The following is a 112825-nucleotide window of genomic DNA, read 5'->3' as shown; positions in this document are numbered from 1 at the left end:
GCCGCTACAGATGGCGTTCACCAGCGGCTCGTGCAGCTCGATGATGTCGAGCGGATCGTGGTAGAACTTGTCGGTCAGGCGCAGGAACATCCGCGTCTGACCCTCCAGCCGGTTGTAGACCTCCATCAGGCGGCGGTGGCCGGAGATCTCGATCACGGTGCGGTGGAAGTCGAAGTCGAGTTCGGTCAGCCGCGCCCGGTTGCCGGTGCGCGCGGCCGTCCGCATTGCCTGCAGCAGTTCTTCCAGCGCCTCGCGGCCCTGGTCGTCGATCCGCTTGGCGGCGAGGCGCGCGCCGAGCGATTCCAGCGCCTCGCGCAGCATCGAGATCTCGTAGACGTCGCTCTTCTCGACGGTGATGACGAAATTGCCGCGCCGGGGCCGGTACTCGACCAGGCCCTCGGCCTGCAGGAACTTCAGCGCGGCGCGGATCGTGCCCTGGCTGACGTTGAAGCGGGTGGCGAGCTCCAGCTCGATCAGGCGCACGCCTGGGGCGAATTCACCATCCAGGATGGCGCTGCGCAACGCGTCGCCGATCTCGGCTTCGAGACTGGCATGCGTATCACCGGATACGGGCTTCTTGGTCTGGCGGCCCATCATCGGATCGTTCCTGTACGCGGCGGGTGAGAGGTGGTGCCGAGGCGGCGCCCGTCCGTCGGTCGTTCTGTCGCTGGCCATGCGGCGGGAATCGTTTCCCGCGACGCCGGCCTCCAAGCGTAGCTTGCCTTCATGCGCTCCAGCCAGTTCCGAGCGGATCGTTTGCCTGTCGGGTGTTGAAAACTAACAATAAACGATATTCCGACCACGACTAGGCCGAGCGTTCCTTCGTCCCGCATCCTGTGCGCGATTCCTGTCTCAGGCTGCGGCTCAGGGTGGCAGGCAATTTCCTGTCCTTTTCGACTGCCATTTTATCAATAATCGATATTGACACTAGTTCTAACTCGCAGGATCTTGCGCGGCGTCCGCCAGGCTGTCGTGAGACGGCGAAACGGACGGCATGAGAGCCGCCGCCATACGCGTGGCGCACGCCCAGCAGGAGAGCCAGGTGTCGTCGATATTTTCCCGGGATTATGCAGCCGAGCTCCCGACCGCCGTCCGCGGCGAAGGCGTCTATCTCTATGACGCGGACGGAAAGGCCTATCTCGACGGCATGGGCAGCGCCGGCGTGGTCGGTATCGGCCATGGCCGCACCGAGATCTACCAGGCGCTGGCGGCGGCCGGCGACAAGGTGACCTTCGCCTATTCGGCCCAGTTCACGACGCCCTGGCAGGAAGAATTCGGCAAGTCGATCCTCTCCGTCGCACCGAAGGGGATGCAGTCGGTCTATTTCGTCTCCGGCGGCTCCGAAGCGAACGAGACGGCGCTGAAGCTGGCCCGCCAGTATCATCTGGAGCGCGGTGACACGCAGCGCCAGAAGATCATCTCGCGCTGGCAGAGCTATCACGGCGTGACGATCGCGACGCTGTCGCTGTCGGGCCGCACCAGCTGGCGTGCGCCCTACACGCCTTACATGCTGCCGGTGATCCACATCGCGCCGCCCTACGAATATCGCTGCGCCTATTGCAAGGACAAGGGCGGCTGCACGCTCGACTGCGCCGACGAACTGGAGCGCGCGATCAATCTCGAGGGACCGGAGACCGTCTCCGCCTTTTTCGCGGAGACCATCGTCGGCACCACCGCCTCGGGCCTGGTTCCGCGTCCCGACTACTACAAGCGCATCCGCGAGATTTGCGACCGCTACGGCATCCTGTTCGTCGCCGACGAGGTTCTGGCCGGCTATGGCCGCACCGGCCGGCCGTTCGCGATCGAGGACTGGGACGTCGTTCCCGACATGATCACCTGCGGCAAGGCGATCGGCAGCGGCTACGCGCCGCTCGGCGCCGTGCTGATCAACGACAAGATCACCGACTTCTTCCGCGACAGCCGCAAGCGCTTCGTGCACGGCTTCACCTATAGTGGTCATCCGACCTCGTGCTTCATCGGCCAGCAGGTGTTCGACATCATGTCGTGGGAGGGCCTGTTCACGCGCGCCGGCACGATCGGCAAGTATCTGCACGACCGGCTGGACGCGCTGCAGCAGCGCCATGCCTGCATCGGCGAGGTGCGCGGTCGCGGCCTCTATGGCGGCGTCGAATTCGTCGCCGACCGCGCGACCCGCGCGCCGTTCCCGGCCGAGAAGAACTTCACCTCGCGGCTTGTCGCGGGCATGAAGGATCGTGGCGTCATCGTCGGCGGCGGCGTTCCCGGCGCCAATTTCGGCCAGGGCGGCGACCATATCCAGATCACCCCGCCCTTCATCGTCAGCGAGGCGGAAATCGACGTCATCGTCGACGCTCTCGACGAGACCATCGGCGATATCGCGTGATGGCGTCGGGGTCTGCGATCGCTTCCGTCTTCCCAAGCGTGGCCTTCGCGGCATACATGCCTGCGTATCGGGCAAGGCATGCGGCGGAGATTGGCTTGCAGACTATCAATAATCGAGTATCGTTTCTTGTCACATGCTCAAGCAACGAGACTGGATCGGACTGCGCAGGCGGGCGCGTGCGCATGACGCGGCGTGCCCGGAACAAGAAAAACCACTGAGGGAATAGCGAATGTTGAAGACGCTTCTTGCCGCCGTCTGTGTCGCGGCGATCTCCACGGTGTCGGCCCAGGCCGGCGTCTCGGTCCGCATCGGCGGTGCCGGTTCCGACGACAGCCCGGACACCAAGGCCATGCAGGTGTTCAAGGAGAAGATCGAGGCCGATCTCGGCAGCGACGTTTCGATCGAGCTGTTCCCCGGCTCGCATCTCGGCACGGTCGACGAGATGGTGGAGCAGGTGAAGGGCGGCGTGCTCGAGTGCATGTATGAGAGCGTCGGCGACCTCGGCTCGTTCCATCCGGCCGCCAATGCAGAGGGCGTCGCCTATCTCTATCGCGACGAGGACGATTTTTTCCGCATCTGGCGCGGCCCGATCGGCCAGGAGATCATCGAGTCGATCGCCAAGGACGCCGGCTTCCGCGTCATCGGTCCGGCCTTCCACGGCTTCCGCCAGTTCCTGGTGACCAAGCCCGCCGACAGCCTCGACGACCTGCAGGGCCGCAAGATCCGCGCCCCCGGCATCCCTGCCTATATCGAGTCGATCCGCGCACTCGGCGCCAATCCGGCGACAGTTCCGTTCGAGGAAGTCTACACGGCGATCCAGCAGGGCGTCGTCGACGGCGTCGAGCAGCCGCTGGTCGCCATCAAGGACAAGCGCTTCTACGAAGTTGCCAAGCATCTCGTCATGACCAACCACATGGCCGAGACCATGGGCTTCATGTGCAACGAGGACTGGTACCAGAAGCAGGACGAGCGCGTTCGCGCCGCCTTCCAGAAGGCGGCTGAATCCAGCGCCGACTGGTATCGCGATTACACGGACAAGTCGCAGGCCGACGTGCTGGCCTCGCTCGTCGCCGAGGGCGTGGTCGTCCACAAGCCCGACCTGGCGCCGTTCATCGCCAAGGCCGCGACCGCGAACTACGATCCGGCCCTGCAGCCGATCATCGCCAAGATTCGCGCCTCGCAGTAAAGCACCAGGCCCGCCGCCACGGCGGCGGGCTTCTCCCTGGGGGTAAGATGACCAACGTCCTCGTCCGGATCGGCGATGTTCTGCGCCGGCTTCTCAGCTTTCTGGTCGGGGCCATGCTGCTCGCGATCGTGCTTCTCGTCTGCGTGCAGGTCTTCTCGCGTTACTTTATCGGCGCGGCGACGCCGGGGATGGCGGAAATCTCCCGTCTTCTCTTCATCTGGCTCACCTTCCTCGGCGCCGCCCTGCTGATCAGCCGTCGCGAACTGATCGTCATCGACTTCCTGCACGACCGGCTGAACGCCGACCTGTTCAAGCGGCTCGGCGTCGTGATCGATCTCGCCACCGCCGCCTTCCTCGTCATGCTGATCGTCTATGCGCGCCATCTGATGATCGTCGTCGGCCAGAAGATCGCGCCCGCGACGGGGCTGCCCTTCGCCTGGTTCTACGGCTCGCTGATCGCCTTTGCAGGGCTCGGCCTGTTCTTCGTTATCGAGCGCATCCTGACGCCGCGCCAGTCGGCGTTGCGCGAAGCCGCCTTCAGGGCCCAATCCCAGGGCCACGGCGCATCGACCGAAAGCTCCGCATCATGATCATGCTCGGCGTTCTCTCCGTCACCTTCCTGGTGCTCGCCCTGCTGGCGGTTCCGATCGCCATCGCGCTCGGCGTCTCCGCGCTGATCATCATCGCGATCTGGGGCATGCCGGGCTTCATCCTGGCGCAGAAGATGGTCAACGGCATCGACTCTTTCCCGCTGCTGGCCGTGCCGTTCTTCATCCTCGCCGCCTCGGTGATGAATTCGGGCGGCATCACCACCCGCGTCGTCGACCTGTTCTCTTCGGCGCTCGGCCGCATTCGCGGCTCGTCCGGCATCGTCAATGTCGGCACCAACGTCTTCCTGGCCGGCATTTCCGGATCGTCGGTGGCGGATGCTTCCGCTTCTGGCGCGCTGATCATCCCGGAAATGCGCAAGGAGGGCTATTCAGGTGGCTTCGCCGCGGCCCTGACGGCCGGCGCCGCCGTCATCGGCCCGATCATCCCGCCCAGCATCCCGCTCGTCATCTATGGCGTCATCGCCCAGGTCTCGATCACCAAGCTGTTCGTCGGCGCCTATGTTCCCGGCCTGCTCATCGCCTCGGCGCTGATCGCCTATGTCATCCTGTACGCCAAGAAGCACGATCTGCCGGCGCGCGGCCGCAAGCCGTGGGGCGTGATCGGCAAGCAGTTCAAGGGCAGCGCCTGGGCGCTCTCCATGCCGCTGCTGCTGATCGTCGGCGCCAAGGGCGGACTCTTTACCGTCACCGAGCTCGGCGCGGTGCTCGTGCTCTACGCGATCTTCGTCGGCTGGGTGATTCACCGCGAGTTCAAGTGGAGCCAGTTTCCGGGCATGCTGACCGATGCCGGGCTGCAGACCGCCAACATCATGCTGGTCGTCGCCGTCTCGTCCTTCATCGCCTATCTTGTTGTCGTCCACGGCATCCCGCGCGACATCCAGAACCTGCTGCACGGCGCCGACCTGTCGCCCTGGGAATTCCTGCTGATCGTCAACGTCGTCTTCCTGGTCGCCGGCATGTTCCTCGACTCGACGCCGGCGACGATCATCCTGGTGCCGATCTTCCTGCCGGCCGCCACCAGCTTCGGCATCGACCCGACCCATTTCGGCCTTGTCATCGTGCTGAACCTGATGGTCGGACTGATCCATCCGCCGCTCGGCCTCAACCTGCTGATCACCCAGTCGATCGCCAAGGTGCCGATGCGCGAGGTGCTGTGGGCCAGCCTGCCGATCGTCGGCATCGTGCTCTGCGTGCTGCTGGTCATCACTTTCGTGCCGCAGACGGTGCTCTGGCTGCCGCACGCCATGGGAATGAAATAGCCGCTCCGACATCCGGACAGATAAAGGGCCGCTCTCCGGCGTGGAGAGCGGCCCTTTTTGTTTGTCGAGCCGGCGCTGGGTTCAGCCGCGCTTGATGATGATCGCGCCGACGACCACCGAGATCGCGGTCGCGACATAGATCGACAGCGCCGGTTCGACGAAGCGCATCCAGAACAGGTGGATCGCGACGAAGACGACTACGGCGATGAAGATGCGGTCGAACAGGTTGGTGTCGATCGGCAGGAAGCCGTCGGGCCGGACGGCGCGCTTCGGCGCGCCGTTGCCATTCTGGCGGGGCACGGGGGTCTTGATGGAGTCGCTCGCCATCTCGTTCATCCCTTCACGGCGCCGAAGGTGAGGCCGGCGACGATGTGCTTCTGCACCAGGGCCAGGAATACCACGGCCGGGATCAGGGTCAGCATGGCGGTCGCGGCCATTTGGCCCCAGTTGGTGCCGGTGACGGTGACGAACTCGGCCAGGCCCGTGGTGATCGTGCGGGCGTTGACGCTGGTGAGGGTCGCGGCGAACAGATATTCGTTCCAGGCGAAGACCCAGCAGAGGATCGCCGTCACCGCGAGGCCCGGCCGCGCCAGCGGCAGGATGACGTGGAACATCACCTGCAGCGTGCTGGCGCCGTCGACATAGGCCGCCTCGTCGAGCTCGCGCGGGATGGCGTCGATGACGCCGCGCAGCGTCCAGATCGCGAACGGCAGGTTGAACACGCAATAGAGCAGGATCAGGCCGATCCGCGTGTCGAACATCTTCCAGTCGCCGACGACGAAGACCTGCGTGTAGAGCAGGAACAGCGGCAGCAGGAACGCGGCCGGCGGCGCCATGCGGTTGGTGATCGTCCAGAAGAAGATGTTCTCCTTGCCGGTGAGCTTGTAGCGCGACAGCGCATAGCAGGCGAAGAGGGCGAGGACCGTCACCAGGATCGCGTTCGAGCTGGCGATGACGATCGAGTTCAGCATGTACTTCTGGTAGGTCGGGTCGTGGATCGTGTTCAGGTAGTTCTCGGAGAAGAACGACCGGATCAGGAAGCTCGGCGCGCTGAACAGCTCGACGCGGCTGCGCGCCGAGACGACGAACATCCAGTAGATCGGGAACAGCGTCACCAGGCTGGCGGCCAGCCAGAACAGCAGCGACAGGCCAGGGCGGTTGCGTGTCATTCGGGCTTCCTCAGATCGCGGCGGGCGACCAGGCCGGCATAGAGCAGCCAGCACAGGACGATGGTGAGATAGAGCGTGATCAGCGACATGGCCGAGCCGTAGCCATAGTCCGTCTTGGGGAAGACGATGCGCCAGATGTAGAGGCCGATGAAGCGCGTCGCCGAGCCGGGGCCGCCGCCGGTGAGCATCCAGATCTCGTCGACCGTGCGCATCGCATCCATCAGGCGGATGAAGAGGGCCGAGAGGATGGCCGGCTTCAGCATGGGCAGCGTCACGTACCAGAAGGTCTGGTAGCGGTTGGCGCCGTCGATCTGCGCCTGTTCGAACGGCTCCTTCGGCATGGAGGAGAGCGCCGCGAGCAGGGTCAGCGTCACCAGCGGCGTCCAGTGCCAGACGTCCATGATCACGGCGGTCAGGAAGGCCTGGCCGGCGAAGCGGCTGATCAGGAATTCGTAGCCGAACCACTGGTTCAGATAATAGGGGATCGGGCCGAGGCCCGGCACCGTCATCAGGCGCCAGGTGGCGCCGACGGCGACCGGGGCGATCATCAGCGGCAGCGTGTGGATGGTGCGGAAGAAGCCCTTCAGCGGAAAATCCTTCATGAAGAGCTGCGCCAGGAAGTAGCCGAGCACGATCTGGCTGACGACGGCGAAGACGCCGAACTTCAACGTGTTCCAGAGGGCCATCAGGAAGCCCTTGTCGAACACCAGGTGGCGATAGTTCGACAGGCCGCTGAAGCGCATGGTCGGGTCGGCGGCGAAGCTGTTCCAGTCGAAGAAGCTTACCACCAGCACGTAGAGGAACGGGGTCAGGCCGAAGACGGCCAGGATCAGAAGGGTCGGCGCCAGAAACAGCCAGCCGAGTGTTTGGGAGCGCATGAAGCCGTTCCTCGTTGAAACGCGTGCGGATCGCCGCGTCGCCCGCTCGCTCGTGGCGACGGTCGGGCGGGCAGGGGTGGGCCGTGGCCCTCGATCGCGGAATGGGCGGGCCCGGAGAGGGCCCGCCCTGCGCCCCGCCTCCGGCGGGGCGCTTTCGCGTGGCGGCTTACTTGCGGTAGCCGAGCTTGGTCAGTTCCGCTTCCGAGGCCTCGGCCATCTGGTCGAGGGCATCCGAGGCGGAGAGCTCGCCCGAGATCGCCTGCCAGAAGATCGGGGCGACGGTCTCGCGCAGCTGGTTGTGGAACGGGTAGGGCGGGGCGCCGGCGAACAGCTTGCCCTGGTCGCGCATCAGCGTGTAGTAGCCGTCCGTCTTGGCGTCCTGGGCCTGGACTTTCGGATCGTCATAGGTCGACTGCAGGGTGATGCGGGAGCCCGCGACCGCCCAGTCCGCCTGCACCGACGGCTGCGCGATATACTGCAGGAACAGGGCGGCGGCCGCCTTGTTCTTCGACGAATGCGGGACGCCGAAGGCGCCGCCGTCATAGTAGCCGATATAGCCGGTGCCGGCTTCCGCGGCCTCCATCACGCCCGGCTCGACCGGCGGCAGCGAGACGCCGACCTTGCCGACGACCTTCGACTTGGAGTCGTCCGTGGCGATCCAGGCCGCGTTCTCGCCATAGACGAGGCCCTGGGCGGCGCGGCCGGCCGCGAAGGTGGCGGCGACCTCGTCCCAGGTCGACGCGGTCGACTCCGGCGGGGCGTTCTTCAGCAGGTTGATCCAGAACTCGAGCGCGGCCTTGGCCTCGGGGCTGTTCATCTTGCCGCCGTGCTCGACCGTCGCGGCATAATTGTTGGCCGCGTCGATGCCCCAGTTGTAGACGCCGAAGGTCGGGGCGACGCTCTCGACATATTCATACCAGGACGCCGGGTGGCCGGTATTGGCCTGCACCGTCGAACCCCAGAGCTCGATGCCCTTGTCCTTGCCCCACTGGGTAAAGAAGTCGGCGACCTCGGTGTATTCGGCGTGGTTCTTGGCCGGCGCCAGGTCGCGATTGTACTTGGCCTTGAACGCCGCCTTGACGTCCGGATCCTCGAACAGGTCCTTGCGGTACAGGTAGACCTTGATGAAGGCCTCCATCGGCACGCCGAACAGGTCGCCGTCCTTGCCCTTGAAGTAGTTGGCGAAGGTGGTGAAGTTGGCCGGATCGTAGTCGGGCGCCTTCAGCTTCGGATTTTCGGCAAGAAACTTGGTGATGTCGACCAGAAAGTCACGGGACAGATAGCCGTAGACCGCGTCCTGCTCGATATAGACGAAGTCATAGATGCCGGTATTGGCCTCCATGTCCTTGATCGCCTTGTCGTACATCTGATCCCAGGACGTCGCCTCGAACTCGACATTGATGCCGGTCGCCTTGGTGAAGGCCGGGCCCAGCACGTTCTTGACGTAGTTCGACGGCGGCGTGCTCTCGGAGATGCCGCGGATGGTGACGCCGGAGAATTCCTTGCCGGCATCGGACCAGAAGTCCGCCTTGGCGGGCGTCACGCCTGCCATCAGGCCCGCCGCAACCGCGCCGAGCATCATTCGCTTCAAACCAGACATTCCTCGTCCTCCCTCGGATTGTCGACGGCAACCGGCTCCCAGCCGCTTCCTGCGAAGCAGGCATGAGTGTTCGCGCGCTGCTGCGCGAGCCGGACCTTCCAACGCGCCACCGTCGTGGCGCGCGCCGCATGTTCAGTCTTCCGAAGCGAGCGGGGCTCTCCTCCGAGCCTCGGGCCGGACCAAGGGTCCGTTCTGCCGATCAACCGCGTGCTTCAGGGTGGACTCTAGAAGAGGCTGTTCGGTGTCACCACGCGCGTTTGCCGTCGCTTCTGTACAATTTTGTCGGCGCGCGGGAGGCGGCCCGGCGGCGTCGATGCGCCGCTCAGGCCGGTATGGCGCTCAATTGTTCGAACCGCGTGATCGTGCCGATGCGGCGGGATTCGCGCCGGTAGGCCGAGGGCGACTGCCCGCAGATCTTGACGAACTGGCGGTTGAAGTTGGCGACGTTGTTGAAGCCGACCTCGAAGCAGATGTCGGTGATCGGCTTCTCCGTCTGGCTCAATAGGTTGCAGGCGGCGTGAACGCGCGAGCAGTTCACGTAGCGGGCGAAGGTGTGGCCGGTCTGCTTCTTGAAGAAGCGCGAGAAGGCGCTCGCCTCCATGCCGCAAAGTCCCGCCACCTTCGACAGGCGGATCTCGCTGGCGAAGTTCGCCAGGATGTGGCTGATCGCGATCTCCAGCTTTTCCGAGGAGCGCGTCTGCGCGACGAAGCTGGGCGCGGCGCGGGACAGGACGCGGCGCTCGCGCGGCGTCTGCGCCAGGATGGTCATCAGTTCGAGGAACAGCACCAGACGCTGCGGCCCGTGCGTGCCGCCGATCTCGCGTAGCAGCCTGCGGCCTTCCTCCGCCGTCTCGCCGCTGAACTCGACGCCGCGCGCGGCGTCGGCGAACAGGGTGGCGACATCGCCGAATTCCGGGCAGAGGTCCGCCACCTTCTCGGCGAAAGCCGGGCTGAACTGGATCAGCATGTCGCGATCGGGAATGGTCTCGCCCGGCTGGCTGGCGCTGACCCAGTTGTGCGGCAGGTCGGGGCCGGTGAGCACCAGGCAGCCGGCCTGGAAGTCGCCGACATGGTCGCCGATCATCATCTTGCCGGAACTCGACTGGATCAGGTGCAGTTCATACTCGGGATGATGATGCCACTTGGCGAGATGGTGCGGGTAGTCGTGGACGTTCCATCGAAACGATTCCGACGGCGCGCAGACGATGACCTCGAAATCCGGCGCGAAACGGCGCTCGAAACCCATGGCGGCCCCTCCTTCTCGGGGGACCGGGCCCGGCGTTGTTGCCACGCCTGAGCCGTCCGGTCCCTGTTCCTCGAAAGGCATGGTACCGGATCGGCTATATTCTTCGACACGAAATTAATCCCGCGCCGAAGGCGGCCATCGCACGCGGCGATGGCCCTTTGTCCGCGCTCGATCAGACCAGAGCGTCGGGACCGGCGCCGCAGACCAGCGCGCCGACCTTGTGACCGGCCGGGAAGGTCAGCACCTTCTCGCGCAGCGCCGCGATCGCGGCGGCGCCGGAGAGGTCGGCGGCGATGCCCATCTCGAACCAGAGCCAGCGGCTCGCCTCCAGCATCGCCTCGTCGGAGACGAGCACGATGTCGTCGACATGGTCGCGCACCAGCTCGAACACGGCCGGGTCGGTCTCGGCGCAGGACATGGTGGCGACGCGGCTGGTCACCGCCGGCAGGCGGACGACGCGGCCGGCGTCGAGCGACGCCTTCAGCGTCGGCGAGCCCTCCGGCTCGATGCCGATGATCTTGACCGACGGCTTCAGCGCCTTGATGGCGACGCCCATGCCGGAGATCAGGCCGCCGCCGCCGATCGCCACCAGCACGGTGTCGACGTCGGGGATCTCTTCCAGCAGTTCCAGCGCCGTCGTGCCCTGGCCGGCGATGACGTGGCGATCGGCGAAGGGGTGGAAATAGGCGGCGCCGTTTTCCTTGGCGAAGGCGAGGGCGTGCAGGTTGGTCTCGTTCCAGATGTCGCCGATGATCTCGACGGTGGCGCCCCAGCGCTTCAGCTTGTCGACCTTGGCCGGCGTGATGCTCTTCGGCACGAAGATCGTCGCCGGCACGCCGGCGAGTTTTGCCGCGCGGGCGGTGGCGAGGCCGTGATTGCCACCTGACGCGGTGACGACGCCGCCGGCCAGCTCTTCCTTCGGCGTGGTCAGCAGCTTGTTGCTGGCGCCGCGCGCCTTGAACGAGCCGGTCGGCTGCAGGCATTCGAGCTTCAGCGACAGGTCGGCCGCGGTGACCGGCTCGGCCAGGGCCTCGGCGCGGATGTTGGGCGTGCGGCGGATATAGGGCGCGATCCGGCCGGCGGCGGCCTGGATATCGGCGAGTTGGATCATTTCAGCGAACCCCCATAGGGCGAGGCGACGACGAGGCAGCAATTGCCGGGACGAACCCGGCCGGGCTGGCGACGACCATAGAGGATGCCGTCGGCGGCGTAAGCGAGTTCCGCCGGTTTGCGGTCGGGGTGCGACAGGAAATGGATGCGGCCGGCCGGCTGGCCACGCGAAACCATGGTGCCGTTCCTGTGGAAAGGTTCGAACACGCCGTCATCGTCGGCGAGCACGAAGGCGTCCGATCCCGGCAGTTCGAACAGGCGCTGCTCGTGGCGCGGCGGCGTCGCCATCTCCGGCGGCAGGACGCCGAGATGCGACAGCACGTTGCGGACGCCGCGGCGGCAGATGTCGAGGGCGTCGAGCGAGACTGTGCCGCCGCCGGCCATCTCGGTGCCGACCACGGTCAGCCCGGCGCGGGCGGCCGAGGCGGTGGCGGTGCGATGGTCGCCGCGATTGTCGATGACGACGACGAGCGGCGCGTCGAAGGCGGTGACGGCGGCGACGTTCTTCGCGTGCTGGACGGGATCGGCGACCGGCTCGATCACCGCGCTCGGCATCAGGTCGAGCGACGAGCCGCCGGAATGGAGATCGAGGAAGGCGTCGCCCAGCGGAAACAGCGCGTCGTTGACGAAGGCCGAGATCTGCTGGGTCGAGGTGCCGTTGGCGTCGCCCGGGAAGGTCCGGTTCATGTTGAGGTCGTCGATCGGCGAGGTGCGGCGCGCCTGCAGCACGGCCGGCAGGTTGATCGCCGGGATGAAGATCAGCCGGCCGGCGACCTTGCCGGGGTCGAGGTCGCGGATCAACTCGCCGAGGGCGATCGGGCCCTCATACTCGTCGCCGTGATTGCCGCCCTCCAGGATGACGGTGGGGCCGCTGCCATTCTTGATGACGGCGATCGGAATGCGGATCACGCCCCAGGCGTCGTCATGGACGGAGAGAGGCAGATTGAAATAGCCGCTCTGCTTGCCGTCCTTGTCGAAGTCGACGGTGCATTGTGCCAGTTGTTTCGCTTTCAGGCCCATTTTCTGCTCTGTGCGGGGACGACCAAGGGATCTCTAGGGATGCGCGGTCGGGACGGAGGATGATGAAGCGACCGTAGATTCTATCACTGATGATATCAAGAGTTGATATGTGATACAATGCGTGGGCATGCTGGACGCATTGCCATCTTGCGCGCCGGCGCGCGCCCGGCGATGACCTTGACCAAAGGAGAAACGCCATGACCAGTGCCAAGCGGCCATCCGGCGGGAAGGGTGCCGACAACGCCAAGAAGGCCGTCTCGGCCAGTATTGAGAATGCCGAGCCGGCCAGGCTCGCGAAGCCGTCGAAATCGTCCAAGGCCGCCGATGCCGGCAAGGCGGTCGCTGCCGTCAAATCGGCCAAGCCGGCGACCGGGCGCGCTGCCAAGGCGACGGCCGGCAAGCAGGAAAAGCCGGCTTACAGCGCGCCGGCGCTGGAGAAGGGGCTCGACGTGCTCGAACTGCTCGCCAGCCTTTCCGAGGGCGTGACGCCGAGCCAGATCGCACAGCAGCTCGGCCGGTCGCTGCAGGAGGTCTATCGCGTCGTCGTCGCGCTGGAGCGGCGCGGCTACATCCAGCGGCCGCCGGGCGAGGAAAGCCTGGTGCTCTCCACCAAGCTGCACGACCTCTCCTATCGCTATCCGCCGATGCGGCGGCTGATCGACGTGGCGCGGCCGGTGATCAACCGCGCCTCGATCGAGGCCTACCAGGCTTTCCATCTGGCCGTGCTCGACGGCCTGTCGATCCGCGTCGTCGCCCAGGTCGACAGCCCGGCGCCGCTCGGCTTCCGCCTGCGCGTCGGCACGCAGAACCCGGCCATCCGCACCGCGTCCGGCCGCCTGCTGATCGCCTACCAGTCGCCGTCGATGCAGGAATGGCTGTTCGAGGCGATCGGCCAGAACGCGCCGAAGAGCGAGGTCGACTGGCTCAAGAAGCGCGTCGAGGTGGTGCGCTCGGTCGGCTACGAGATGATCGTCGGCGAGGCGCTCAAGGGCATCACCGACATCAGCTTTCCGATCCTCGACGCCGAGGGGCATGCGCCGGCGGTGCTGACCATGCCGTTCCTGGCCTCGGCGACCGAGAAGGTGCCGATGGAAGATGCTTCCCGCATCCTCTACGAGGCCGCCGCCAGCATCACCACCCTGTTCGGCGGCCATCTGGCCGAGCCGCGCTTCCCGCTGGCCAATACCGGCGGCCCGGTCGGCGGCTAGGGCGCGGGCTCCGTCAGGCTTCACGATCGGGCCGCACGGCCAGACGGAAGACCTCGTCGAGCCAGAGTGGCTCGCCATCGGCCGTCTCGTAGCTCTCGAAGAGATGCGAGAGCGTCGCGGTCCAGCGCTTCTGGATCGCGCTCGCCCGCATGATCGCCTCGGCGGCGCGGTAGCCGTCGCGGCCGCGCAGGCGCGAGACGACGATCTCCTCGTGGCGCCAGATCTGGTAATCCTCGAAGCCGGCCGCCTCGATCTCGGCCAGCAGTTCCGGCCAGACGGCGGCATGCCAGCGGTCATATTCCGGCCCGGCGCCCGGCTTCAGGCGATAGAGAAACAGCACCGGCTCGCCCGGCTTCGGATCGCGTTTCATCGGACGGCTCCCGCGATGGCGCCGGACAGGATCTGGCGCTGGAAAAGGATGTAGACGAGGATGACCGGCGCCAGCGCGACGATCAGGCCGGCGCTGATCAGCGGGATCGAGACGTCGTACTGTCCGGAGAGCAGGGCGACGCCGACCATCAGCGTCTTCTTGTCGGAGCCGCCCAGGATGACGAGCGGCAGCAGCAAATCGTTCCACATCCAGACGAAGTTGAGGATCGAGAGCGCGGCGATCGCCGGCGTCGAGATCGGCAGCAGGATCGAGAACAGGATGCGGATGTCGCCGGCGCCGTCGAGGCGGGCCGCCTCGATCAGTTCGTCGGGAATGGCGCGGAAATAGGCCGACAGCAGGTAGGTGCCGAGCGGCAGGCCGAAGGCGGCATAGGCGAAGATCAGGCCCTGATAGGTGCCGCCGAAGCCGAGATCGAGGATTGTCTCGTAGAGCGGGTAGATGATCACCTGGCTCGGAATGACGAGCATGGCGATGATGAACAGGAACAGATAGTTGCCGCCGCGGATCTTCAGCTTGGTGACGGCATAGGCGATGAACAGCGCCGCGATGGTCGATAGCAGCAGGCCGCCGACCGTGGTGACGAGGCTGTTCAGCAGCAGCCGCCAGACCTTCATGCGCTCGAAGGTCTCGAGATAGTTCTCGAGCGTGATGTCCGGGATCAGGCCGAGCGGATCCGAGGAATAGGCGGCGCGCGTCTTCAGCGAGTTGATCACCGTGAAGAGCAGCGGATAGAGCGTCACCACGGCGAGCACGACGAGGACGGCCGTGACCAGCCAGCGCGTCAGCACGAGACGCATCGAGGATACCGTCATCTTGTCGGAAGGGGCCTGATGGGTCACTTCTTCTGCGCTCCTTCGACATACATGCGGCGGACCACGAAGGCGGAGACGAGGGCGACGAAGACGAACAGCGCCATGCCGATGGCCGCGCCCAGGCCTCGATCGAGAAACTGGAACGTCGTGGTGAAGACGAGGAATTCCGGCAGCACGGTCGCCGTTCCCGGTCCGCCCTTGGTCAGCGCATAGATCAGCGGGAACATCCAGATCAGGATGCCGGACGTGCACAGCACCGCCCAGTAGCCGATCACCGACTTGAGCAGCGGCATGATGATGTAGAACAGCAGCCGCCAGAAGCCGGCGCCATCGAGCTTCGCCGCCTCGACGACTTCCTCCGAGACGGTCGAGAGCCCGGAGAGATAGGTCAGCACGCCGAGGCCGAAGAAGCTCCAGAGCGCGACGGCGGTCAGCGCCAGCAGCGCGCTGGTCGGGCCGTTCAGCCATTCGATGGCGAGCGGTGCGAGACCGATGGCGCGCAGCACCGCGTTGAGCGGGCCGTCCGGCGCCAGGATCTGGCGGAACATGATGCCGACGACGATCGGCGCGATCATGTAGGGCAGGAAGAACGCGGCGCGGAAGAACTTCCAGCCCGGCGTCTTCTGGAACAGGAGGAAGGCGAGCACCAGCGGCAGCACGATCCAGACCGGCAGCGTCGCGAAGGCGATCAGCGCGTTGCGGAAGGAATCGTGCACCGAGGGGTCGGCCAGCATGGTGCGGTAGTTGGCGAGGCCGGCAAAGGTCGGATCCTCGAAGCCGCGCGTTTCCAGGAAGCTCAGCCAGATGCCGCGCAAAAGCGGCACCAGCTTGAACAGGATCGCCAGCGCCAGGCCCGGTAGCACGAACAGGAGCGCGATCAATGTCTCCTTGCGGACGAGCACCCGCTGCGCTGCCCGGTTTGGCGCGGTCGCCAGATTGGCCGCTTCAGCCATCGAAATTCCTGCCTGTTGCTGGGGGAGACGGGGAGGCGGAACCGGGTCCGCCACCCCCTTTTTGTTATCCGCCTGTCAGCGCCCTGTTACTGGCGCTTGCTCGGGCTCTGCTCGAGCGCCTTCTGCATCCGCGCCGTCCAGTCCTCGATCGACAGGCGGCCGAGGGCGACCTCCTGCCAGCCGCGAGCGAGGGCATCCGCTTCCTGGCCCGAGAGCAGCACGCCGGCATGCAGCGTCGGCGTCTTGATGATCTCGAGGATCTGGCTGAGCGCCTGCGACTTCGGCAGCACCGAGGGATCGACGTTCTTGTTGAGCGAGATGCCGCCGGCGATCTTGGTCAGCAGTTCGGCGTTCTCCTTGCCGGCGATGAACTTCACGAACTTGAAGGCGGCGTCCTTCTTGTCGCTCCAGTCGGTGACGCCGAAGACCGAGCTCTCGATGCCCGAGAAGCTATTCGCGAGCGGCGCATCGGCGACGATGGTCGGCCAGCGCATGGCGCCGAGGTTCTCGTCGCCCAGTACCTTGCCGAAGGCGGCCCAGTTGACGGCGTCGGAGATGATGGTGCCGGCGAAGGCGGCGTTGCCGCTCTGGAAGATATCGGCGCCGTCGGGCAGCATGGTGATCGAGGGGGCGCTGGAATTGGTCCAGCCCTTCTCGGTGATCGAGGCGAGGCCTTTCAGGACGTTGACCATCTTCGGGTCGGTCCAGGGCATCTTGCCGGCGAGCATGGCGCGCATGTCGTCTTCGGTCAGGTAGTTGCGCGCGATCTCCGGAAAGTTCCAGTAGGCCGGGAAGATGCCGGAGAGGCCGATGGCGATGCAGGTCTTGCCGATCGCCTTCACCTTCTCGCAGGCGGCGCCCATCTCGTCCCAGGTCCTGGGCGGGTTGGCGGCGTCGAGGCCCGCCTCGGTCAGCACCTTCTTGTTGTAGTACATGACGTTGCCCTGATAGCCGAAGGGCAGGCCGTAGCAGGACTTGGTCGTGTCGAAGTTCAGGCAGCCGCCGCTATAGGTGATCAGGTCCTTGCCGGCTTCCAGCACTTCCGGCGGCAGCTCGGCATAGGCGCGGCGACGGTCGAACAATTCGAGGCCGGCATTGTTCTCCATCACGTCCGGGCCGCTCTTGGTGGTGATGTAGGGGCCCTGGACTTCCGGATAGCGGTCGAACGGCACGGTCTCGAGCTCGACCTTGATGTCCGGGTTCTGCTTCTCGAATTCGGCGACCAGCGCCTTCCAGTAGTCGGCGCCGCCCGGCTCCCAGTTCAGCACGCGGATCGTCGTGGCGTCGGCGGCGAAGGCCGGGCCGGCGAGCGCCGTCATCGAGGCGAAGGCGAGGCCGGCGAGCATGGTGCGGACGGATCGGCTTTTCTTGCCGGCCGCCAGAGAGGTCGAATGCATGGTGTGTCCCTTCCGTCAGGTTTGGTCGCGCTGCTGTTCTGGAATCGAGCCCGGTTCCCGCCGGCGGCTTTGCCGCCGGTCCGGTCCGGCCTTCAGTCGGGTCGCCGAACGGCGCGCTCCCGCCGCCGCCGTCGCTTGCGCGAGGCAGCCGGAAGAAGGCGCGATTGAAGCGGTCAGCATCCCTGTCACCCCGCCATGGCCGCTTCCCTTCAAGCGGGATTTTGCGCGGCCATGCGGCAACGCTAGCACAGCGGTTTTTCTATTGAAATAGTAATTTCTTATAAGAAATCAATCTGTCGTGGCGGCGACCGGACAGCAAAAAGCGGCCCGCCGCGCGGAGCGCGGCGGGGTAAGGCATTTAAAAATATAAAGAAATATCCGCCGGCGACGCCTCTCACCTCTCCCATGGGGAGAGGTCGGAGCGAAGCTCCGGGTGAGGGGATGCGATTTCGCCGGTGAGGCCTGAACCCCTCACCCGCCGGCCTGCGGCCGTCGACCTCTCCCCATGGGAGAGGTGAAAGCAAGACGCTATGACCTGGGGTGCCCGCTACACCGCCTGCGGGACGATGCCGCCGAGGCGGCTGGAGGCGAGGCAGGCGTCGACCAGGGCCATGGTGCGGATCGAGTCGTGCACGTCGGTGTCGAGCACGCTGTCCTCGCCGGCCGCATAGCGCTGCAGGTTCGACATCACCGCGCCAAAAGCGTCCGGCACGCGCTCGCCGACCAGCGGGATGCCGGTCCACTCGCCGCCCTCGACGATCACTTCCAGCTTCTCCGGCACCGGCTTCAGATAGTCGTGCAGATAGCCGAGATCGAGATGGGCGCAGCCCTTGGTGCCCTCGACGCGGATGGTCGCGTCGATGTGCTTGGGGCCGTAATTGTAGGTGTGGTTGAGCGACAGGCAGCAGCGCGCCTTCGGGCCGTAGTCGAGGATGATGCTGGAGCGCGCATCCTTCAGGTCCGGATAGCGCGGATGCGGTACCGCCTTGGCATAGACGCTGTCCGGCTCGCCGAGGATCGAGCGGATCCAGTCGAGATAGTGGATCGAATGCAGCGGGATCTCGACGGCGTCGAGATGCGGGATGAACGACCACATCTCCCACGGCATGTAGACGGCGAGCCGCACTTCCAGCTCGACGATGTCGCCGAGCAGGCCGCGCCGGACCGCGTCGCGGATCGCCAGCATCGACGGCGTGAAGCGGAGCTGGAAATTGGTGGCGGCGGTGATCTTGCGCGCATCGATCGCGGCGAGGATCTGGCGCGCGGCGGCGAGGTTGGCGCCGAGCGGCTTCTGGATCAGCGCGACGCTGCCGACCGGCAATTGCTCGACGGCGCCGAGGATCGCCACCGGCGGCAAAGCGAGGTCGAACACCGTGTCCTCTGTCCGCGCGGCGATCGCCGACGCCATGCTTTCATGGACGACCGGGATGTCGAACTGCGCGGCCACCGCGCGCGCCTTGGCCTGGTCGAGGTCGAAAATGCCGGCGACCGGCAGGCCGATCTTGCGATAGGCGGGCATGTGGGCGCTGCTGACGATGTCGCCGGCGCCAATGATCGTGATCGGCCGCGGCTGGCTCGGCATCGGCCAGGTCTGTTCGAGATTCAAGCCAGCCGTCATGCCACCCTCCGAAGTGCCGCCAGAGCGATCCGGCAGCCTGAAACTGTCTATTTGTATCACTGACGATAGTCGGCGTTGATATTTGATATGAGATGGGCAATCCTGTCAACAACGCGGGAAGTCGCCGCGCGACAGTCCAGAGGAGGATGACGGGATGGTTGGTACGGGTGAGGTTCGGATCGCGGGACGGGTCGGGCTGGAGGGCGGCGAACGGCACGTGCATGCGGCACGGCGGCTCAGCGCGGCGTTTCCGATGCTCGAATTCGTGCCGGCCACCGCGGCTTCTTCCAGCCTGCCCGTCATTCGCCTGGTCGAGGACAAGTCGCAGGCCGAGGGCGCCTTCACGCTCACCGTGCGGCCGAGGGACGGCTCGAACGCCGAGATCACGATCACCGGTGGTCCGTTCTCCGGTGTCATCTATGGCGCCGAAGAACTGATTTCTCGCGGCAAGGTCGAGGGTGGCGCCGTGCTGGTTCCGGCCGGCGAGCGCCGCGTTGCGCCGGGCCTCGCCTATCGCACCTTCTGGACCTGGGATCATTCGACCAACTGGGAACTGTCGCAGGTCGGCCACCAGGAAATCGGCGTCTTCAACCCCTATGGCAAGCCGCCGGCCGGCTTCCTCGGCGACTATACGCGCCTTGTCGATTTCGCCAGCCGCAACCGCATTCCCTCGGTCGTGATCTACGGCTTCCTGCGCAATTCGCATGGCGGCATCGAGGCGGCGCAGGAGCTCTGCCGCTATGCGACCGAGCGCGGCGTCCGCATCGTGCCGGGCATCGCCATCGGCTCCTATGGCGGCGTCTACTGGGAGGGCGACCACCCCTATAATCTCGCCACCTGGCTGAAGAAGAACCCGCAGCACGCCGCGACGATGGAGAAGGGCGTCGGCTTCCAGATCGCCGACCTCGACTTCCCGCTCAATTTCCCGCGCTCCGACTACACCATGAGCGCCTGCCCGAGCGCGCCGGAGACGATGGACTGGATGGAGGAGGCGGTCTCCTGGCTCGCCGACACCTTCGAGATCGGCGGCGTCAACATCGAGAGCGGCGACTACGGCGTCTGCGGCTGCGCGCGCTGCGTTGCCCGCCGCAACAACGAGGCGGAGGCCGCCCGCCGCGTCGACGATCACGGCGATTCATGGTCGCATACCGACATGGCCGAGAATTTTCCGCGTCTCTACCGCGCGGCGAAGGCGAAGAAGCCGGACGCGTGGATCTACAGCGAGCTGCAGTGGGACAATCTGTTCGACCCGGTCGCGCATGACGCCCAGCGAACCATGCCGAAGGGCGCGATCTACCAGCACACCACCAACCGCACCTTCTGGGGCCGGCTGCAGAAGGAACTGACGCGCGCCGACGTGGAAAAACTGCCGACGCAGCCGAACGTCCTGCGCTGCCAGTTCGCCTGCCAGTGGAACGGCGACCGCCGCACCGAGCGCTATGCCTTCAACGGCCGCGTCTTCGCCGACATGAACAAGTTCTGCGCCGATGTCGGCATGCAGGGCCTGACGGTCTGGGGCGAGCCGTCGCCCTATCACGCGACGGTCGAGCTTTCCTATCTGGCCTTCGCCCGCTTCGGCTACGAGCCGGATCTCTCATGGGAGCGCTTCATCGCCGAGGATGCGGCGCCGCTGCTCGGCGGCCAGGCTGCGGCCGAGCGCTTCGTTGCGGTCGCCGAGGAACTGGACGCGAACATCGAGCTGCCGGTCGAGCGGCTGAAGGCGCTGAAGGGCGAGGCCCGCGAGGCGTCGCGCCATTCTGACGACGAGGTTTCGCGCCGCTGGCTGAGCCTGGAAGACCAGATCGCCCGCCGCGTCTTCATGGGCCGCTAGCGCCCAATCGCTTCTCGGCCGGGCCGCCGGCCCGGCCGAGCACAGGATTACCCGCCATGAGCCAAAATCGCTCTGGAGGCGGGGAAAGTCGGCGTCCTAGACTGGTGAAAAAGGGCGGAGATCGCGACGATCTTTCGCCTGCACCGGGGAGGACATCCGCTTGGCGGAACCAGCACATTTCGTCATCGTCGGCGGCGGCACCGCCGGCTGGCTGACCGCCTTCATCATCGAGGACAGCGCCCGCCGCCAAAAACTCGACATCCGCGTCTCGGTGGTCGAATCCTCCAAAATCCCGACCGTCGGCGTCGGCGAGGGCAGCACGGCGGCGATGCGCGTGCTGTTCCAGCATTTCGGCATCGACGAATTCGAGTTCTTCCGCGAGACCGGCGCTACTTTCAAGCTCGGCATCCGCCACACCGACTGGCGCCGCAAGGGCTTCACCTACTACGGCCCGATCGACGACCCGCATCAGGTCGTCGCCGCGCCGCCGGGCGCGCCCTCCGACTATCTCAACGTCTATTGCGTCGCCGCCGGCCGCAAGGTGCAGGACATGCACCTGTTCGGGCCGCTGCTCGAACAGAAGAAGGCGCCCTATGCGAAAAAGGCGGACGGCTCGCTGATCGCGCTCGGGCCGTTCCATCACGCCTTCCACTTCGACCAGGCGCGGGTCGGCAAATTCCTGAAATCGAAGTCGAAGGGCGTCGCCATCGTCGATGCGGTGATCGAGGGCGTCGAGCGCGATGGCGAGAGCGGCGACATCACCGCGCTCCAGCTCGATACCGGCGAGCGGCTCGAAGGCGATTTCTTCATCGACGCCAGCGGCTTCCGCAAGCGGCTGATCGTCAAGGAGCTGAACGCGCCCTGGATCTCTTACCAGAAGGAGTTGCCGGTCAACCGGGCGCTGCCGTTCTGGCTCGACATCCAGCCGGGCGAGGAGATCAACAATTATACCCATGCCTGGGCGCAGGAAGCCGGCTGGATCTGGCAGATCCCGACCCAAGGGCGCTACGGCTGCGGTTATGTCTATTCCGACGAGTTCAAGACGCCGGAGGAGGCGAAGCGCGAGGTCGAGGCGACGCTCGGCCGCGAGATCGAGGTGCGCGACGACATCCGCTTCCAGATCGGCCGGCTGGAAAACGCCTGGATCGGCAACTGCCTCGCCGTCGGCCTGTCGTCGAGCTTTCTGGAGCCGCTGGAATCGACCTCGATCCATGGCACGATCGTGCAGATGATGCTGTTCACGCAGCGCTATCTGAAGCTGCCCCAAGCGATGACCACCGCCGACCGCGCCGACTACAACCGCCGCGTCGGCCGGCAGGTCGATGATTTCCGCACCTTCGTCAACACCCACTACGTCACCGAGCGCGACGACACGCCGTTCTGGCGCAACGTCAAGGCCGAGCGACTGCATCCCGAAACCAAGGAGCGGCTGGCGCACTGGAGGCGCGAAATGCCCCGCCGCGAGCATTTTGGCGATTTCCTCGACGGCCTGCCGCATGTCGAGACGCAGTTGCACTATCCCGTCCTCGACGGGCTCGGCCTGCTTGATCCGGCCGTGGCGCAGGCGGAAATGGCGAAGTCGCCGGCGCTCCGCGCCTTCGCCCGCCAGACCGTCGACAGCCTCGTCAGGGAATACCGCCAGGCGGCGTCGAAGGCGCTCGGTCACGCCGAATTCCTCGAGCATGTGAACCAGCATGGCCGCTGACCCCGCGCTCTCCTGAAACGAAAAAAGCCCCGGCGATGAAATCGCCGGGGCTTCCGCGTGCCGCGCGCCGGGGGGAGGGGCAGGCTACGCCACGCCTTGGCTTGATCGTTCAGGCGACGCGCTGCCTGGCGGCTCCGCGCGCCCATTCGGGCAGCCATTCGCCGTGGGCTGCGAGCAGATCGTCGACGAGATGCCAGATCTGGTCGAGATCGAGCTCGGCGGCGGTGTGCGGGTCCATCATCGCGGCGTGATAGATGTGGTCGCGGTTCTCCGTCAGGAGCGCCTTCACAGTCAGTTCCTGCACGTTGATGTTGGTGCGCATCAGCGCGGTCAGCTGCGGCGGCAGTTCGCCGATATAGGTCGGCTGCACGCCCGAGGCGTCGACCAGGCAGGGCACTTCCGCCGCGCAATCGGCCGGCAGCGAGGTGATGCAGCCATTGTTGCGGACGTTGCCGTAGATGACCGAGGGTTCGCCGGTCCAGACCGAATTGATGATCTCGGAGGCGTATTCCTTGCTCTGCGAAACCTCGATCCGGTCGGCCGTGCGGTATTCCTCCGCCTGATTCTTCCAGCGGGCGATCTGCTCGATGCAGCGCTTCGGATATTCGTCGAGCGGAATGCCGAACTTCTCGATCAGGTCCTCGCGGCCTTCCTTGATGAAATAGGGCGTGTATTCGGCGAAATGCTCGGAGCTCTCGGTGACGAAATAGCCGAGGCGGGTCAGCATCTCGTAGCGCACCTTGTTGGGGCAGCGCGGGTTCCAGCCGGGCTTCGGCGCGCGGCCTTCGCGGTAGCCGCGGACGAGGTCCGGGTAGAGGTCGCGATAGGAGCCATCTTTCTGCCGATGCTCGAACTTCAGGTAGAACGCCATGTGGTTGATGCCGGCGGCGCGGTAGCGGATTTCCTCGTAGGGAATGTCGAGGTCATGCGCCAGCTCCATCGCCGTGCCCTGCACCGAATGGCAGAGGCCGACCTGGCGGATGGTCGGATACTTGGCCGTGATCGCCCAGGTGTTGATCGCCATCGGGTTGACGTATTGCAGCATGATCGCGTTCGGGCAGACGGCGAGCATGTCCTCGCAGATCTTCCAGAGATGCGGAACGGTCCGAAGCCCGCGCATGATGCCGCCGACGCCGAGCGTGTCGGCGATGGTCTGGCGCAGGCCGAAGCGCTTCGGCACTTCGAAATCGGTGATCGTGCAGGGATCGTAGCCGCCGATCTGGAAGGCGACGACGACGAAATCGGCGCCCTGGAGCGCCTTCCTCTGGTCGGTATAGGTCTCGACCTTCGCCTTGGCATCGAGGGTGGAGGCGATCTTGCGGACGACGACGGCGCTTTCTTCGAGGCGCTGCGGGTTGATGTCCATCAGCGCGATGGTGGCGCCGGACAGCGCCGGGCGCTGCAGCACGTCGCCGACGATGTTCTTCATGAACACGGTCGAACCGGCGCCGATGAAGGTGATCCTGGGATTGGCAGTCATGGAAGAAGCTCCGGGGTAGGCAGAATAGTTAGGCGGCTATTTCGAACGCCGCGCGGACGAGGCGGGCGGTGTATTCGCTTTGCGGCCGGGTCAGCACCTCGCTGACCGGGCCCTGTTCGACGATCTTGCCGTGCTGCATGACGATGACGCGATGGCAGAGCGCGCGCACGACCTTCAGATCATGCGAGATGAACAGGTAGGAGAGGCCACGCTCGTCCTGCAGCTTGCGCAGGAGATCGATGATCTGCGCCTGCACCGAAAGGTCGAGCGCCGAGGTCGGTTCGTCGAGCAGGATGAATTCCGGCTCCAGCGCGATGGCGCGGGCGATGGCGATGCGCTGGCGCTGGCCGCCGGAGAATTCATGCGGGAAGCGGCCGAGGATGGTGTCGGGCATGCCGGAATCGCGCAGCGCCTGGCGGACGCGCTCGACCCGGTCGCGGCGGTCGGCGCCGATGCCGTTGACGATGAGGCCTTCCTCGATGATCTGGCCGATCGACATGCGCGGATTGAGCGACGAGAACGGGTCCTGGAAGACGATCTGCATGCGCGAGCGCAGCGGCCGCATCGCCTTGCGGTCCTTCGTATGGATCGGTTCGCCGTCGAACAGGATCTCGCCGGTCGAATGCTGGATCAGCCGGATCAGCGCCTGGCCGAAGGTGGTCTTGCCGGAGCCGCTCTCGCCGACGATGCCGAGCGTCTCGTGCCGGCGCAGTTCGAGGCTGAGGTTGTCGCAGGCGAGCAGCTGGAAGAAGTCCGGCTTGAACAGGCCGCCGCGCTTCAGCGTATAGGCGACGCGGACATTGCGGCCCTCGAGCACGACCGGCGTGCCCTCGGGAAGCGGATTGGCGGATCCCTTCGGCTCGGAGGCGAGCAGGTGGCGCGTATAGAAGTGGCGCGGGTTCTGGAACAGCGCCTCGGTGACGTTGTGCTCCTTCACCTCGCCATGCTGCATCACATAGACATAGTCGGAGAACTGCCGGACGATGGTCAGGTCGTGCGTGATCAGGATCACCGCCATGCCGTAGCGCTTCTGCAATTCGCGGATCAGGTTGAGGATCTGCGCCTGCACGGTGACGTCGAGCGCGGTGGTCGGCTCGTCGGCGATCAGGATGTCCGGCCGGTTGGCGAGCGCCATGGCGATCATGACGCGCTGGCGCTGGCCGCCGGAAAGCTGATGCGGATACTGCTTGATGCGCGCTTCCGGGTCGGGGATCTGTACCTCTTTCAACAGTTCAAGCACCCGTGCGCGCGCCTGGGCGCGGGTCAGCTTGCGGTTGTGGATGTGCAGCACTTCGGCGATCTGCTGGCCGATCGTGTAGACCGGGTTCAGCGAACTCATCGGTTCCTGGAAGATCATGGCGAAGCGGTTGCCGCGTAGCCGGCGTTTCTGCACGTCGTTGAAGGCGAGCACGTTCTGGCCCTCGAAGTCGATGCTGGCCTCCTTGGCGACCGTTGCCCGCTTCGACAAGAGGCCCATGATGGTGCGGGCCGTCACCGACTTGCCGGAGCCGCTCTCGCCGACGATGGCGATCGTCTCGCCCTTGTGCAGCTGGAACGAGACGTCGCGCACGGCATCGACGGTGCCACCCTCGACCTTGAAGGTGACGGCGACGTTGCGGGCGTCGAGGATCAGCTCGCGGCCATGCGCGTTCAGGTCGTAGCGTTCGGCCGGGGCGAATTCGTTTGGGGTCGGAGCCATGTGCTTCGCCTCCTAATACGGGTCGATCGCGTCGCGCAGGCCATCGCCAAGCGCGTTGAACGCGAAGACGGTGATCAGCACGAAGACGACGGGGGAGAGGATCCACGGATAGGAGCCGATCACCGAGAAGGCGCCGGTATCCTGCAGCATCAGGCCCCAGGAGATCAGCGGCGGCTTCACGGCGAAGCCGAGGAAACCCAGGAAGGATTCGAGCAGCACGATGGTCGGGATCGCCAGCGTCACGCCGACGATCACGTGGCTCATGACATTGGGCAGGATGTGGCGGAAGATGATCCGCCCGTCGCCGGCGCCGATCGCCATGGCGGCGCGGACATATTCGACGCGCGCCAGCGCCAGCGTCTTGCCGCGCACCTCGCGCGACAGCTGCGCCCAGCCGAGCGCCGCCATCACGCCGATGACGAAGGCGATGAAGACGTTGGAGGGCGCCGTGATCGGAATCAATGAGGTCAGCGCCAGGTAGAGCGGCAATTGCGGGAAGGCGAGCACCAGCTCGACGAAGCGCTGCACCCAGGCATCGATCCGTCCGCCCATATAGCCCGAGGTGATGCCGATCGTGGTGCCGACGGTGGTGGTGATGAAGACGACGATCAGCGCGATAGTAAGCGAGATGCGCGACCCGACGATGCCGCGGGAAAGAATGTCACGGCCGAACTTGTCGGTGCCGAGCAGGTGGATCGGCGCCCCGTCGCGCGAGCCGAACAGGTGGATGTTGGACGGGATCAGCCAGAGGATCTTGTAGTCGAAGCCGCGCACGAACAGGCTCAGCACATGCGGGTTCTTGAGATCCGGGCCGTTCATCGGCTGGAAGGTCACCGGGTCGAGTTCGTCCGTCTCGACGATCGGATAGATGCGCGGCACGAAGGTGAAGGAGCCGTCCGGCTCGAAGAAGGAGATGTGGTCGGGCGGGGCGAAGCCGATGCCGTTGGCGCGCGGGTCCACCGGCGCCACGAAATCGGCGAACAGCGCCATCAGCAGCAGGCCGATCACCATGACGAGGCCGATCATGCCCATCACCGAGCGGCGGAAGCGGCGCCAGACGAGGGCGAAGTAGCCCTCGTTGCCATGGGCGAAGCGAGCGTTGGTGGTGCTCGGGCTCGCGGGCGGCAACGTGGTCGTCGTATCGGTCGTGTCGGTCATGCGTTGCCTCCGCCCAGCCGAACGCGCGGATCGAGCAGCGCCAGCAGCATGTCGGCGATGATGTTGCCGATGATCAGGGTTGTCGCGAGCACCAGCATGAAGGTCGCGGTGACATAGACGTCGCCGACCGCCATCGAGCCGACGATGGCCGGGCCGACCGTGGCGAGCGCGAAGACGATCGCCACCTCGATCTCGCCGGTCAGCATGTAGGGCAGCACGACGCCCTGATACATGACGAGCGGATGCAGCGCGTTGGGCACGGCATGGCGCAGGACGACCTGCGATTCCCGCAGGCCCTTTGCCCGCGCCGTCTCGACATATTGGGCGTTCAGCGTGTCGAGCAGATTGCCGCGCATGACGCGCATGTTGTAGGCGAGGCCGCCGAAGGTCGCGATCGCGACAACGGGCCAGATATGCTTCACCAGATCGACGAACTTGGCCCAGGACCAGGGCGCGCCGCCATATTGCGGCGAGAAGAAGCTGCCGATCTCCTGCACGTTCAGTTTGAAGGCGAGGATGTAGACGATGATGATCGCCATCAGGAAGCGCGGCACCGTCATGCCGAGGAACGACACGAAGGAGAGCGTCGAGTCGATCCAGCTGTACTGGCGGGTCGCGGCGATGATGCCGAAGGCGATGCCGAACATCGACGCCAGGATGTGGCAGGTGAGCGCCAGCAGCAGGGTGCGCGGCAGCCTTTCGGCCACAACCGTCGAGACGGGCTTATTGTAGAAGAAGCTGTCGCCGAAATCGAAGCGGGTCAGGATGCCCCAGATCCAGCGGAAATACTGCACGATGATCGGGTCGTTCAGGCCATGCGCCTGGCGGTAGGCCTCGGCCTGCGCCTCGGCGACGACGGCGGAAGCGCCGCCCTGGTTCATCAACTGCGCACGGATGAAGTCGGCATAGTCGCCGGGCGGAGCCTGGATGATGGCGAAGGTCACGACGCTGAGCACGATCAGCACCGGGATCGCCGCGAGGATCCGCATGATCAGGAAGCGAAACATGGGGGGCAACAGCTCCCTGCTTGGGCCGGAGGGTAACAAGGGGGCGGCATGCCGCCCCCTTGTCCGGATCTATGGAACGGGCTCGGTCGTCAGCCCGCTGCCGGTCAGCCTTTGGCCGGTCCTTCCTTGCCGCCGGGAGCGCCGGGCAGCGTCTCCGGGAACAGTTCGTATTTGCCCTGCTTGTCGGCCGGCACGAACACGCGCTCGCGGATGATGCTGTCCTCAGCCCAGTTGAACAGGTTGATCGGCACGCCCTTCGGGATGTTGGCGAAGCGCTTGTTGATGATCAGAGCGCCCGGATACTGGGTCAGGCCGATGCCGTAGACATTGTCGGTGTAGAGCTTCTGGAACTGCTTCATCAGCTCCTTCTTCTCGGTCGCGTCCGGCGTCGTGATGAACTTGTTCACGACGTCGACGATCTCGGTCTCGAACGGCAGCAGGTCGAGCTGGCCATCCTTGCCGGCGCGGTGGAACCAGCTGGTCTTCGGGCCGACCGGCGCGAGGTTCACCGTCTTCTGCACGACGGAGGTCAGCTCTTCCTGGTTGCGCAGGACCATCCAGTCGAACTGGCCGCCCTGTGCCAGTGCATCGCGCTGCTTGCCCTCGACCTGATTCAACAGGACGCGGATGCCGAGCGGCTCCATCATCGCGACGATGCCGTCGGCGAGGCTCTTGTCGGTCTGGTAGTCGGCGTTGACGAGGAGGGTGACCTCGACGTTCTTGCCGCCCGCCGTTCCCGCCGGGAAGTTGACGATGCCGTCGCCATCCGTGTCCTTCAGCCCGGCCAGCGCCAGTTCAGCCTTGGCGCCTTCGAGGTCGAAGGGATAGTAGGCGGTCGAATCCTTGTCGTAGTAGGTCGTGCCGGAATAGATGCCGCCCGGGTAGATCGTCGTGAACGGACCCTTGACGAGCGACTCGCCGAGGCGCTTGCGGTCGACGGCCGATGTGATCGCCTTGCGGAAGTGTTCGTTGCGGTTCAGTTCGCGCACGGCCTGGCCGCGCTCGTCCGGCTCGCCCCAGCCATTGGCCGAGAGGTTCGGGTAGAGCGAGTAGCCGATGATGCGCGGGCCGAATTCGAGCCGGGCCGGGGCGTCGGCGCTCGCCGAGCGCTTCAGCGCCTCGACGAAGCCTTCCGGCTGCTCGAGATTGGCGAAGTCGCCCGAACCGGCCACCGCCTGCACGTCGCGGTCCGCCCAGGTCGAGAGCTTGTAGTGCAGCTCGTTCAGGTAAGGCAGCTGGTTGCCCGCCTCGTCGACCTTCCAGTAGTAGGGGTTGCGCCGCATGACGATGATGTCGTCGGGGCGATATTCGACCGGCACCCAGGCGCCCATCACCGGCATGTTCAGATATTCCGGCGGGAAGGCGTTCTTGTACTGCTCGTAGGTGTTCTTCGAGTATTTCGGATGCTGCGGCTTCAGGATATGCGCCGGGCCGGGGCAGAAGGTGCCATAGGCCATCTGGTAGAGATACTGCTTCGGGAACGCTTCCTTGAAGGTCCAGATCAGCGTGTAGTCGCCATCCGCCTTCAGCGTCGTGCCTTCGCCGAACGAGGCCGGCGTGGCGCCGTTCAATGGCGTGACGTTCGGATCGTTGACGTTGTCGTTCCAGTAGAACATCGCGTCGGCGGTGGTGAAGGGCACGCCGTCCGACCACTTGGCGCCTTCGACCAGGTGCATGGTCAGCGTGTGGCCGTCTTCCGACCATTCCCAGCTCTTGGCGAGGTTCGGCAGCGGCTGCAGTTCGTCGACCTTGATCTGGAACAGCGGACCCGTGCGGGTCAGGCACTCGGACAGGCCGATGTCGATGCCGCCCCAGCCCTGCGACTGGCCGGCGGTGTAGTTCCAGCCTTCCGGCCGGCCGCCGATGACGTGGCGCATCGTGTCGCCATAGACGCCGATGCCGTCGACGGTGTTGCTCTTCTTGTAGACCATCGGCTCCTTCGGCAGGCGGTCCTTGACGGCGGGCAGCTTGCCGGTGGCGACGAAGTTCTTCGTGACCCAGTCGGGCTCGTGATATTCGGGCAGCGCCTTGAATTCGAGGATGTCGTTCACGCCGACATAGTCGATCTTGCCCTGGGCATCGAATTTCGGCGGATCGGGCGGCGTGATCGGAGCCTTCACCTGGGCCGTCGCGGCCAGGACCGAAACGCTCAGGAGCAGGCCGGCCCCACCAAGAGCCAATGCGTATCTGTTCATAGTTCCTCCCCTTTGAACGGCATCGACGCGACGCGCCGCCGCCTAGTCCCTTTTGCATTCCACAGCGGCAGCCGCCGAAGCGCCGTCCCAAGGGCGCGTCAGCGGCCACCGATCCGGCGCGGTGGCTCCTCCCGCCGCGCCGGATCCAGCTGTCGGGCCGGCGGCTACTCCGCCGCCTCGGCCCTTTCCTTGGCCCGCTCGGCGCGGACGGTCTCGATGCCGCGGACTTCGCGCCGGGCGGCGCCCTGCCAGTCGCGGGTGGCGACCGTCTTGTTGGCGAGCCGCGCCTTGGCGTCGTCGATGGCGTGGGCGTATTGCGGCAGCCAGCGCGCCTGGGCGACCAGCAACTCGTCGACCATCTGCCAGACCTCGTCCGGCTGGCAGATCGCGCCGACCAGCGGGTCGTGCAGCACGGCGAGCTTCAGGAGCTCGACGTCGCCGGTGACGGCGGCATGCACCGCCATGCGCTGGACGTTGATCGACGACAGGCAGGTGGCGGCGCAGGCCTCCGGCAAGCGGATGCCGGCCGTCATGTTGAGGCCGAAACGGTCGACGAAGCCGGTCGACTCGATGATCGCGTCCTCCGGCAGGTTGGCGATGATGCCGCGGTTCTTGACGTTGAAGTGGCCGCGATAGACGCGCCCGGTCTCCAGCGCCTCGAGGATGTGGCTGGCATGCTCGTTCGAGCGCTTCTTCGGATCGAGCGGCTTGCCGGCGTCTTCCAGGAACTTCGGGAAGTCGGTCTCGAACCAGTTGCGCGTCTCGGTCGAATGGCGGAGATAGCCGCCGGTCTCGCCATGGATCCAGTTCGACATGTCGATCCAGCGATGGATCTCGTCCGGCCGCTTGCGGTACCAGGGCAGGTATTCCGACAGGTGGCCGTTGCTCTCGGTCGAGTAGAAGCCGAAGCGCTTCAGGACGTCGATGCGGACCTTTTCCTGCTGCGAATAGACGGGATGCGCCTCGAAGGCGGCGATCAGTTCGTCCTTGCCGATCTTGCGGCCGCGGAAGCGGATGTCGACGTACCAGGTCTGGTGGTTGATGCCCGAGCAGATGAATTCCAACTCGCTCTCGTCGGTGGCGCCGAGCACCTCGGCGATCTGCTCGCCGCCATGCTGCACGCCGTGGCAGAGGCCGATCGTGTCGACCTTGCCGTATTCGATCGCCGCCCAGGTGTTCATCGCCATCGGGTTGGCGTAGTTCAGGAATCGCGCGCCCGGCTCGGCGACTTCACGGATGTCCTTGCAGAAATCGAGGATGACCGGGATGTTGCGCTGGCCATAGAGGATGCCGCCGGCGCAGATCGTGTCGCCGACGCACTGGTCGACGCCGTATTTCAGCGGGATGCGGATGTCGTCGGCATAGGCTTCGAGGCCGCCGACGCGCACGCAGCTGATCACGTAGCGGGCGCCGGCCAGCGCCTCGCGGCGGTTGGTGGTCGCCGTGATCCGGGTCGGCAGCTTGTTCTCCGCGACCATGCGGTCGAGGATCTGGCGGACCATGGAGAGATTGTGCTCGCTGATGTCGGTCAGCGCGAATTCGACCTCGCGCAGTTCCGGCACGCAGAGGATGTCGGAGACCAGCTTCTTGGTGAAGCCGACGCTGCCGGCGCCGATAATGGCGATCTTGAAACTAGACATGGCGTTTCTGGGGTTCCTCGGGGGCGGCGCGTCGCGCCAGCGGCGCTATGCCAGGCCGCGCGGCGCGATGGGGCATTCAGAAAAGGTTCGAAATTGCCTCGAATTCGGCAGGGCGCTGGCAGCCTTGGGTGGTATTGGCTCATCCGGCTGCTCTTTTTCTTCGCCCGGTCGCTCTGCGTGAGGCTAGTATGCGCAAGGTTCAGGCACGGACCAGAGAGAATTTGTGCTTTCGCGGGTGATTTTATGCTCGACAAACTGGCGCTTCGCGCCCCGGTCATGAAGACGGTTTCGCTGCCGCGCGGCCGCCACAGGCTGCACACCATGCCGACCAGCACGGGCTACGAGACGCGCAGCGACGCGAGCTATAGCTGGGACGGCCGCAAGCGCGGCCAGACCCCTTTCACCGTGCTTCAGCACACCGTTTCGGGCTTCGGCAACCTGCGCTATGAGCGGCGCAATTATCGCGTCGGCGCGGGCGAGACGATGCTGGTGATCGTGCCGCACAACCACTGCTATTCCGTCGAGCCGGGCACGCCCTGGGAGTTCTTCTGGATCTCGATGAACGGGCAGGAAGCGCTCCGCATCCATCGCTCGATCCTGGAGGCGACGGGGCCGATCCTGCGGCTCCGGCCCGACACCATCGACCACCTCGCCGATTGCAGCCTGCGGCTGGTCGAGGGCGGCGGCGAGACCCCCGGCGCGGCTTCGGCGATCGCCTACGAGGCGGCGACGGCGCTCTATGACGACGTGTTCGGCTCGCATGGCGCCTCGCTCGCCGACAATGGCGTCATCCAGCGCGTGATCGAGCACATCCTCGCGAATCTCGACAAGCCGCTGTCGGTGCCGGAGCTGGCCGAATTCTCCGGCTTCAGCCGGGCGCATTTCTCGCGCATGTTCGCGGCGAGCGAGGGCATGCCGCCGGCCGAGTTCGTGCTGCAGGAGCGGATGCGCCGCGCCGCCCGCCTGCTCGCCGGCCAGCAGGTCTTGTCGGTGAAGGAGGTCGCGGTGCTGTCCGGCTTCGACGATTCCAACTATTTCGCCAAGGTGTTCCGCCGCTTCTTCGGCACCAGTCCGACCGAGTTCCGCACCACCGGCATGTATGCGAGCGCCTGCTGAGGCCGGCCGCCCACCTGATTCGTTGTGAGTCAAGAATAACTACATGTTGACGGAGAAAGCCGAGAAGCGCACTACATCTGCGTGTCGAGGCTCTTTCGAGTCGCAAGATCCGGGAGTTTGAGGGAATGCCGGGACGCCCTGAAAAGGGTGAAGCCGGAGCTGCCCCCGCAACTGTGAACGGCGAGTATCTGTCCGGAGAGACCACTGGAACCGTGAGGTTCCGGGAAGGTGGGCAGAACGACGACCCGTGAGCCAGGAGACCTGCCTCGACAGATTGAAAACGTCCTCGGGCGGGGTGTCCCGGTGGAGCGCTGGAACCGTGCGGCCTTTTTCGGGCCGCGCGTTCCATTCGCTTCGGCTTGCCCCCGCTCCAACATCTGGGCTGAAGCCGATGTCACTCACGATCGATTCCGACCGCAGCGTACCCCTCGCGTCCAACCCGTCGCATTCGCCGGTTCCGGTTCCGTCCAAGGCGTCTGCCGCCGCCACGCCGGCCTTTCATGTCATTCGCCGCAACGGCTCGGTGTCGCCCTTCGACGCCGCCAAGATCGCCGTCGCGCTCACCAAGGCGTTTCTCGCCGTCGAGGGCAACAGCGCCGCCGCCTCGCGCCGCGTGCACGAGATCGTCGACGATTTGACCGGCCAGATCGTCAGCGCGCTGACGCGCCGCGTCGGCTCCGATCGCGCGCTGCATATCGAGGACGTGCAGGACCAGGTCGAGCTGGCGCTGATGCGCGGCGAGCACCACAAGGTCGCCCGCGCCTATGTGCTCTATCGCGAGGAGCGCGCCCGAGCCCGCCGCACGGCCGAGGCGGCCGTTCCCGTCGGCGCGCCGCTGTTCCAGGTGCGCGGCGCCGACGGCATCCTCCGCCCGCTCGACGAGCGCCGCCTGCAGCTCGTGGTCGACGAGGCCTGCGCCGGCCTCGCCGATGTCGACGCCGCCGCGATCCTCGCCGAGACGCGCCGCAACCTCTATGACGGCATCTCGCCGGCCGAGCTGGCGCTGGCGCCGGTGATGGCGGCGCGCACGCTGGTCGAGAGCGAGCCCAACTACGCCTTTGTCAGCGCCCGCCTGCTGCTCGACATGCTGCGCGCCGAGGCCGTCTCCTTCGTCGAGGGCGTCGTGGCGCAGCCGACCCAGGCCGAGATGGCGACCCGCTATGCCGACTATTTCCCCGCCTTCATCCGCGTCGGCATCGAGCACGAGCTGGTCGATCCCGAGCTCGGCCGCTACGACCTCGCCCGCCTTGCCGCGGCGCTGAAGCCCGAACGCGACCTCAACTTCCAGTTCCTGGGCCTGCAGACCCTCTACGATCGCTATTTCCTGCAGACCGGCGGCACCCGCATCGAGCTGCCGCAGGCCTTCTTCATGCGCGTCGCCATGGGCCTGGCGCTGCGCGAGATCGACCGCGAGACGCGCGCGATCGAGTTCTACGACCTCTTGTCGTCCTTCGATTTCATGGCCTCGACGCCGACCCTGTTCAATTCCGGCACGCTCCGGCCGCAGCTTTCCTCCTGCTTCCTGACCACGGTGCCGGACGATCTCGACGGCATCTTCAAGTCGGTGAAGGACAATGCGCTGCTGGCAAAGTATTCCGGCGGCCTCGGCAATGACTGGACGCGCGTGCGCGGCCTCGGCGCTCACATCAAGGGCACGAATGGCGAGAGCCAGGGCGTGGTGCCGTTCCTGAAGGTGGCGAACGACACCGCGATCGCCGTCAACCAGGGCGGCAAGCGCAAGGGCGCTGTCTGCGCCTATCTCGAGACCTGGCATGTCGACATCGAGGAATTCCTCGATCTCCGCAAGAACACCGGCGACGATCGCCGCCGCACGCATGACATGAACACCGCCAACTGGGTGCCGGACCTGTTCATGCAGCGCGTGGCCGAGGATGGCGTCTGGACGCTGTTCTCGCCCGACGAGACGCCGGACCTGCACGACCTCTACGGCCCCGCCTTCAAGACCGCCTATGAGGGCTACGAGGCGAAGGCGAAGCGCGGCGAGATGCGCGTCCACAAGGAGGTCAAGGCGACCGATCTCTGGCGCCGCATGCTGACCATGCTGTTCGAGACCGGGCATCCCTGGATCACCTTCAAGGATCCCTGCAACATCCGCTCGCCGCAGCGCCATGCCGGCGTGGTGCACTCGTCCAATCTCTGCACCGAGATCACGCTCAACACCTCGAACGACGAGGTCGCGGTCTGCAATCTCGGCTCGATCAACCTCGCCCACCACATCGTCGGCGACGGCCTCGATCTCGACCGGCTGGCGCGCACCGTCCAGACGGCGATGCGGATGCTCGACAACGTCATCGACATCAATTTCTACACGATCCCGGAGGCGCGCCGCTCCAACCTGCGCCATCGTCCGGTCGGCCTTGGCCTGATGGGCTTCCAGGACGCCCTGCAGGCGCTGCGCATTCCCTACGCTTCCGAGGCGGCCGTCCGCTTCGCCGACGAGAGCATGGAGGCGATCTCGTTCCATGCGATCTCGGCCTCGACCGACCTTGCCGCCGAGCGCGGCCGCTATCCGAGTTTTGAAGGCTCGCTGTGGTCGCAGGGCGTTCTTCCGATCGATTCGGTCGAGCTGCTGGCGGAAGCCCGTGGCGGCCTCGATCTCGACCGCTCGACGGTGCTCGACTGGGAAGGCCTGCGCGAGCGGGTGAAGACCGTCGGCATGCGCAATTCCAACACCATGGCGATCGCGCCGACCGCGACGATCTCCAATATCTGCGGCGTGGCGCAGTCGATCGAGCCGGCCTACCAGAACCTTTTCGTCAAATCGAACATGTCGGGCGATTTCACCGTGGTGAACGCCGCCCTGGTGCATGATCTGAAGGCGCGCGGCCTCTGGGACGAGGTGATGGTCTCGGACCTCAAGTATTTCGACGGCAGCATCGGCCCGATCGACCGCATCCCTAGCGATCTGAAGGCGCTCTACGCCACCGCCTTCGAGATCGACTCGTCCTGGCTGATCGAGGCGGCGGCGCGCCGGCAGAAGTGGATCGACCAGGCGCAGTCGCTCAACCTCTACATCGCCAATCCCTCGGGCAAGAAGCTCGACGCGCTCTATCGGCTTGCCTGGCAGCGCGGCCTGAAGACGACCTATTACCTGCGCTCGCGCTCGGCGACGCATGTCGAGAAGTCGACGCTGAAGGGCACGGACGGCAAGCTGAACGCCGTCTCGGCGGTGATGGCCACGGCGCCGGCCGCCGCCGCGCCGATCCTCGTGCCGGCAGCCCTGAAGGCCGCGCCGGAGCCGATCGCCATCCCGATCGGCGAAGCCTGGGGCAAGGCCTGCTCGATCGACGATCCGGAATGCGAAGCCTGCCAGTAAGCAAGACCTGCCAGTAAGATCTGGGGAAGGGCGGCTTCGCTAATGGCAATCAAGGGCCGATAAGCAAGCAAGACCCTCACCCAACCCTCTCCCGCAAGCGGGCGAGGGTTTTTCAGACGGTGCCGATGGAGAAGCGAGGTCTCCCTTGCCCCCTCTCCCGCTTGCGGGAGAGGGCTGGGGTGAGGGGCTTTCCCGTCAATGCTGCGGCCTCCCTCGGGGAGAGGCGAAGAATTCTCCTGCCGCGCGCCTCCGTGCCGCGCAGCCAAAAAATCAAAGGAGTTGACCATGCTCGATTGGTCCGAACCCAAATCCGCTTCCGCGCCGGGCGCGCTTCTCGCGACCGCCGGGCAGGGTGACTCGTCCGCCGACGCCACCGGCCTCGGCGCCATCGACCGCGCCGGTGGCCGCGTTTCCGTCGACGACAAGGCGATGATCAATTGCCGCGCCGACGTGAACCAGCTGCTGCCGCTCAAATATCGCTGGGCCTGGGAAAAGTACCTCGCCGGCTGCAACAACCACTGGATGCCGACCGAGGTCTCGATGCAGGCCGACATCGCGCTCTGGAAGTCGAAGGACGGGCTGACCGAGGACGAGCGCCGCGCCATCAAGCGCAATCTCGGCTTCTTCGCGGCGTCGGAATCGCTCGTCGCCAACAACATCGTGCTGGCGATCTACCGCCACCTGACCAATCCCGAATGCCGGCAGTACCTGCTGCGCCAGGCGTTTGAGGAGGCCGTGCACACGCACACCTTCCAGTACATCGTCGAAAGCCTCGGCCTCGACGAGGGCGAGCTGTTCAACATGTACCGGGAAGTGCCGTCGATCACCGACAAGGCGGCATGGGCGCTGAAGCACACCCAGCATCTCGACGATCCCGACTTCAAGACCGGCACGCCCGAGACCGACCAGGCGTTTATGCGCGACCTCGTCGCCTTCTACGTCATCTTCGAGGGCATGTGGTTCTATACCGGCTTCGCGCAGATCCTGTCGCTCGGCCGGCGCAACAAGATGGTCGGCATCGCCGAGCAGTACCAGTACATCCTGCGCGACGAGTCGATTCACCTGAACTTCGGCATCGACGTCATCAACCAGATCAAGGCGGAGAACCCGCATCTGTGGACGGCGGCGTTCCAGGACGAGCTGCGTTCGATGATCCGCGAAGCGGCCGAGCTCGAGGCCGCCTATGGCCGGGACACGATGCCGCGCGGCTTCCTCGGCCTCAATGCGGCGCTGTGCGAGAGCTACATGCACTTCATCGCCAACCGCCGCTGCGCCCAGCTCGGTCTCGCGCCGGTGTTCCCGGAGACGGAAAATCCGTTCCCGTGGATGTCGGAGGCGATGGATCTCAAGAAGGAGAAGAACTTCTTCGAGACGCGCGTGATCGAATACCAGAACGGCGGCGCGCTCGCCTGGGATTGATCAGGAAGACCCTTGCCCACGAGAGATCGGGGCTGATGTCAGCTTGGCACACCCCTCTATCCTCCACGCTCCATTTCACCTCTCCCTCAGGGAGGGGTGAAATGGAGGGGCTTCGCCCCTTGATAAGAAGGAGCCACCTCAGCGCAGCTCCGCCGCCGCGTCATAAGTCCGCTGCGCCGTCAGCACGGCATCCATGTTGCGCTCGGCCCAGTGGGCCAGCGTCGCCACCGTTTCCGTGAGTGTGCGGCCGAGCGGCGTCAGCGCGTATTCGACCGTCACCGGCACGGTGGCGAAGACGGTGCGCGAGACCAGCCCGTCGCGCTCCAGCTTCTTCAGCGTCTGCGACAGCACCTTCTGCGAGATGCCCTTGATGTCGCGCCGGATGTGGTTGAACCGCACCGGTTCGCCATCGAGCCGGTCGAGGATCAGAAGCGCCCATTTGTCGGCGATCCGGTCCAGCACCAGCCGGGTCGGGCAGCGATCTTCGTAGACGTCATAGGCGCGCTGCAGCGTTGTCGTTTCCATCCGTCTTCTCCGGGTAGCCGGTATCCTCGAGGGAACCTTGTGAGCTGAAAGTGCTCTCTTCTTCGCTGTCTCAATCCGCAGTATGTAGCAAATCGAAACAAGGTTTCCAAATGAAACTGGGATGATCGTGATGACGAAGAAGATTCTGGTGCTCGGCGCGACCGGCAATGTCGGCCGGCCGCTGGTGAAGGCGCTGCTGGCGAAAGGCGAGGCGGTCAAGGCCGCGTCGCGATCCGGCCAGCCGGTGGAGGGCGCCGAGGGCGTCGTGTTCGACTATGCCGATCCGGCGAGCTTCGGCCCGGCCTTCGACGGCGTCGACCGCGCCTATGTCATGCTGCCGGCCGGCTATGTCGCGGCGAAGGAACTGCTGCTGCCGGTGGTCGAGGCGGCCGCGGCGCGCGGCGTCAAGATCGTGTTCCAGAGCGTCTTCGGCGTCGAGGCGGACGATTCCATCCCCTATCGCCAGGTCGAGATCGCGATCGAGAAATCCGGCGTGCCCTATGTGATCCTGCGGCCGAACTGGTTCGCCGACAATTTCCATACCTACTGGAAGGCCGGCGTCGATCATGGCGCGATCGCCGTGCCGGCGGCCGACGGCAAGTCGAGCTTCATCGATGTCCGCGACATCGCCGAGAGCGCCGCGGCCGCGCTGACCACCGATCGCTTCGACGGCCGCGCCTTCAACCTGACCGGCCCGGAGGCACTTGGCTATGCCGAGGCGGCGACGATCCTTTCCGGTGTTGTCGGCAAAGAGATCGCCTATACCCCGGTCGAGGACGACGCGTTCATTGCCATCCTGACCGGCGCCGGCGTGCCGGAGGACTATGCCCGCCTGCTGACTTCGATCTTCTACCCGGTGCGCCAGGGCTGGACGGCCGTGGTGACGAAGGATGTCGAGACCCTCACCGGCAAGTCGCCGCGCTCGGTCGAGACTTATGCGGCTGACAACGCTGCGGCGCTGACCGCCTGATCCAAGAAAGCCGAGCCGGCGTCATCGCCGCCGGCTCAGCCCCTTGCCGCCGCCGCGTCCAGCACGCGGGCGAGATCGTGCTCGGCCCGGGCGAGGATGGCTTCGACCGCCATCCTTGCGCCGGCGGCGTCGCGCAGCCGCAGCGCCTCGACCAGGTCCCGGTGCAGGCGGAGCGTCTCGGCATGGTCCGGCACGGCGCGGTTGGACGCGTCGAACGCCTTTTCCAGCGCCGCGTGGACCAGGCCGGAGAACCGGGCGAAGACCGGGTTGTGGCTCGCCCCGAGCAGGAGCGCGTGGAAGCGGAGGTCGGCCGCCGTGAAGGCGCCCGTGTCCGTCGCGCCCGCCATCTGTCGCCAGGCCTCGTCCATGTCGGCGATTTCCTGCAGCGTCGCCCGGGAGGCCGCGAGTTCGGCGGCCATCGGCTCGATCGCCCGCCGCGCCTCGAGGACCGAGCGCAGCAGCGCCTCGTCGAGAAAATCGGCCCCGAGCCAGGTCAGGATGTCCGGATCGAGCTGGTTCCACTCGGCCTTGGCGCGCACGAACGTGCCGACGCGCGGCTTGCCGCGCAGCAGCCCCTTCGATTCCAGCACCTTCAGCGTCTCGCGGATGACCGTGCGGCTGACGCCGAAGCGGGCGCAGAGATCCTGCTCGCGCGGCAGCCGCGTGCCGGCAGGGTACGTGCCGCTTGCGATCGACCGGGCGAGCGCCGCCACGATCTCGTTCTGCACGCGCGGCCGGGTCCGGCGCGGCGCTCCAGGGACGGCGTCCGCCTTGGTTCGGGTTTCGATCATGAAATGATCATACAACAAGATTGACGGGTATGATCATTGTTTCTAGCCTCCGATGCTGTCCGGCGTGCTGCGGTTGAACGCCCGGCGGCGCGGACGCCGCGCTTTCCCTTCAGGTCCCGCCGGACGGGACGGCATCGAGGCCTCTCATGAAGATCACCGGCATCGAGACGCATGTCGTCAATGCGGAGATGCGGAACTGGGTGTTCGTCCGCGTCCTGACCGATCAGCCGGGGCTCCATGGCTGGGGCGAGGCGACGCTGGAATGGAAGGCGCGCGCCATTGTCGGCGCCATCGCCGATCTCGAACCGATCCTGCTTGGGCATGACCCGCGCGACATTGAGAACGCCGTCCGCGCGATGAAGAAGCACGGCTTCTGGCAGCCGCTCGGCGTCATCGGCATGACGGCGCTGTCGGGCATCGAGATGGCGCTCTGGGACATTCTCGGCAAATCGCTCGGCGTGCCGGTCTGGCGGCTGTTCGGCGGCAAGGTGCGCGACCGCGTGCCGGTCTATACCCATCTCGGCCTCGGCCAGATGGACGCCGTCTATCATTCGATGGACGCGTCTTCGCTGGTCGAGCGCGGCCTTGCCGTCAAGGAGCAGGGCTACAAGGCGATGAAGGTCGTCAACGTGCCCTACACCCACTACACGGCGACGCCGGCCGCGATCGACGACTTCGTCCGGAGCATGGCGGCGCTGCGCGATGCGGTCGGGCCCGAGATAGAGCTGATGGTCGATTTCCACGGCCGCTGCGCCTCGGCCGGCGCCGCGCTCTCCTATCTGCGCGCGCTGGAGCCGTTCAATGTCATGTTTGCCGAGGAGCCGATCCCGCCCGGCGACGTCGCCTCGATGAAGGTGATCGCGGACGCCTCGCCGGTCGCCATCGCGCATGGCGAGCGGCTGACGAGCGCCGCCGAATTCGCGCCCTATATCGAGGCGCGCACGATGACGGTGGCGCAGCCGGATCTCTGCCATTGCGGCGGCTTCAGCGAGGCGCGCCGGATCGCGGCGCTGGCGGAAGTGGCCGGCATCGGCCTCGCCCCGCACAATCCGCTCGGGCCGATCGCCGGCGTCGCGGCGCTGCATTTCGATGTCGCGACGCCCAACGTCATCATCCAGGAGGAGATGACCGGCGCGGTGCCCTGGTATTTCGACGTCGTGCAGGGGCCGATCGAGCGCGTCGACGGCGCCTGGCAGGTGCCGCAGGCGGCCGGCCTCGGCGTCGAGGTCGATCTCGCCGTGGCGGCGAAGCATCCCTGGAAGCAGGAGCCGTTCCCGACCCGCGAAGCCGTCCTGCCGGACGGCACCATCGTCGACTGGTAGGCGCGCGTCATGACGGGACGTCTCACGGACAAGGTCGCGATCGTCACCGGCGCGGCGCGCGGCATCGGCGCGGCGATCGCCCGCGCCTTCGCCGCCGAGGGCGCGCAGCTCGGCCTGGTCGACATCGACGCGGATGGGCTCGCCGCCTTCGCCGCCGAACTCGGCGCGACGGGAGCGCGGCCGATGACGGCGGTGGCGAACATCGGGGAACGCGCGGCGGTCGAGGCGGCCGTCGCGGCGATCCTCGCGCGCCATGGCCGGGTCGACGTGCTGGTCAACAATGCCGGCATCAACGTCTTCGCCGATCCGCTCGAGCTATCCGACGAGGCCTGGCAGCGCTGCATGGCCGTCAACCTCGAAGGCGCCTGGCACATGATCCGCGCCGTGTTGCCCGCCATGCTGGCGGCAGGGCGGGGCGCGATCGTCAACATCGCCTCCACCCATGCCTTCTCGATCATCCCGGGTACATTTCCCTATCCGGTCGCCAAGCACGGCCTGCTTGGCCTGACCCGGGCGCTCGCCGTCGACTATGCGCCGCAGGGCATCCGCATCAATGCGATCGCGCCCGGCTATATCGAGACCGACAAGGTCCGGGACTGGCTGGCGGAATTTCCGGATCCCGCGGCGGCGCGGGCGCGGATCGAGGGGCTGATCCCGCTCCGCCGCATCGGCACGCCGGAACAGGTCGCGCATGCGGCGGTGTTTCTCGCCAGCGACGAATCCGCTTTCAGCACCGGCTCGGTGCTGACCATGGATGGCGGCCGCTCCGTCGTCTATCACGACTGAAGCCATCGCCCGGCCGGGGCCAGGCGATGGACTTCGGCATCGATGAACTTCGGTATCAGAGCTTGAGCAGCGGGTCGGGCTGGGCGTTTTCGAACGGCACGTCGTCCGTGCCCCAGCGGCGATGCACGACATGCACATGAGCGTCACGGCCGCCATTGTTGCGCAGGATGGCGAGGATGCGCTCGTCGTCCTTGGCCTCGGGAGCATGCACCCAGAGGAGCAGGCCGCCATTCTTCAGCTGCTCGTGGATCGCGTCGGCATGCTTGCGGCCGAACAGCCGCGACAGCAGGAAGCCGGCCGAGCCGGTGGCGAGCGTGCCGCCGATCGTCACCGCCAGCGCCGGGATCATCGCGACGCCGACCGTGCCGGCGACGAGCGCCGCGCCGAGGCCGGTGATCAACGCCGGGCCGCCGGTCAGCGCCGCCGCGCCTTCGACGCGCGAATCGCTGGTCACGAAGGCGGCGCGCGGCGCGTCTTCCTTGTCTTCGAGGGCGCTGGCCGGAGCGGAGATCTTGTCGCTCGGCGCCAGCACGCTCAGATCCGCCTGGCGGACGCCAAACTGCATCAGCGCGTCGACGGCGGCGTTGAGGGCGGCTTCGCTGTCGAAGACCGCGACGGCCTCGCGCTCCTGATAGCCGAAGTTTTCGCCGGTCGTGTCTTGGCTCGTCTGGGTCATCTCGCTTCCTCGATATGCACGGTCATCCGGACGCTGCGCCGCCCACGGGGAATCGGCGCGCAATCCGTTGCCGTGATCGTATAGGCACAGAAGGTTTCCCCGCGATGACCAGGATCATCCTGCGGCGGTTTTTCACAACCGGAAGGCGCTTCTTTCTTCCAGTGCGCCTGCTGGATGCCGCTCGGAGCTAGACGTCGGCGTCGGCGCGCGCCGCCTCCCGGCGGCTCTCCAGCGGCGTCAGCCCGTAATAGCGGTGCTTTTCCTGGTACATGCGCGCGTCGGCGCGCTTCACCACGTCTTCCAGTATTTCGCCCGGCGTGCTCGTCGCCGCGCCGATCGACAGGCTCAGATTGGTGGCGGAATAGTACTGGTTGTTGAGATCGACCAGGCGGCGAATGTCCTCGATCGTCTGCTCGGCGCCGGCCTCGTCGGTGCCCGGCAGCAGCACGGCGAATTCGTCGCCGCCGATGCGCGCGGCATGGGCGGGCGCGCTCACCAGCTTGCCCAGCACCTCGCCGGCCCGGCGCAGCAGTTCGTCGCCGGCGGCGTGGCCCCACTGGTCATTGGCGGCCTTCAGCCCGTTCAGGTCGATGATGATGATCGAGATCGGCGCCGGGCCGTTGCGGCGCAGGCGGTTCAGCTCGTCGACGAAGAAGGAGCGGTTGTAGAGCTTGGTCAGGACGTCGTGCTTGCCAAGGAATTCGAGATAGGCCTCGGCCGCCTTGCGCGCGGTGATGTCGGTCAGCGCCACCTGGACCAGCGACCAGTCGCGCTCGTGGCCTGGCAGGACCGAGAACTGCATGTGCAGATGCAGTTCCCTGCCGTCGATGGCGTAGTTCACGACCTCGCGCTGCTGGAAAAGCTTGCCGTCCCAGAGATCGACCAACTGCTCGCGGAAGGGCCGGTTCATGCCGTCGCGGAAGATGTCGCCAAGGCGCAGCAGCAGCATCTCGATGTCGTCGGCGCCGAAAAGCTGCAGCGTGTGCCGGTTGACGTCGATGACGCGAATCTCACTCATGCAGCGGGTGACGAACTCGGGATGCACGTCGGTGAAGACGCGGAAGTCGATGATTCCCTTCAGCCGGATCTCATCGATCAGCCGCTTGACGCTGGAGAAGTCCTCGACCCAGAGCGAAACGGGCGAGTGGTGGAACAGGCCGCGGGCATATTGCTCGCTCGAGGCGAGGCCGCGGCGCGCCGTCTCGCGCTCCGTCACGTCCTCGATCGCCACCAGCACGCGCTCCCAGCCGGCTTCGTAGCCGGGCACGATGGTGCCCTTCAGCTGGATGTCGAGGCGCTTGCCGTTCAGCGTGTAGTTGACGGTATGGCTGGTGAATTCGGTGTCCCCGTTCCAGAGCTGGACCAGTTCGTCGACATGGGCGTGGAGCATGTCGTCGCGAAAGACCTTGCCGAGATTGGCGACCAGCTCTTCGAGGCTGTCCGCCTCTAGCAGGGAAAGCGTCTTGCGGTTGACCTTGAGCACGCGGAGGCGGCTTGAGCAGCTCTTCACGCGCGACAGGTCGGCGCGCAGATAAGCGCCGAGATCCGTGATCCCCGCCTGCCGCCACTCGTCGAAAAGCGCCTTCAGGCCGCTATAGTCTTCTTCCCATAGCGAAACCGGCGCGATGTCGAACATCTTGCTGTCGGTGTTCGGCTCACTCTGCATAGGTCCAACCCGCACGTTTCGGGGAGGGGCCAAAGCCTGGGATGACCACTTTGTTGACCCATCCCAAAGCAGCAGCGTTCCCAGCTTATGACAATTGTGTTGACCATCCCCTAAATGATGCGGGTTGGCTAGGGTGAGGATGTCGCGCTAGCGGGTGCGGCTCAGCGTTACCGAACCGATGCCGGCCGCGAGGTCGAGCCCCTTCTGTCCGGAAACCGAGAGCGGTTGCAGCGAGATGCCATTGCCGCCGCCGACCAGCACATTGGCGCCGAGCCCGACGCCGGCCGTAGCTTCCGCCGTGGCGCCCGCGTAGGTCCCGGCGAGATCGCCGTGCCGCCTGGACGGCTCGAGCACCGCCCAGACGATCTGGCCTCCGGTCGTGACGCCGACGTCGAGACCGATCCTGTTGATCTTGCCGCTGTAATACTCCGCGCCGCGCTTGGAGTTGTAGGTGCAATCGAGCCTCTTGCTGGATCCCACGATGAAGCCCATGCCGGGCGCTACCCGGCAGACGAGGGTGCCGGTGCGGGTCGCGGCGGTGGCTGTGCCGGCTCCGAGCGTCGAGATGGCGGCTAGCGTTGAAGCTGCTATGACGATTTTCAGGGAAGCGGACATGTCAAACCTCGTGCTAGGTGACAGTCAGAGGAAACGGCGGGTCGCGGCCATCGTTCCCGTCTTCCGGACCGGTTGCGGGCGGCGGACCATCAAGTCACTGTGATGAAACGGCGACCGCCGACGAACAGAATCTGCGCGAAGCGAGAAAGACGCGATCGAATGACCAAGCTGAAAATCACCGCCGGCCCGTTCACCTTCTACGGCAAGCTCGAGGAAGAACTCGCGCCGAAGACGACGGCCGTCTTCAAGTCGCTGTTGCCCTACCGCGAGAAGATCATCCATGTCCGCTGGAGCGGCGAGGGCTGCTGGATCCCGCTTGGCGATCTCGACCTCGGCCTCGGCTACGAGAACCACACCAGCCACCCGGCTCCGGGCGAGTTCATCCTCTATCCCGGCGGCATCAGCGAGACCGAGATCCTGCTCGCCTATGGCGGCGTCGACTTCTCGTCGAAGGTCGGCCAGCTCGCCGGCAACCATTTCCTGACGATCACCGAAGGCCGCGAGAACCTCGTCGCGCTCGGCAAGCTCACCCTCTGGAAGGGTGCGCAGGACATCGTCTTCGAACTGGCCGAATAAGCGGACCGCTTTCCAACGAATTCCCGGCGCGGCGCCAGCCGCCGCGCCGGGCTGGATGCCGCGCCGCCGGCCACCGCCATCCACAGCGAACGCACCGTTCGCCCCCAGGCCTTCCACAGGCCTTTGCCGTGCTTTTCAACTGCCTCTCTATAGGCTTGCCCACAGCTTCCGACGCGGCTTGTCCACAACCGGAGCCCAGGCGTCCCACAGCCCTTCCACAGGCTTTTCCATGACTTGTGCGCCGCTTGCGCACCGATCCGGGGCGGCTGTCGCCGGTGCGTTTCCCTAATCTAGAAATCCATTTGACTTAATAAATCGCCCGTCTAACGTAGGGGTATCGGACGGGAGTGACGATGGCCCTGCGCGGTACGAACCAGGAGTTTGGGCGGCCCTATAACCGGCGGATCGTGCTCGAGACGATCCGGCTGGAGGCGCCCATTGCCCGTGGCGACATCGCCCGCCAGGTCGGCCTCACCGTCCAGACCGTTTCCACCATCATCCGCGAACTGGAACTGCAGGGCTTCGTCATGGGCGCCCGCGAGGCGCCGAAGGGCAGGGGGCTGCCGCGCACCAGCCTGATGCTCAACCCGGACGGCGGCTTCGCCATCGGTCTGCACGTGACGCCGGTCGGCATCGGCGCGGCGCTGGTCAATCTGGCCGGCGACATCATCGGCAGCCGCTATCACGCGCTCGCGCCCGTAACCCCGGAGCGGTCCTTCGAGATCTTCGAGATCCTGATCGCGGAGATGCGGGCGCTCAGGCCCGAGGGGCGGATGCTTGGCATCGGCGTCGCCATGCCGGGGCCGAACGACGTCGAATCCATGAGCTTCGTTGGTCCGACGACGCTCGAGGGCTGGAAGGGCGTCGATGTCGGCGCCCGCCTCACCGCGATGACCGGGCTTCCGACCTTCGTCGGCACCGAGCCGAGCGCCGCGGCGCTGGGCGAGCGCCTCTATGGCAAGGGGCGGGGCCTCAGTTCCTTCTACTATCTCTATGTCGGCGTCGGCTTCGGCGGCGCCATGGTGCATGGCGGCAGCGTGCTGCTTGGCGCGCATGGCAATGCCGGCGAGATCGGCCATATCCCGCTCGTGCCGGACGGCGACCTCTGCCCCTGCGGCAATCGCGGTTGCCTCGAGCGCTACGTGTCGCAGGAGGCGCTCGACCGCCGCCTCAAGGCCGTCGACCCGACCGCACGCGTCGAGACGGCGCTGGAAGATCATCCAGAGGTCGTCGAGGCTTGGATCGTCGAGACCGCCCCCGTGCTGCGGCGGGCGATCGCCACGATCGAGAACCTGTTCGATCCGGAAGGCATCGTCATCTCGGGCTTCGTCTCCGAGGCACTGCTGCGCCGGTTGTTCGCCGCGACCGAGCCGCTGATGCATTCCGTCGCCGAACGCAGCGGGCGAACGTCGCCGCGGCTGCTGCTCTCGACCGAGGGCAAGGACGCCGTCATGCGCGGCGCCGCCGCGCTGGCGATCTCCGGCGTGCTGTCGCCCCGATTTGGCCTCCTCTTCGCCGGCGAGGAGGAGCGGGCCGAGCGCGATCCGATCATGGCCGGCCCGACCAAGAAGGAGGTAGCTGCATGACCACCGAAGCCCCGCTCCTGCGGCTCGAGAACATTTCCAAAAGCTTCGGCGCGATCCAGGCGCTGCGCGACATCTCTTTCGAGATCGGGCGCGGCGAAGTCGTTGCTCTGCTGGGCGACAATGGCGCCGGCAAGTCGACGCTGGTGAAGATCATCTCGGGCGGCCTGGAGCCGAGCTCCGGCAAGGTCGTCTATGACGGCGCCGAACGCCATTTCACCTCGCCGGCCGACGGCAAGGCGGCGGGCATCGAGACGGTCTACCAGGACCTGTCGCTCTGCACGAATGTCGATGTCGTCGCCAATTTCTTCATGGGCCGCGAGATCGTGAAGAAGGTTTTCGGCGTGCCGGTGCTGCAGGAAAAGGAAATGGAGGCCGTGGTCGCCAAGGCGATGGCCGCCGCCGGCACCAAGATTCCGTCGCTCCGCACCAATGTCGAGCATCTCTCCGGCGGCCAGCGCCAGGCGATCGAGCTGAACCGCTTCGTCCACTGGGGCGGCAAGCTGGTGCTCCTCGACGAGCCGTTCGCCGCGCTCGGCGTCGAGCAGACGCGGCGCGGCCTCGAACTGATCCGGCGCATCGCCGACCAGGGCATCGGCGTCGTCTTCATCACCCACATCATGAGCCAGGCCTTCCAGGTCGCCGACCGCATGGTCGTGATCCGGCAGGGCAAGGTGGCGGGCGACGTGCGACGGGAGGAGACCTCGCCGGACGAGATCGTGCATCTGATCACCGGCGAGGCATTGGGCGGCCGCGCGCGGACTGTCGGCCAGGAGAACGGCCAAGCCCAGCACGCGGGATAGGGCTGGTTCAACAGCTCATCCGGACTTCCAGACTGAACGACAAGAACGAAGGGAACAGCAAGATGAAGCGACTTATGGGACTTCTGGCGGGAGCCGTCGTGCTCGGCGCCGCGACCTTCCTGACCCCGGCCGCATGGGCCGCGGACAAGGGCAAGATCTACTATCTCGTGCCGACGCTGCTGGACGAATTCCAGACCGGCTCGGTGACGGCGATCACCAAGTTCATGAAGGATGTCGGCTACGAGACGGTCGCGCTCAACGCCGACAACAAGACCGACGTCCAGCAGGGCCAGATGAACGACGTCATCGCCCTGAAGCCGGCCGCGATCGTGCTCGCCGCCGTCGACTTCAACGCCCTGAAGCCGCAGATCGAGGCGGCGCGCGCCGCCGGCATCCCCGTGATGCAGTTCGACCGCCAGATCACCTCGACCAAGAGCGACCTGACCTCGGTCGCCGGCACCGTCGAGATCGGTCATGTCGCGGCCGGCGAAGTAGAGCGCCTGCTCAAGGAGAAGAACGGCGCCGTGAAGGGCAAGGTGCTGCAGGTCCTCGGCGACCCCGGCGATCCCTACACGCTCGACATCCAGAAGGGCTTCGAGGAGAAGATGAAGGCGTTCCCGGACGTCACCATCATCTCCAAGCCGGCCATGCAGTGGGAAGCGTCGAACGCCGGTTCGATCGTCGCCGACCAGCTGCTCGCCAATCCCGACATCGACCTGATCTTCGTGCACGCCGCCCATCTCTCGGTCGCCGCCGTCGCTTCGCTCGAAGCGGCCGGCAAGAAGCCGGGCGACGTCCTGCTCGTCTCGTCGAACGGTGCGCCGGTCGGCCTCGACCTGATCCGCAAGGGCTGGCAGCAGGTTGAAGTCGAGCAGCCGCTCTTCGCCCAGGCGGCGGCGCTCGCCATGTTCGCCGACAAGGTCGTCAACAAGCAGGAGATCAAGCCCGGCACCTATGACGTGCTCGGCCTCGAAGGCGTGCTGACGGAAGAAAGCTGGGGTCCGAACATCAAGATCCCGGGTGCCGCCATCACCAAGGCAAATGTCGACGATCCGCGCTTCTGGGGCAACATGAAGACCCCGGAAGCCCCGGTTAAGTCGGTCGAGTAAGCGCTCCGCGCCTGAACTTGCCGCTCCGGCCAAAGGGCCGGGGCGGCAGCCATCGCCGCCAGGGCCGGGTCGTTCCGGCCGGGCCGCGCATGCCCGTTCTCGCCGGTCCCGCGTCGCGCTTCGACACAGCCGAGACTGCGCCCCCGACCGCCTCCTACCGCCGCAACATCCGGAGACGCTTCATGCTCTCGACCAACCGCAGGGCCGCGATCGAGTTCGTCCTCGATCACCTCGTCTGGTTCATCCTCATCGCCGTGCTGGCGCTGTTCTCGCTGACCATCCCGAACTATTTCCAGATCGGCATCTTCGCCAACATCGTCGAGCAGTCGACCTTTGTCGGCACTCTGGCGATCGGCCTGTCGCTCCTGATCATCGCCGGCTACATGGACCTCTCGATCGAATCGGTGATGGCGCTGGCGGCGATGGTGGTCGGCATCCTGTTCGCCAAATCGGGCGTCGGCCTTGGCTTCGGCTTCACGCCGGCCTGGCTGGTGGTGCCGATCTCGCTGCTGATCGCGCTCGCGGTCGGCGCGCTGGTCGGCGCCAGCAACGCCTTCTTCGTCGTGCGCCTGAAGATGAACTCCTTCATCGTCACGCTCGCCGCCTTCATCTGGGGCCGCGGCCTCGTCGTGGCGCTGTCGGGCGGCCGTTCGGCGCAGGAACTGCCGCAGGAGCTCCGCATCATCGCGATCGAGCGCTTCCTGCAGATCCCGCTGATGGCCTGGTTTGCCATCATCGCCACCCTTGTCTTCGCCTTCATCCTGAACCGCACGCCGTTCGGCCGTCACCTGCTGATGATCGGCGGCAATCCAACCGCGGCCTATCGCGCCGGCATCAAGGTCGACCGGCTGACGGCGATCACCTTTGTCCTCGCCGGCTCGATCGCCGGCCTCGCCGGCTGGCTGCTGGCGATCCGCACCTCGGGCGCGACGGCCAATCTCGGTGTCGGCATGCTGTTCCAGACCTTCGCGGCGGTCGTCATCGGCGGCGTCAGCCTCAAGGGCGGCGTCGGCAGCCTGCCCGGCGTCTATGCCGGCGTGCTGCTGCTCGCCTCGATCCAGACCGCGATCAACCTGATGGGCATGCCCGCGCATTTCACCCAGCTGATCCAGGGCGGCATGGTCCTGGTGGCGGTGCTGCTCGATACCTTCAAGCTCAACATCAGAAAGAGGCTCGCCTGATGAGCATTTCGTCCCAGCGTCTCGCCGGCCGCTCCGCCCTCGTCGTGGGTGGAGCGCGGGGCATCGGCGGCGCCATCGCCGCCCGCTTCGCCGCCGAGGGCGCGCGCGTCGTCATCGCCGATACGGAAATCGAGGCTGGCACCGCCTTCGCTGCCTCGCTCGGCGGGCCCGACCGCGTTCGCTTCATCGAGACCGATATTTCCCGGAAGGCGGACGCCGAGCGCGCCGTCGCCGAGGCGGTGACGCATTTCGGCGGCATCGACATCGTCGTCCAGAACGCCGGCATCTATCCGTGGACGCTGATCGAGGACATCGAGCCGGAGGAATGGGACGCCGTGCTCGGCGTCAACCTGCGCGGCACCTTCCTGGTGGCGCGTGCGGCGCTGCCGGCGATGAAGGCCAAGGGCTACGGCCGGATGATCTTCACTTCGTCGATCACCGGCCCGCGCGTGACCAGCCCCGGCCACGGCCACTATTCGGCGTCCAAGGCAGGCATCAACGGCTTCATCAAGTCGGCGGCGCTCGAATTCGCCGGCTACGGCATCACCGTCAACGGCATCGAGCCGGGCAACATCCTGACCGAAGGCATGAAGGCCGGCCGCAGCGCCGCCTTCATCAAGGGCATGGAGGATTCGATCCCGCTCGGCCGGCTCGGCACGCCGGAGGACATCGCCAATGCGGCGCTGTTCCTCGCCTCCGATGAATCCGCCTACATCACCGGCACCACCATCGTCGTCGATGGCGGCCAGACGCTGCCGGAAAGCAAGGATTTCCGTCTGACGCCGAGCTGAGGAAGCTAGCGAAGACCCTCACCCAACCCTCTCCCGCAAGCGGCGAGGGCTCTTGGGGGCGGCGACCTCATCGACGACGAGCCGACGCTGCAACCCACGCAGGCGATCCCCCTCTCCCGCGGGCGGGTGAGGGGTCGGGGTAAGGGCGTCCCGGACGGGACGCGCTAAGCGGCGGTCTTGCCGATGCCGGAGAGCAGCGCCGTCGTCAGCTCGATTTCGTCGGCGTTCACGCCATGGGCCGAGCCGCGATAGATCCGCGTCGTCACGCCGGCGCCGGCCTTCTCGAACCGGGCGGCCGTCTCCTGCACCCTCGAGAGGGGGATATGGGCGTCGAGCTCGGCGCAGCCGAGCAGGACCGGCGTTCCCGCCAGATCGTCCGCCCCGTTCCACAGCTCGTTGTCCGCGCCGATCAGGCCGCCGCTGAGGCCGACCGCGCCGCCATAGCGGCCGGGCTTGCGCGCCACCGCCTCGAGCGCCAGGCAGGAGCCCTGCGAGAAGCCGAGCAGCACGATCCGCTCGCGGGCGATCCCCGCCGCGACGATGTCGTCCACCAGATTGTGGACCACGCCGAGCGCTGCGCCGAGATAGGGCTGGTTCAGCGCCGTCGGCTGCATGAAGCGCTGCGGATACCAGGCATAGCCGGCGGCCTGCGGCGCGAAATAGGCGACATCGTTCTGGCCGAGATGGTCGGCAAGCCCGATGATGTCGTCGGCGGTGGCGCCGCGGCCATGCAGCATGACGACGGCCGCCCGCGCCTTCTCGACCGGCGCGCCGGCGGAAAGAATGCGCTGTCCCGCATGGGGGGCGGCGCCCCTGGTCTTGTCGATGGTCATGATCTCCGTGCCCCTTTCCAGCCGCAGCCGTCCACCGCTTCCTGGCGGGCGATGAACGGCCGGCTTCTTGTTGGATCGCCCGACCCGCAGGCGATCCGGTACGCATTCACAGACGGTCGAAGGCGCCCTAGAGCGGCTTCAGATTATCCTCGATCGATTGCCGGCGTCCTTCCAGGAAGGGCGGCAGCGACAGATGTTCGCCGAGCGTCTCCAGCGGTTCGTCGGCGGTGAAGCCGGGGACGTCGGTGGCGATCTCGAACAGGATGCCGTTCGGCTCGCGGAAATAGAGCGAACGGAAGTAGTAGCGCTCGACCTCGCCGCTGGAGCCGATGCGGAAATCGCGCACCCGCTCGGCCCAGAGCCGCAGGCTGTCATTGTCCGGCGTGCGGAAGGCGACGTGGTGGACGCCACCGGCGCCTTCCCGCGCCGTCGGCGCATCCGGCTCGACGACGACGTGCAACTCGGCATGCGGGCCGCCATCGCCCATCTGGTAGACATGCACCTGGTTGGACGAGATGGCGCTCTGCGGATAGTCGCGCACCTTCTTCATGTGCATGACGCGGGTCAGCACCATGTCGGTCGGGGCGAGGTCCCGCACGCTGATGGTGATCGGGCCGAGGCCGAGGATCTGGTGCTCGGCCGGAACCGCGCTGCGCTCCCAGGGATGCGCTTCCGCCCTGGCGCCGTTGTCGACCAGCGACAGGCGCTGGCCTTCCGGGTCCTCGAAGATCAGGCCCTGGCGGCCGCCGAGATCGGTCACGTCGCCGGTATTGACGCCGAGGCCGCGCAGGTGGTCGCGCCACCAGCCGAGGCTGTTGCCATCGACGCGGAAGCCGGTGCGGACGATCGAATGCGTTCCACGCCGGGCGGGGCCGACCGGCCAGTCGAAGAAGGTGATGTCGGAACCGGGCGTCGCCGCGCCGTCGCCATAGAAGAGATGGTAGGCGCTGGTATCGTCCTGGTTGACAGTCTTCTTCACCAGCCGGAGCCCGAGCACCTTGGTGTAGAAGGCAAGATTGCCCGGCGCGTCCGCCGTGATCGCGGTAAGATGATGGAAGCCACCGAGCTTCAGATCCATGATGAGTTCTCCAAACGAGTGCGTTGGCAGGAAAATGGACTTCCTGGCTCGAAACTCAACCGGCTCGCCAGAATAAGGTTGTCTCCGGAGAATGGACAATCGCGCTTCCGTCAGTCGTCGCACGCGAGCAGTTTCCCAAACGTAACTTTCGGGGTGTCGCAGAGGGATGTGCAGTGTCGGCGCCGGCCGCAAAGAAGTTCTGGACGGCGATCCCACTAGGACGCATTTTGCGTGCAAGGAGCATCGTGGCTCGCTAAGAGAGCATCGTATCTCAGATGACGAGTGCACGGGCTTCGATCGAGGGTAGGCAGTCGAGGCGGTTGAACGACGGGAGGAAGCGCGCCACAGGCGTGGCCGTCGCTCAGCCGGCGAACAAAGAACATCAATGGGAGGATACGACATGGTGAAGCTCATCCGGCAGCTTCTGGCGACGACGATCGCCGTGGGTGCCCTTGCAACCGCCGCGCACGCGGCAGGCCCCGAGATCGTCGCCGGACCGAGCGCCGACGCCAAGTGCTTCAAGCCCTGGACGCCGGAGACCAAGTTCTTCAAGTTCCCGAAGAAGGAAGGTCCGTACCGGATCGCGCTCGCCAACGGCTTCATCGGCAATACCTGGCGCATCCAGATGATCCAGACCGCCAAGGCTTATGCCGAGCAGCCGGATGTCAAGGCGAAGCTGAAGGAATTCAAGGTCGTCTCGACCGGTGACGACGTTGCCGCGCAGATCGCCGCGGTCGATAACTTCATCAACTCCGGCTATGACGCGATCGTCGTCAACGCGCAGAACCCGACCTCCTTCAAGCCGGTGATCAAGCGCGCCAAGGCGGCCGGCGTCGTGCTCGTCGCCTTCGACAACACGCTCGACACCGACGAGGCGATCAACGTCAACGTCAACCAGAAGGGCCTCGGCGAACTCTGGGGCCAGTGGCTGGTCGATCATCTGCCGGATGGCGGCAAGGTGCTCGAAGTGCGTGGCGTGACCGGCACCTCGGTCGATCGCGACCGCCATGAAGGCGTGCAGGAAGTGCTCGGCAAGTCGGGCAAGAAGTTCGAGACCGTCGAAGTCATCGGCCGCTGGGACGATGGTACGGCGCAGAAGGTGACGGCCGATGCCGTCGCCGTGCACAAGAAGTTCGATGGCGTTACCGTCCAGGGCGGCTCGACCGGTACGGTCCGCGCGCTGATGGATGCCGGTCATGCGTTTGTGCCGGTCGGCGGCGAGACGGAGAACGGCTTCCGCAAACTCTGCGCCGAGCATTCGGCCGACGGCCTGAAGTGCACCTCGGCCGGCAGCGGCCCGGCGCAGGTCGCCGTCGCCATCAAGACCGCCATCGCGGCGCTCGAAGGCGATGTCGTGCCGCAGTCGATCGCCCTGCCGCTCGCCATCGACCACGATCCGGACTTCAAGGACGGTGTCAACTTCTACTCGAAGGAGTCCGACAACTTCTTCGTCGGCAACTCTTTCCCGGATTGCGGCATCAACTTCACCGCCCAGGAAATCATGGGCCAGACCAAAGAGAACAAGTAATTCTCTTTTCCGTTGCTGGCGGGCCCATGGGCCCGCCAGTCGCGTCTCGCCCTCTTCTCGTGTGGATTGTGCCTTGTCTGACCGGAAGCCCTATCTCGAGCTCAAGCGGATCTCGAAACGCTATGGCGGCATCGCCGCGCTGACGGAGGTGGATTTCTCGGTCTATCCGGGCGAGATCCAGGCGGTGTTGGGCGAGAACGGCGCCGGCAAGTCGACGCTGATCAAGATCGCCTCCGGCGTCACCGATCCGACCGAGGGCGAAGTCCTGATCGAGGGCCGCCCCGTCCGCTTCCGCAATCCGACCGAGGCGATGCGCGCCGGCGTCGTCTGCGTGTTCCAGGAATTGTCGCTGCTGCCGGAAATGACGGTCGCCGACAACCTCTCCATCGTCGACCCGCCGAAATGGCTCGGCATGATCGACGCCGGGAGCCAGCGCGAGCGCGCCAGGGCGCTTCTGAAGCGCGTCGGCTGCGAGGACGTGCATCCGCTCGAACTGGTGCGCGACCTGCCGCTGTCGCGCCGCCAGATGGTGGAGATCGCCAAGGCGCTCGGCCGCGATCCGCGCATCCTCATCCTCGACGAGGCGACCTCGGCGCTCACGGCCGACGACGTCGAGCGCGTCTATGGCATCATCCGCGACCTGAAGAAGTCCGGCGTCGGCATTCTTTACGTGTCGCATCGCATGCGCGAGATCGAGGCGCTGGCCGACACGGCGACCGTCTTCCGCAACGGTCGCAGGATCGAGACCTTCGCCAAGGGCGCGCGCTCGGTCGACGCCATCATCGAGATGATGATCGGCCGCGAGGTGACGCACCAATATCCCGACAAGCCGGCGCCGAAGCCGGACGCGCCGGTGGCGCTCAAGGCCGCCAATCTCTCCTGGGGGCGCGAGATCCAGGACGTCTCGTTCAATCTCGGGAAGGGCGAGATCGTCGGTCTCGGCGGGCTCGACGGTCAGGGCCAGCGCGAATTGCTGCTCGCGCTCTTCGGCGTGCTGAAGGGCGTCTCGGGCACGGTCGCCGTCGACGGCAAGCCGATCGCGCTCGATGGGCCGCGCCGGGCGATGCATGCGCCGCTGCCGATGGCGCTGATCCCGGAGGACCGCAAGACCGAAGGCCTGATGCTGCCGATGAGCGTGCGGGACAACATGACGCTCGCCGCGCTGCCGCGCCTGCTCGGACGCTTCGGCATCGACGCCGCCAAGGAGGGCGCCGCCATCCAGGGCATGGTCGACCGGCTGCGCGTGAAGATGCCCGACCTCGAGGCGCCGGTGTCGGCGCTGTCGGGCGGCAACCAGCAGAAGGTCGTGCTGGCGAAGTGGCTGATGACGGCGCCGGGCATCATCCTGCTCAACGACCCGACGCGCGGCATCGACGTCGGCACCAAGCAGGAGATCTACCGCCTGATGCGGGAACTCGCGAACCAGGGGGCGTCGATCCTGTTCTATTCGACCGATTATGCCGAGTTGATCGGCTGCTGCGACCGCGTGCTCGTCGTCTATGACGGCAAGATCCGCCGCGAACTGGCCGGCGAGGCGCTCAACGAGCGCAACCTGCTGCAGAGCGCCCTCAACATCGACGCGGCGGAGCAGGCAGCATGAGCAACTGGCGCTACTGGTTCGCGCACAATGCCGGCGTGCTGACCGCCGTCGTCCTGTTCGCGGCGATGTTCACCCTCTACATCTCCAACCACAGCGCCGGCCTGACGCCCGCCGTCGCCACCACCGCCGCCAACAAGGCGGTGCTGCTGGCGCTGGTCGCCATGGCGCAGACGCTGCCGGTGCTGACACGCGGCCTCGACCTATCGGTCGGCATGGTGTTCGTGATGGCGAACTGCATCGCCTCGACCATCGTCGTCGGCACGGTCGGCGAGGGGCTGCTCGGCATCGTCGCCGTGCTCCTGATCGGCGCGCTCGCCGGCTTCATCAACGGCGCCATCGTGGTCTGGGGCCGGCTGCAGCCGATCATCACGACGCTCGCGACCGGCGCCGTCTACTACGGCATCGCGCTGTTCGTCCGGCCCGGACCGGGCGGCGACGTGCAGTCCGACATCGCCGATCTCCTGACCGGCCAGGTGTTCGGCGTCGTGCCGGCGGCGCTGGTGGTCCTCTTCGTCATCGTGCTGGTGGTGTGGATCCCCTATCGCCGTTCCGTGCTCGGCCGCGCCGCCTATGCCGTCGGCTCGAACGAGCAGGCCGCCTACATGTCGGGCGTGCCGGTGCAGAAGGCGAAGCTGCTGGCCTACACGCTGGCGGGTCTGCTCGCCTCTGTGGCCGGGCTGATGCTGACCTTCAATACCTATTCGGGCGAGGCGTCGGCGCCGATCGCCGGCACCTACACGCTGAATTCGATCGCCGCCGTGGTCATTGGCGGCACGTCGCTGTTCGGCGGCTGGGGTTCGGCCATCGGATCGATCTTCGGCGCCTTCGTGCTCCGCACGATCGAGGACCTGCTGTTCGTCTTCGACCTGCCGCCGCTCTGGCAGCCGCTGTTCCAGGGCGTCGTGCTGCTCTTTGCTGTCAGCCTCGGCGCCTTCCGCATCCTGCGCGTCCGCAACCGTCTGGAGCTCTTCTCGTGACCAGCGTCGACACGGGGCCCGCCCGGGGCCCGACATTGGCCGCGCGCCTTGGCATCGATCGCTCGGTCGCGATCGCCTTCGGCTGCATCGTGCTTATTCTCTGCGCCGGCGCGCTCTATTCGCGCGAGTTCCTGTCGCCGGAGTATCTGCTGCAGCAGCTGCAGGTCGGCGCTTTCCTCGGCATCATCGCTTCCGGCGCGATGCTGGTGATCCTGCTCGGCCACATCGACCTGTCGATTCCCTGGGTGGTGACGCTCGGCGCGATGATGGCGACCGCCATGGTCGGCTGGGGCGGCCCGGCGGGCGTCTGGCTGTGCATCCCGTTCGGCGTCTTCTGCGGCGCCGTTGTAGGCGTGCTGAACGGGCTCGGCGTCGCCTATCTCCGCCTGCCGTCGATGATCTTCACGCTCGGCATGAACGCCGTCGTGCAGGGGCTGATGGTGCTGCATACCGGCGGTTTCGCCCCGCTCGACCAGGCGACGGAGGCGATGCACTTCCTGGCCGTGCAGCGCAGCCTGTTCGGCATTCCCAATGCCCTGTTCGTCTGGGCGGTGGTCGGCGCCTTCGTCATCTATCTCCTGAAGCGCACGGCCTTCGGCCGCGCGATCTACGCGGTCGGCAACCGCGAGGCGGCCGCCTATCTCTCCGGCGTCAACACCAACCGCGTCCTGATCGGCTGCTTTGCCTTTTCCGGCGCCATGGCCGCCTTCGCCGGCGTGCTGCTCGCCGGCTATTCCAACAAGGCCTATCAGAACATGGGCGACGCCTACCTGCTGCCGGCGATCGCCGCGGTGGTGCTCGGCGGCACCAACATCCTCGGCGGCAAGGGCAATTATCTCGGCACCATCGCCGGCGTCATCCTGATCACGCTGCTGCAGTCGATCCTGTCGGTGATGCAGATGCCGGAGGCCGGGCGCCAGGTGATCTATGGTTGCGTCATCATCGTGATGCTGCTGATCTATGGGCGCGGCGCCAAGGCGAGGAGTTGAGGCCAGGAACGGATGTAGCCGGCTCACAGGCGCTGCCCGAAAGAAGCCGCGTTCCGGGCGTCGTATCCGTCGCGTCGCCCAGGGGGGCGGCGTGACAAGGAGCGCCTTCCATGGTTTCGACGAGATTTCTCTGGGGTGCGGCGAGCGCCGCCTATCAGGTCGAGGGCGCCTGGCAGGCTGACGGCAAGGGCCTGTCGAACTGGGATCTCTATACCAACGTCTACCGCGCGACCGAATCCGTCACAGGCAGGCAGGAGACGGGCAATGTCGCGATCAATGCCTATGACCGCGCCCAATATCTCGCTGATATCGCGCTGATGCGCGAGCTCGGCATCAATTGCTACCGCTTCTCGCTCTCCTGGGCGCGGATCCTTCCCGATGGCGTCGGCCGGGTCAACGAGGCGGGCGTCGCGCATTACCAGCGCTTCGTCGACGATCTGCTGGCGGCCGGCATCGAGCCGGTCGTGACGCTCTATCACTGGGACCTGCCCCGCGCGCTCGACGATCGCGGCGGCTGGTACAACCGGGAATCGGTCGGCTGGTTCCGCAATTACGCCAGCATCGTGCGCGAGGCGCTCGGCGACAGGGTGTCGAAGTTCATCACCTTCAACGAGCCGTTCATCGATCTCTTCCTGATCGAGCCGATGGTCGACAACATCAAGCTCGGGGTCGGCAGCCCCTTCGCCATCACCGACGCGCATTATGCGCAGCAGGCGGTGGCGCTGCATCACTGGCTGGTGGCGAGCGCCGAGACGATCGGCGATTTCCGCGCCGCCGGCTATACGGGCGAGATCGGCGTGGCACTGCCGCTGATGCCGACGATTCCCGAGAATCCCGGCAAGTCCGAGGACATCCGCGCCGCCGCGCTCGCCGACGCCGTCATCAACCGCTGGTGCCTCGACGCCCTGTTCAAGGGCCGCTACCCGATCGAGGTGATGACCACCTTCCGCCAGCTCAATCCGGACTTTGCGCCGTTCGAGGCGGATTTCGGCATTCTTGCCGCCAACAAGCCTGATTTCCTCGGCGTCAATTTCTACGCCCCGGCCTATGTCCGCCAGGACGAGGCGGCGCCGCTCGGCTACAACTGGTTCGATACCAATCCCGATCCGGAGCCGGCCGCCTTCAACGGCCCGGTGCGGCCGGACTACCTGCGCCGGCTGCTGGAGCGGATTCGCGACGAATATGGCAATCCGGCCATCTACATCACCGAGAACGGCGCCGGCTTCGGCCCGGTCGACGAGCAGATGGTCGGTGACAGCGTGCACGACCCGCGCCGCGCCAACTATATCCGTCGCCACATCGAGGCGGCGCTGAAGGCAAAGGAGAATGGGGTCGACCTGCGCGGCTACATGGTCTGGAGCCTCTTCGACAATTTCGAATGGCTGCAGGGCTATGGCCGTCGCTTCGGCCTCGTCCACGTCGATTTCGACACGCAGCGGCGGACGCCGAAGCGGAGCTTCGACGCCTATCGCGAGATCATCGCCCAGGGTGGCGTGACGACGGCGGATTAGGCGAAGATCTCTCCTCGGCACTCTCCCGCTCGCGGGAGAGGCGTGGGTGAGGGGCTTTCTTCAGGCGCTGGAGGCTGCCCCCGGATAGAGGAAGCTTTCCGGCCGGTCGCGCTCGTAGACGCACTCGCCGGCGACATAGGTCGCACGGATGGCGCGGTCGTCGCCCAGAGTCATCAGCACGAACAGAGTCTCTGCGAGATCGCGCGCGTGCGACAGGCGGAAGTCGAGGAGCGGCGTCGCCTTCAGGTCGAGCACGACGAAGTCCGCCTCGAAACCGGGCGCGAGCGAGCCGATCCGGTCATCGAGCCTGAGCGCTTCGGCGCCGCCGCGCGTCGCCAGGTAGAAGCCCTGTTCGGGGGTCAGCGCATGGCCGCCGAGCTTCGCCACCTTGTAGGCCTCGCCGAGCGATTGCAGCTGCGAGAAGCTGGTGCCGGCGCCGATATCCGTGCCGAGGCCGACGCGGACCGGGCGCTCGATCCGCTTGGCGTCGACCATGCGGAAGAGGCCGCTGCCGAGGAAGAGGTTCGAGGTCGGGCAGTGCGCCAGCGCCGAGCCGGTGCGATGGCAGCAGGCGAAATCCTCCTCGTCCATGTGCACGGCATGGCCGAAGATGGCGCGCGGCCCGGTCAGCCCGGCATGGTCGTAGACGTCGAGATAGCTCGATCGCTCCGGGAACAGCTGGCGGACCCATTCGATCTCGCCCTGGTTCTCGCAGAGATGGGTCTGCATGTAGGTGCCTGGATGCTCGCGCCAGAGCTTTCCCGCCGCCTGCAATTGCTCTTCCGAGGAGGAGGGGGCGAAGCGCGGCGTGATGCAGTAGAGCTGGCGGCCGCGGCCGTGCCACTTGCCGATCAGCGCCTTCGACTCGGCATAGCCGCGTTCGGCCGTGTCCAGCAGGGCGTCCGGCGCGTTGCGGTCCATCAGCACCTTGCCGGCGATCATGCGTGTGTTGAAGCGCTCGGATTCCTCGAACAGGGCGTCGACGGATTGCGGGTGAACGGTGCAATAGACCGAGGCCGTCGTCGTGCCGGCGCGCAGCAGTTCGCGCAGGAAGCGCGCCGCGACGTCGCGCGCATGGCCGGCATCGGCGAAATCCTGTTCGGCGACGAAGGTGTAGCGCTCCAGCCATTCCAGCAGTTCCGCGCCGAAGGCGCCGATCATCTGGGTCTGCGGATAGTGGACATGGGCGTCGATGAAGCCGGGGCAGATCAGGGCATCTTCATAATGCGTCACCGGCACGCCGGCGGGCAGCCGCTTCAATCCTTCCTCGGCGTCCTCGATGCTCGCGATCCGGCCATCCTCGATCCGCATCAGCGCGTCGGGCCAATGGCGAAGCGCCTCGCCGGCGGGGACGAGGAAAGGGTCGCCGTGAAAGGTCATGGCGGGAGCGCGGATTGCCCGCTGCGTCATGTCGGCATCCTTTCGGGAGGACCGTTCGAAGGGGCCGGCGCTGGATTGGCGGCGCCGGCAAAGACCCGACACGATCCGATACCCGGCGCCGAAACGCCAGAGGATTTGCGCGTCGGCCGGTGCCCGCGCGGCGGGCAGGCGAAGGGCTGCGGCGTCGGCGCAGCCCTTCGCCTGGGGGCCGTTTGTGGACAGGGGGGCCGGCAGCCGATAAAAGGCGCTGTCAACAACAGGACGGAGCAGAGGTCCCACGCCAGTCGATATGGCGCCGGATCGCGCGCACATGACAGAGCCCGAAGCGAAAGTGCTTCCCAAATCCCCGCAGCCTTCCGACGAGGGCAAGCTCAATCTGCGCCGCTGGGGCGATTTCTATCGAGCGCTCATCAACAATGACGAGGGCACGATCGGCGTGGTCGTGCGCATCCTGCGCGCGAATTTCCGCGATCATCGCAAGGGCTACCTGATCTCGTTCGGCTTCCTCTTCGTCGTCGCGGCGATGACGTCGCTGTCCGCCTGGATCATGCGCGACGTCGTCAACCAGATCTTCGTCGCGCAGGACGTGCGGATGCTCTGGGTGCTGTCGATCGGCGTGATGGTGATCTTCATCGTCAAGGGCTTCGCCACCTATGGCCAGATCGTGGTGCAGAGCCGGATCGGCAACCGGATCGTCGCCGAGAACCAGAAGCGCTTCTACGACCGCTGCCTGACCTTCGGCCTCGATTTCTTCACCGATCGCGCTTCCAGCGAGCTGATCATGTCGATCTCGCGGGGCTCCAACGCCATCCGCTCGATCCTCGACACCATCGTGCTCAGCCTCGGGCGCGACCTCGTCACGCTGATCGGCCTGATCTTCGTCATGGTCTACCAGGCGCCGCTGATGTCGCTGATCGCGCTCGTCTTCGCGCCGATCGCCATCATGTTCGTGACCCGGCTGGTCAAGCGCATCCGCAACATCTCGAAGTCGGAATTCACCTCGAGTACCCAGATCGTCGCGATCATCCAGGAGACCGTGCACGGCGCCAAGATGGTCAAGGCCTTCGGCCTCGCCAATCATATGCGCGACCGGCTCGGAGAGGCCGTCTCGCAGGTCGAGCAGCGTGCCAACAAGGTGTCGCAGCTACAGGCCCGCACCAGCCCGCTGATGGAATCGCTTGGCGGCATCTCGATCGGCCTCGTCATCCTCTATGCCGGCTGGGCGACGATCTCGGCCGGCAAGACGCCGGGCGAGTTCATGTCCTTCATCACCGCGCTGCTGCTCGCCTATGAGCCGGCCAAGCGGCTGGCGCGCATGAATGTCGGCATCGCCGAAAGCCTGATCGCGGTTCGGGCGCTGTTCGACATCCTCGATCATCCGGCCAGCGTCACCGAGGCCGACGACAAGCCGGGGCTGCAGCTCACGCGCGGCAAGATCGAGCTGGACAATGTCGGCTTCGGCTATCGCAAGAAGGATCGTGTCCTGCATGGCGTCAGCCTGTCGGTCGATCACGGCGAGCGGCTGGCGCTTGTCGGCCCCTCCGGCGGCGGCAAGTCCACGATCCTGTCGCTGATCCAGCGCTTTTACGACGTCCAGGAGGGGGCGGTCCGGGTCGACGGCCAGGATATCCGCACCGTCTCGGTCGCCTCGCTCCGGCACCAGATCGCCTTCGTCAGCCAGGATGTGTTCCTGTTCTCCGGGACCGTCGCCGACAATATCCGCGTCGGCCGCCTCGGCGCGACCGACGCGGAAGTCGAGCAGGCGGCGCGCGACGCCTTCGCCTATGATTTCATCCAGGGCCTGCCGCAGGGCTTCCAGAGCAATGTCGGCGAGAATGGCGTCCAGCTTTCGGGCGGCCAGCGCCAGCGCATAGCCATCGCCCGCGCCATCCTGAAGAACGCACCGATCCTGCTGCTCGACGAGGCGACCTCGGCGCTCGATTCCGAATCCGAGCGCATGATCCAGATCGCCCTCGACAAGCTGGTCGAAGGCCGCACGACGATCGTCATCGCCCATCGCCTGGCGACGATCCTGAATGCGGACAAGATCGCGGTGATCGAGCGCGGCCGCGTCGTCGAGGTCGGCACGCATCCCGAGCTGGTCGGCATGAGCGGCGTCTACGAGAAGCTCTACCGCTACCAGTTCGACGAGGGAAAGATCGAGAGAGCGATCGCCTGAGCCGGCGCTTCGGACCTCGATAACAGCCTGAATTGCCAAAACGGCGTCGCTTGCGACGCCGTTTTGCTATGCTGTATCGGCCGGCGATGGCGGGCCGGGCGGGTCTCCTGCACAGATGGCGAGACCCGTGACGGCCCTCCCCGGAGGGAGGGCCGGATCTAGCGGGGGAGCCTCAGAGCAGGCCGCGGCCGGCGAGGTTGCGCATCAGCGCCGCCGTGCCGAAGGTCCAGGGCTCGGCGTCGGGGCAGAGCACGACGCGGTTCGACAGCTTGCCGAGCTTCGGCGCGCTGATCGTGACGATGTCGCCCACCTTGTGGGTGAAGCCCTGGCCGGGGCCGTCGCGGTCCTGCACCGGCGCGAACATCGTGCCGAGATAGAGCACGAAGCCGTCCGGATACTGGTGGTTCTTGCCGACCGTCTGCTTGACCAGGTCTTCCGGGTCGCGGCTGATCTTCGACATCGCGCTGGAGCCGTCGAGGCGGAAGCCGTCGGTCTCGCCGTCCACCGTCAGCCGGACTTCGGTCTGGCGCACGTCATCGAGCGAGAAGCCACCGTCGAACAGGCGGATCATCGGGCCGATCGAGGCGCTGGCATTATTGTCCTTGGCCTTCGACAGCAGCAGGGCCGAGCGGCCCTCGACGTCGCGCAGGTTGACGTCGTTGCCAAGCGTCGCGCCGACGATCTTGCCGGTCGACGAGACGACCAGCACGACTTCCGGCTCGGGATTGTTCCAGGTCGAGATCGGATGGATGCCGATCTCGGCCAGGTGGCCGACGGCCGACATCGGCTGCGCCTTCGAGAAGATCTCGGCGTCGGGGCCGATGCCGACCTCGAGATACTGGGACCACATGCCCTTCTCGATCAGCAGCTTCTTGAGCGCCGCCGCCTGCTCGGAGCCGGGACGCAGCGCCGCCAGATCGTCGCCGATGGTGGCGTTGATCTCGGCGCGGATGGCGTTGGCGCGCTCGGGCAGGCCGCGGGCCTGCTCCTCGATGACGCGCTCCAGCATCGACACGACGAAGGTGACGCCGGCGGCCTTGACCGCCTGCAGGTCGATCGGGGCGATCAGGTGGGGCTTGGACGGGTCGCGGCTGGCGAGCGGCGTGTTGGCGAGGATTTCCTCGAAGCTGCCGATGAATTCGCCGTCCGCGGTGGCGGCGACGCGGGCCGGATCCTGGTGTTCGCAGAGGTCGCGCATGGTGACGACCGACGCGGTGATGTCGATCAACTGGCCGTCGCGCAGAGCGACGACCGATGGGCCGTCGACATCGGGGCGGAAGACGCGGCCGACCAGCGTGGCGGCCTCCGCATCCTCGGGCAGCGCGAAGGGGGCAGCAGTATCGAGCGGCATAGGCGATCTCCAGGACGTTCAGCGATGAAGCCGATCTTGAGGAATGAAAGAGCGGGCCACCGTTATACCCTGCGTTCGCGGATAGGCCATATGTCTGGTCTGTTTTCGAGCAGAAGCGGCCACGGATTTGCGCATGCATGCGGCGCGTTTCCGTGCAATTTTCCCGGCCGGACGGCTTGAAGGGAATGCATGCCATGGAAATTGACATACCGGAGGTCAAGGCCGAACTCGAGGCCGCCTTCGCGCGCTACGAGACGGCGCTGGTCACCAACGACGTCGAAGCGCTGGACGAACTGTTCCATGCCGCGCCGACGACGATTCGCTATGGCGGCGGCGAGAACCTCTATGGCTATGCGGAGATCGCGGCGTTCCGGGCCGGGCGGTCGTCGGCCGGGCTCGCCCGCGTGATCGAGCGCACGGTGGTGACGACCTATGGCCGCGACTTCGGCACCGCCTCGACGCTGTTCCGGCGCGAGACGGCGCCGGGCAAGATCGGCCGCCAGATGCAGACCTGGATCCGCACCCCGGCCGGATGGCGAGTTGTGGCCGCCCATGTCAGCGTGATCGCCGACCCGGACCTCGGCTAGGGACGACTACAGGCAGCCGACATAGTCGCGCGCGGCGCGGGCGCGCGCCTCGATGTTGCGGGCGCGGTTGTTCAGATAGCGCGTCGGCTTGGCCGGATTGCGGGTGATCGGGTTCGGCAGCGCCGCCGTCAGCAGGGCGGCCTGGCGCGGCGTCAGCTTGGCGGCCGGCTTGTTGAAATAATACTGCGAGGCCGCCTCGGCGCCGAACAGGCCCGGGCCCCACTCGGCGATGTTCAGATAGATCTCCAGCACGCGCCGCTTCGACAGGATGAAATCGGCGTAATAGGCGAGGGGAATCTCCAGCCCCTTGCGTATGTAGGACCGCGACGACCACAGGAACAGGTTCTTCACCGTCTGCATGGCGATGGTGCTGGCGCCGCGCGACGGGCCGCCGGCGCGGTCGAGCACCGCGTTGAGCGCGTTCCAGTCGACGCCCCAATGCGAGCAGAACTGGCCATCCTCCGACATGATCACCGAGTTGACCAGGTTCGGCGAGATCTCGTCGAACGGCACCCAGTCGCGCTTCATGCCCTGTCCGGTGATGCCCGACCACAGCATCAGCGTCGAGACCGGCGGCACGAATGCGTAGATCGGCGTCAGGATGAGCGGCAGGGCGACGATGATGGCGAACACTTTGGCGATACCTGCGATCAGGCCCTTGCGGCCTTCGAACGGTCGGGAGAGGGCGGCCGGCACTCTTAGGGTCATGCGGGATCCAATGCAGCTCGGTCGCGGACAGGCTCGATGGCGAACTGGCGCAGGAAGCCGGCGAGCAGGTGGAAATCGCGCTCCCGGCTCGATCCCTTGCGCCACACCAGGCCGAGCGAGCGACGCGCCGGCTGGCCGTCGAGCTCGGAGAGGCGGATGTCGGTTCCAGACAGGATGCCGGCCTCGACGGCGATGCGCGGCAGGAAGGTGATGCCGAGCTGGTTATCGACCATGTGAACCAGCGTGGTCAGGCTCGAGGCGCGGATGTCCTCGTTCTGCTTGTCGGCGAGACCGGGCGCCACGGCGCGGATATGGTCGCGCAGGCAATGGCCATCCTCCAGCAGCAGCAGCGTCTCGTCGGCGAGCTCCTCGCGCCGCACCGTCTCACGGCCGGCCAGCGCGTGACCGGCATCGACGGCGAGCAACAGGCTGTCCTCGGCGATGATCTCCGTTTCGAGCCCCTCCGTCTGGACGGGGAAGGCGATCAGGCAGATGTCGAGCCGGCCGGCGCGCAGGTCCTCGAGCAGGGTGCGCGTCAGGTCTTCGCGCAGATGCAGCCGCAATTGCGGATAGGCGCGGCGCAGTTCCGGCAGCGTGCGCGGCAGGAAATAGGGCGCGATCGACGGGATGACGCCGAGCCGGATGCGGCCGGAGAGCGGCGCCTCGGTCGAGCGCGCGGCATCGACCATCTCGCGCGCGTCGACCAGGAGCGCCTTCATCCGCCGCACCGTGTCCTCGCCGGCCGCCGTCAGCACCACCGTCCGGTTGGAGCGGTCGATCAGCGAGACGCCGATGGTCTCTTCCAGCTGCCGGATGGCGTCTGAGAGCGTCGACTGGGTGACGTGGCACGCCTGAGCCGCCCGGCTGAACGATCCGGTTTCGGCGAGCGCGACGAAATATTGCATCTGGCGGAGCGTGGGCAGCAGCATGCGGCTTGCTATAGCCGCAGGTTGCAGGGGCGGCAATCGGGATTTCCGATGCCAATCTTCGGTTATTACGATTTGACCGAACGACGCCTGCGTGGGATCCATTCGCACATGCAGCGGCGATTCCGTTGGTCTGGCTGCACTGCAAAATATCACAACACGATCCCCATCGTGACAGGAGAGTAAGATGCTCGGCATTGGCGACAAGCTGCCCGAATTTTCCGTGACCGGCGTGAAGCCCGGCTTCAACAGCCACGAAGAGAACGGCGAGAGCGCTTTCGAGACGCTGACCGAGAAAAGCTTCCCGGGCAAGTGGAAGGTGATCTTCTTCTACCCGAAGGATTTTACCTTCGTCTGCCCGACCGAGATCGCCGAGTTTGCTCGCCTGGCCGGTGACTTCGAGGATCGCGATGCCGTCGTGCTCGGCGGTTCGACCGACAACGAGTTCGTGAAGCTGGCCTGGCGCCGCGATCACAAGGATCTCGACAAGCTGCCGATCTGGAACTTCGCCGACACCAATGGTTCGCTGGTCGACGGCCTCGGCGTCCGTTCGCCGGATGGCGTCGCCTACCGCGTCACCTACATCGTCGACCCGGAAGGCACGATCCAGCACAGCTACGCGACCAACCTGAACGTCGGCCGCAACCCGAAGGACACGCTGCGCGTCCTCGACGCGCTGCAGACCGACGAACTGTGCCCGTGCAACCGTGAAGTCGGCGGCGCCACGCTGGCCGCCTAAGGCACTACGGGCGTTCCGGGGCGCACAGAAGCGCCGGCCCGGAACGCCCCTTATGCTTCCGGACGCCCGTCCGCTTCCGTTTCCCGTCTTCTACCGCGCTTCGCACGGGCCCAGGGTCTTCGAGGCGCCTTGCCTTGAAAGTCTGACATGTCGATCGATTCGCTGAAGTCCCGGATCCCGGATTTCGCCAAGGATGTCCGCCTCAATCTGTCGACGCTCGCTTCCGACGAGACGCTGACGCCGCAGCAGAAGTACGGCCTGATCGTCGCCTGCGGCATCGCCACCCGCAATCCGGTGGTGAAGGCCGCGCTGGAGGCCGAGGCCGCGCCGCATCTTTCCCCGGCCGTGCTGGCGGCGGCGAAGTCGGCGGCGTCGATCATGGCGATGAACAACGTCTACTACCGCTTCAGCCATCTCGTCTCGAACGCCGAATACCGCACCATGCCGGCGAAGCTGCGCATGAACGTGATCGGCAATCCCGGCGTCGACAAGGTCGATTTCGAGCTCTGGTCGCTCGCCGTCTCGGCCATCAACGGCTGCGGCATGTGCATGGACAGCCACGAGGCGGTGCTGCGCAAGGCGAATGTCTCGGCCGAGGTCATCCAGGCTTCCGTCCGCTTCGCCGCCATCATCCAGTCGGTCGCCGTGTCGCTCGAGGCCGCCGAGGCGGCCTGAGCGCGCACTCTCGCCGGTTCCGGTTCGTCGGCCCGGCGGGCCGTGTCCTGATGACATCGGCTCACGCCTCGAAACGGCCGCGTCGGCGACACTGACGCGGCCGTCTCTAGTCTCGCTGGTTGCTGGGGCTCGACGCGGAGAGGCGGCTTCCGGCGAGCGGGATGCACGCCCGCGCTTGACGAGCCCCTCGAAGTCGCGGCAAGGCTTCCGGCACCCCGGCGTTTCGATGAGGCAATCTTGGTTCTGCTTGACGATGAGTTTCTGGCGCGCCTGTCCGGCGCGGCGACGGCGATCGAACGCGTGCTCGATCGCGTGCTCGGCTCCAATCCGCGCGAGGGCGAGATCGCTCGGCCGGTGCGCCTGATCGAGGCGATGCGCCATGCGACGCTCGGCGGGGGCAAGCGGCTCCGGGCCTTCCTGGCGGTCGAGACGGCGCGCCTGTTCGAGGCGAATGGCGAAAGCGCGCTCCGTGTCGGCGCGGCGCTCGAATGCCTGCATGCCTACAGCCTCGTGCATGACGACCTGCCGGCGATGGATGACGACGACCTGCGCCGCGGCCGGCCGACGGTGCACCGCGCCTTCGACGAGGCGACGGCGATCCTTGCCGGCGACGCGCTGCAGACGCTCGCCTTCGATCTCCTGGCCGATCCGGCGACCGATGCCGATCCGCAGGTCCGTTCCGATCTCGTGCTCGGGCTTGCCCGCGCCTCCGGCCTCGGCGGCATGGCCGGCGGCCAGATGCTCGACCTGCAGGCCGAGAAGGACACGCCGGACGAGGCGGCGATCCGCCGCCTGCAGGCGATGAAGACCGGTGCGCTGATCCGCTTCTCCTGCGAGGCGGGCGCCATTCTCGGCCGCGCCACGGCGGAAGACCGCGACCGTATCCGCCGGTTCGGCGAGGTCATCGGCCTCGCCTTCCAGCTTGCCGACGACATTCTCGACGAGACGGCGACGGCGGAAGCGCTCGGCAAGGCGACCGGCAAGGACTCTTCGCGCGGCAAGGGGACGCTGGTCGGGCTCTATGGTGTGACGCCGGTGCGCGCCATGCTCGACGGTCTCGTCGCCGAGGCGGAAGAATTGCTGGCGCCGTTCGGCGCGCGTGCCGTGACGCTGGCCGAGGCGGCCCGTTTCGTCGCCATTCGCGAGGCGTGACCGAAAAGGGCCGGCAACGCCGGCCCGGTTTCCTCAGGTCCCTGATGGTTCAGGCCTTGGTATTCTTGATGAGACGCATCAGCGGCTTGCCGCCGGCGTCGAGCAGGATCAGCTTGCCGTCGTCGAGGCGGAAGCCCTTGGTGGCGCCGAGCGCGTCGAGGAATTTCCGCTCCTGTTCCATCTGCGCCGGTACGCAGGCCATCTGCGTCGCGCCGAGCGGGCCGATCTTGATCTTGCCGCCCTCGACTGTGGCCGTGCCGAAATAGCGGTTGCAGCCGCCGGAGCCGGAGATGCGGCCGCCGCCCTCGATCACCAGCGTCGACTGCACGATGTCGAGCACGCTGCTGCCGCCGATGTCCTCGGCCAGCCATTCCGTGCCCTTCAGCGGGGCTGCGGGGCCGGACGGCGCCGCGACCTTATCCTTGACCTGCACCTTGGCGGGTGCGTCCTTGTCGGCCATCCGCTGCACCAGGATCGTCACCGGTCCCTTGGTGGCGAAGGGGTCGACAGGAACGGCCTCCTTGTTGATGAACAGCAGGTCGTCGCCGAGGTCGATCCGGGCCTGCAACTGGTAGCGGTGGCCCGGCTTGATCTTGGCGGGCGCGTAGTGAAGGCGGAAATCGATCGGCACCTGGCGGCCGCGCGGGCGAATGCGCTGCTTGGCGATCAGCTTGGCCGGCCGGTCGGCATGCGAGACATCGACCAGGCTGACGGTGACGGCCACTTTCGGGTCGAGGGCGATGCGCTCGCGATAGGTGACCGATCCGTCGAGCGGCCGCGCCAGCGCCACGCTCGGGGCGGCCAGAATGGCGAGGGCAAACAACAGGCGCATCGGCAGAATGTTGACCACGATCGATCCTCGTCAGAACCAGCGGATGACAAAGATCTAGTCGTTACGGAAGCACCCGTAAACGGGGAGAAAATGACGCGTGGCTATGGCGCCAGCTTCGGCCTACTCCGCCGCTTCCGGCGACTCCGCCTTGTGGCCAATCCCAAACCGCTTTTCGATGTAGTCGTCGACCAGCTTGCGGAAGTCGTCGGCGATCTGCGGGCCGCGCAAGGTCACCGCCTTCTTGCCGTCGATGAAGACCGGGGCCGCCGGCGTCTCGCCGGTGCCGGGGAGCGAGATGCCGATGTCGGCATGCTTCGATTCACCGGGGCCGTTGACGATGCAGCCCATCACCGCGACCTTCAGCGCCTCGACGCCCGGATAACGCTCGCGCCAGACTGGCATCGAGGTGCGGATGTCTTCCTGGATGCGGCTCGCCAGTTCCTGGAACACGGTCGAGGTCGTGCGGCCGCAGCCGGGGCAGGCGGCGACGATCGGCAGGAAGGCACGGAACCCCATGGTCTGCAGCAGTTCCTGCGCCACCTGCACCTCGCGGGTGCGGTCGCCGTTCGGCTCCGGCGTCAGCGAGACGCGGATGGTGTCGCCGATGCCTTCCTGCAGCAGGATGCCCATGGCGGCCGAGGAGGCGACGATGCCCTTGGTGCCCATGCCGGCCTCGGTCAGGCCGAGATGCAGGCAATGGTCGGAGCGGCGGGCGAGATCGCGATAGACGGCGATCAGGTCCTGCACGTTCGAGACCTTGGCCGACAGGATGATCTTGTCGCGCGGCAGGCCGATCGACTCAGCGAGCTTGGCCGACAGGATGGCCGACTGGCAGATCGCCTCGCGCATCACGGCCGCGGCGGAGATCGGCGTGGCGGAGGCAGCGTTCTCGTCCATCAGCCGGGTCAAAAGGTCCTGGTCGAGCGAGCCCCAGTTGACGCCGATGCGCACCGGCTTGTCGTACCGGATCGCGAGCTCGATCAGGGTCGCGAACTGGCGGTCGCGCTTCTCGCCGAAGCCGACATTGCCGGGATTGATGCGGTATTTGTCGAGCGCCTCGGCGCAGGCCGGGTGATCGGTCAGGAGCTTGTGGCCGATATAGTGGAAGTCGCCGATCAGCGGCACGTTGATCCGCCTGGCGAGAAGCTTTTCCTTGATGAAGGGCACGGCCGCCGCCGCCTCGTCGCGGTCGACGGTGATGCGGACCAGTTCCGAGCCGGCGCGGGCGAGCGCCGCGACCTGCGCCACCGTCGCGTCGATGTCGGCGGTGTCGGTGTTGGTCATCGACTGCACGACGACCGGCGCATCGCCGCCGACGCGCACCTTGCCGACGCGGACGGATACGGCGCGTCGGCGCGCAAGCGGACCGGCGAGGGATTCGGAGGGCAGATCGGCGGGAGCGTTCATGGCGGGCTCAGTCATGACTTTCACCTCTCCCCGAGGGAGAGGTCGGCCCGACAGGGCCGGTTGAGGGTTTACGGCGTTTCCGGAGAGGGCGTAAGCCCTCACCCGCCGACTTCGTCGTCGACGTCTTCCTCAGGGAGAGGTGAAGGGGCGCGATATCGCGAGACATCAGCCCGTGCCGCGACATTGCGCTACCCCGCCTTGCGGCAGCGGGCGCAGAGGCCGCGGATTTCGATGATCGGGGCGCTCGGCGCGAAGCCGGCCGCCTGCGTCACGGCAGCGAGCGCTTCGGTCAGCGCGGCGGAGGACGCCTCGCCGGCGGCCCCGCAGTTCTCGCAGAGCAGGAACACGGTCGCCGCGCCATGGCCGGGCTTGTCGTGCCCCTCCGGCCCGCGCGAGCAGGCGATATAGGCGTTGCGGCTCTCGATCCGGTGCGCGAAGCCGTGCTCGACCAGGAACTCCAGCGCCCGGTAGACGGAGACCGGCGCCGGGCGTGGACCGTCGGCGGCAAGGCGGTCGATCACCTCATAGGCGCTGGCGGGAACGTGGCTTTCGGCGAGCGCCGCCAGAACCTTGCGGCGCTGCTCGGTGAAGCGCAGTCCCTCGGCGGCGGAGATCGCCTCGGCATGGGCGATCGCATCGCGCGCGCAATGGTCGTGGTCATGGTCGCGGTGTTCGAGCATGATCTCGCCGGTTCCGTGCTTTGCTCCGCTCGTCATCCAATCCTCATGCGCATGGCCCAAGGCAGCCGTTGCGGGTCCGCTGCGCCGCGTTCTAGCACGGATCGCCTGCAAGACCGAGCGGGGCGCGACATCGGCGCCGCCTTCCCTTGCTGTTGCGCTGCAATATATGGTCGATTGGGTCGGTTCTCACCCCTTATCATTCATCCCGGAGACGAATTCATGGCGAAGGACGGTCACCTCAAGGACAAGGTCGCGCTGGTGACAGGATCGACATCCGGCATCGGCCTCGGCATGGCGCGGGCCATGGCCGGCGCCGGCGCGCATCTGGTGCTGAACGGTTTCGGCGATGCGGTGGCGATCGAGAAGCTGCGCGCAGACCTCGCGGCCGAGTTCGGCGTCGAGGTCCGCTACTCCGCCGCCGACATGACCCGCGAGGACGAGATCGCGGCGATGATCGGCGATGTCGAGAAGGAATTCGGCGCCGTCGACGTGCTGGTCAACAATGCCGGCGTCCAGCATGTCGCGCCGATCGACGAGTTTCCGATCGACAAATGGAACCTGATCATCGCCCTGAACCTGTCCGCCGCCTTCCACGCCATCCGCCTCGCCTTGCCGGCGATGCGGCGGAAGGGATGGGGTCGCATCATCTCGACCGCCTCGGCGCATGCGCTGGTCGCCTCGCCCTTCAAGGTCGCCTATGTCGCGGCGAAGCACGGCATCGCCGGCGTCACCAAGACGGTGGCGCTGGAGACCGCCGAGCACGGCATCACCGTCAACGCCATCTGCCCAGGCTATGTCTGGACGCCGCTCGTGGAGAAGCAGATTCCGGCGACCGCAGTGGCGCGCGGCATGACCGAGGAGCAGGTGAAGAAGGACGTCATCCTCGCGGCGCAGCCGACCAAGGAGTTCGTGAAGGTCGAGGAGGTGGCGGCGCTGGCGCTGTTCCTGACGACGGAGGCCGCCCGCTCGATCACCGGTTCGCTGCAGTCGATCGACGGCGGCTGGACGGCGGCATGAGCACGCCGGCCACGGGGCGGAAGACGATCAATCTCGGCCTGCAGGGGGGCGGCGCCCATGGCGCCTTCACCTGGGGCGTGCTCGACAGGTTGCTCGAGGATGGCCGGCTCCGCTTCGAGGGCATTTCCGGCACCAGCGCCGGCGCGCTGAACGCCGTGGCGCTCGCCGACGGAATGGCGCGTGATGGCGCGGCGGGCGCGCGCGCCCGCCTGCACGAATTCTGGATGCGGGTCAGTGCCGCAGGCCGGGCCGGCGCCTCGGCGCGCGATTTCATCGGCGCCTGGATGGGGGCGTGGCGGATGCCAGCGATGCAGCCTTTCCGCATGATCGAGGCGATGACGAATTTCTCGTCGCCCTATGGCTTCAACCCGATGAACATCAACCCGCTGCGCGAGATCGTCGTCGAGATGGTGGATTTCGAGCGGGTCCGCGCCTGCGCCGCGCCAAGGCTGTTCATCTCCGCGACGGCGGTAAAAACCGGCAAGATCAAGGTGTTTTCAGATGGCGCCATCACTGCCGATGCCGTGATGGCCTCGGCCTGCCTGCCCTATCTGTTCCAGACCGTCGAGGTCGATGGCGAGCCTTATTGGGACGGCGGTTTCACGGGAAACCCCGCCCTTTTCCCTTTCTTTACCGAGACGAAGTCGAGCGACATTCTGCTCGTCCAGATCAACCCGATCGAGCGTACCACGGTGCCGACCTCGGCCAAGGAGATCCTCGAGCGGATGAGCGAGATCACGTTCAACGCCTCGCTGCTGCGCGAATTCCGAGCCATCGACTTCGTCAACCGGATGCTCGACCAGGGCCGGCTCGATCCCGGCGTCTATCGTCGCAGCCGAGTCCATCGCGTCGACGCCGGCAAAGCCCTGGAGAATTTCAGCGCCTCGACCAAGTTCGATACGTCGCGCGCCTTCTTCGAGGAACTCCATGCCGCCGGCCGCGAGGCGGCCGGGGAATGGCTTCAGGCTCATTTCGACGATATAGGCGTGCGCGATACCGTGGACTTGAGGGCGCAGTTCCAGTGACCGACGTAACCTTCTCCAATCTCGCCGCGCGGCCGGAATTCATCGGCACCGTCGCCGACCGCATGTGGCACGCCTGGTGGCGCGAGGCTGGCGAACCGCTCGCGACGCTGCTTGGCCATCTGCGCGAGTTCAAGACCGATGCCGTGCCGCTCGGCGTCGTCGCGCATCGGGGCGATGATTTCGTCGGCTCAGCCATCCTGATCGACAGCGACGTCGAGGAGCGGCCGCAATACACGCCCTGGCTGGCTGCGCTCTGGGTCGAGCCGGAAGAGCGCATGCAGGGCATGGGCGAGGCGCTGTCGAAGCGGATCGTCGACGAAGCGCGCGCGCTCGGCTTCGATCGCATCTATCTCTGCGCCGTGCCGGAAAAGAGCGCCTACTACGCCCGTCGCGGCTGGACGGAAGTGGAGCGCGGCGTCGGCCCGCATAATCTTGCGATCTTCATTCGGCATCTCGATGCCGAAGGGGCAGGCAAGGTTCTCTGAACTCGCCGCCGGGCGGGTCCTTTTGCGGTCCGCCGCCGCATCGTGTTAGATCGCGGATAACCGGTTCAACAGCCAACAAGACCACTAGGGCGGAAATACATGGTCAAGCATAAAATCGCGATCATCGGGCTCGGCAAGATCACGCAGGACCAGCATCTGCCGGTGATCGACAAGGGCGCCGATTTCGAGGTCGCGGCGGTCGTCAGCCAGCGCGGGCTCAGCCATAACGGCGTGCCGAGTTTCAAGACGGCGGCGGAACTTTATGCGGCGATGCCGGAGATCGGCATCGTCTCGGTCAACACGCCGCCGGACGTGCGCCACGCCATCGCCCGTGAGGCGCTCGCCGCCGGCAAGCATGTGCTGCTCGAAAAGCCACCGGCGGCCACCATGGCCGAATTCGAGGATCTGAAGGCGTTCGCCAAGGCGCAGGGCAAGGTTCTGTTCGCCACCTGGCATTCGCAGTTCAACCCGGCCGTCGACGAGGCGAAGGCGCTGCTCGCGACCCATGGCGTCGGCTCGGTCAAGATCGAGTGGCGCGAGGACGTCAAGAAGTGGCACCCTGGCCAGGACTGGGTGTTCGAGCCCGGCGGTTTCGGCGTCTTCGATCCCGGCATCAACGCGCTCTCGATCTTCGTCAAGATCCTGCCCTTCGCCCCCTTCGTAAAATCGGCGACCCTGACCTATCCGGAAAACCGGCAGACGCCGATCGCCGCCAAGCTCGTCTTCGGCAGCGCCGTGGCGTCGCAGCCGGCGCTGACCGCCGATTTTGACTGGCGCGAGCAGGGCGACGAGAAGTGGCACATGACGATCGAGACCGCCAATGGCAGGAAGCTGCGTCTCTACAAGGGCGGCGCGGCGCTCGACGTCGACGGCAAGCTCGCCGTCGAGGCGCCGAGCGAGGAATATGAGCGGATCTACGCCCGTTTCGCCGATCTGCTGGCGTCGGGTCAGAGCGATGTCGACGGCGCGCCGCTTCGCCTGGTAGCGGACGCGATGCTGGTCGGGCGGCGCGAGGAAACGGAGGCCTTCGTCTGGTAGGGCGAGGGCGTCCCGCGACGCCCGCCGGAACGGAACGCCAATGGATTGCGTTGCCTCTCGTCAGCATCGGAACGAGAGGCGAATGTTGATCGCAAAGCGGACGGGTACGGCGATGGCAGGATTGCGGGTACTGACGTTCGGCATGGGCGGCCTTCTGGCCGCCCTGCTTGTCGGCGCGGCGCCGTTCGAGGCGCGCGCGATCACGGCCGACGAACTGTTCCAGAAGGTCATTCCGAAGGTGGACGGCTCCTCGGCGAGGAAGCCGGCCAAGCGGAAGCCGCACAAGGCGATGCCCGCCTCGCTGCCGGCCAAAGCTGCCGTCGTGCCAACCGTCGATAGCGCGGCGGCCGCTGCTGCCCCGGCCGCTCCGGCCGACACCCCGCTGCCGACCCGTCGCCCTGCGGAGAGCGCCGAGCCTGCGACGACGCCGCCGCCCGTCGCCGTCGCGCCGCTGCCCCGTGAAAAGCCGGCGGAGGAGCGGAAGGCGGCCGGGCTGATCGCCATCCCGGCTCCTGCCGAGGCGACTGTCGGCACGGTGCGGACTGTGCCGGTGCCGGCCGATCCGGCGCTGGCCGCAGGCGCCCTTGCGGCGGCCTCGGCGCTTGCGGGCGCCGTTCCGGCCGATCCGCCGACCGAGGAGCAACTGGCCTTCGCGCCGCCTGTGCTGCCGACGCTGTTGAAGCCGACGCCGGCCGAGGGGCGGAACGACGACGGCAGCCTGAAGAAGGGCGACCGGTTGCCGCCGCCGGAGAAGCAGGCGGGGCTCGCTCCGACCGATACCAAGCCGATCGACCATCCCTCAGAGGAGAAATCGCTCGTCGCCGAGGCGCCGCCGCCATCGTCGCTTCCGATGCCGCGTCGAAAGCCGGAAATCATGCTGGCGGCGCTGGCGCCGCGGATCATTCCGGCACTGCCGGAACTCGCCGCCTGCAAGGCGCTGTTGAGCGGGCTGAAGATTTCGGCGAAGGCGCTGCCGGCGATCGAGGCCGGCCAGTGCGGCGGGCCGGATCCGTTCGACGTGACGGCGCTCGAAGGCGGCAAGGTCGATCTCGAGCCGGCCGCCAAGATCAATTGCGCCATGGCGACGACGCTCGCCCATTGGGTCGATGAGGACATCCAGCCCTCGGCCGAGGCGACGCTCGGTGGCCGGGTCACGGCGCTCCGCGTCGCCGATTCCTATTCGTGCCGCGGTCGCAACCAGATCGCCACCGCCATGCTGTCCGAGCATGCCTTCCTGAATGCGGTCGATATCGCCGCCTTCCAGGTGAACGGGCGGTGGGTAACGGTGAAGAAGACCGAGGGCCGCACGGAGAAGGAAGACAGCTTCCTGAAGGCGGCGCGCGTCTCCGCCTGCGACAAGTTCAATACAGTGCTCGGGCCGGGTTCTGACGGCTATCACGAGGACCACTACCACCTCGACCTGCGCCAGCGCGGCAAGGGCGGCGGGAAGAAGTATTGTCACTGAGCGTTCAGCAAACGCCAGGCAGTCCGCACGCGCGTCCCGCAAGGCAAGTCGAGAAACCGGGACGCGATCGCAGACAACCGCGTCCCGAAATGGCTTAGCCGAACACCACCAGGAGATCCTTGGCGTCGATCTGGCTGCCGGCGTGGACCAGGACCTCGGCGATGGTGCCATCGCGGTCGGCGTGGATGGCGGTTTCCATCTTCATCGCCTCGATCGACAGCAGCACGTCGCCGGCCTTGACCGTCTGGCCTGCCTTGACGGCGAGCGTCGAGACGACGCCCGGCATCGGCGCCGCGACATGGTTCGGATTGCCGTCCTCGGCCTTGCGCTTGGCGACGACCGAGCCGGCATTGGCGCGATCCGGCACCTTGATGACGCGCGGCTGGCCGTTCAGCTCGAAGAAGACCCGGATCAGGCCTTCCTCGTCGGCGTCGCCGATCGCCTGCATCCGGATCACCATGGTCTTGCCCTTCTCGAGCTCGACCAGGATCTCTTCGCCGATCGGCAGGCCGTAGAAATAGACCGGTGTCGGCAGCACGCTGGTCGGTCCCCAGGTCTGCTGGCCCTTGGCGAAGTCGGTGAAGACCTTCGGGTACATCAGGTAGGAGGCGAGCTGGAAGTCGTCGATGTCGCCATTCCCGACCTTGTCCTTGGCCGCCTTGCGCTCGGCCTCGAGGTCGGCGGCGGCGATCAGCGAGCCCGGGCGCGCGGTCGACGGCGTCTCGCCCTTCAGTGCCTTCTTCTGGATGCCTTCCGGCCAGCCGCCCGGCGGCTGGCCGAGGTCGCCGCGCATCATCTGCACGACGGAATCAGGGAAGGCGATGTCCTTCGCCGGGTTCTCGACATCCGCGACGGAAAGGTTCTGCGACACCATCATCAGCGCCATGTCGCCGACGACCTTCGACGACGGCGTCACCTTGACGATGTCGCCGAACATCTTGTTGACGTCGGCGTAGGCCTGCGCGACCTCGTGCCAGCGCGTGTCGAGGCCGAGCGAGCGGGCCTGTTCCTTCAGGTTGGTGAACTGGCCGCCCGGCATCTCGTGCAGATAGACTTCCGAGGCGCCGGCCTTCAGGTCGCTTTCGAAGGCGGCGTACTGGCCGCGCACCGCTTCCCAGTAGAACGAGATCTTGCGGATCGCGTCGGTGTCGAGGCCGGTGTCGCGCTCCGAGCCCTTCAGCGCCTCGACGACGGAGCCGAGGCAGGGCTGGGAGGTCAGGCCCGAGAGCGCGTCCATTGCCGCGTCGACGGCATCGACGCCGGCTTCGACGGCGGCCAGCACGGTCGCCGCCGAGATGCCCGACGTGTCGTGCGTGTGCAGGTGGATCGGCAGCTCGGTCTCTTCGCGCAGCGTCGCGACCAGCTTCTTGGCGGCCGCCGGCTTCAGCAGGCCGGCCATGTCCTTGAGGCCGATCACATGCGCGCCGGCCTTTTCCAGGTCCTTGGCGAGGCCGACATAGTATTTCAGGTCGTACTTGGCGCGGTCGGGATCGAGGATGTCGCCGGTGTAGCAGATCGCCGCCTCGAGGACCTTGCCCTCCTCGCGCACCGCGTCCATCGAGACGCGCATGTTCTCGACCCAGTTCAGGCAGTCGAACACGCGGAACAGGTCGACGCCGCCGGCGGCGGCCTGCTTGACGAAGAACTTGACGACATTGTCCGCGTAGTTGGTGTAGCCGACGCCGTTGGCGCCGCGCAGCAGCATCTGCAGCAGGATGTTCGGCGCCCGCTCGCGCACCATGGCGAGCCGCTCCCACGGATCTTCCGTCAGGAAGCGCATGGAGACGTCAAAGGTGGCGCCGCCCCAGCATTCGAGGCTGAGAAGCCCGGGAAGGCCCCGTGCGTAAGCGTCGGCGATGCCGACGATGTCATGCGTGCGCATGCGGGTGGCGAGCAGCGACTGGTGCGCGTCGCGCATCGTCGTGTCGGTGACGAGCACGCGCTTCTCGGCGCGCATCCACCTGGCGAGCGCCTCGGGGCCGTGGGCGTCGAGATACTGCTTGGTGCCGGGCGCGGGGTCGGCCGCGTATTGCGGGATCACCTTGGCGAGCGCGTCGGCCTTCGGCTTGACGCGGCCGCGGGTCTCGGGGTGGCCGTTGACGGTGACGTCGGCGATGTAGTTCAGCAGCTTGGTGGCGCGGTCGCGCCGGCGCACGGCCGAGAACAGCTCCGGCGTCGTGTCGATGAAGCGGGTCGTATAGGAATTGTCGCGGAACTGCGGGTGGTTGATGATGTTGGCGACGAAGGTCAGGTTGGTCGCCACGCCGCGGATGCGGAACTCGCGCAGCGCGCGGTCCATGCGCGAGATCGCTTCCTGCGGCGTCGGCGCCCAGGCAGTGATCTTCTCCAGCAGCGGGTCGTAGAAGCGCGTGATCACCGCGCCCGAATAGGCGGTGCCGCCGTCGAGGCGGATGCCGAAGCCGGACGCCTCGCGATAGGCGGTGATGCGGCCGTAGTCGGGGATGAAGTTCTGCTCGGGGTCTTCCGTCGTGATGCGGCACTGCAGGGCATGGCCGTTCAGGCGGATGTCGGCCTGCTTCGGCACGCCCGATTCCGGCGTGCCGATGGCGGCGCCCTCGGCGATGTGGATCTGCGCCTTGACGATGTCGATGCCGGTCACCTGCTCGGTGACGGTGTGCTCGACCTGGATGCGCGGATTGACCTCGATGAAGTAGAACTTGCCGGTGTCGGCATCCATCAGGAACTCGACCGTGCCGGCGCCGTAATAATCGGACGCGGTGGCGATCTTGACGCCGTAATCGGTCAGCTCCTTGCGCTCGGCCTCGGAGAGGTAAGGCGCCGGCGCGCGCTCGACCACCTTCTGGTGGCGGCGCTGCACCGAGCAGTCGCGCTCATAGAGATGGACGATGTTGCCGTGCTGGTCGCCGAGGATCTGCACCTCGACGTGACGGGCGCGCTCGACCAGCTTCTCGAGATAGATCTCGTCCTTGCCGAAGGCGGCCTTGGCCTCGCGCCGGGCGGTGACCGCGTCCTTGAGCAGGGTCTCCTCGTCGCGGATGACGCGCATGCCGCGTCCGCCGCCGCCCCAGGAGGCCTTCAGCATCAGCGGATAGCCGATGCGGGCGGCTTCGGCCTTGATGGTCTCGACGTCGTCCGGCAGAGGGTCCGTTGCCGGCATGACCGGCACGCCGGCCGAGATCGCCAGATTGCGCGCGGCGACCTTGTTGCCGAGCATGCGCATCGTATCGGGCGACGGGCCGATGAAGATGATGCCGGCCTCGCGGCAGGCTTCGGCGAATTCGGGGCTCTCCGACAGCAGGCCGTAGCCGGGATGGATGGCGTCGACCTTCGCCTCGCGGGCGATGCGGATGATGTCGGCGATGTTCAGATAGGCTTCGATCGGGCCGAGGCCCTTGCCGACCTGATAGGCTTCGTCGGCCTTGAAACGGTGCAGCGCGAGTTTGTCTTCCTCGGCGAAGATCGCAACGGTTGTGATGCCCAGTTCGTTCGCCGCGCGGAACACGCGAATGGCGATTTCGGACCGGTTGGCGACCAGGATTTTCTTGATGGTCACGTATTCCCCCAAACATTGGCCGGGCATCGTCGCTGCCGACGAGGCTGCTGGGGGAATGATTACTAGGTTTGTGCGGTTGCGAAAAGACCGGAGTTTTGCGCTGCAGCGCGGCGGCGGCATGGCATTCTCAGGCGGCGGAAAACAAAGCCGCCTGAGAAGACTTCCAGTGCGCCTAGGCGGGGATCGAACTCAGCCGTCGTAGCAAAGTCGGCGTCGCCATCACCATGGCGCGCTCGGCCGGCGTCATGAACGACACCGCTTCCTCGATCGTGCCGGCTTCCTCGATCTTGGCAATCGCCTGCGCTTCCAGCGGATCGATCTTGCCGCGCGGCCGCGGCGGCACCGCATCGGTCAGGGCGAGGTGGACGGCGCGCAGGTTCTCGTCGCGGGCGATCGCGACGAGATCCGGCGCTTCGGCGACCGCCTGCTCATAGACCGGGCGCGCCGCAGCGGCGGCGATCGCGACCGCCGGCGGGTCGACTTCCTCCGGCGTGCGCAGCAGTCCGATCCGGCGGATGAAGCGGCCGATCGTGTTGGAACCGGTCATGCCGGAGACCGGCACGACCAGGAGCAGGCCGAGGATCGCCGGCGACATCCACGCGACGAGCACGAGCGAATCGAGCCAGGCGGCGAACAGCAGCGCGACGCCGATCAGGAAATGCCAGCGATGGCGGACGATCAGCGACTTGATCGGCACGCCGCCATCGTCGCGGCGCTGCGGCTTCCAGCCGGAATCGCGGCCGAGCAGGATCGACAGGATGGCGCCCGTATGGACCAGCATCATGATCGGGGCGATGAGCGCCGAGACGATGATCTCGAACACGAAGCTCGCAATGGTGCGGAATCCGCCGACCTTGCGGCGATCGTCGCGCGTGCGCAGGAAGGAGATCAGGCCGAGCAGCTTCGGGCCGAACAGGATCACCATGGTGAGGCCGAACAGGCGCAGGGCGCGCTCGGCGTCGATGACCGGCCAGGTCGGGAAGAGCTGGAACTCCTCGGTGAAATATTCCGGGCGGATGAAATGCGCCTGCAGCGACAGCGCCAGGCCCGCGAGGATCAGCATCAGCCACAGAGGCGAGGCGAGATAGGAGCCGATTCCGGTTAAAAGGTGGATGCGGCTGACCCAGTGCAGACCGCGCGCCGGCAACACCAGCGTGTGCTGCAGATTGCCCTGGCACCAGCGCCGGTCGCGCACGGCGAGGTCGATCAGCGAGGGCGGGCTTTCTTCATAGGAGCCGGCGAGGTCCTCGGCGATCCGTACCGTCCAGCCGGCACGGCGCAGCAGCGCCGCCTCGACGAAATCATGACTGAGGATGTGGCCGCCGAAGGGCGGCTTGCCGGGCAGGTGGGGCAGGCCCGCGGCCTCCATGAAGGCGCGCGTGCGGATGATGGCGTTGTGGCCCCAGTAGTTGCCCTCGGAGCCGGTCCAGAAGGCGAGGCCGGCGCCGACGACCGGGCCGTAGACGCGGCCGGCGAACTGCTGCAGCCGGGCGACGATGGTGGTGCCGTTGACGAGGGCCGGGATGGTCTGGATCAGGCCCGCATCGGGGTCTTCCTCCATCCGGCGCGCCAGCTCCACGATCGTCTCCGGGGCGATCAGGCTGTCGGCGTCGAGCACCAGCATGTGGTCGTAGGCGGCGCCCCAGCGGGTGCAGAAATCGGCGACGTTGCCGGACTTGCGGGCGACGTTCTTGCGGCGGCGACGATAATAGATCTTGGCCCGGTCGCCGAGGCGGCCGCGCAGCGCGAGCAGCGCCGCTTCCTCCGCCAGCGCCACGTCGGGATCGGTGGTGTCGGAGAGGATGAACCAGTCGAAGGCGGGTCCCTGGTGCAGTTCGTCGAGCCCGACCGCCATGGCCTCGACTGCGGCGAAGACCCGCGACGGGTCCTCGTTGTAGGTCGGCATCAGCATGGCCGTCCTGCCGCCGAGCGGGCCTGGCGGGGTACGCTTCTGGCGGTATCGCCGGGCCATGACGACGCCATAGCCCGCGATCGCACTGGTGAAGGCGAGCGCGATCCAGCCGAAATTCAGCGCAAACAGCACCAGCACGGCGATCTCGATCGGCGTCAGGCCGCCGACGATCAGCACCTGCTCCATCTCGAAGACGGCGACGGCGGCGAGCAGGAACGCACTGCCGAGGATGCCGATGCGGCGGATCCAGGACGAGCGCGAGCGGCGCGGATCGACGAATTTGCGCCGGTCGCGCCGGCGAAAGCGCCAGAGCGACTGGGTCGGCATGTCCGAAGGCGTCTCCGGCGGCGTGCCGCGCGTCGGATGGGCCGTCGCCTCGTCCCCCGGGACGCGGGAGGCCGGCGGCGGCAGATCCGCCGGCTGGGCCGTTTCCACGGCAGGGAAAGCGATCACGCCGTCCATCGATAGACCCAGGTCTCCGCTGGCCGCTCATCCGGGAACTGCAGCACGACCCTCAACTCCACGAGGGTCGCGTCTTCCGGGTCGAGTTCGAAATTGACGCGCCATCCTTCACCCAGCTTCGGGTTGGGGATCAGCACGACATTGCTGATCTTACCCCTGGATGTGGTGACCGTCGCCTTCGGTTCCTTCGCCGGCTGGCCTTCCAACGCCTGCGGCGGGAAAAAGTCGATCACAAAGCGGCGATTGGGATTGTCGCCATCCGACTGGGCGCGGCCGATGCGGGTGCCGGCCACGACCATGCCGCCCGGCGCATAGGCCGGGTCGCCGCCCCAGGACAGGCGATAGGCGAAGGCGTATTCGGTGCCTGCAGCGATGACGTCCTTCGGCTGCCAGTAGGCGACGATGTTGTCATGCACCTCGGAATTGGTCGGGATCTCGACCAGCGTGACGGCGCCCTGGCCCCAGTCGCCGACCGGCTCGACCCAGAGGCTCGGCCGCGCCTCGTAGGAGGCCTCGAGATCCTCGTAATTGTCGAAGACGCGGTTGCGCTGCATCAGGCCGAAGCCGCGCGGGCCGGCGTCGACGAAGGCGCTGATTTGTAGCGTCGTCGGATTGGAGATCGGCCGCCACAGCCGTTCGCCGCGGCCATTGACCATCAGCAGGCCATCGGAATCGTGCACTTCGGGGCGGAAGTCGTCGACGCCGATGCGGTCGTTCGAGCCGAAGAAATACATGCTGGTGCCCGGCGCCAGGCCGACCTTGGTGAGATCGACGCGCGGGAACAGGGTCGCCTCGACATCCATGGTGGTGGGATAGCCGGGCCGGATCGTGAAGCGATAGGCGCCGGACGCGCTCGGGCTGTCGAGCAGCGCGTGCAGGACGATGGTCTCGCCTTCCTTGATCGGGGTCTCGACCCAGAAGGCGCGGAAAATCGGGAATTCCTCGCCCTCGGGCTCGGCCGTCTTGATGGCGAGGCCGCGCGCGGAGATGCCGTAGACCTGGCCACGGCCGATCGCGCGGAAATAGCTGGCGCCCTGGAAGACGAGTATTTCGTCGAAATAGTTGGGATTGTTGATCGGGCCGTGCACCCGGATGCCGGCGAAGCCCATGTCGACGTCGGGGATGCCCTTCGGCACCAGCGGGCCGAAATCGAACATGTTGGTCGAGTAGGGCAGGTGCTTGGCCTGGCCTTCCTTGACGATCGCGACCTCGATCGGCTCCTTGTAGTAGAAGCCGGGATGGAAGAGCTGCAGCTTGAACGGCAGGCCGTCATCGGCCCAGACCGAAGCCGACGGCTTGAAGCGGATGTCGCGATACTGGTCGTAGGTCAGGTTCTGCAGCACGTCCGGCAGGCGCGAGGTCGGCGCGGCGAACGGCACCCGCGACAGGCGGCGCGCGATTTCCGCCACGGTCGACCGGGTGAAGGGACCGTCCGTCGCAAGCGACGCGGCGACGTTGTTCGCCTGCGCCATGGCCTCGACCGGGTACAGGTTGCCGATGGCAGCGGCGGCGACAAAGGCGCCGGCCGATGCGAGCAGGCGTCGCCGCGAGATCTTGAACGGAGTCTCAGTCATTTTCTGTCTGTTTTCTCGGAAAACCGGAGTGGTTACCCGAACTTAGGGTCGAACTGTGGTGAAATTAACACGGCCCGTTTGCCGCAGCCGAACCGGCTGCGGAGGTCGTTGGCTCCCTATAGGGCCGAAGGCTTCCGTCCGCCATGGCCCTGTCGCGACAAAGGTGCGGATCCGGAGCGGATTCCCACCTTCCGGCTGGTTGCTCAAGTCCGACAATGTCGCGTTCCCCGACGCCATGATTCCCGTCAAATCCCACATAGCTTAGCCGCGTTTTCGAGAATGCGGAACGTCGCCGGAGGTCGCCTGCGATCATATTTGAAGCCATTTTTTCCCGGGAGGTGCCGCTGGGGGACGACGGGCCAGGAAGCGCGGGCGGGCCTGCAACCTGTGCGGCTACTTGTGCGCGTCGTCGCGCCTAGGCATTCTCTGCGGCGCTCATCGGCCGAAGTGCGTTCGGCCCGGGCCCATTCGACCCAGATTGCATTCGATTCGAGTGCACAACACCAAAAGAAACCTCCGCTGAGGAAGCAGTCATGATCACGGTTTTCGGTTCCATCAATATCGATCTCGTCAGCCGGACCGCGCGCCTGCCGCGCCCGGGCGAGACGGTGCCCGGATCCGAATACCAGCTGATCCCCGGCGGCAAGGGCGCCAATCAGGCGCTGGCGGCGCGGCGCGCGGGCGCGAATGTCCGCATGATCGGCGCGGTCGGCAGTGACGACATGGCCGCGACCGCGCTCGCCGAGCTCGACGCCGGCGGCGTCGACCTGACCGGCGTCCAGCGCCGGGGCAACACGACCGGCATGGCGGTGATCACCGTCGATGACCATGCCGAGAACACCATCGTGCTGTCGCCGGGCGCCAATGCGAAGCTTTCCGCCGATGACATCGCGCCGGGCTCGGTCGGCGTCGGCGACACGCTTCTGCTGCAGATGGAAGTGCCGTTCGAGCAGACGCTCGCCGCCGCCCGCCTCGCCAAGGCCGCCGGCGCGCGCGTCGTGCTCTCGATCGCGCCCTTCCTGCCGGTGGAGCGCGAGGCCTTCGCCGATATCGACATGATCCTCGTGAACGAGACCGAGGCGGGAGACCTCGCCCGGCATCTCGGCCTTAACCCCGGCTCGACCGGCGCCGAGACGGTCAGCCGGCTGGCCGGGGAGTTGAAGCGCACGGTGATCGCGACCCTCGGCCCGGATGGCGCCGTCGCCGCCACCACCGAGGCGGACACCATCAGCGTGCCGGCGCTGAAGGTCGTGCCGGTCGACACCACCGGCGCTGGCGACACGTTCTGCGGCGTGCTGGCGGCGCTGCTCGACGAGGGCGCCGACCTCGCGATCGCGATGCGCCGGGCCGCCGTGGCCGGTTCGCTTGCCTGTGCCAAGCCGGGCGCGCAACCCAGCTTCCCCCTGCGGGAGGCGATCGAATTGTCGCTGATCGACGATCCCGCTTTTCCGTGACAGCGGGACGGGGCTGATGTATGACGACTGACAAGACTGATCACTGGTGAATATCATATTCATCTGAAAACCAATCTGAGTCGCATCCGGCCTGCGCCTGCGCGCGGTTTCCGGTCGTGCCGTAGCCCTCTATTCCGAGATCATCGATGAGCGTCACCACCGCTGCACAACCCCGTACCCTGCGCCTGAACGGCACGGACAATGTCCGCGTCGCCATCGACACCATCATGCCGGGGTCGGTCGTGGAGGGCGTGACCGCTAGCCAGCGCGTGCCCAAAGGCCACAAGATCGCCGTCACCGGCATCGCCGAAGGCGCCCCGGTCCTGAAGTTCGGCCAGATCATCGGCTTCGCCAAGGCGCCGATCGCGCCGGGCGAGTGGGTGCACGAGCACAATTGCGGCATGTCCGAGTTCGACCGCGACTACCAGTTCGCCGAGGGCGCGCATGACGACGGCCTGCTGCCGCTCAACGAGCGCCGTCATTTCGATGGCTTCCACCGTCCGAACGGCAAGGTCGGCACGCGCAACTACATCGGCATCCTGACCAGCGTGAACTGCTCGGCGACCGTCGCCCGCTACATCGCCGACGCCTTCAATCGCTCGGATATCCTCAAGGACTATCCGAACGTCGACGGCGTCGTCTCCTTCGTGCACGGCACCGGCTGTGGCATGGGCGGTTCGGGCGAGGGCTACGACACGCTGGAGCGCACGCAGTGGGGCTATGCCGCGCATCCGAACCTCGCCGGCGTGCTCGTCGTCGGTCTCGGCTGCGAAGTGTTCCAGATTCCGCGGCTGATGAAGCAGTACAATCTGGTCGAGCATGACGGTTTCCGCACCATGACGATCCAGGACACGGGCGGTACGCGCAAGACGATCGAGACCGGCATCGCCACGATCAAGGAGATGCTGCCGGCCGCCAACGCCTACCGGCGCCAGGCGACCCCGGTCTCCGAGATCATGGTCGGCCTGCAGTGCGGCGGCTCCGACGGCTATTCCGGCATCACCGCCAATCCGGCGCTCGGCCATGCCTCGGATATTCTCGTCCGCCATGGCGGCACGACCATCCTGTCGGAGACGCCGGAGATCTACGGCGCCGAGCACCTGCTCACCCGCCGCGCCGCCAACCGCGAGGTCGGCGAGAAGCTGGTCGGCCTGATCAAGTGGTGGGAAGATTATACCGAGCGCAACCAGGGCGAGATGAACAACAACCCGTCGCCGGGCAACAAGCTGGGTGGCCTGACGACGATTCTCGAGAAGTCGCTCGGCGCCGCCGCCAAGGGCGGCACCTCGACGCTGCGCGGCGTCTACAAGTATGCCGAGCCGGTCGATACGCATGGCTTCGTCTACATGGACAGCCCGGGCTATGACCCGGCCGCCGTCACCGGCCAGATCGCTTCCGGCGCCAACATGATCGTGTTCACCACGGGCCGTGGCTCGGCCGCCGGCTACAAGCCGACGCCGTCGATCAAGCTCGCGACCAATTCCGACGTCTACACCCGCATGATCGATGACATGGACATCAATTGCGGCGACGTGCTGGATGGCGTCTCGATCGAGGAGAAGGGCCAGGAGATCTTCGACGAGATCGTCGCGGTCGCGTCCGGCAAGCATTCGAAGTCGGAAGACCTCGGCTATGGCGACGCGGAATTCGTGCCGTGGCAGATCGGCGCCGTGATGTAAGGCCCGGCGTTACCGCTGTCTTGAAAACAAAAAGCCCCCGTCCGATCGGACGGGGGCTTTTTTGTTATCAGGTCATGGAAGGAGACGGGCAGGGAAGGCGGCGCGGCTCGCTACCCGCCGGCCAGCACGTCGAAGATCAGCTTGATGTTGAGGACGATGATCGTCGCGGCGATGACGGCGGCGACGGCGGTCAGCCAGCGCGGCGTCGTGAACTCGCCCATCTTGCGGCGCTCGGCGGTGAACACCACCAGCGGGATCACGGCGAAGGGGAGCTGCAGGCTCAGGATCACCTGCGACAGGATCAGCAGCTGGCCTGCGCCCTTGTCGCCGTAATAGATCGTGACGGCGGCGGCCGGCACGATGGCGATGCCGCGCGTGATCAGCCGGCGCAGCCAGGGCGCCAGGCGGATGTTGAGGAAGCCCTCCATGACGATCTGGCCGGCCATGGTGGCGGTGACCGTCGAGTTGAGGCCGCAGCAGAGCAGCGCCACGGCGAAGAGGGTCGGCGCCAGCGCCGAGCCGAGCAGCGGATGCAGCAGCGTGTAGGCCTTGTCGAGTTCGACCACCTCCGTGTTGCCCTTGGCGTGGAAGGCCGAGGCCGCGAGGATCAGGATCGAGGCGTTGATGGCGAGCGCGAACAGCAGCGCCAGCGTCGAATCCATCGTCGCGAAGCGGATCGCCTCGCGCTTGCCTTTGCTGTCGGCATGGTAGGCGCGGGTCTGCACGATGCCGGAATGCAGGTAGAGATTGTGCGGCATCACGGTCGCGCCGATGATGCCCAGCGCCAGATAGAGCATGTTCGGGTTGGAGACGATCTCGGTCGAGGGCACGAAGCCGCGCACCAGTTCGCCCCAGACCGGGTCGGCCATGACGATCTGCACCAGGAACGACACCGCGATGACGCCGAGCAGCGTGATCACCAGCGCCTCGACCCAGCGAAACCCCTTGGTCTGCAGATAGAGCACCAGGAAGACGTCGAGGGCGGTGATCAGCACGCCGATCTCGAGCGGGATGCCGAATAGGAGATTGAGGCCGATCGCCGTGCCGATCACCTCGGCGAGGTCGGTGGCGCAGATGGCGATCTCGGCCAGGATCCAGAGCAGGCCGGCGACCGGGGCGGGATAGGCGTCGCGGCAGGCCTGGGCGAGATCGCGGCCGGTGGCGATCGCCAGCCGCGTCGCCAGCGCCTGCAGGATCATCGCCATCAGGCTCGACAGCAGCACGACGAAGAGCAGCGTGTAGCCGAAGCGCGAGCCGCCGGCGATCGAGGTCGCCCAGTTGCCGGGATCCATGTAGCCGACGGCGACCAGATAGCCGGGGCCGAGGAAGGCGGCCGCCTTGCGCCAGTTCGGCGCTCCCGGGGCGACCGCGATCGAGCCATGCACCTCGGCGAGCGAAGGAGCGCCACGTTCGCGACGCCACCCGCCGCCCGCTGCCTTCTCTTCCTCGATCGTCCGCATGATGGGCTTTCAGAAATGCAACTGAGAACTATTCGCATTAAATGGACGAGTTGGCCGCGAAGTCAACAGGAACGTTGCGACAGGCGGCGCGAACGCGGCGGCGGCGCAACGGCAGCGCGGGAGCCGCTGCGGACGCGCGATCGCGGAATCGGACGGCTGCGACTGGCGGGAACATCCGGCAGGCCCTAGTTTGATTGCCTGACTATCTCCGACCCAACATGAGGCACCTCGATGCAGACACGCAAGCTCGGCACTACCGATCTCGATGTTTCGGTGATCGGTCTCGGCACCAATAATTTCGGCGGGCGCATCGACCTCGAAGGGTCGCGCCGGGTGATCGACGCGGCGATCGATCACGGCATCAATTTCTTCGATACCGCCGACATCTATGCCGACACGCATTCCGAGAGCATCATCGGCGAGGTGCTGGGCGCGCGGCGTGACAAGATCGTGCTCGCCACCAAGTTCGGCAAGCCGATCCAGGGCTCGCCGGAGAAGAAGCGGGCGTCGCGCGACTATATCTTCCGCGCCGTCGACGCCAGCCTGGCGCGGCTGAAGACCGACCGCATCGATCTCTACCAGCAGCACGAGCCGGATCCCGATACGCCGATCGAGGAGACGCTGGGCGCGCTCGAGGAACTCGTGAAGGTCGGCAAGATCCGCTATTATGGCGCCTCCAACTTCACGCCGGCGGGGCTCGGGGAAGCGCAGGCGGCGGCCCGCAAAGCCGGCTATCGCGGCTTCGTCGCCAGCCAGGACGAATACAGCCTCGTCGAGCGCTCGATCGAGGCGGAACTCTTGCCGGTGATCCGCGCCGAGAAGCTGGCGCTGATCCCGTTCTTCCCGCTCGCGGCAGGCCTTCTGACCGGCAAGTACAGCCAGGGCCAGCGCCCGGAGGGCAGCCGGTTCGGCGCCTGGACGGCGCTTGGCGACCGTTACCTGACCGAGCGCAACCTGACGCTGGCGGACCAGTACGAGGCCTTTGCCAGGGCGCGCGGCCACACGCTGCTCGAACTCGCCTTCGCCTGGCTGCTGGCGCAGGATTCCGTGCCTTCGGTGATCGCTGGCGCCACCTCGGAGGCGCAGATCGCCGCCAACGCGGCGGCCGGCGATTGGAAGCTCGGCGCGGCCGATCTCGCCGCATTTGCCGCGCTCCCGGCGTAGCGGAGCGCGCTGGCGCGTGACGGCGCGGCATGCGATCGTCGGCAGCGGGGAGGACACATCATGTCGATGGAAGTCTACGCCGCTTTCCTGCTCGCCTGCGTCGTCATCGCCATCATACCGGGTCCCACGGTGACGCTGATCATCGCCAACAGCCTGCGGCATGGCGCGCGCGCCGGGCTGCTCAACGTCGCCGGGACGCAATTGGGGCTCGCCGTCATGGTGACGGTCGCCTCGATCGGCCTGTCGTCGCTGATCTCCGCCGCCGGCCACTGGTTCGATTGGCTGCGCCTCGCCGGCGCCGCCTATCTCGTCTGGCTCGGCATCAGGATGCTGCGCGCCGAGGGCATCACTACCGCGGCGGGAACACCGGCGCCGCCGCGCGGCGGCTTCCTGCTACAGGGGCTGGTGGTCGCGCTGAGCAACCCGAAGATCCTGCTGTTCTTCGGCGCGTTCTTTCCGCAGTTCATCGATCCCAACCGCAACAAGCTCGTGCAGATCGCGATCATGGGCGTGACGGCGCTGGCGGTGGCCGCGATCAATGACAGCCTGTTCGCCCTGCTCGCCGGCCGTGCGGGGAGATGGCTGACGGAAGCGCGGTCGCGACTGATCGCCCGCATCGGCGGCGCCTGCCTGGTCGGTGGAGGCGTCTGGCTGGCGCTGGCGCGGACACGCTGACCGGCGCGTGAGGCCGTTACGAGATTTTGGGATGGAACGGATCGACACCTATCTACCAGACTACGATTTCGTCGAGCGCCATGCCTGCGAGGTGGCGGCGTCGCCGGAGGCGGTGATCGCGGTGGCGGCCGACTATCGTCCGGAATCCGATCCGTTTTTCCGCCGCATGATCGCGCTCCGCGAAGCGCCGATGCGTGGGTTGCGGCAGATCCTGGGGCGGCGGGATCCGGCGCCTGCCGCGTTCGGCCTTCAGAATTTCCTGCTGCTCGAGCAGGCCGCCGGTGGCCTGGTTTATGGCCTGGTCGGGCGTTTCTGGCGCGCCGACTACGGGCTGGTGACGCTGGCGGACGGGTCGGCGTATCGCGCCTATCGCGAGCCGGGCGTGCCGAAACTGGCGCTGGCCTTTTCGGCCGAGCCGTTGGGCCCCGGGCGGACGCGCCTCTCCACCGAGACGCGTGTCTTCTGTCCGGATCGCGGCGCCTGGCTGCGCTTCGCGCCCTACTGGTACGCGATCCGTCCGGTCAGCGGGCTGATCCGGTCGCGCATCCTCGCTTCGATCAAGCGGCAGAGCGAGCGCCGGGACAGCGCCTGACCCGGATCCGCTTCGCCCGAAAGCGCCCTAGAGATGGATTTCCGGCGCGGTCTTGCAGGTGGATGGCTTGCGCCGATCCCAGCCGCGCGAGGTCCAGTCCTTGGCCGGGCCGGCATTGGGGCCGCCGGATTCCTCGGGTGCGAAGAAGGTGAAGCAGTTGCCGCCGTCGCGCTCGACGAAGAAGCAGGCGCCTTCCTGGCTGTCGTAGAAGGTGCAGAACTTGCCGTCGCGCACCGACCATTGGCCGGAATCCGACCCGTCCATGTCGTGATAGCGGATCGTGCCGTCTATATTGTAGCTCTCGCTGAAGAAGGCGCCGTTGTTGTAGATGCCGTCCAGCGTGACACCCGAAAAGAGCCCCTCTATCTCCGCCGCGGGCACGCGCTGGCCGGCCGTCGCCGACAGGGGCGCCGCCAGGCCGAAGGCTCCTGCCGCCGCCAGCAGGGCGAAACGGCGTATCCAATCCCGTTGCAATCTGCTCACGCGGTTCGTCTCCGTTGACTTCTCTCTGGTTTGACGGCAGAACGTGCGCCAACTTTCTTCGGACTGACCGATGACCGCGCACGTCGTTGCATCTTCGATTCTAGTCGACCTGGTGGCTTCCGTCACCCGGACAGGCACGGCCGTCACGCGCACCTCCACCACTGACAAAACGTCGAAAACCACGACGACTGCCTGACGTCCCTCCGCGCCCCCCAATCTCCCCCGGGGCCCCGAGGGAGACGGGGCCGACCGGACGTGGGTTTTCCGCGGACGACGGTGGGGGAGAAAGACGGACAAGGAGCAGGAAAAAATGGGTTACAAGGTCGCGATCGTCGGCGCCACGGGCAATGTGGGCCGCGAAATTCTTTCGATCCTCGAGGAGCGCGGCTTCCCCGCCGACGAGGTGGTGGCGCTTGCCTCCCGCCGCAGCCAGGGCACGGAAGTGTCGTTCGGCGACAAGACGCTGAAGGTGAAGGCGCTCGACCAGTACGACTTCTCCGACACCGACATCTGCCTGATGTCGGCCGGCGGCTCGATCTCGAAGGAATGGGCCCCGAAGATCGGCGCGCAGGGTTGCGTCGTCATCGACAATTCCTCGGCCTGGCGCTACGACGCGCAGGTGCCGCTGATCGTGCCGGAAGTGAACGCCGACGCCATCACGGGCTTCTCCAAGCTCAACATCATCGCCAATCCGAACTGCTCGACCGCGCAGCTCGTCGTCGCGCTGAAGCCGCTGCACGACGTCGCGACGATCAAGCGCGTCGTCGTCTCGACCTACCAGTCGGTCTCTGGCGCCGGCAAGGAAGCGATGGATGAGCTGTTCACGCAGACCCGCGCCGTCTTCGTCAACGACCCGATCGAAGCGACGAAGTTCACCAAGCGCATCGCCTTCAACCTCATTCCGCACATCGACGTCTTCATGGAGGACGGCTACACCAAGGAAGAGTGGAAGGTGATGGCCGAGACCAAGAAGATCCTCGACCCGAAGATCAAGCTGACCTGCACCGCCGTGCGCGTGCCGGTGTTCGTCTCGCATTCCGAATCCGTCAACATCGAGTTCGAGAAGCCGATCTCGGCCGACGAGGCGCGCGATATCCTGCGCGAGGCGCCGGGCTGCCTGGTCATCGATAATCCGGAAGAAGACCAGTACATCACCCCCTACGAGGCGACCGGCGAGGACGCGACCTTCATCTCGCGCATCCGCGAGGACGCTACCGTCGAGAACGGCCTCAACCTGTGGGTCGTCTCCGACAACCTGCGCAAGGGCGCCGCGCTCAACGCCGTCCAGATCGCCGAGGTCCTGGTCAACCGCAAGCTGATCCAACCGAAGAAGAAGGCCGCCTGAGGCGGTTCGGCTTCGTTCTGCTTCCAATGAAAAGGGCGGCCCCGGGGCCGCCCTTTTTGCATCCGGTATCCATCTGGCGCGAAGGGCTCAGACCTCGATCTCTTCCGGCACGGTGAAGCGGCCGGTTTCCTTGTCGAGAAGGTAGAGCTCGGCGGTCGAGATGTCGAACCAGGCGCCGTGCAGCTCCAACTCGCCGATCTCCTCCAGGCTCCGGATCCAGGGGAAGGTGCGCAGGTTTGCGATCGTCTGGCGGATCGAGGCGAATTCCATGGCGCGCTGGCGGTCGGCCGTCTCGGCCGGGTCCTCGCAGATCAGCGCCTCGGCCGGCTTCAGCAGGGAGATCCACTTGCCGACGAAATCGGTGTGACCCTTCAAGTCCGGCGGCGCGTCGCGGGCGGCGAGATAGCCGGTGATGCCGCCGCAGCGGCCGTGGCCCATGACGACGAGATCGCGCACCTTCAGGCTCAGCACGCCGAATTCGATCGCGGCCGAGGTGCCGTGGTGTTCGCCATCCGGCGTGAAGGGCGGTACGAGCGCGGCGACGTTGCGCACGACGAAGAGCTCGCCCGGGGCGGCGTCGAAGATCGTCTCCGGTGCGGCGCGGCTGTCGCTGCAGCCGACGATCATCGTTCGCGGGCGCTGGCCGGTCTCCGCCAATACCTTGTAGCGCGAACTCTCCTGCGGCAGCCGCTGTTCGCGGAAGGTCGAGTAGCCGCGCAGAAGACGGGACGGGAAATCGGGGGCCTTAGCCATCCGGTGGTGCTCCAATGGGGGCCTGACACAGCATCATGCGGTGCAGCATGATCGTAGCGATCCAATAAACGGCTTTGCCGCATGGGTCGAGAGGGTTCGCGCGCCGGGCCGGGTCGCGATGACGGCAGGGCGACGCGGCGGGCCGGGAAACGGCGTTCAGGCCCAGATCGCGATCCGTAGCCCTCGTGCGTCGCGCGCCGGCTCGGCCGGGAAGCTCTTCGCCTCGCCCTTGAGCAGGCGGCGGGCGATAAGTGCGTTCGCCGCCGCGTCGAGCAGATCGTCCGCGGCGGCGCCGCGCGGCGGGCGGACGAGGTCGTCAGCGGCAAATCCATGGCGGACCAGCAGGGCGCGGCGCTCGTCGAGCCCGGCCGGGTTGGGCCGGCTCTTCACCTTCTTCGGCAGGGTCATGGCCGCGTCGCCGTTCAGCCGCCAGAAGGCCAGTTCGGGATGGACCTCGAAGATCCGCGCCTCCAGCGCCGGCGTCATCAGCGCGTCGATCTCGCGTATCTTTGGAAAGAGGTGGAAGCACTGCTTCGCCACCATGCGGGGCGGCTCCGAGCTGGCGCTCGCGACCGCGCAGGAAACGCGATAGTCCTCGGTCATCACCGCGCTTCGCGACGGCACCGAGAAGACAGAACTCTGGCGGGGGCCGAGCTTCTGGCGTACCGGCCGTTCCGGCCCGCGTCCCTCCGGGCCGATGAAGTCCGGCAGGCCGATCGGCATGTCGACGGCGAGGAACGCGTCTCCGGTCTCGGCGACCAGATCGGCGAAACGGGCATGGACGCGTACCTCGGGTGCAAGCGGGCCGTCAGAGGCGATCGAGACGGCGATCCAGCCGGCCGGACAGCCGTCGACGCCGACGACCCGCGCGGTCACGGGATGATCCGCACCGGCGTCAACGGCGCCAGCAGGCGGTCCTGGATCGCGGCGAGCGGCAGTTCGTCGGTACCGAGGCGGGCAGCCGCGCCGATCGCGTCGGCCACGGCGGCGGTGGCGAGGCGCAGTGCCTCAGCGTCCGAGGCGCCTTCGACGAGGCGGGCCAGGAACAGCGCGGCGAACAGGTCGCCGGTGCCGTTCGGCACGCGGCCGCCGATCGCGGCGTGGCTGGCGCGGATGGTGTCGTGGCCCGCGCCGTTGCGCGACAGCAGCAGCGTGGTGATCTCGCCCTCGGTGCCGGCGGCCGAGGTGACCGCGATGCGCGGCGTCGAGAGCGTGGTCGCGGCGGCATGCAGCGCCTCGGCCGGCAGCGAGAGATTGCCGGTCAGGAAACCGAGTTCGGTCGGGTTCGGCGTCAGGATGTCGGCGCGCGGCACGAGGTGGTCGCGGATCGCCGCCGCCGTCGCCTCCGGCACGTAAAGGACGCCGGCGTCGCCCATCACCGGGTCGCAGAGATAGAGCGCGTCGGGCCGCGCCGCCTTGACGGCATCGACCAGCCGCGCCACGGCGGCAGGCTGGCCGGGCGCGCCCATGTAGCCGGTCAGCACGGCGCCGATCTCACCGAGCCAGGGCGCGCGGATCAGGTCGTCGACCAGCACCTCGAAGGCGGCGGCGTCCGGAACGATCCGGCTGGAACGGCCATGGCCGGGATGCCAGGGCAGCGTCACCGTCTGCACCGACCAGACCGGATGGCCGAAGCGCTCCAGCGCGAAGGCCGCGCCGCGTCCGCCGACCGCGCCGCGCACGACGGTCGAGGAGATGACGAGGATCGCGGGCTTCTTCACCAGTTCGGTCGAGACGGTCATGCGCGTGCTTCCTGCGACGCCGGCGGTTCCGGGCCGGCGGTGCGAAACTAGCCGATTCGATTCCGTTTCGCTGCTCCCGCTCCTATGCTGGCGGCCGAGCCCGACTTCCGGCATGCCGGATCGGCCGTTCCTCTGTTCCGGAAAGTCCCGCATGAAGCCGATCCGTCCGCGCCGTTCCGCTCTCTATGTGCCCGGCTCCAATCCGCGCGCCATGGCGAAGGCGCCGACGCTCGGCGCCGATGTCGTGATCTTCGATCTCGAGGACGCCGTCGCGCCTTCCGAGAAGGACGCAGCCCGCGAGCGCGTCGTCGAGGCGGTGGCGGCGCTGCGTCAGGCCGGCACGTCCACCGAGATCGTCGTCCGCGCCAACGGGCTCGATACGCCCTGGATCGAGGCCGATCTCGCGGCGGTCGGCGCGGCGCGGCCGGATGCGCTGCTGTTGCCGAAGATCTCGCGGCCGGACGACCTCGCGCGCGTCCGCGCCCGGATCGCCGCTGACGTGGCGCTGCCGCTCTGGGCCATGATCGAGACGCCGCGCGCCGTGCTCGACCCGCTTGCGATCGCCGAGGCGCAGGATGCGCGGCTGCCGCTCGCGGTGCTGGTGCTCGGCCTCAACGATCTCGCCCGCGAGACGGGGGTACGGCAGCTGCCGGGCCGCGCGCCGATGCTGCCCTGGATGATGACGGCGCTCGCCGCGGCACGGACGGCGGGCATCGAGATCCTCGATGGCGTCTTCAACGACATCGTCGACGCTGCCGGCTTCGCGGCCGAATGCCTCCAGGGCCGCGACTGCGGCTTCGATGGCAAGACGGTGATCCACCCACAGCAGGTCGCCGGCGCCAACGCCGCCTTTGCGCCAGGGCCGGAGGAACTGGCCTGGGCTGCGCGGATCGCTCCCGTGTTCGACTTGGCCGAGAACGCCGGCAAGGGCGTCATCCGGATCGAGGGCCGCATGGTCGAGCGCCTGCACGCCGACATGGCGAAGCGCCTGTTGGCGCTGGCGGCGGCGATCGCGGCGAAAGGGTAGGGGCTTCTCTCCTCCCGCACTCGTCGTCCAGCTCCGGCTCCGCTGGTTCTGACGCTCGCCGTCATCCTCGCGAAAGCGAGGATCCATGCGGCCGGGTTCTCCGTCGCACGAGCCTCCCCAAAGCCTCGGCTGAGTGGATTCCGGCTCGGGGGCCGGGATCACTGCGAGGGTGGGGTTGGGGCGGTCATCTGTCCGGATGGGATGAAGAGCATTGTCGCGGGGAGGCACGTACCCAGGGAGACGCGAACGAGCGCGGGTCGGGCTCAGCGTGTCCGAATACTCGCCGTCATCCCTGCGGAAGCAGGGATCCACCTTTCGGATCCTTGTCGCCAAAACAAGAAAGGCGCCGGATCGCTCCGGCGCCTTTCCAATTCAAGGTCCCGCTGGCCTCAGGCCCAGGGGCGGGCCGCTTCGGTGGTCTTCTCGTAGGTCTCGATCCGAGGCGCCTTGACCAGGGTCAGGCCGATGTCGTCGAGGCCGCTCAGAAGCTTTTCCTTGCGGGCCGGATCGATGTCGAAATGCACGGAGCCGCCATCGGGACCGCGGATTTCCTGGGCTTCCAGATCGACCGTCAGGCGGGCGTTCTCGCCGCGGTCGGCGTCATCGAACAGCTTGTCGAGATCTTCCTTCGACACGCGGATCGGCAGGATGCCGTTGTTGAAGCAGTTGTTGTAGAAAATGTCGGCGAACGAGGTCGAGATCACGCAGCGGATGCCGTAGTCGAGCAGCGCCCAGGGGGCGTGCTCGCGCGACGAGCCGCAGCCGAAATTGTCGCCGGCGACAATGATCGTCGCGCCGCGATAGGCGGGCTTGTTGAGCACGAAGTCCGGGTTTTCGCTGCCGTCCTCGTTGAAGCGCATCTCGGCGAACAGGCCCTTGCCGAGGCCAGTGCGCTTGATCGTCTTCAGATAGTCCTTCGGAATGATCATGTCGGTATCGATGTTGATCAGCGGCAGCGGAGCCGCGACACCGGTCAGCGTCGTGAATTTTTCCATGGTGATCATTCCCAATTAGCCGTCAGACGGCGGTAAATGCGCCGAAAAGCCGCCTAGGTCAAGGCTTTCGGCGTTTGCGGACGCATTGGGCGACGGCTAATCGGCCGCCGCCTCGATCGCTTCCATGTCGGCGTCGGAAAGGCCGAAATGATGGCCGATCTCGTGGATCAGCACATGGCTGACGATGGCGCCCAGCGTTTCGTCGTGCTCGGCCCAGTAATCGAGGATCGGGCGGCGGTAGAGCCAGACGCGGTTCGGCATCATGCCGGTGTATTCGACCGCCGATGCATGGGCGAGGCCGACGCCCTGGAACAGGCCGAGCAGGTCGAACTCGGACTCGATGCCGAGCGCGTCGAGCGCCTCGTCATCGGGAAAATCGTCGACGCGGATCTCGATCTCGCCGGTCAACTGGCGGAATTCGTCCGGCAGGCTTTCGAGCGCCGCCTGGCCGAGGGCCTGGAAATCGTCGAGCGAGGGCGCCTTGAGCGCGTCGAGGTCGAGCTTTGCCATACGCAGTCGCATCCGGCTGGAAGTGGGAACGAGGAACCGCCACCGGCGGCACGGTCGCCTGATATGGGTCGGGGGCGCGGATTTCGCCAGCCGCGTGGAGAGCGCCGTCAGGTCGCCGAGCCGCGATCGATGCGGACGATGAAGCTCTCCAGCCGCGCCTTCTTGCCCAGCGTCTCGGCGAAGGTCGTGCGCATCGAGGAGCCCTCCGGCACCATCCAGCGCAGCGACAGCCAGTCGCGCGAGCGGCCCTTGCGGGCGAGCGCCTCGACCAGGGCGCGGGCGACGCCACGACCGCGCGATTCGTGCATGACGAACAGGTCCTCGAGCTGGCCGACGCGCATGCCGGACATGGCATCGGGCAGGTCGCAGAACACGGCGAAGCCGACCAGCACGCCATCGAGGCGGGCGCCGAGGATCTCGGCCGTGCGGTCGCGCAGCAGCGTCTCGGCATAATAAAGGTCGGGGTGGCGCGGCGCGCCTCGCTTCATGTCCTGGACATAGGCGGCCAGCAGGGGCGCGAATTCCAGCGCATCGTCGATCGTCAGGGCGGCGGTCTCGAAGCGGGTCGAAAGAGGCAGCGTTTCCATGATTCCGTGTCGGCAGTTGGCCGGTGGCCACTGGCGGCGACCGGTCCTTGTCCCATTTCATAACATTGTCGCATCGGTTTCGGGATGCAATCGCGAATGTAGCCCGATCCCTGCGGCCGGTTGGACCACAGGGAGCCCGGATCCTCGGGTCGGTCCGGTCGTTGATCCCCATTCGCTACGGCGCTCGCCGGGATCGTGGCGGGGTGGCGTCGCCGTGGGTTTCGAGGAGTAAAGGTGATGTTCAAGCATATCCTGATCTCCGCCGCGGCCGCGCTGGCGCTCGTCCTGGGCACGCTCGGCGCTACGACGGAAACGGCATACGCCCAGCATTGGGGCGGTCACGGCGGTGGCGGCATGATGTGGCCGCGCGGCGGGTGGCATGGCGGTGGCGGGTGGCATGGCGGTGGCGGCTGGCACGGTGGCGGCGGCTGGAATGGCGGCTGGCACGGCGGTGGCGGCTGCTGGAACTGCGGCTGGAACGGCGGCTGGGGTTGGGGCTGGGGCCCCGCCTTCGGGCTTGGCCTCGGTCTCGGCTATGGCGCCGGCGTCTGGGACACGGGCCCGTCCCGGGTCTGCCGGCCGGTGTTCCGCAATGTCCGCGTCAGCACGCCCGGCGGCTGGCGCTGGCGCAGCGTCTTCGTCGGCAATCGCTGCTACTGGGTCGACAATGGCTATGGCTGGTAAAAGGCCGGGCTGGTAAGGCCGGCTGATCGTCGACAGGACAGACGGGCGGTTTTCCTGAACGTCGGCTGAACATGCATCTCAGCCGGGGTTCATGCGTTGCCCTCTTGAATAGGCGGAGCAGGCCGACCCCCGGCCTGCACGTCCTCAAGGGAGCAAACCATGCTGAAGCAAACCATGATTGCCGCCGCGACCACCCTTGTCCTCGCCACCGGCTCGCTGGCCGTTTCGACGGGCAGCGCGCTCGCCTGGCATCGCGGCGAACCCCATCACGGCCGCCACGACGACCGCTGGGACCGGCGCGGCTGGGACAACGGCCCGCGCGGGCATCATGGCTGGGGCAGGCCGCACCGGGTCTGCCGGCCGGTGGTCCGTGACCGCAAGGTCTGGCGCCATCATCGCTGGGAGTGGCGCCGCGTCGTCGTGGGCCAGCGCTGCTTCTGGACGCGCGGCGGCGGCCCCCGCCACTGGTGATCGCGCCCTGGAATGCGAAAGGGGCCCGGACGTCGCCGTCCGGGCCCCTTTTTCATTGGCTTCGGCAGAGGCGGCTCAGCGCCAGCTGCGGATGTCGACGAAGTGGCCGGCGATCGCGGCCGCGGCGGCCATGGCCGGCGACACCAGATGGGTGCGGCCCTTGAAGCCCTGGCGACCCTCGAAATTGCGGTTCGAGGTCGAGGCGCAGCGCTCATGCGGCTTCAGGCGGTCGTCGTTCATCGCGAGGCACATCGAGCAGCCGGGTTCGCGCCATTCGAAGCCGGCGTCGCGGAACAGCTTGTCGAGGCCCTCGGCTTCCGCCTGCGCCTTCACCAGGCCGGAGCCGGGGACGACCATGGCGTTGACGCCCTCGCGCACCTTCTGGCCGCGGATCATCGAGGCGGCGGCGCGCAGGTCCTCGATCCGGCCATTGGTGCAGGAACCGATGAAGATGCGCTCGACCGGGATGTCGACCATGCGGGTGCCGGGCTTCAGGCCCATATATTCGAGCGCGCGCCACTTCGACTTGCGCTTGTTCTCGTCGGCGATGTCGTCCGGGTTCGGCACGACGCCGGCGATCGAGACGACGTCCTCGGGCGAGGAGCCCCAGGTGACGATCGGCGGCAAGCTGGCGGCGTCGAGGCGGATCTCGGTGTCGAAATGCGCGCCGGGATCGGTCTTCAGCGTGTCCCAGTAGCGCAGAGCCGCTTCCCAGGTCTCGCCGGTCGGCGCCTTCGGGCGGCCCTTGATGTAATCGTAGGTCGTCTGGTCCGGCGCGATCAGGCCGGCGCGGGCGCCGCCTTCGATCGACATGTTGCAGACGGTCATGCGGCCTTCCATCGACAGGGCGCGGATGGCGTCGCCGGCATATTCGATCACGTGGCCGGTGCCGCCGGCCGTGCCGATCTCGCCGATGATGGCGAGCACGATGTCCTTGGCCGAGACGCCTTCCGGCGCCACGCCGTCGACCGTGACCAGCATGTTCTTGGCCTTGGACTGGATCAGCGTCTGGGTGGCGAGCACATGCTCGACCTCCGACGTGCCGATGCCGTGCGCGAGCGCGCCGAAGGCGCCATGCGTCGAGGTGTGGCTGTCGCCGCAGACGATGGTCATGCCGGGCAGGGTGAAGCCCTGCTCGGGGCCGACGATGTGGACGACGCCCTGGCGACGGTCGAGCTCGGAATAATATTCGACGCCGAACTCGGCCGCGTTCTCGGCGAGCGTCGCGACCTGCAGCGCCGATTCCGGGTTCTCGATGCCGTGCGTGCGGTCGGTCGTCGGCACGTTGTGGTCGACGACGGCGAGCGTCTTCTTCGGCTGGTGCACCTTGCGGCCGGCCATGCGCAGGCCCTCGAAGGCCTGCGGGCTCGTCACCTCATGCACGAGGTGGCGGTCGATGTAGAGGATCGTGTTGCCGTCTTCGTTCTTCTCGACGACGTGGTCGTCCCAGATCTTGTCGTAGAGAGTGCGGGGATTGCCGTTCGACGTGGTCATGACGTCTTCTTCCTGAAGGATAAAATGCTTGCGCGAGGGGTGATCGATCGGGGCCACTGCCCCGTCAAAGTCGATCGGATCCGCGATCCTCGGTGGCCAGCAGACGAGCGAAAAACCGCCAGGGAAGCCGCGCATGATCCGTCAGCGCCGCGAATTCGGCGGTCGTCGGCTGATGGATGCGGGCGAAGGGGCTGTTCATAGCGTTTCTAAATAGCAGTCAATCACCGGAACGACAATTCGGATCATCGTCCCGCGACAGGCGAATCGAGGTCAGCGCTTCGTCGCGCCGAGAGACAGGGCAAGTGGCATCCGCGGCATTCCGGCCGGCAGGCGGAACATGCGGCTTCCGGCGTCGACCATCATCGGAAACAGCCTGAAAGGCAACAATTCGTGCTCGTGCATGAAGTCGAGCCGCATGCCGGCCCGGAGCAGGGCGTCGATGACATCCGAGGTGCCGCGCATCCACTCATAGGTGAAGTTGGTGACGAGCGGCGTCTCATCGCCGGTATAGGTGGTGGTCGCGTCGAAGCGCTGCGGCTTCTCGCGGGCCGAGCGCCAGTCGTAATGCGGGAGGATGGCGCCGTCGATTTCCTCATGCGTCGCGATCGCGGGGCTGGTGTCGGCGAAATAGAGGCGGCCGCCCGGCTTCAGCGTGCCGGCGATCGCCTGCGCCCAGGCGCGGATGTCGTCGAGCCAGGTGATGGTGCCCCAGCTGGTGAAGACGATGTCGAAATCGGTGCCGAGCAGTTCCGGCGCGTCATAGACCTCGCCCTCGACGAACTCGGCCGCAAGGCCCGACCGCGCGGAGAGTTCGCGCGCCTTGGCGATGGCGTGCGGGGAGAAGTCGAGGCCGGTGGCCTTCGCGCCGCGGCGGGCGAGGCAGAGGGTATCGATGCCGATATGGCACTGGAAATGAGCGAGCTTCAGCCCGGCGACGTCGCCGATCTCGGCCGCCTCGATAGGGTAGAGCACGTCCTCGCCGCCGAGGAAGCGGTCGATGGCGTAGAAGCCGGTGCGGTCCTGGGCATGGATGTCGGCGCGCTCGTCCCAACTGGCGCGGTTGCTCTGCTTGAACGCGTCCATATCCCTGTCCCCCAAAAGAAAAAAGGCGGGTCCGCTGGACCCGCCTTCGTAACCGGAAAGCCGAGAGGGCTTATGCCTTCTCTTTGCGGGCCTCGGTCCGCTCGACGATACGAGCCGACTTACCACGACGATCGCGCAGGTAGTAAAGCTTCGCGCGGCGAACCTTGCCGCGGCGGACGACTTCGATGCCGGCGATCAGCGGCGAGTAGACCGGGAAGACGCGCTCGACGCCTTCGCCGTAGGAAATCTTGCGAACGGTGAAGCTCTCGGAGAGGCCGCCGCCGGAACGGGCGATGCAGACGCCTTCATAGGCCTGCACGCGCGAACGCGAACCTTCGACAACCTTCACGCTGACCTTCAGCGTGTCGCCGGGCTGGAACTCGGGAACCGCGCGCATGGCGGCGACGATTTCGAGCTGCTCTTTCTCGAGCTGTTCGATGATGTTGGTCATGGTCTCAACTCCTGCCGATGCGGTCTCTCGCGAGCCGCTAGCGTTTCGGTGCGCTGTTTTCAGTTATTGGTCCAAAGCCGTCAAAGGCGATGAATGGCGCGCGTGTACAGGAATTGGCGGGGAAAGTCCAGCGGGGGCCGCGCCCGCGCCGGCACGGCGCCGGCCGGGCACGCGCCTCGTCCGGACGTCATGCCGCAGCGATGTCGGGGATCGGGCCGAGGATGGCAAGCCCATGCCGTTCGGCCATGGCGATGACGCGGGCAATGTCGGGCTCGTGCGGCTCGATCGCGGCGCCGTCGGCGACCGGATCGCTGACGGCGTTGACGAAATCCGCAAAGCCGGAGCCGGTGGTGATGAGCAGCAGCCTCGCCGGCTCGGCGCCGGTGACGCGGAAGCCATGCGGCACCGCGCGAGGGCCGAAGGCGAACTGGCCGGTTCCCACGATCTGCGCGCGGCCGGAGACGTAGACCGTGATCTCGCCGGCAATGACGAAGAAGGATTCGTCCTCGTCCTGGTGCACATGCCAGGGCGAGGTGAAGCCGGGCGGAATGATCTGCTCGACCAGGCTCAGCGATCCGCCGCTTTCGATCCGGCCGGCATGGATCCAGGTCGGCAGCGACAGAAAATCGCGCATCGCGGGCTTGGCCTGCGTTCCGGCGATCGGGTTCTGAACGGTCACTTCCATCTCCCTTTCCAATGAACCTAGAAGAGCGCGGTCAGGAGCGTGCTGGCCGCCATGTAGATCAGGATCAGCGAGCCGGGGGTCCAGAGCAGAGCCCGGATGTCGTGGATCTGCGCGGTCCAATAGGCGACGAAATGCGCGAGCCGGGTCAGGACGTAGCCGTAGAACAGCCAATGGGCGAGGACGAGCGAGGGTTCGGTCAGGATCCAGAGGAAGCCGGCCACCAGGAAGTAGGGGAGGCTTTCGAGATCGTTCAGCTGGATTCGGCGCAGCCGCTCGACGCGCTCGTTCGGTGCGAGCTGGTCGGGATGCGGGTTCGGGTTGGCGAGAGTCTTGCGGCCGTCTTCCGGGGAGCGAAAGCCGCCATTTTCCCGGATCATCCGGAAGACGACCAGCCAGGACATGGCCGCCGCCTTCAGGATCAGGAGCGTTGCCGCGATCACATAGGTCGCGAAGAGCGGGTTGTCGAAGCTCAGCCTGTCCATTGCCAGTTCCTCCGATCGGCGGTCTTCGCCGATATCGCAAGCGACGTTGATTTGATTTTTAGACCGTTGTTCGAAAAAGTCAAACGTGAGATAATTTTTTAGATTTTTGGTAAAATTGGGCGATGCAGCCGGGAGAATGGCCAGCGTGACGAGTGCGGATTCGGACGGGCAGGGGCACGACAGGACGGCGGCGCGGGCGGCGCGGCGCGAGCGCAAGCGCGACCAGTCCCGCGAGGAGATTCTGGCGGGCGCCCGCCGTGTCCTGCTCCGCCATGGCATCGGCGCGATGACGCTCGACGCCGTGGCGAACGAGGTCGGCATGTCGAAGACGGGGCTCTACTATTATTTCCCGTCCAAGGACGCGCTGGCGTTCGAGCTCGTGCACGGCGTGATCGAGGCGCAGGCGAAGGCGGTGGAGGCAAGGGTCGGCGAGGCGGCGGATGGCGGCGGCGCGCTCCGGGCGATCCTCGGCGGGACGGTCGATGCTTTCGCGCCGCGGCTCGACGATTTCCGCCTTGCCTTCCTGTTTGGCCAGGTCGCCGGCGCGGGCGCGATCCGCTGGGATCGCGAGCAGTTCGAGCGCATCCGGCCGCTCAACGACCTGCTGTTTGCAAAGGCGACAGATATCCTGCGCCAGGAGCAGGGCGAGCGGCCGCCGCGCGCGGCGGTGGAGCCGCGCCTGATGGCGTTCCTCGCCTATCTCTCGGCGATCGGGCTGCTGACGATGAAGGGCATGGTCGAGCCGATGGACGATCCGCTGCTCTATTCGGACGAGCAACTCGTCGAGGGCTTTTCGCGGATCTTCGAAGCCGCTGCCGCGCCCGGTGGCGAAGGCTGACGTCCGCCCTTGTCGAGCAGGTCGGGCCGGCGCTCGGCCGTGATCCGTTCCGCCTGTTGGCGGCGCCACTTGGCGATCGCGGCGTGGTCGCCGGAAAGCAGCACGTCGGGAATCGTCCGCCCCTCCCATTCGCGCGGGCGGGTATAATGCGGATATTCGAGCAGGCCGCCCTCGAAGCTTTCCTCGGTGCCGGATTCGGCGCCGCCCATCACGCCCGGCAGCAGGCGCACGACGGCGTCGAGCAGCACCATGGCGCCGAGCTCGCCGCCGGAAAGCACATAGTCGCCGATCGAGACTTCCTCGAGCTTTCGCGCCTCGATGACGCGTTCGTCGACGCCTTCGAAGCGGCCGCAGAGGATCAGGACGCCCGGCCCGGCAGCGAGTTCGCGGACGCGGGCCTGGTCGAGCGGTCTTCCCCGCGGGCTCATCAAAAGGCGCGGACGCGGGTCGTCGGCCGGCGCAGCGCCATCGAGGGCGCGGGCGACGACGTCGGCGCGCATCACCATGCCCGGACCGCCGCCGGCCGGCGTGTCGTCGACATTGCGGTGCTTGGTCGTCGCGGAATCGCGGATGTTCACCGCGTCGAGCGACCACTTGCCCTCGGCCATCGCCTTGCCGCTGAGGGACTGCCCGAGCGTGCCGGGGAACATCTCGGGATAGAGGGTGAGGATGGTCGCGCGCCAGGGCTCCGTGCCCGCCGGCGCGCCTGTCTCGGCCTCGTCCTTCGACGCGGCGAACGAATCGCTCACGCCTCGTCCTCGGGCTCGCCGTCTTCCGGCCGGGCCTCGGTCTCGGGCGGCGGCACGACGACGGCGCGGCCGCCCTTGATGTCGACGGTCGGCACGATGGCGCGGGTGAACGGCAGGTAGAAGGTGCGGCCGCCGCCGGCGGGCTCGATCTCGATCAGGTCGCCGGCGCCGAAGTTCTGCACCGAGACGATCCGGCCATAGGCGCTGCCGTCGCCGAGCTCGAGCGCCAGGTCGATCAGGTCGGCGTGGTAGAAATCGTCCTCTTCGTCCAGTTCCGGCAGGGCGGCGCGGTCGACGAAGAGCTTGCGGTTGCGCAGCGTCTCGGCCGCGTTGCGGTCGTTGATGCCCTTGACCCGGGCGATCAGGTTCTCGCCCTGCTCGCGCACGGTTTCGATCTCGACGACGCGGCCGTCATCGAGCGCGAACGGGCCGTAGTCGGCGATGCCGAACGGGTCTTCGGTATAGGAATGGATCTTGATCTCGCCGCGGATGCCATGGGCGGCACCGAACTGGCCGAGGAGAACCTGGTCTGGGTCCGGAGCGGGCATCGGCGAGTCTCTCTGTCTGCGGTCGTGGGATCGCGGCGCGATCGGGCCCGGCGGGTGTCGTCGGGCGAAAACCCTCTCCCGCGTGCGGGAGAGGGAAGGGCGCGGGAACGAACCCGGAATTACTCGGCAGCGGCTTCCGCAGCGGCCTCGGCCTTCTTGGCCTTCTCGGCGGCGCGCTCCTGGGCCTTCTTGCCCGGCTCGGCCTTCTGCGGGTTGTTGCGCGGCTCGCGCTTGACCAAGCCGGCATCGCTCAGGAAGCGGGCGACGCGATCGGTGGCCTGGGCGCCGACCGACAGCCAGTGCTTGGCGCGGTCGAGGTCGAGCACGACGCGGTTCGGGGCATCCTTGGCGACCATCGGGTCGAACGAGCCGATGCGCTCGATGAAGCGGCCGTCGCGCGGCGAACGGGCGTCGGTGACGACGATGCGGTAGAACGGACGCTTCTTGGCGCCACCGCGGGAAAGACGGATCTTGAGGGACATGCTTCTCTTCCTTCTAAAACGAGATCTTCTGTAGGGTTGGGGACCGTCGGGTCCGTATCGGTTATTTCTTCTTGCCGAGGCCCGGGATGCCGCCGAGGCCCGGCAGCTTGCCGCCGAGACCCGGCAGGCCGGGCAATCCCTTGCCGAGCCCGGGGGGCAGGCCGGGCGGAAGGCCGGCGCCGCCGCCCATCTGCTTGGCGAGCTTCTCGAGCTGGGCCGGATCGATGTTGGGCATGCCGCCGGGGGGCATGCCGCCCATCCCGCCCATGCCGCCGCCGAGCGCGCCCATCATCTTGCCGAGCATGCCGCCGCCCTTCTGCTTGCCCATGGCCTTCATCATATCGGCCATCTGGCGGTGCATCTTGAGCAGGCGATTGACGTCCTCGACCTTGACGCCGGAGCCGGCGGCGATGCGCTTCTTGCGGCTCGCCTTGAGGATGTCGGGGTTGCGGCGCTCGGCCCTGGTCATCGACGAGATGATCGCGACCTGGCGCTTGATCACGCTGTCGTCGAGATTGGCGCCCTCGATCTGCTTCTTGATCTTGCCGACGCCGGGCAGCATGCCGAGCATGCCGGACATGCCGCCGATCTTCTCCATCTGGCGGAGCTGGTTGGCGAGGTCGTCGAGGTCGAAGATGCCCTTGCGCATCTTCTCGGCCGCCTTGGCCGCCTCTTCCAGGTCGATGTTCTGCGCCGCCTTCTCGACGAGCGAGACGATGTCGCCCATGCCGAGGATGCGGTTGGCGATGCGGCCGGGATGGAAGTCCTCGAGGTCCTCGGCCTTTTCGCCCGTACCGATCAGCTTGATCGGCTTGCCGGTGACGGCGCGCATCGAGAGCGCGGCGCCGCCGCGGCCGTCGCCGTCGGCGCGAGTCAGCACGATGCCGGTGATGCCGACGCGCTCATTGAACGAGCGGGCGAGGTTGACGGCGTCCTGGCCGGTCAGGCTGTCGGCGACGAGCAGGATCTCGTGCGGCTTGGCGATGGCCTTGATGTCGGCCATCTCGACCATCAGCGGCTCGTCGATATGCGTGCGGCCGGCGGTGTCGAGGATGACGACGTCATAACCGCCGAGACGGGCGGCCTGCAGCGTGCGGGTGGCGATGTCGGTCGGCGACTGGCCGGCGACGATCGGCAGCGTGTCGATGCCGTTCTGCTCGCCGAGCACGCGCAACTGCTCCTGCGCGGCGGGGCGGCGCACGTCGAGCGACGCCATCAGCACCTTGCGCTTCTGCTGCAGTGTCAGGCGGCGGGCGATCTTGGCGGTCGAGGTCGTCTTGCCCGAGCCCTGCAGGCCGACCATCATGATGGCGACCGGGGCGGGGGCGTTGAGGTCGATCGGCTCGGCCTCGGCGCCCAGCATCTCGACGAGCTGGTCGTGGACGATCTTGACGACCATCTGGCCGGGCGTGACCGAGCGAATGACGTCGGCGCCGACGGCGCGCGAGCGCACCTTGTCGGTGAAGGAGCGGACGACGTCGAGCGCCACGTCGGCCTCGATCAGCGCGCGGCGAACTTCGCGCATCGCCTCGTTGACATCGCTCTCCGTCAGCGCGCCGCGCCGGGTGAGCTTGTCGAAAATGCCTGAAAGGCGCTCTGACAGATTGTCGAACATCGGTTCCGCTTTCCTCGAAGGGATCGTTCCGATCCGCCGAAATTCCAAAGACGTTCAGCGCCCGCGGGCGCGACGCGCTGGCGGACGTTGACCTCCGGGATCGGGTCCCGGTCGGCGGCTCAGAGGTTACCTCTTCGCGAGAATTTGGCGGCTTTTAGCGCGGATGGGCGGCCGGAGTCAATCAAGCAGCGCCCGCAGACTTGCCCCGGTGGCGGTGACTGCTAGCTTTCGCCGCCCCGAATCGTTCGGGTCGCAGCTGGAAATACCCATGAGCCGAAGCGCCATCCGACGCTGGATCACCGAAACGACCTTCTCGCCGCCAAGGGCGGGCGACGGGCCGCTCGACTGCCTCTGGTCGAAGGGAATAGCACAGTTCTGCGATGTTGCAGGACCTGCGAACTATTGGTTCGACCCGACGGAGGCCGTTCAGCCGGCGGGATTCTTCCGCACGCACTATGCCGGTGCCCGCGGACTGGTCTGGGTGCGGCTCGGCACGACGGCGCGGAACGGCCAACCCTGCGACCTCGATCATTTCGTCCGCGAGGCGCTGCCGACCATCACGGAGCCCTTCGTGCTGGTGACGACGGACGGCGACCTGTCGGTGCCGTCGGAACTCGCGCGCGAAACGGTGGAACGCCTGCTCGCATCGCCGCACCTGGTTGCCTGGGCGACCCAGAATTATGTCGGCGGCGGCGATCCGCGCATCCGGCACTTCCCGATCGGCCTCGATCTGCATACGCGCCGGCGCTTCGCGAGCCCGCGCGGGCTTCTGGCCCTCCTGGAGAAGCTGGCGCGAGCGCGCGCCGCGCCGGAAACGCAGAAGCCGCACGTCTTCTGCGACCTCGGCATCAACGCCCACACCGAGGAGCGGCGGGCGCTGCTCCGCGAGTTGGCCGGTTGCCCGCATGTCGTCATGCAGCGCAAGCGCGTGTCGCAGGCGGCGATCTGGCGGGGCTATGCGCGCCATCCCTTCGTCCTGAGCGCGATCGGCCATGGCCTCGACTGCCACCGTACCTGGGAGGCGCTGATGCTGGGTTCGATCGTCATCACGCGGACATCGCCGCTCGATCCGCTGTTCGCCGGGCTACCGGTGGTCATCGTGGACGACTGGGCGGAGGTCCGCGATCCCGCCAGTCTCGCGCGCTGGACCAAGCTTCATGCGCCGCTCGCCCGGCCGGAGGTGCTGCGTGACCGGCTCAGGCCGGTCGAATACCTGGCGCCGCTGCGGGCCGCGCTTCGCGCGGTCGAGCCGACCTCCGCCTGAAACGAAAATGGCCGGGACGAGCCCGGCCATTCGAAACGTGTCTGCTTGCCCGCGCATTGCGGGCCGGGCGTCATCAAGGGCAGTTCTTGGCGAGCGCGTCGAGCGAGGCCGAGATGCCGGAGAGCGAGTAGCTGTCGGTCGTCTGCGTGCCGCGGCGCGACGTGCCGCTGACGGACATCGAATGCCCCTTCTTCAGGGCCGCGATCAGCGCCGTCTCCTGCGCCGCGTTCTCGATCCAGGCGCCGTCGTCCTTGGTGAACATCGAGAACTTCTGGCCGTCGATGTCGACCGTCAGCTTCGAGCCTTCCTTGAACGGGTATCCGATGATGACGGAAACTTCGCTGCGGACATTCTCCGCCGGACGCGCCGTCACCATGAAATAGGCGGGGTCGCGGTTCAGTCCCTGCGGCGCCTGCGTCTTCGGCTGCGAGGCCGCATAGCAGACCTTCCCACGCGAATCGGAATAGGCGTAGGAGCTCCAGTCCTTGAAGGTGCCGATGCGTTTCGGGGTCTGCGCCGCCGCAGTTCCCGCGAAGCCGAACACGGCACCCATGAGGAGCGCTGCCGTTGCGATCCTTTTTCCGTTCATATTCTTCCCACCAAATTTGCCAGAAAACGATCGGGCGGGTGGATCCGTCACCCGAACAATTGCCTCAAAACTGCGCGGGTTCCGTTAACAATTCATGAACCACGCCGTGTCGTATGCCGGCCAGACAGTCGAATGAGAAGAAGGTGCGGCCAATGGGGCGAGAGTGTGGCCTCGGCGGCCGGACGGCGCGCCGAAGCCGGGCGTCGAGCCGCTCAGGCCGCCGCTTCCGCGGCGAGCGCCCGCTTCGCGGCCTCGTAGTGGGCCGGCTTCAGATGAGCGCGCAGCAGCGTCAGGGCCGTCATCAGCACGGTGGCGTCGTCGGCGAAGCCTATGCCGACCAGAAAGTCGGGGACGGCGTCGATCGGCAGGACGAAATAGGCCAGCGCCGCGATCAGCGTCGCCCGCACTCGAATCGGCGTGGCGCTGTCGAAGGCGCAAAAATAGGCGGCTGCCACGTCCTCGGCGAAGGGAATGTGGCGCGCGGCCGAACGAAGCGTCTTCCAGAAGTCGCGGCGAACCGTCTCGGCGCGGGCCGAATCGTCCCCCGCGTTCGCCTTTCCACGGCCCAGAATGTCGCCAAATCGGATCTTTGCCATAGCGCAACGCCTCGTCGGCCCGGGGGAAGGACAGCGAAACATTCGCGATCCGGCCAGGGTCCGCATCCATTTAGGAATTGCCGGGGCGCTCTACAACGAATCGCTTTCCAAGGATCGCATGCGCCGGCCGCAGGGCGGGCGGCCGGACGGGGGCATGGACCTTGCTGGCGGGCTCAGCCCTTCTCGGCCAGCTTCTCGATCTTCTTCTGCATCTCGTCGAGCTGGCGCTTCAGCATGTCGAACTCGCCGGCGTCGCGCTCGGCCGGCTTCGCCTCGGGCCGCGCTTCGCCCTTGCCGTTGCCGCGCTCCGGCGCCGGAGTCGGCTCGGGGCGTCCGCCGCTGAAGGGCAGGAACATGCGCATCGCCTGCTCGAACATCTCGGTGTTGCGGCGGACCGTGTCCTCGATCGCCGTGAAGGCGCCCGGGCCGAAGGCATTGGCCATCTGGCCGCGCAGCTTGTCCTGGTCGCGGGTCAGGCTGTCGATGGTGAAGTCGAGATAGGTCGGAACCAGGTTCTGCATCGAATCGCCATAGAAGCGGATCAACTGGCGCAGGAAGGTGATCGGCAGCAGATTCTGCCCCTTGTTCTCCTGCTCGAAGATGATCTGCGTCAGCACCGAACGGGTGATGTCGTCGCCCGACTTGGCGTCGAAAACCACGAAATCCTCGCCCGCCTTCACCATGCTCGCGAGGTCTTCGAGCGTCACATAGGTCGAGGTGCCGGTGTTGTAGAGCCGGCGGTTCGCATATTTCTTGATCGTGGTCGGTTCTTTTTCCTTGGTCATGTCAGCTCCCCTCGTCCCTCTTGCTGATTGTCCGGGCGACGCGCCTCTGCGCGGTTTTCTTGCAACCTGCCTCTCAAGAAGCACCACGATAGGAGCTTTCTCGGAATCCACCAAATTGATTTGTGCGCTGCATTGTCAGGCCGATGCTGCGCAATCGCTGCATTGCAGCAATGTCGCCGCGTCAGCCTCGATTGACAGCCTTCCTCCGCGAGGCTCTGATTGTTTCAACCGGCAGTCGCCGCAGTTTGATTGAGGAAAGCATCATGGCTTCAGAAACCGACATCGTCATCGCCGCCGCCACGCGCACCGCGGTCGGGTCGTTCAATGGCGCTTTCGCCAACGTGCCGGCCCATGAACTCGGCGCCGCCGTGGTCAAGGCGGTGCTGGAGCAGGGCAAGACCGAACCCGAGGCGGTCAGCGAGCTGATCTTCGGCCAGGTGCTGACGGCCGCGCAGGGCCAGAACCCGGCGCGCCAGGCCTCGATGCTGGCCGGCCTGCCGAAGGAGACCACCGCCTGGGGGCTCAACCAGGTCTGCGGCTCGGGCCTGCGCTCCGTCGCGCTCGGCATGCAGCAGATCGCCACCGGCGACGCCTCGATCATCGTCGCCGGCGGCCAGGAATCGATGTCGCTCGCCCCGCATGCCGCGCATCTGCGCGCCGGCACCAAGATGGGCGACCTCGCCATGGTCGACACCATGATCAAGGACGGCCTCTGGGACGCCTTCAACGGCTACCACATGGGCGTCACCGCTGAGAACGTCGCGCGCGAGTTCCAGATCAGCCGCGAGCAGCAGGACGCCTTCGCCACCGCCTCGCAGAACAAGGCCGAGGCGGCGCAGAAGGCCGGCCGGTTCAAGGACGAGATCACGCCCTTCACGATCTCGACCCGCAAGGGCGACATCATCGTCGACCAGGACGAATATATCCGCGCCGGCGCGACGCTGGAGGCGGTCGCCAAGCTGCGCCCGGCCTTTGCCAAGGACGGCACGGTCACGGCCGGCAATGCGTCCGGTCTCAACGACGGCGCCGCGGCGCTGCTGCTGATGACGGCGGCGGAAGCGGCGAAGCGCGGCGTCACGCCGCTGGCGCGCATCGCC

General features: G+C 66.6%; 101 protein-coding genes, 1 pseudogene and 1 riboswitch (2 of these 103 only partly in view). Of the genes and pseudogenes, 46 read left to right on the top strand and 56 right to left on the bottom strand.

Annotation, left to right across the window (positions count from 1 at the left end):
- Positions 1 to 597, bottom strand: partial view of a GntR family transcriptional regulator gene (locus tag WFK98_RS16120; protein WP_266338786.1) — the 5' portion only. 78 nt of this gene lie to the left of the window's left edge; 597 of the gene's 675 nt are visible here — the first part of the coding sequence; it begins with the start codon at positions 595 to 597; its stop codon lies beyond the left edge, outside the window.
- 445 nt (positions 598 to 1042) lie between these two features.
- On the opposite strand from WFK98_RS16120, the gene WFK98_RS16115 reads away from it, so the two are divergent.
- The 4 genes from WFK98_RS16115 (at position 1043) to WFK98_RS16100 (ending at position 5418) form a co-directional block, all read left to right on the top strand.
- Complete coding sequence (locus tag WFK98_RS16115; protein ID WP_336800939.1) at positions 1043 to 2362, top strand: aminotransferase family protein; 1320 nt, start codon at positions 1043 to 1045, stop codon at positions 2360 to 2362.
- A gap of 229 nt (positions 2363 to 2591) precedes the next feature.
- Positions 2592 to 3548 (top strand): TRAP transporter substrate-binding protein, encoded by a 957-nt coding sequence (locus tag WFK98_RS16110; RefSeq protein ID WP_336800938.1) that lies wholly within the window; start codon positions 2592 to 2594, stop codon positions 3546 to 3548.
- A gap of 47 nt (positions 3549 to 3595) precedes the next feature.
- Positions 3596 to 4138: a TRAP transporter small permease gene (locus tag WFK98_RS16105; RefSeq protein WP_266338783.1), complete on the top strand. Its 543-nt coding sequence runs from the start codon at positions 3596 to 3598 to the stop codon at positions 4136 to 4138.
- On the top strand, positions 4135 to 5418 hold the full coding sequence (locus WFK98_RS16100; protein ID WP_336800937.1) for a TRAP transporter large permease: 1284 nt from the start codon (positions 4135 to 4137) through the stop codon (positions 5416 to 5418). Before WFK98_RS16105 ends, WFK98_RS16100 begins: the two co-directional genes overlap by 4 nt.
- Positions 5419 to 5499: 81 nt before the next feature.
- On the opposite strand, the gene WFK98_RS16095 is transcribed toward WFK98_RS16100, so the two are convergent.
- From WFK98_RS16095 to WFK98_RS16065, 7 genes are all read right to left on the bottom strand, one after another.
- A complete protein-coding gene (locus WFK98_RS16095; protein ID WP_266338781.1) occupies positions 5500 to 5745 on the bottom strand; it encodes a DUF2160 family membrane protein in 246 nt (81 codons plus the stop codon).
- Between the two features lie 5 nt (positions 5746 to 5750).
- Positions 5751 to 6587, bottom strand: coding sequence for a carbohydrate ABC transporter permease (locus WFK98_RS16090; protein ID WP_266338780.1), 837 nt, complete (start codon positions 6585 to 6587; stop codon positions 5751 to 5753).
- The gene (locus tag WFK98_RS16085) at positions 6584 to 7465 is read right to left on the bottom strand and encodes a carbohydrate ABC transporter permease (RefSeq protein WP_266338779.1); all 882 of its coding nucleotides are present in this window, start codon (positions 7463 to 7465) and stop codon (positions 6584 to 6586) included. Before WFK98_RS16085 ends, WFK98_RS16090 begins: the two co-directional genes overlap by 4 nt.
- 166 nt (positions 7466 to 7631) lie before the next feature.
- Positions 7632 to 9065 (bottom strand): extracellular solute-binding protein, encoded by a 1434-nt coding sequence (locus tag WFK98_RS16080; RefSeq protein WP_266338778.1) that lies wholly within the window; start codon positions 9063 to 9065, stop codon positions 7632 to 7634.
- A 322-nt stretch (positions 9066 to 9387) separates the two neighbouring features.
- Positions 9388 to 10311, bottom strand: a complete 924-nt coding sequence (locus WFK98_RS16075; RefSeq protein WP_266338777.1) for an AraC family transcriptional regulator — start codon at positions 10309 to 10311, stop codon at positions 9388 to 9390.
- Positions 10312 to 10483: 172 nt separating this feature from the next.
- A complete protein-coding gene (locus WFK98_RS16070) occupies positions 10484 to 11422 on the bottom strand; it encodes a threonine ammonia-lyase (protein WP_336800936.1) in 939 nt (312 codons plus the stop codon).
- Entirely contained in the window at positions 11419 to 12441 is a 1023-nt protein-coding gene (locus tag WFK98_RS16065; protein ID WP_266338775.1) for a succinylglutamate desuccinylase/aspartoacylase family protein, read from the bottom strand. The genes WFK98_RS16070 and WFK98_RS16065 overlap by 4 nt, the downstream gene beginning before the upstream one ends.
- A gap of 197 nt (positions 12442 to 12638) precedes the next feature.
- Here WFK98_RS16065 and WFK98_RS16060 point away from each other — a divergent pair, with 197 nt between their 5' ends.
- Complete coding sequence (locus tag WFK98_RS16060; protein WP_266338774.1) at positions 12639 to 13649, top strand: IclR family transcriptional regulator; 1011 nt, start codon at positions 12639 to 12641, stop codon at positions 13647 to 13649.
- A gap of 13 nt (positions 13650 to 13662) precedes the next feature.
- Here WFK98_RS16060 and WFK98_RS16055 read toward each other — a convergent pair whose 3' ends face one another.
- The 5 genes from WFK98_RS16055 to WFK98_RS16035 all read right to left on the bottom strand — a co-directional run bounded on the left by WFK98_RS16055 (position 13663) and on the right by WFK98_RS16035 (position 18820).
- Positions 13663 to 14019, bottom strand: a complete 357-nt coding sequence (locus WFK98_RS16055; protein ID WP_266338773.1) for an L-rhamnose mutarotase — start codon at positions 14017 to 14019, stop codon at positions 13663 to 13665.
- On the bottom strand, positions 14016 to 14879 hold the full coding sequence (locus tag WFK98_RS16050) for a carbohydrate ABC transporter permease (RefSeq protein WP_336800935.1): 864 nt from the start codon (positions 14877 to 14879) through the stop codon (positions 14016 to 14018). Before WFK98_RS16050 ends, WFK98_RS16055 begins: the two co-directional genes overlap by 4 nt.
- Positions 14876 to 15805 (bottom strand): carbohydrate ABC transporter permease, encoded by a 930-nt coding sequence (locus WFK98_RS16045; protein WP_336800934.1) that lies wholly within the window; start codon positions 15803 to 15805, stop codon positions 14876 to 14878. The genes WFK98_RS16050 and WFK98_RS16045 overlap by 4 nt, the downstream gene beginning before the upstream one ends.
- A gap of 86 nt (positions 15806 to 15891) precedes the next feature.
- Positions 15892 to 17202, bottom strand: coding sequence for an ABC transporter substrate-binding protein (locus WFK98_RS16040; protein WP_336800933.1), 1311 nt, complete (start codon positions 17200 to 17202; stop codon positions 15892 to 15894).
- Positions 17203 to 17749: 547 nt separating this feature from the next.
- On the bottom strand, positions 17750 to 18820 hold the full coding sequence (locus WFK98_RS16035) for a Gfo/Idh/MocA family protein (protein ID WP_336800932.1): 1071 nt from the start codon (positions 18818 to 18820) through the stop codon (positions 17750 to 17752).
- A 154-nt stretch (positions 18821 to 18974) separates the two neighbouring features.
- On the opposite strand from WFK98_RS16035, the gene WFK98_RS16030 reads away from it, so the two are divergent.
- Both WFK98_RS16030 and WFK98_RS16025 read left to right on the top strand, forming a co-directional pair.
- Positions 18975 to 20651: a hypothetical protein gene (locus tag WFK98_RS16030; protein WP_336800931.1), complete on the top strand. Its 1677-nt coding sequence runs from the start codon at positions 18975 to 18977 to the stop codon at positions 20649 to 20651.
- A gap of 160 nt (positions 20652 to 20811) precedes the next feature.
- A complete protein-coding gene (locus WFK98_RS16025) occupies positions 20812 to 22356 on the top strand; it encodes a tryptophan halogenase family protein (protein WP_336800930.1) in 1545 nt (514 codons plus the stop codon).
- Between the two features lie 109 nt (positions 22357 to 22465).
- On the opposite strand, the gene WFK98_RS16020 is transcribed toward WFK98_RS16025, so the two are convergent.
- The 6 genes from WFK98_RS16020 to WFK98_RS15995 all read right to left on the bottom strand — a co-directional run bounded on the left by WFK98_RS16020 (position 22466) and on the right by WFK98_RS15995 (position 31535).
- A complete protein-coding gene (locus WFK98_RS16020) occupies positions 22466 to 23836 on the bottom strand; it encodes an alpha-glucosidase/alpha-galactosidase (protein WP_336800929.1) in 1371 nt (456 codons plus the stop codon).
- A 28-nt stretch (positions 23837 to 23864) separates the two neighbouring features.
- Positions 23865 to 25535, bottom strand: a complete 1671-nt coding sequence (locus WFK98_RS16015) for an ABC transporter ATP-binding protein (protein ID WP_336800928.1) — start codon at positions 25533 to 25535, stop codon at positions 23865 to 23867.
- Between the two features lie 12 nt (positions 25536 to 25547).
- Positions 25548 to 26693: an ABC transporter permease gene (locus WFK98_RS16010; protein ID WP_336800927.1), complete on the bottom strand. Its 1146-nt coding sequence runs from the start codon at positions 26691 to 26693 to the stop codon at positions 25548 to 25550.
- Positions 26690 to 27700: an ABC transporter permease gene (locus WFK98_RS16005; RefSeq protein WP_266338763.1), complete on the bottom strand. Its 1011-nt coding sequence runs from the start codon at positions 27698 to 27700 to the stop codon at positions 26690 to 26692. The genes WFK98_RS16010 and WFK98_RS16005 overlap by 4 nt, the downstream gene beginning before the upstream one ends.
- A 104-nt stretch (positions 27701 to 27804) precedes the next feature.
- The gene (locus tag WFK98_RS16000; protein ID WP_336800926.1) at positions 27805 to 29895 is read right to left on the bottom strand and encodes an ABC transporter substrate-binding protein; all 2091 of its coding nucleotides are present in this window, start codon (positions 29893 to 29895) and stop codon (positions 27805 to 27807) included.
- A 164-nt stretch (positions 29896 to 30059) separates the two neighbouring features.
- On the bottom strand, positions 30060 to 31535 hold the full coding sequence (locus tag WFK98_RS15995; protein ID WP_266338761.1) for an alpha-glucosidase/alpha-galactosidase: 1476 nt from the start codon (positions 31533 to 31535) through the stop codon (positions 30060 to 30062).
- Positions 31536 to 31778: 243 nt separating this feature from the next.
- Between WFK98_RS15995 and WFK98_RS15990 the strand changes: the two genes are divergently transcribed.
- The 3 genes from WFK98_RS15990 (at position 31779) to WFK98_RS15980 (ending at position 37407) form a co-directional block, all read left to right on the top strand.
- Positions 31779 to 32651, top strand: coding sequence for an AraC family transcriptional regulator (locus tag WFK98_RS15990; protein ID WP_336800925.1), 873 nt, complete (start codon positions 31779 to 31781; stop codon positions 32649 to 32651).
- 70 nt (positions 32652 to 32721) lie between these two features.
- A riboswitch (cobalamin riboswitch) is annotated at positions 32722 to 32934 on the top strand.
- A 108-nt stretch (positions 32935 to 33042) separates the two neighbouring features.
- On the top strand, positions 33043 to 35988 hold the full coding sequence (locus tag WFK98_RS15985; protein WP_336800924.1) for a ribonucleoside-diphosphate reductase subunit alpha: 2946 nt from the start codon (positions 33043 to 33045) through the stop codon (positions 35986 to 35988).
- Positions 35989 to 36273: 285 nt separating this feature from the next.
- Positions 36274 to 37407, top strand: a complete 1134-nt coding sequence (locus WFK98_RS15980; protein ID WP_336800923.1) for a ribonucleotide-diphosphate reductase subunit beta — start codon at positions 36274 to 36276, stop codon at positions 37405 to 37407.
- Between the two features lie 138 nt (positions 37408 to 37545).
- Here WFK98_RS15980 and WFK98_RS15975 read toward each other — a convergent pair whose 3' ends face one another.
- Positions 37546 to 37932, bottom strand: coding sequence for a winged helix-turn-helix transcriptional regulator (locus tag WFK98_RS15975; protein ID WP_266338757.1), 387 nt, complete (start codon positions 37930 to 37932; stop codon positions 37546 to 37548).
- 130 nt (positions 37933 to 38062) lie between these two features.
- Here WFK98_RS15975 and WFK98_RS15970 point away from each other — a divergent pair, with 130 nt between their 5' ends.
- Entirely contained in the window at positions 38063 to 38902 is an 840-nt protein-coding gene (locus WFK98_RS15970) for an SDR family oxidoreductase (RefSeq protein WP_336800922.1), read from the top strand.
- A 35-nt stretch (positions 38903 to 38937) separates the two neighbouring features.
- On the opposite strand, the gene WFK98_RS15965 is transcribed toward WFK98_RS15970, so the two are convergent.
- A complete protein-coding gene (locus WFK98_RS15965; RefSeq protein WP_442907443.1) occupies positions 38938 to 39690 on the bottom strand; it encodes a FadR/GntR family transcriptional regulator in 753 nt (250 codons plus the stop codon).
- Positions 39691 to 39839: 149 nt separating this feature from the next.
- On the opposite strand from WFK98_RS15965, the gene WFK98_RS15960 reads away from it, so the two are divergent.
- Together WFK98_RS15960 and WFK98_RS15955 are read left to right on the top strand one after the other, a co-directional pair.
- The gene (locus tag WFK98_RS15960) at positions 39840 to 41015 is read left to right on the top strand and encodes an enolase C-terminal domain-like protein (protein WP_336800920.1); all 1176 of its coding nucleotides are present in this window, start codon (positions 39840 to 39842) and stop codon (positions 41013 to 41015) included.
- A gap of 9 nt (positions 41016 to 41024) precedes the next feature.
- The gene (locus tag WFK98_RS15955) at positions 41025 to 41801 is read left to right on the top strand and encodes an SDR family oxidoreductase (RefSeq protein WP_266338753.1); all 777 of its coding nucleotides are present in this window, start codon (positions 41025 to 41027) and stop codon (positions 41799 to 41801) included.
- 55 nt (positions 41802 to 41856) lie between these two features.
- Here WFK98_RS15955 and WFK98_RS15950 read toward each other — a convergent pair whose 3' ends face one another.
- From WFK98_RS15950 to WFK98_RS15940, 3 genes are all read right to left on the bottom strand, one after another.
- Complete coding sequence (locus WFK98_RS15950; protein WP_336800919.1) at positions 41857 to 42477, bottom strand: hypothetical protein; 621 nt, start codon at positions 42475 to 42477, stop codon at positions 41857 to 41859.
- Between the two features lie 187 nt (positions 42478 to 42664).
- Positions 42665 to 44143: a sensor domain-containing diguanylate cyclase gene (locus tag WFK98_RS15945; RefSeq protein ID WP_266338751.1), complete on the bottom strand. Its 1479-nt coding sequence runs from the start codon at positions 44141 to 44143 to the stop codon at positions 42665 to 42667.
- A 147-nt stretch (positions 44144 to 44290) separates the two neighbouring features.
- The gene (locus WFK98_RS15940; protein ID WP_266338750.1) at positions 44291 to 44758 is read right to left on the bottom strand and encodes a DUF992 domain-containing protein; all 468 of its coding nucleotides are present in this window, start codon (positions 44756 to 44758) and stop codon (positions 44291 to 44293) included.
- Between the two features lie 159 nt (positions 44759 to 44917).
- Between WFK98_RS15940 and WFK98_RS15935 the strand changes: the two genes are divergently transcribed.
- The 6 genes from WFK98_RS15935 to WFK98_RS15910 all read left to right on the top strand — a co-directional run bounded on the left by WFK98_RS15935 (position 44918) and on the right by WFK98_RS15910 (position 50801).
- Entirely contained in the window at positions 44918 to 45334 is a 417-nt protein-coding gene (locus WFK98_RS15935) for a DUF3830 family protein (protein ID WP_266338749.1), read from the top strand.
- A 353-nt stretch (positions 45335 to 45687) separates the two neighbouring features.
- Positions 45688 to 46920, top strand: coding sequence for an ROK family transcriptional regulator (locus WFK98_RS15930; protein ID WP_336800918.1), 1233 nt, complete (start codon positions 45688 to 45690; stop codon positions 46918 to 46920).
- Complete coding sequence (locus tag WFK98_RS15925) at positions 46917 to 47720, top strand: ATP-binding cassette domain-containing protein (protein ID WP_266338747.1); 804 nt, start codon at positions 46917 to 46919, stop codon at positions 47718 to 47720. The genes WFK98_RS15930 and WFK98_RS15925 overlap by 4 nt, the downstream gene beginning before the upstream one ends.
- 62 nt (positions 47721 to 47782) lie before the next feature.
- Entirely contained in the window at positions 47783 to 48829 is a 1047-nt protein-coding gene (locus tag WFK98_RS15920) for a sugar ABC transporter substrate-binding protein (RefSeq protein ID WP_266338746.1), read from the top strand.
- A gap of 182 nt (positions 48830 to 49011) precedes the next feature.
- Complete coding sequence (locus WFK98_RS15915) at positions 49012 to 50010, top strand: ABC transporter permease (protein ID WP_266338745.1); 999 nt, start codon at positions 49012 to 49014, stop codon at positions 50008 to 50010.
- Positions 50010 to 50801, top strand: a complete 792-nt coding sequence (locus tag WFK98_RS15910; protein WP_336800917.1) for an SDR family oxidoreductase — start codon at positions 50010 to 50012, stop codon at positions 50799 to 50801. Before WFK98_RS15915 ends, WFK98_RS15910 begins: the two co-directional genes overlap by 1 nt.
- Before the next feature lie 164 nt (positions 50802 to 50965).
- On the opposite strand, the gene WFK98_RS15905 is transcribed toward WFK98_RS15910, so the two are convergent.
- Both WFK98_RS15905 and WFK98_RS15900 read right to left on the bottom strand, forming a co-directional pair.
- A complete protein-coding gene (locus WFK98_RS15905) occupies positions 50966 to 51634 on the bottom strand; it encodes an alpha/beta hydrolase (RefSeq protein WP_336800916.1) in 669 nt (222 codons plus the stop codon).
- 127 nt (positions 51635 to 51761) lie between these two features.
- On the bottom strand, positions 51762 to 52712 hold the full coding sequence (locus tag WFK98_RS15900) for a ring-cleaving dioxygenase (RefSeq protein ID WP_336800915.1): 951 nt from the start codon (positions 52710 to 52712) through the stop codon (positions 51762 to 51764).
- Between the two features lie 400 nt (positions 52713 to 53112).
- Between WFK98_RS15900 and WFK98_RS15895 the strand changes: the two genes are divergently transcribed.
- From WFK98_RS15895 to WFK98_RS15875, 5 genes are all read left to right on the top strand, one after another.
- Positions 53113 to 54240 carry a sugar ABC transporter substrate-binding protein gene (locus WFK98_RS15895; protein ID WP_266338741.1) on the top strand — a complete coding sequence of 376 codons (1128 nt, stop codon included), beginning with the start codon at positions 53113 to 53115 and terminating at the stop codon, positions 54238 to 54240.
- Positions 54241 to 54313: 73 nt separating this feature from the next.
- Entirely contained in the window at positions 54314 to 55840 is a 1527-nt protein-coding gene (locus WFK98_RS15890; RefSeq protein ID WP_336800914.1) for a sugar ABC transporter ATP-binding protein, read from the top strand.
- Positions 55837 to 56817 carry an ABC transporter permease gene (locus WFK98_RS15885; protein WP_266338739.1) on the top strand — a complete coding sequence of 327 codons (981 nt, stop codon included), beginning with the start codon at positions 55837 to 55839 and terminating at the stop codon, positions 56815 to 56817. The genes WFK98_RS15890 and WFK98_RS15885 overlap by 4 nt, the downstream gene beginning before the upstream one ends.
- Complete coding sequence (locus tag WFK98_RS15880; protein WP_266338738.1) at positions 56814 to 57806, top strand: ABC transporter permease subunit; 993 nt, start codon at positions 56814 to 56816, stop codon at positions 57804 to 57806. Before WFK98_RS15885 ends, WFK98_RS15880 begins: the two co-directional genes overlap by 4 nt.
- Positions 57807 to 57916: 110 nt before the next feature.
- A complete protein-coding gene (locus WFK98_RS15875) occupies positions 57917 to 59317 on the top strand; it encodes a glycoside hydrolase family 1 protein (RefSeq protein ID WP_266338737.1) in 1401 nt (466 codons plus the stop codon).
- A 60-nt stretch (positions 59318 to 59377) separates the two neighbouring features.
- Here WFK98_RS15875 and guaD read toward each other — a convergent pair whose 3' ends face one another.
- Entirely contained in the window at positions 59378 to 60727 is a 1350-nt protein-coding gene (gene guaD, locus WFK98_RS15870; protein WP_336800913.1) for a guanine deaminase, read from the bottom strand.
- 280 nt (positions 60728 to 61007) lie between these two features.
- On the opposite strand from guaD, the gene WFK98_RS15865 reads away from it, so the two are divergent.
- Positions 61008 to 62876 carry an ABC transporter ATP-binding protein gene (locus WFK98_RS15865; protein WP_336800912.1) on the top strand — a complete coding sequence of 623 codons (1869 nt, stop codon included), beginning with the start codon at positions 61008 to 61010 and terminating at the stop codon, positions 62874 to 62876.
- Positions 62877 to 63048: 172 nt separating this feature from the next.
- Here WFK98_RS15865 and WFK98_RS15860 read toward each other — a convergent pair whose 3' ends face one another.
- Positions 63049 to 64227 (bottom strand): fumarylacetoacetate hydrolase family protein, encoded by a 1179-nt coding sequence (locus WFK98_RS15860; RefSeq protein WP_336800911.1) that lies wholly within the window; start codon positions 64225 to 64227, stop codon positions 63049 to 63051.
- Between the two features lie 194 nt (positions 64228 to 64421).
- Here WFK98_RS15860 and hpxZ point away from each other — a divergent pair, with 194 nt between their 5' ends.
- Complete coding sequence (gene hpxZ, locus WFK98_RS15855) at positions 64422 to 64814, top strand: oxalurate catabolism protein HpxZ (RefSeq protein ID WP_336800910.1); 393 nt, start codon at positions 64422 to 64424, stop codon at positions 64812 to 64814.
- 6 nt (positions 64815 to 64820) lie between these two features.
- Here hpxZ and mtgA read toward each other — a convergent pair whose 3' ends face one another.
- Both mtgA and WFK98_RS15845 read right to left on the bottom strand, forming a co-directional pair.
- Entirely contained in the window at positions 64821 to 65522 is a 702-nt protein-coding gene (gene mtgA, locus WFK98_RS15850; protein WP_266338732.1) for a monofunctional biosynthetic peptidoglycan transglycosylase, read from the bottom strand.
- Positions 65519 to 66451, bottom strand: a complete 933-nt coding sequence (locus WFK98_RS15845; RefSeq protein WP_266338731.1) for a hydrogen peroxide-inducible genes activator — start codon at positions 66449 to 66451, stop codon at positions 65519 to 65521. The genes mtgA and WFK98_RS15845 overlap by 4 nt, the downstream gene beginning before the upstream one ends.
- Positions 66452 to 66635: 184 nt before the next feature.
- Between WFK98_RS15845 and WFK98_RS15840 the strand changes: the two genes are divergently transcribed.
- The 3 genes from WFK98_RS15840 (at position 66636) to WFK98_RS15830 (ending at position 69014) form a co-directional block, all read left to right on the top strand.
- Positions 66636 to 67187: a peroxiredoxin gene (locus WFK98_RS15840; RefSeq protein WP_266338730.1), complete on the top strand. Its 552-nt coding sequence runs from the start codon at positions 66636 to 66638 to the stop codon at positions 67185 to 67187.
- 147 nt (positions 67188 to 67334) lie between these two features.
- Positions 67335 to 67862 carry a carboxymuconolactone decarboxylase family protein gene (locus tag WFK98_RS15835; protein ID WP_336800909.1) on the top strand — a complete coding sequence of 176 codons (528 nt, stop codon included), beginning with the start codon at positions 67335 to 67337 and terminating at the stop codon, positions 67860 to 67862.
- A gap of 261 nt (positions 67863 to 68123) precedes the next feature.
- Positions 68124 to 69014, top strand: coding sequence for a polyprenyl synthetase family protein (locus WFK98_RS15830; RefSeq protein ID WP_420909625.1), 891 nt, complete (start codon positions 68124 to 68126; stop codon positions 69012 to 69014).
- Between the two features lie 49 nt (positions 69015 to 69063).
- On the opposite strand, the gene WFK98_RS15825 is transcribed toward WFK98_RS15830, so the two are convergent.
- The 3 genes from WFK98_RS15825 to WFK98_RS15815 all read right to left on the bottom strand — a co-directional run bounded on the left by WFK98_RS15825 (position 69064) and on the right by WFK98_RS15815 (position 71969).
- The gene (locus tag WFK98_RS15825; protein WP_336800908.1) at positions 69064 to 69864 is read right to left on the bottom strand and encodes an META domain-containing protein; all 801 of its coding nucleotides are present in this window, start codon (positions 69862 to 69864) and stop codon (positions 69064 to 69066) included.
- A 102-nt stretch (positions 69865 to 69966) separates the two neighbouring features.
- Positions 69967 to 71253 (bottom strand): flavodoxin-dependent (E)-4-hydroxy-3-methylbut-2-enyl-diphosphate synthase, encoded by a 1287-nt coding sequence (gene ispG, locus WFK98_RS15820; RefSeq protein ID WP_336801179.1) that lies wholly within the window; start codon positions 71251 to 71253, stop codon positions 69967 to 69969.
- Positions 71254 to 71441: 188 nt separating this feature from the next.
- Entirely contained in the window at positions 71442 to 71969 is a 528-nt protein-coding gene (locus tag WFK98_RS15815; RefSeq protein ID WP_266338727.1) for a Fur family transcriptional regulator, read from the bottom strand.
- A gap of 183 nt (positions 71970 to 72152) precedes the next feature.
- Between WFK98_RS15815 and WFK98_RS15810 the strand changes: the two genes are divergently transcribed.
- The 5 genes from WFK98_RS15810 to WFK98_RS15790 all read left to right on the top strand — a co-directional run bounded on the left by WFK98_RS15810 (position 72153) and on the right by WFK98_RS15790 (position 76963).
- Positions 72153 to 72950, top strand: coding sequence for a 3-hydroxybutyrate dehydrogenase (locus WFK98_RS15810; protein WP_266338726.1), 798 nt, complete (start codon positions 72153 to 72155; stop codon positions 72948 to 72950).
- A complete protein-coding gene (locus WFK98_RS15805) occupies positions 72947 to 73975 on the top strand; it encodes a patatin-like phospholipase family protein (RefSeq protein WP_266338725.1) in 1029 nt (342 codons plus the stop codon). The genes WFK98_RS15810 and WFK98_RS15805 overlap by 4 nt, the downstream gene beginning before the upstream one ends.
- Positions 73972 to 74460, top strand: a complete 489-nt coding sequence (locus tag WFK98_RS15800; RefSeq protein ID WP_266338724.1) for a GNAT family N-acetyltransferase — start codon at positions 73972 to 73974, stop codon at positions 74458 to 74460. The genes WFK98_RS15805 and WFK98_RS15800 overlap by 4 nt, the downstream gene beginning before the upstream one ends.
- Positions 74461 to 74559: 99 nt before the next feature.
- Entirely contained in the window at positions 74560 to 75498 is a 939-nt protein-coding gene (locus WFK98_RS15795) for a Gfo/Idh/MocA family protein (RefSeq protein WP_336800907.1), read from the top strand.
- 82 nt (positions 75499 to 75580) lie between these two features.
- Positions 75581 to 76963 (top strand): extensin family protein, encoded by a 1383-nt coding sequence (locus WFK98_RS15790; protein ID WP_336800906.1) that lies wholly within the window; start codon positions 75581 to 75583, stop codon positions 76961 to 76963.
- Positions 76964 to 77057: 94 nt separating this feature from the next.
- On the opposite strand, the gene pyc is transcribed toward WFK98_RS15790, so the two are convergent.
- The 3 genes from pyc to WFK98_RS15775 all read right to left on the bottom strand — a co-directional run bounded on the left by pyc (position 77058) and on the right by WFK98_RS15775 (position 84446).
- A complete protein-coding gene (gene pyc, locus WFK98_RS15785; RefSeq protein WP_336800905.1) occupies positions 77058 to 80498 on the bottom strand; it encodes a pyruvate carboxylase in 3441 nt (1146 codons plus the stop codon).
- Between the two features lie 172 nt (positions 80499 to 80670).
- Positions 80671 to 82872 (bottom strand): glucans biosynthesis glucosyltransferase MdoH, encoded by a 2202-nt coding sequence (gene mdoH / locus WFK98_RS15780; protein WP_336800904.1) that lies wholly within the window; start codon positions 82870 to 82872, stop codon positions 80671 to 80673.
- Positions 82860 to 84446: a glucan biosynthesis protein gene (locus WFK98_RS15775; RefSeq protein ID WP_266338719.1), complete on the bottom strand. Its 1587-nt coding sequence runs from the start codon at positions 84444 to 84446 to the stop codon at positions 82860 to 82862. The genes mdoH and WFK98_RS15775 overlap by 13 nt, the downstream gene beginning before the upstream one ends.
- A gap of 533 nt (positions 84447 to 84979) precedes the next feature.
- Between WFK98_RS15775 and WFK98_RS15770 the strand changes: the two genes are divergently transcribed.
- Both WFK98_RS15770 and WFK98_RS15765 read left to right on the top strand, forming a co-directional pair.
- Entirely contained in the window at positions 84980 to 85900 is a 921-nt protein-coding gene (locus WFK98_RS15770) for a ribokinase (RefSeq protein ID WP_336800903.1), read from the top strand.
- 146 nt (positions 85901 to 86046) lie between these two features.
- Entirely contained in the window at positions 86047 to 87579 is a 1533-nt protein-coding gene (locus tag WFK98_RS15765) for a UxaA family hydrolase (protein ID WP_336800902.1), read from the top strand.
- A gap of 110 nt (positions 87580 to 87689) precedes the next feature.
- Here the strand turns inward: WFK98_RS15765 and WFK98_RS15760 are convergent, their stop codons facing one another.
- The gene (locus tag WFK98_RS15760; protein WP_336800901.1) at positions 87690 to 89039 is read right to left on the bottom strand and encodes an Nramp family divalent metal transporter; all 1350 of its coding nucleotides are present in this window, start codon (positions 89037 to 89039) and stop codon (positions 87690 to 87692) included.
- 231 nt (positions 89040 to 89270) lie between these two features.
- On the opposite strand from WFK98_RS15760, the gene WFK98_RS15755 reads away from it, so the two are divergent.
- From WFK98_RS15755 to WFK98_RS15745, 3 genes are read left to right on the top strand one after another with little or no spacing between them, the layout of a single operon-like run.
- The gene (locus WFK98_RS15755) at positions 89271 to 90203 is read left to right on the top strand and encodes an aldo/keto reductase (RefSeq protein WP_336800900.1); all 933 of its coding nucleotides are present in this window, start codon (positions 89271 to 89273) and stop codon (positions 90201 to 90203) included.
- Positions 90204 to 90263: 60 nt separating this feature from the next.
- Entirely contained in the window at positions 90264 to 90878 is a 615-nt protein-coding gene (locus WFK98_RS15750; RefSeq protein ID WP_336800899.1) for a LysE family translocator, read from the top strand.
- Positions 90879 to 90909: 31 nt separating this feature from the next.
- On the top strand, positions 90910 to 91470 hold the full coding sequence (locus tag WFK98_RS15745; RefSeq protein ID WP_336800898.1) for a hypothetical protein: 561 nt from the start codon (positions 90910 to 90912) through the stop codon (positions 91468 to 91470).
- A 27-nt stretch (positions 91471 to 91497) separates the two neighbouring features.
- Here WFK98_RS15745 and WFK98_RS15740 read toward each other — a convergent pair whose 3' ends face one another.
- Entirely contained in the window at positions 91498 to 91953 is a 456-nt protein-coding gene (locus WFK98_RS15740; protein ID WP_336800897.1) for a hypothetical protein, read from the bottom strand.
- A 310-nt stretch (positions 91954 to 92263) separates the two neighbouring features.
- Between WFK98_RS15740 and WFK98_RS15735 the strand changes: the two genes are divergently transcribed.
- The gene (locus WFK98_RS15735; protein WP_266338711.1) at positions 92264 to 93298 is read left to right on the top strand and encodes an aspartate-semialdehyde dehydrogenase; all 1035 of its coding nucleotides are present in this window, start codon (positions 92264 to 92266) and stop codon (positions 93296 to 93298) included.
- Positions 93299 to 93385: 87 nt separating this feature from the next.
- Here WFK98_RS15735 and WFK98_RS15730 read toward each other — a convergent pair whose 3' ends face one another.
- The 3 genes from WFK98_RS15730 to pdxY form a co-directional block, all read right to left on the bottom strand.
- Positions 93386 to 94051 carry a carbonic anhydrase gene (locus WFK98_RS15730; RefSeq protein WP_266338710.1) on the bottom strand — a complete coding sequence of 222 codons (666 nt, stop codon included), beginning with the start codon at positions 94049 to 94051 and terminating at the stop codon, positions 93386 to 93388.
- A gap of 156 nt (positions 94052 to 94207) precedes the next feature.
- Entirely contained in the window at positions 94208 to 94927 is a 720-nt protein-coding gene (locus WFK98_RS15725; RefSeq protein WP_336800896.1) for a DUF429 domain-containing protein, read from the bottom strand.
- On the bottom strand, positions 94924 to 95793 hold the full coding sequence (gene pdxY / locus WFK98_RS15720) for a pyridoxal kinase (protein WP_336800895.1): 870 nt from the start codon (positions 95791 to 95793) through the stop codon (positions 94924 to 94926). The genes WFK98_RS15725 and pdxY overlap by 4 nt, the downstream gene beginning before the upstream one ends.
- Positions 95794 to 95944: 151 nt before the next feature.
- On the opposite strand from pdxY, the gene WFK98_RS15715 reads away from it, so the two are divergent.
- Positions 95945 to 96820 (top strand): HpcH/HpaI aldolase/citrate lyase family protein, encoded by an 876-nt coding sequence (locus WFK98_RS15715; protein ID WP_336800894.1) that lies wholly within the window; start codon positions 95945 to 95947, stop codon positions 96818 to 96820.
- Between the two features lie 389 nt (positions 96821 to 97209).
- Here WFK98_RS15715 and leuD read toward each other — a convergent pair whose 3' ends face one another.
- From leuD to WFK98_RS15700, 3 genes are all read right to left on the bottom strand, one after another.
- Positions 97210 to 97815: a 3-isopropylmalate dehydratase small subunit gene (gene leuD, locus WFK98_RS15710; RefSeq protein WP_266338706.1), complete on the bottom strand. Its 606-nt coding sequence runs from the start codon at positions 97813 to 97815 to the stop codon at positions 97210 to 97212.
- Positions 97816 to 97911: 96 nt separating this feature from the next.
- Positions 97912 to 98325: a metallopeptidase family protein gene (locus WFK98_RS15705; protein WP_266338705.1), complete on the bottom strand. Its 414-nt coding sequence runs from the start codon at positions 98323 to 98325 to the stop codon at positions 97912 to 97914.
- 107 nt (positions 98326 to 98432) lie between these two features.
- Positions 98433 to 98912 carry a GNAT family N-acetyltransferase gene (locus WFK98_RS15700; RefSeq protein ID WP_266338704.1) on the bottom strand — a complete coding sequence of 160 codons (480 nt, stop codon included), beginning with the start codon at positions 98910 to 98912 and terminating at the stop codon, positions 98433 to 98435.
- Between the two features lie 237 nt (positions 98913 to 99149).
- Here WFK98_RS15700 and WFK98_RS15695 point away from each other — a divergent pair, with 237 nt between their 5' ends.
- Entirely contained in the window at positions 99150 to 99596 is a 447-nt protein-coding gene (locus tag WFK98_RS15695; RefSeq protein ID WP_336800893.1) for a hypothetical protein, read from the top strand.
- A 159-nt stretch (positions 99597 to 99755) separates the two neighbouring features.
- The gene (locus WFK98_RS15690) at positions 99756 to 100067 is read left to right on the top strand and encodes a hypothetical protein (RefSeq protein WP_266338702.1); all 312 of its coding nucleotides are present in this window, start codon (positions 99756 to 99758) and stop codon (positions 100065 to 100067) included.
- A 75-nt stretch (positions 100068 to 100142) separates the two neighbouring features.
- Here the strand turns inward: WFK98_RS15690 and leuC are convergent, their stop codons facing one another.
- The 5 genes and pseudogenes from leuC to WFK98_RS15665 form a co-directional block, all read right to left on the bottom strand.
- Positions 100143 to 101561, bottom strand: coding sequence for a 3-isopropylmalate dehydratase large subunit (gene leuC / locus WFK98_RS15685; protein ID WP_266338701.1), 1419 nt, complete (start codon positions 101559 to 101561; stop codon positions 100143 to 100145).
- Between the two features lie 270 nt (positions 101562 to 101831).
- Positions 101832 to 102644, bottom strand: a complete 813-nt coding sequence (locus tag WFK98_RS15680; RefSeq protein ID WP_336800892.1) for a class I SAM-dependent methyltransferase — start codon at positions 102642 to 102644, stop codon at positions 101832 to 101834.
- A gap of 76 nt (positions 102645 to 102720) precedes the next feature.
- Positions 102721 to 103095 (bottom strand): annotated as a pseudogene (gene rplS / locus WFK98_RS15675) (50S ribosomal protein L19); the annotation flags it as partial.
- Between the two features lie 187 nt (positions 103096 to 103282).
- Positions 103283 to 103780, bottom strand: coding sequence for a cupin domain-containing protein (locus WFK98_RS15670; RefSeq protein WP_336800891.1), 498 nt, complete (start codon positions 103778 to 103780; stop codon positions 103283 to 103285).
- A gap of 17 nt (positions 103781 to 103797) precedes the next feature.
- Positions 103798 to 104262 carry an MAPEG family protein gene (locus WFK98_RS15665; protein ID WP_266338697.1) on the bottom strand — a complete coding sequence of 155 codons (465 nt, stop codon included), beginning with the start codon at positions 104260 to 104262 and terminating at the stop codon, positions 103798 to 103800.
- A 145-nt stretch (positions 104263 to 104407) separates the two neighbouring features.
- On the opposite strand from WFK98_RS15665, the gene WFK98_RS15660 reads away from it, so the two are divergent.
- Positions 104408 to 105100, top strand: coding sequence for a TetR/AcrR family transcriptional regulator (locus WFK98_RS15660; RefSeq protein ID WP_266338696.1), 693 nt, complete (start codon positions 104408 to 104410; stop codon positions 105098 to 105100).
- On the opposite strand, the gene trmD is transcribed toward WFK98_RS15660, so the two are convergent.
- The 4 genes from trmD to ffh form a co-directional block, all read right to left on the bottom strand.
- Entirely contained in the window at positions 105025 to 105849 is an 825-nt protein-coding gene (gene trmD, locus WFK98_RS15655) for a tRNA (guanosine(37)-N1)-methyltransferase TrmD (protein WP_442907424.1), read from the bottom strand. The genes WFK98_RS15660 and trmD overlap by 76 nt on opposite strands.
- Positions 105846 to 106397, bottom strand: coding sequence for a ribosome maturation factor RimM (gene rimM, locus WFK98_RS15650; RefSeq protein WP_336800890.1), 552 nt, complete (start codon positions 106395 to 106397; stop codon positions 105846 to 105848). Before rimM ends, trmD begins: the two co-directional genes overlap by 4 nt.
- A gap of 119 nt (positions 106398 to 106516) precedes the next feature.
- On the bottom strand, positions 106517 to 106879 hold the full coding sequence (rpsP, locus tag WFK98_RS15645; RefSeq protein WP_266338694.1) for a 30S ribosomal protein S16: 363 nt from the start codon (positions 106877 to 106879) through the stop codon (positions 106517 to 106519).
- Positions 106880 to 106940: 61 nt separating this feature from the next.
- The gene (gene ffh / locus WFK98_RS15640) at positions 106941 to 108494 is read right to left on the bottom strand and encodes a signal recognition particle protein (RefSeq protein WP_266338693.1); all 1554 of its coding nucleotides are present in this window, start codon (positions 108492 to 108494) and stop codon (positions 106941 to 106943) included.
- Positions 108495 to 108762: 268 nt separating this feature from the next.
- Here ffh and WFK98_RS15635 point away from each other — a divergent pair, with 268 nt between their 5' ends.
- Complete coding sequence (locus WFK98_RS15635; RefSeq protein WP_336800889.1) at positions 108763 to 109758, top strand: hypothetical protein; 996 nt, start codon at positions 108763 to 108765, stop codon at positions 109756 to 109758.
- 73 nt (positions 109759 to 109831) lie between these two features.
- On the opposite strand, the gene WFK98_RS15630 is transcribed toward WFK98_RS15635, so the two are convergent.
- From WFK98_RS15630 to phaR, 3 genes are all read right to left on the bottom strand, one after another.
- Positions 109832 to 110311: an invasion associated locus B family protein gene (locus WFK98_RS15630; RefSeq protein ID WP_266338691.1), complete on the bottom strand. Its 480-nt coding sequence runs from the start codon at positions 110309 to 110311 to the stop codon at positions 109832 to 109834.
- A 248-nt stretch (positions 110312 to 110559) separates the two neighbouring features.
- Positions 110560 to 110943, bottom strand: coding sequence for a YkvA family protein (locus WFK98_RS15625; protein ID WP_336800888.1), 384 nt, complete (start codon positions 110941 to 110943; stop codon positions 110560 to 110562).
- Positions 110944 to 111116: 173 nt separating this feature from the next.
- A complete protein-coding gene (gene phaR, locus WFK98_RS15620) occupies positions 111117 to 111728 on the bottom strand; it encodes a polyhydroxyalkanoate synthesis repressor PhaR (RefSeq protein WP_266338689.1) in 612 nt (203 codons plus the stop codon).
- 263 nt (positions 111729 to 111991) lie between these two features.
- Between phaR and WFK98_RS15615 the strand changes: the two genes are divergently transcribed.
- Positions 111992 to 112825, top strand: partial view of an acetyl-CoA C-acetyltransferase gene (locus WFK98_RS15615; RefSeq protein ID WP_336800887.1) — the 5' portion only. It continues 348 nt past the right edge of the window; 834 of the gene's 1182 nt are visible here — the first part of the coding sequence; the start codon lies at positions 111992 to 111994; its stop codon lies off the right edge, out of view.

It is taken from the genome of Kaistia sp. MMO-174 (assembly GCF_037147815.1).
Classification (GTDB): domain Bacteria; phylum Pseudomonadota; class Alphaproteobacteria; order Rhizobiales; family Kaistiaceae; genus Kaistia; species Kaistia nematophila.
This window is presented reverse-complemented; position numbering and strand designations above follow the sequence as displayed.

What these genes read in the sequence shown, in the direction of transcription:
- WFK98_RS16110 (WP_336800938.1), top strand. Translation starts at nt 2,592, where the DNA reads ATGTTGAAGACGCTTCTTGCCGCCGTCTGTGTCGCGGCGATCTCCACG.
- WFK98_RS16105 (WP_266338783.1), top strand. Translation starts at nt 3,596, where the DNA reads ATGACCAACGTCCTCGTCCGGATCGGCGATGTTCTGCGCCGGCTTCTC.
- WFK98_RS16100 (WP_336800937.1), top strand. Translation starts at nt 4,135, where the DNA reads ATGATCATGCTCGGCGTTCTCTCCGTCACCTTCCTGGTGCTCGCCCTG.
- WFK98_RS16095 (WP_266338781.1), bottom strand. Translation starts at nt 5,745, where the DNA reads ATGGCGAGCGACTCCATCAAGACCCCCGTGCCCCGCCAGAATGGCAAC.
- WFK98_RS16090 (WP_266338780.1), bottom strand. Translation starts at nt 6,587, where the DNA reads ATGACACGCAACCGCCCTGGCCTGTCGCTGCTGTTCTGGCTGGCCGCC.
- WFK98_RS16085 (WP_266338779.1), bottom strand. Translation starts at nt 7,465, where the DNA reads ATGCGCTCCCAAACACTCGGCTGGCTGTTTCTGGCGCCGACCCTTCTG.
- WFK98_RS16080 (WP_266338778.1), bottom strand. Translation starts at nt 9,065, where the DNA reads ATGTCTGGTTTGAAGCGAATGATGCTCGGCGCGGTTGCGGCGGGCCTG.
- WFK98_RS16075 (WP_266338777.1), bottom strand. Translation starts at nt 10,311, where the DNA reads ATGGGTTTCGAGCGCCGTTTCGCGCCGGATTTCGAGGTCATCGTCTGC.
- WFK98_RS16070 (WP_336800936.1), bottom strand. Translation starts at nt 11,422, where the DNA reads ATGATCCAACTCGCCGATATCCAGGCCGCCGCCGGCCGGATCGCGCCC.
- WFK98_RS16065 (WP_266338775.1), bottom strand. Translation starts at nt 12,441, where the DNA reads ATGGGCCTGAAAGCGAAACAACTGGCACAATGCACCGTCGACTTCGAC.
- WFK98_RS16060 (WP_266338774.1), top strand. Translation starts at nt 12,639, where the DNA reads ATGACCAGTGCCAAGCGGCCATCCGGCGGGAAGGGTGCCGACAACGCC.
- WFK98_RS16055 (WP_266338773.1), bottom strand. Translation starts at nt 14,019, where the DNA reads ATGAAACGCGATCCGAAGCCGGGCGAGCCGGTGCTGTTTCTCTATCGC.
- WFK98_RS16045 (WP_336800934.1), bottom strand. Translation starts at nt 15,805, where the DNA reads ATGGCTGAAGCGGCCAATCTGGCGACCGCGCCAAACCGGGCAGCGCAG.
- WFK98_RS16040 (WP_336800933.1), bottom strand. Translation starts at nt 17,202, where the DNA reads ATGCATTCGACCTCTCTGGCGGCCGGCAAGAAAAGCCGATCCGTCCGC.
- WFK98_RS16035 (WP_336800932.1), bottom strand. Translation starts at nt 18,820, where the DNA reads ATGACGGCTGGCTTGAATCTCGAACAGACCTGGCCGATGCCGAGCCAG.
- WFK98_RS16030 (WP_336800931.1), top strand. Translation starts at nt 18,975, where the DNA reads ATGGTTGGTACGGGTGAGGTTCGGATCGCGGGACGGGTCGGGCTGGAG.
- WFK98_RS16020 (WP_336800929.1), bottom strand. Translation starts at nt 23,836, where the DNA reads ATGACTGCCAATCCCAGGATCACCTTCATCGGCGCCGGTTCGACCGTG.
- WFK98_RS16015 (WP_336800928.1), bottom strand. Translation starts at nt 25,535, where the DNA reads ATGGCTCCGACCCCAAACGAATTCGCCCCGGCCGAACGCTACGACCTG.
- WFK98_RS16010 (WP_336800927.1), bottom strand. Translation starts at nt 26,693, where the DNA reads ATGACCGACACGACCGATACGACGACCACGTTGCCGCCCGCGAGCCCG.
- WFK98_RS16005 (WP_266338763.1), bottom strand. Translation starts at nt 27,700, where the DNA reads ATGTTTCGCTTCCTGATCATGCGGATCCTCGCGGCGATCCCGGTGCTG.
- WFK98_RS16000 (WP_336800926.1), bottom strand. Translation starts at nt 29,895, where the DNA reads ATGAACAGATACGCATTGGCTCTTGGTGGGGCCGGCCTGCTCCTGAGC.
- WFK98_RS15995 (WP_266338761.1), bottom strand. Translation starts at nt 31,535, where the DNA reads ATGTCTAGTTTCAAGATCGCCATTATCGGCGCCGGCAGCGTCGGCTTC.
- WFK98_RS15990 (WP_336800925.1), top strand. Translation starts at nt 31,779, where the DNA reads ATGCTCGACAAACTGGCGCTTCGCGCCCCGGTCATGAAGACGGTTTCG.
- WFK98_RS15985 (WP_336800924.1), top strand. Translation starts at nt 33,043, where the DNA reads ATGTCACTCACGATCGATTCCGACCGCAGCGTACCCCTCGCGTCCAAC.
- WFK98_RS15980 (WP_336800923.1), top strand. Translation starts at nt 36,274, where the DNA reads ATGCTCGATTGGTCCGAACCCAAATCCGCTTCCGCGCCGGGCGCGCTT.
- WFK98_RS15975 (WP_266338757.1), bottom strand. Translation starts at nt 37,932, where the DNA reads ATGGAAACGACAACGCTGCAGCGCGCCTATGACGTCTACGAAGATCGC.
- WFK98_RS15970 (WP_336800922.1), top strand. Translation starts at nt 38,063, where the DNA reads ATGACGAAGAAGATTCTGGTGCTCGGCGCGACCGGCAATGTCGGCCGG.
- WFK98_RS15960 (WP_336800920.1), top strand. Translation starts at nt 39,840, where the DNA reads ATGAAGATCACCGGCATCGAGACGCATGTCGTCAATGCGGAGATGCGG.
- WFK98_RS15955 (WP_266338753.1), top strand. Translation starts at nt 41,025, where the DNA reads ATGACGGGACGTCTCACGGACAAGGTCGCGATCGTCACCGGCGCGGCG.
- WFK98_RS15950 (WP_336800919.1), bottom strand. Translation starts at nt 42,477, where the DNA reads ATGACCCAGACGAGCCAAGACACGACCGGCGAAAACTTCGGCTATCAG.
- WFK98_RS15945 (WP_266338751.1), bottom strand. Translation starts at nt 44,143, where the DNA reads ATGCAGAGTGAGCCGAACACCGACAGCAAGATGTTCGACATCGCGCCG.
- WFK98_RS15940 (WP_266338750.1), bottom strand. Translation starts at nt 44,758, where the DNA reads ATGTCCGCTTCCCTGAAAATCGTCATAGCAGCTTCAACGCTAGCCGCC.
- WFK98_RS15935 (WP_266338749.1), top strand. Translation starts at nt 44,918, where the DNA reads ATGACCAAGCTGAAAATCACCGCCGGCCCGTTCACCTTCTACGGCAAG.
- WFK98_RS15930 (WP_336800918.1), top strand. Translation starts at nt 45,688, where the DNA reads ATGGCCCTGCGCGGTACGAACCAGGAGTTTGGGCGGCCCTATAACCGG.
- WFK98_RS15925 (WP_266338747.1), top strand. Translation starts at nt 46,917, where the DNA reads ATGACCACCGAAGCCCCGCTCCTGCGGCTCGAGAACATTTCCAAAAGC.
- WFK98_RS15920 (WP_266338746.1), top strand. Translation starts at nt 47,783, where the DNA reads ATGAAGCGACTTATGGGACTTCTGGCGGGAGCCGTCGTGCTCGGCGCC.
- WFK98_RS15915 (WP_266338745.1), top strand. Translation starts at nt 49,012, where the DNA reads ATGCTCTCGACCAACCGCAGGGCCGCGATCGAGTTCGTCCTCGATCAC.
- WFK98_RS15910 (WP_336800917.1), top strand. Translation starts at nt 50,010, where the DNA reads ATGAGCATTTCGTCCCAGCGTCTCGCCGGCCGCTCCGCCCTCGTCGTG.
- WFK98_RS15905 (WP_336800916.1), bottom strand. Translation starts at nt 51,634, where the DNA reads ATGACCATCGACAAGACCAGGGGCGCCGCCCCCCATGCGGGACAGCGC.
- WFK98_RS15900 (WP_336800915.1), bottom strand. Translation starts at nt 52,712, where the DNA reads ATGGATCTGAAGCTCGGTGGCTTCCATCATCTTACCGCGATCACGGCG.
- WFK98_RS15895 (WP_266338741.1), top strand. Translation starts at nt 53,113, where the DNA reads ATGGTGAAGCTCATCCGGCAGCTTCTGGCGACGACGATCGCCGTGGGT.
- WFK98_RS15885 (WP_266338739.1), top strand. Translation starts at nt 55,837, where the DNA reads ATGAGCAACTGGCGCTACTGGTTCGCGCACAATGCCGGCGTGCTGACC.
- WFK98_RS15875 (WP_266338737.1), top strand. Translation starts at nt 57,917, where the DNA reads ATGGTTTCGACGAGATTTCTCTGGGGTGCGGCGAGCGCCGCCTATCAG.
- guaD (WP_336800913.1), bottom strand. Translation starts at nt 60,727, where the DNA reads ATGACGCAGCGGGCAATCCGCGCTCCCGCCATGACCTTTCACGGCGAC.
- WFK98_RS15865 (WP_336800912.1), top strand. Translation starts at nt 61,008, where the DNA reads ATGACAGAGCCCGAAGCGAAAGTGCTTCCCAAATCCCCGCAGCCTTCC.
- WFK98_RS15860 (WP_336800911.1), bottom strand. Translation starts at nt 64,227, where the DNA reads ATGCCGCTCGATACTGCTGCCCCCTTCGCGCTGCCCGAGGATGCGGAG.
- hpxZ (WP_336800910.1), top strand. Translation starts at nt 64,422, where the DNA reads ATGGAAATTGACATACCGGAGGTCAAGGCCGAACTCGAGGCCGCCTTC.
- mtgA (WP_266338732.1), bottom strand. Translation starts at nt 65,522, where the DNA reads ATGACCCTAAGAGTGCCGGCCGCCCTCTCCCGACCGTTCGAAGGCCGC.
- WFK98_RS15845 (WP_266338731.1), bottom strand. Translation starts at nt 66,451, where the DNA reads ATGCTGCTGCCCACGCTCCGCCAGATGCAATATTTCGTCGCGCTCGCC.
- WFK98_RS15840 (WP_266338730.1), top strand. Translation starts at nt 66,636, where the DNA reads ATGCTCGGCATTGGCGACAAGCTGCCCGAATTTTCCGTGACCGGCGTG.
- WFK98_RS15835 (WP_336800909.1), top strand. Translation starts at nt 67,335, where the DNA reads ATGTCGATCGATTCGCTGAAGTCCCGGATCCCGGATTTCGCCAAGGAT.
- ispG (WP_336801179.1), bottom strand. Translation starts at nt 71,253, where the DNA reads ATGAACGCTCCCGCCGATCTGCCCTCCGAATCCCTCGCCGGTCCGCTT.
- WFK98_RS15815 (WP_266338727.1), bottom strand. Translation starts at nt 71,969, where the DNA reads ATGACGAGCGGAGCAAAGCACGGAACCGGCGAGATCATGCTCGAACAC.
- WFK98_RS15810 (WP_266338726.1), top strand. Translation starts at nt 72,153, where the DNA reads ATGGCGAAGGACGGTCACCTCAAGGACAAGGTCGCGCTGGTGACAGGA.
- WFK98_RS15805 (WP_266338725.1), top strand. Translation starts at nt 72,947, where the DNA reads ATGAGCACGCCGGCCACGGGGCGGAAGACGATCAATCTCGGCCTGCAG.
- WFK98_RS15795 (WP_336800907.1), top strand. Translation starts at nt 74,560, where the DNA reads ATGGTCAAGCATAAAATCGCGATCATCGGGCTCGGCAAGATCACGCAG.
- WFK98_RS15790 (WP_336800906.1), top strand. Translation starts at nt 75,581, where the DNA reads ATGTTGATCGCAAAGCGGACGGGTACGGCGATGGCAGGATTGCGGGTA.
- mdoH (WP_336800904.1), bottom strand. Translation starts at nt 82,872, where the DNA reads ATGGACGGCGTGATCGCTTTCCCTGCCGTGGAAACGGCCCAGCCGGCG.
- WFK98_RS15775 (WP_266338719.1), bottom strand. Translation starts at nt 84,446, where the DNA reads ATGACTGAGACTCCGTTCAAGATCTCGCGGCGACGCCTGCTCGCATCG.
- WFK98_RS15770 (WP_336800903.1), top strand. Translation starts at nt 84,980, where the DNA reads ATGATCACGGTTTTCGGTTCCATCAATATCGATCTCGTCAGCCGGACC.
- WFK98_RS15765 (WP_336800902.1), top strand. Translation starts at nt 86,047, where the DNA reads ATGAGCGTCACCACCGCTGCACAACCCCGTACCCTGCGCCTGAACGGC.
- WFK98_RS15760 (WP_336800901.1), bottom strand. Translation starts at nt 89,039, where the DNA reads ATGCGGACGATCGAGGAAGAGAAGGCAGCGGGCGGCGGGTGGCGTCGC.
- WFK98_RS15755 (WP_336800900.1), top strand. Translation starts at nt 89,271, where the DNA reads ATGCAGACACGCAAGCTCGGCACTACCGATCTCGATGTTTCGGTGATC.
- WFK98_RS15750 (WP_336800899.1), top strand. Translation starts at nt 90,264, where the DNA reads ATGTCGATGGAAGTCTACGCCGCTTTCCTGCTCGCCTGCGTCGTCATC.
- WFK98_RS15745 (WP_336800898.1), top strand. Translation starts at nt 90,910, where the DNA reads ATGGAACGGATCGACACCTATCTACCAGACTACGATTTCGTCGAGCGC.
- WFK98_RS15735 (WP_266338711.1), top strand. Translation starts at nt 92,264, where the DNA reads ATGGGTTACAAGGTCGCGATCGTCGGCGCCACGGGCAATGTGGGCCGC.
- WFK98_RS15730 (WP_266338710.1), bottom strand. Translation starts at nt 94,051, where the DNA reads ATGGCTAAGGCCCCCGATTTCCCGTCCCGTCTTCTGCGCGGCTACTCG.
- pdxY (WP_336800895.1), bottom strand. Translation starts at nt 95,793, where the DNA reads ATGACCGTCTCGACCGAACTGGTGAAGAAGCCCGCGATCCTCGTCATC.
- WFK98_RS15715 (WP_336800894.1), top strand. Translation starts at nt 95,945, where the DNA reads ATGAAGCCGATCCGTCCGCGCCGTTCCGCTCTCTATGTGCCCGGCTCC.
- leuD (WP_266338706.1), bottom strand. Translation starts at nt 97,815, where the DNA reads ATGGAAAAATTCACGACGCTGACCGGTGTCGCGGCTCCGCTGCCGCTG.
- WFK98_RS15705 (WP_266338705.1), bottom strand. Translation starts at nt 98,325, where the DNA reads ATGGCAAAGCTCGACCTCGACGCGCTCAAGGCGCCCTCGCTCGACGAT.
- WFK98_RS15700 (WP_266338704.1), bottom strand. Translation starts at nt 98,912, where the DNA reads ATGGAAACGCTGCCTCTTTCGACCCGCTTCGAGACCGCCGCCCTGACG.
- WFK98_RS15695 (WP_336800893.1), top strand. Translation starts at nt 99,150, where the DNA reads ATGTTCAAGCATATCCTGATCTCCGCCGCGGCCGCGCTGGCGCTCGTC.
- WFK98_RS15690 (WP_266338702.1), top strand. Translation starts at nt 99,756, where the DNA reads ATGCTGAAGCAAACCATGATTGCCGCCGCGACCACCCTTGTCCTCGCC.
- leuC (WP_266338701.1), bottom strand. Translation starts at nt 101,561, where the DNA reads ATGACCACGTCGAACGGCAATCCCCGCACTCTCTACGACAAGATCTGG.
- WFK98_RS15680 (WP_336800892.1), bottom strand. Translation starts at nt 102,644, where the DNA reads ATGGACGCGTTCAAGCAGAGCAACCGCGCCAGTTGGGACGAGCGCGCC.
- WFK98_RS15670 (WP_336800891.1), bottom strand. Translation starts at nt 103,780, where the DNA reads ATGGAAGTGACCGTTCAGAACCCGATCGCCGGAACGCAGGCCAAGCCC.
- WFK98_RS15665 (WP_266338697.1), bottom strand. Translation starts at nt 104,262, where the DNA reads ATGGACAGGCTGAGCTTCGACAACCCGCTCTTCGCGACCTATGTGATC.
- rimM (WP_336800890.1), bottom strand. Translation starts at nt 106,397, where the DNA reads ATGCCCGCTCCGGACCCAGACCAGGTTCTCCTCGGCCAGTTCGGTGCC.
- rpsP (WP_266338694.1), bottom strand. Translation starts at nt 106,879, where the DNA reads ATGTCCCTCAAGATCCGTCTTTCCCGCGGTGGCGCCAAGAAGCGTCCG.
- ffh (WP_266338693.1), bottom strand. Translation starts at nt 108,494, where the DNA reads ATGTTCGACAATCTGTCAGAGCGCCTTTCAGGCATTTTCGACAAGCTC.
- WFK98_RS15635 (WP_336800889.1), top strand. Translation starts at nt 108,763, where the DNA reads ATGAGCCGAAGCGCCATCCGACGCTGGATCACCGAAACGACCTTCTCG.
- WFK98_RS15630 (WP_266338691.1), bottom strand. Translation starts at nt 110,311, where the DNA reads ATGGGTGCCGTGTTCGGCTTCGCGGGAACTGCGGCGGCGCAGACCCCG.
- WFK98_RS15625 (WP_336800888.1), bottom strand. Translation starts at nt 110,943, where the DNA reads ATGGCAAAGATCCGATTTGGCGACATTCTGGGCCGTGGAAAGGCGAAC.
- phaR (WP_266338689.1), bottom strand. Translation starts at nt 111,728, where the DNA reads ATGACCAAGGAAAAAGAACCGACCACGATCAAGAAATATGCGAACCGC.